93 protein-coding genes, 4 tRNA genes and 2 pseudogenes (1 of these 99 running past the window's edge) are annotated in these 115,343 nt (G+C 66.2%); 53 read left to right on the top strand and 46 right to left on the bottom strand.

Annotation, left to right across the window (positions count from 1 at the left end):
• The 3 genes and pseudogenes from NS6_RS18725 to NS6_RS35920 form a co-directional block, all read left to right on the top strand.
• Positions 1-1,059: the end of a heavy metal translocating P-type ATPase gene (locus NS6_RS18725; RefSeq protein WP_040793551.1), read on the top strand. It extends 1,194 nt beyond the left edge of the window; 1,059 of the gene's 2,253 nt are visible here — the last part of the coding sequence; its start codon lies off the left edge, out of view; it ends in the stop codon at positions 1,057-1,059.
• Between the two features lie 230 nt (positions 1,060-1,289).
• Positions 1,290-1,931 carry a class I SAM-dependent methyltransferase gene (locus NS6_RS18720; RefSeq protein ID WP_040793590.1) on the top strand — a complete coding sequence of 214 codons (642 nt, stop codon included), beginning with the start codon at positions 1,290-1,292 and terminating at the stop codon, positions 1,929-1,931.
• 302 nt (positions 1,932-2,233) lie between these two features.
• Positions 2,234-2,422: pseudogene (locus NS6_RS35920) on the top strand (four-helix bundle copper-binding protein); the annotation flags it as partial.
• A gap of 43 nt (positions 2,423-2,465) precedes the next feature.
• Here the strand turns inward: NS6_RS35920 and NS6_RS18715 are convergent.
• Positions 2,466-3,944, bottom strand: a complete 1,479-nt coding sequence (locus NS6_RS18715) for an MFS transporter (RefSeq protein ID WP_210747034.1) — start codon at positions 3,942-3,944, stop codon at positions 2,466-2,468.
• A gap of 113 nt (positions 3,945-4,057) precedes the next feature.
• On the opposite strand from NS6_RS18715, the gene NS6_RS18710 reads away from it, so the two are divergent.
• Positions 4,058-4,834 (top strand): AraC family transcriptional regulator, encoded by a 777-nt coding sequence (locus NS6_RS18710; protein WP_040793550.1) that lies wholly within the window; start codon positions 4,058-4,060, stop codon positions 4,832-4,834.
• A gap of 448 nt (positions 4,835-5,282) precedes the next feature.
• Here NS6_RS18710 and NS6_RS18705 read toward each other — a convergent pair whose 3' ends face one another.
• Entirely contained in the window at positions 5,283-6,656 is a 1,374-nt protein-coding gene (locus NS6_RS18705) for an MFS transporter (protein WP_040793547.1), read from the bottom strand.
• A 47-nt stretch (positions 6,657-6,703) separates the two neighbouring features.
• Between NS6_RS18705 and NS6_RS18700 the strand changes: the two genes are divergently transcribed.
• Both NS6_RS18700 and NS6_RS18695 read left to right on the top strand, forming a co-directional pair.
• Entirely contained in the window at positions 6,704-7,102 is a 399-nt protein-coding gene (locus tag NS6_RS18700; RefSeq protein ID WP_083874787.1) for an ArsR/SmtB family transcription factor, read from the top strand.
• 195 nt (positions 7,103-7,297) lie between these two features.
• Positions 7,298-7,803 (top strand): annotated as a pseudogene (locus NS6_RS18695) (DsbA family protein); the annotation flags it as partial.
• Positions 7,804-7,890: 87 nt separating this feature from the next.
• Here NS6_RS18695 and NS6_RS18690 read toward each other — a convergent pair.
• Positions 7,891-9,363: a HEPN domain-containing protein gene (locus NS6_RS18690; protein ID WP_157112831.1), complete on the bottom strand. Its 1,473-nt coding sequence runs from the start codon at positions 9,361-9,363 to the stop codon at positions 7,891-7,893.
• 421 nt (positions 9,364-9,784) lie between these two features.
• Between NS6_RS18690 and NS6_RS34835 the strand changes: the two genes are divergently transcribed.
• Positions 9,785-11,065, top strand: a complete 1,281-nt coding sequence (locus tag NS6_RS34835; protein ID WP_051133674.1) for a hypothetical protein — start codon at positions 9,785-9,787, stop codon at positions 11,063-11,065.
• A gap of 201 nt (positions 11,066-11,266) precedes the next feature.
• Here NS6_RS34835 and NS6_RS18680 read toward each other — a convergent pair whose 3' ends face one another.
• Positions 11,267-12,313, bottom strand: coding sequence for a site-specific integrase (locus tag NS6_RS18680; RefSeq protein WP_040793544.1), 1,047 nt, complete (start codon positions 12,311-12,313; stop codon positions 11,267-11,269).
• A gap of 783 nt (positions 12,314-13,096) precedes the next feature.
• The gene (locus NS6_RS18675; RefSeq protein WP_245551287.1) at positions 13,097-13,702 is read right to left on the bottom strand and encodes a GNAT family N-acetyltransferase; all 606 of its coding nucleotides are present in this window, start codon (positions 13,700-13,702) and stop codon (positions 13,097-13,099) included.
• A 157-nt stretch (positions 13,703-13,859) separates the two neighbouring features.
• Here NS6_RS18675 and NS6_RS18670 point away from each other — a divergent pair, with 157 nt between their 5' ends.
• The 3 genes from NS6_RS18670 (at position 13,860) to NS6_RS18660 (ending at position 16,589) form a co-directional block, all read left to right on the top strand.
• Positions 13,860-14,981, top strand: coding sequence for a cytochrome P450 family protein (locus NS6_RS18670; protein ID WP_157112830.1), 1,122 nt, complete (start codon positions 13,860-13,862; stop codon positions 14,979-14,981).
• A 4-nt stretch (positions 14,982-14,985) separates the two neighbouring features.
• The gene (locus NS6_RS18665) at positions 14,986-16,074 is read left to right on the top strand and encodes a GAF domain-containing protein (RefSeq protein ID WP_068043545.1); all 1,089 of its coding nucleotides are present in this window, start codon (positions 14,986-14,988) and stop codon (positions 16,072-16,074) included.
• A gap of 149 nt (positions 16,075-16,223) precedes the next feature.
• Positions 16,224-16,589 (top strand): hypothetical protein, encoded by a 366-nt coding sequence (locus NS6_RS18660; RefSeq protein ID WP_157112829.1) that lies wholly within the window; start codon positions 16,224-16,226, stop codon positions 16,587-16,589.
• Positions 16,590-16,633: 44 nt separating this feature from the next.
• Here the strand turns inward: NS6_RS18660 and NS6_RS18655 are convergent, their stop codons facing one another.
• Positions 16,634-17,269: a hypothetical protein gene (locus NS6_RS18655; protein ID WP_068043541.1), complete on the bottom strand. Its 636-nt coding sequence runs from the start codon at positions 17,267-17,269 to the stop codon at positions 16,634-16,636.
• 198 nt (positions 17,270-17,467) lie between these two features.
• Here NS6_RS18655 and NS6_RS18650 point away from each other — a divergent pair, with 198 nt between their 5' ends.
• The 7 genes from NS6_RS18650 to NS6_RS18620 all read left to right on the top strand — a co-directional run bounded on the left by NS6_RS18650 (position 17,468) and on the right by NS6_RS18620 (position 26,982).
• On the top strand, positions 17,468-18,814 hold the full coding sequence (locus tag NS6_RS18650; protein WP_157112828.1) for a hypothetical protein: 1,347 nt from the start codon (positions 17,468-17,470) through the stop codon (positions 18,812-18,814).
• A 20-nt stretch (positions 18,815-18,834) separates the two neighbouring features.
• A complete protein-coding gene (locus NS6_RS18645) occupies positions 18,835-19,563 on the top strand; it encodes a DUF8176 domain-containing protein (protein ID WP_068043537.1) in 729 nt (242 codons plus the stop codon).
• Between the two features lie 78 nt (positions 19,564-19,641).
• Positions 19,642-21,417 carry an AfsR/SARP family transcriptional regulator gene (locus NS6_RS18640; RefSeq protein ID WP_168443468.1) on the top strand — a complete coding sequence of 592 codons (1,776 nt, stop codon included), beginning with the start codon at positions 19,642-19,644 and terminating at the stop codon, positions 21,415-21,417.
• Between the two features lie 1,006 nt (positions 21,418-22,423).
• Complete coding sequence (locus NS6_RS18635) at positions 22,424-23,605, top strand: AAA family ATPase (protein ID WP_068043533.1); 1,182 nt, start codon at positions 22,424-22,426, stop codon at positions 23,603-23,605.
• Between the two features lie 42 nt (positions 23,606-23,647).
• Positions 23,648-25,348 (top strand): VWA domain-containing protein, encoded by a 1,701-nt coding sequence (locus NS6_RS18630; protein ID WP_068043531.1) that lies wholly within the window; start codon positions 23,648-23,650, stop codon positions 25,346-25,348.
• Positions 25,349-25,449: 101 nt separating this feature from the next.
• Positions 25,450-25,971 (top strand): hypothetical protein, encoded by a 522-nt coding sequence (locus NS6_RS18625; protein WP_068043529.1) that lies wholly within the window; start codon positions 25,450-25,452, stop codon positions 25,969-25,971.
• A 93-nt stretch (positions 25,972-26,064) separates the two neighbouring features.
• The gene (locus NS6_RS18620) at positions 26,065-26,982 is read left to right on the top strand and encodes a hypothetical protein (RefSeq protein WP_068043527.1); all 918 of its coding nucleotides are present in this window, start codon (positions 26,065-26,067) and stop codon (positions 26,980-26,982) included.
• A gap of 132 nt (positions 26,983-27,114) precedes the next feature.
• On the opposite strand, the gene NS6_RS34830 is transcribed toward NS6_RS18620, so the two are convergent.
• The 3 genes from NS6_RS34830 to NS6_RS18610 all read right to left on the bottom strand — a co-directional run bounded on the left by NS6_RS34830 (position 27,115) and on the right by NS6_RS18610 (position 30,070).
• The gene (locus NS6_RS34830) at positions 27,115-27,267 is read right to left on the bottom strand and encodes a hypothetical protein (protein ID WP_157112827.1); all 153 of its coding nucleotides are present in this window, start codon (positions 27,265-27,267) and stop codon (positions 27,115-27,117) included.
• Between the two features lie 403 nt (positions 27,268-27,670).
• Positions 27,671-29,116 carry a cutinase family protein gene (locus tag NS6_RS18615; protein WP_068043524.1) on the bottom strand — a complete coding sequence of 482 codons (1,446 nt, stop codon included), beginning with the start codon at positions 29,114-29,116 and terminating at the stop codon, positions 27,671-27,673.
• A 282-nt stretch (positions 29,117-29,398) separates the two neighbouring features.
• Positions 29,399-30,070, bottom strand: a complete 672-nt coding sequence (locus NS6_RS18610; protein WP_068043522.1) for a hypothetical protein — start codon at positions 30,068-30,070, stop codon at positions 29,399-29,401.
• Between the two features lie 517 nt (positions 30,071-30,587).
• On the opposite strand from NS6_RS18610, the gene NS6_RS18605 reads away from it, so the two are divergent.
• The gene (locus NS6_RS18605; protein ID WP_068043520.1) at positions 30,588-30,980 is read left to right on the top strand and encodes a hypothetical protein; all 393 of its coding nucleotides are present in this window, start codon (positions 30,588-30,590) and stop codon (positions 30,978-30,980) included.
• Positions 30,981-31,298: 318 nt separating this feature from the next.
• Here the strand turns inward: NS6_RS18605 and NS6_RS18600 are convergent, their stop codons facing one another.
• The 9 genes from NS6_RS18600 to NS6_RS18560 form a co-directional block, all read right to left on the bottom strand.
• Positions 31,299-31,934 carry an HNH endonuclease gene (locus NS6_RS18600; RefSeq protein ID WP_084471187.1) on the bottom strand — a complete coding sequence of 212 codons (636 nt, stop codon included), beginning with the start codon at positions 31,932-31,934 and terminating at the stop codon, positions 31,299-31,301.
• A 103-nt stretch (positions 31,935-32,037) separates the two neighbouring features.
• Positions 32,038-32,268, bottom strand: coding sequence for a hypothetical protein (locus NS6_RS18595; RefSeq protein ID WP_068043516.1), 231 nt, complete (start codon positions 32,266-32,268; stop codon positions 32,038-32,040).
• Between the two features lie 46 nt (positions 32,269-32,314).
• Positions 32,315-33,307, bottom strand: a complete 993-nt coding sequence (locus tag NS6_RS18590) for a C40 family peptidase (protein WP_068043514.1) — start codon at positions 33,305-33,307, stop codon at positions 32,315-32,317.
• Positions 33,307-34,305, bottom strand: a complete 999-nt coding sequence (locus NS6_RS36250) for a replication-relaxation family protein (protein ID WP_068043512.1) — start codon at positions 34,303-34,305, stop codon at positions 33,307-33,309. The genes NS6_RS18590 and NS6_RS36250 overlap by 1 nt, the downstream gene beginning before the upstream one ends.
• A gap of 73 nt (positions 34,306-34,378) precedes the next feature.
• On the bottom strand, positions 34,379-36,898 hold the full coding sequence (locus NS6_RS18580) for a type IV secretory system conjugative DNA transfer family protein (protein ID WP_068043510.1): 2,520 nt from the start codon (positions 36,896-36,898) through the stop codon (positions 34,379-34,381).
• Between the two features lie 3 nt (positions 36,899-36,901).
• The gene (locus tag NS6_RS18575) at positions 36,902-39,928 is read right to left on the bottom strand and encodes a PrgI family protein (RefSeq protein WP_068043509.1); all 3,027 of its coding nucleotides are present in this window, start codon (positions 39,926-39,928) and stop codon (positions 36,902-36,904) included.
• Positions 39,925-41,958, bottom strand: a complete 2,034-nt coding sequence (locus NS6_RS18570) for a TrbL/VirB6 family protein (RefSeq protein ID WP_138448541.1) — start codon at positions 41,956-41,958, stop codon at positions 39,925-39,927. Before NS6_RS18570 ends, NS6_RS18575 begins: the two co-directional genes overlap by 4 nt.
• Before the next feature lie 2 nt (positions 41,959-41,960).
• Positions 41,961-42,365 carry a pilin gene (locus NS6_RS18565; RefSeq protein WP_245669408.1) on the bottom strand — a complete coding sequence of 135 codons (405 nt, stop codon included), beginning with the start codon at positions 42,363-42,365 and terminating at the stop codon, positions 41,961-41,963.
• On the bottom strand, positions 42,356-43,672 hold the full coding sequence (locus NS6_RS18560; RefSeq protein ID WP_068043507.1) for a helix-turn-helix domain-containing protein: 1,317 nt from the start codon (positions 43,670-43,672) through the stop codon (positions 42,356-42,358). The genes NS6_RS18565 and NS6_RS18560 overlap by 10 nt, the downstream gene beginning before the upstream one ends.
• Positions 43,673-44,088: 416 nt before the next feature.
• Here NS6_RS18560 and NS6_RS18555 point away from each other — a divergent pair, with 416 nt between their 5' ends.
• Positions 44,089-44,763 (top strand): hypothetical protein, encoded by a 675-nt coding sequence (locus NS6_RS18555; RefSeq protein WP_138448540.1) that lies wholly within the window; start codon positions 44,089-44,091, stop codon positions 44,761-44,763.
• Between the two features lie 92 nt (positions 44,764-44,855).
• On the top strand, positions 44,856-45,851 hold the full coding sequence (locus tag NS6_RS18550; RefSeq protein WP_068043503.1) for a TRM11 family SAM-dependent methyltransferase: 996 nt from the start codon (positions 44,856-44,858) through the stop codon (positions 45,849-45,851).
• 310 nt (positions 45,852-46,161) lie between these two features.
• On the opposite strand, the gene NS6_RS18545 is transcribed toward NS6_RS18550, so the two are convergent.
• The 4 genes from NS6_RS18545 to NS6_RS18530 all read right to left on the bottom strand — a co-directional run bounded on the left by NS6_RS18545 (position 46,162) and on the right by NS6_RS18530 (position 48,536).
• Positions 46,162-47,019 carry a nucleoside hydrolase gene (locus tag NS6_RS18545; protein ID WP_051132900.1) on the bottom strand — a complete coding sequence of 286 codons (858 nt, stop codon included), beginning with the start codon at positions 47,017-47,019 and terminating at the stop codon, positions 46,162-46,164.
• A gap of 108 nt (positions 47,020-47,127) precedes the next feature.
• On the bottom strand, positions 47,128-47,580 hold the full coding sequence (locus NS6_RS18540; protein WP_083874090.1) for a DUF4254 domain-containing protein: 453 nt from the start codon (positions 47,578-47,580) through the stop codon (positions 47,128-47,130).
• Between the two features lie 4 nt (positions 47,581-47,584).
• Entirely contained in the window at positions 47,585-47,932 is a 348-nt protein-coding gene (locus NS6_RS18535; protein ID WP_157112826.1) for a hypothetical protein, read from the bottom strand.
• Positions 47,933-48,221: 289 nt separating this feature from the next.
• The gene (locus NS6_RS18530) at positions 48,222-48,536 is read right to left on the bottom strand and encodes a hypothetical protein (protein WP_040789264.1); all 315 of its coding nucleotides are present in this window, start codon (positions 48,534-48,536) and stop codon (positions 48,222-48,224) included.
• A 156-nt stretch (positions 48,537-48,692) separates the two neighbouring features.
• Here NS6_RS18530 and NS6_RS18525 point away from each other — a divergent pair, with 156 nt between their 5' ends.
• Positions 48,693-49,553 carry a DUF5753 domain-containing protein gene (locus NS6_RS18525; protein WP_040789266.1) on the top strand — a complete coding sequence of 287 codons (861 nt, stop codon included), beginning with the start codon at positions 48,693-48,695 and terminating at the stop codon, positions 49,551-49,553.
• A 5-nt stretch (positions 49,554-49,558) separates the two neighbouring features.
• The gene (locus NS6_RS18520) at positions 49,559-49,945 is read left to right on the top strand and encodes a DUF397 domain-containing protein (RefSeq protein WP_040789268.1); all 387 of its coding nucleotides are present in this window, start codon (positions 49,559-49,561) and stop codon (positions 49,943-49,945) included.
• Positions 49,946-49,993: 48 nt separating this feature from the next.
• Here NS6_RS18520 and NS6_RS18515 read toward each other — a convergent pair whose 3' ends face one another.
• The 6 genes from NS6_RS18515 to NS6_RS18490 form a co-directional block, all read right to left on the bottom strand.
• Positions 49,994-50,800, bottom strand: a complete 807-nt coding sequence (locus NS6_RS18515; RefSeq protein ID WP_040789270.1) for a class I SAM-dependent methyltransferase — start codon at positions 50,798-50,800, stop codon at positions 49,994-49,996.
• A gap of 19 nt (positions 50,801-50,819) precedes the next feature.
• Entirely contained in the window at positions 50,820-51,794 is a 975-nt protein-coding gene (gene galE, locus NS6_RS18510; protein WP_040789272.1) for a UDP-glucose 4-epimerase GalE, read from the bottom strand.
• Positions 51,791-52,819 (bottom strand): nucleotidyltransferase family protein, encoded by a 1,029-nt coding sequence (locus NS6_RS18505; RefSeq protein WP_040789274.1) that lies wholly within the window; start codon positions 52,817-52,819, stop codon positions 51,791-51,793. Before NS6_RS18505 ends, galE begins: the two co-directional genes overlap by 4 nt.
• Positions 52,820-52,821: 2 nt before the next feature.
• Positions 52,822-54,132: a phosphomethylpyrimidine synthase ThiC gene (locus tag NS6_RS18500; RefSeq protein WP_040789276.1), complete on the bottom strand. Its 1,311-nt coding sequence runs from the start codon at positions 54,130-54,132 to the stop codon at positions 52,822-52,824.
• A gap of 333 nt (positions 54,133-54,465) precedes the next feature.
• Positions 54,466-54,945 carry a GNAT family N-acetyltransferase gene (locus tag NS6_RS18495; RefSeq protein WP_040789278.1) on the bottom strand — a complete coding sequence of 160 codons (480 nt, stop codon included), beginning with the start codon at positions 54,943-54,945 and terminating at the stop codon, positions 54,466-54,468.
• Positions 54,942-58,001 carry an orotidine 5'-phosphate decarboxylase / HUMPS family protein gene (locus NS6_RS18490; RefSeq protein ID WP_157224087.1) on the bottom strand — a complete coding sequence of 1,020 codons (3,060 nt, stop codon included), beginning with the start codon at positions 57,999-58,001 and terminating at the stop codon, positions 54,942-54,944. The genes NS6_RS18495 and NS6_RS18490 overlap by 4 nt, the downstream gene beginning before the upstream one ends.
• 374 nt (positions 58,002-58,375) lie before the next feature.
• On the opposite strand from NS6_RS18490, the gene NS6_RS18485 reads away from it, so the two are divergent.
• From NS6_RS18485 to NS6_RS18460, 4 genes are all read left to right on the top strand, one after another.
• Positions 58,376-59,575: a cytochrome P450 family protein gene (locus NS6_RS18485; protein WP_040789283.1), complete on the top strand. Its 1,200-nt coding sequence runs from the start codon at positions 58,376-58,378 to the stop codon at positions 59,573-59,575.
• Between the two features lie 10 nt (positions 59,576-59,585).
• On the top strand, positions 59,586-60,875 hold the full coding sequence (locus NS6_RS18480; RefSeq protein ID WP_245550822.1) for a cytochrome P450 family protein: 1,290 nt from the start codon (positions 59,586-59,588) through the stop codon (positions 60,873-60,875).
• Between the two features lie 76 nt (positions 60,876-60,951).
• Complete coding sequence (locus tag NS6_RS18475; protein ID WP_040789285.1) at positions 60,952-62,763, top strand: acyl-CoA dehydrogenase family protein; 1,812 nt, start codon at positions 60,952-60,954, stop codon at positions 62,761-62,763.
• A gap of 528 nt (positions 62,764-63,291) precedes the next feature.
• Positions 63,292-64,080: a DUF8757 domain-containing protein gene (locus NS6_RS18460; RefSeq protein ID WP_040789290.1), complete on the top strand. Its 789-nt coding sequence runs from the start codon at positions 63,292-63,294 to the stop codon at positions 64,078-64,080.
• Here the strand turns inward: NS6_RS18460 and NS6_RS18455 are convergent, their stop codons facing one another.
• From NS6_RS18455 to NS6_RS18435, 5 genes are all read right to left on the bottom strand, one after another.
• Positions 64,081-64,554 carry a DUF488 domain-containing protein gene (locus tag NS6_RS18455; RefSeq protein WP_040789292.1) on the bottom strand — a complete coding sequence of 158 codons (474 nt, stop codon included), beginning with the start codon at positions 64,552-64,554 and terminating at the stop codon, positions 64,081-64,083.
• 209 nt (positions 64,555-64,763) lie between these two features.
• The gene (locus NS6_RS18450; RefSeq protein ID WP_040789294.1) at positions 64,764-65,117 is read right to left on the bottom strand and encodes a hypothetical protein; all 354 of its coding nucleotides are present in this window, start codon (positions 65,115-65,117) and stop codon (positions 64,764-64,766) included.
• A 181-nt stretch (positions 65,118-65,298) separates the two neighbouring features.
• A complete protein-coding gene (locus NS6_RS18445; protein WP_051132903.1) occupies positions 65,299-66,372 on the bottom strand; it encodes a tyrosine-type recombinase/integrase in 1,074 nt (357 codons plus the stop codon).
• Between the two features lie 4 nt (positions 66,373-66,376).
• On the bottom strand, positions 66,377-66,799 hold the full coding sequence (locus NS6_RS18440; RefSeq protein WP_051132904.1) for a hypothetical protein: 423 nt from the start codon (positions 66,797-66,799) through the stop codon (positions 66,377-66,379).
• A gap of 174 nt (positions 66,800-66,973) precedes the next feature.
• Positions 66,974-67,055: transfer RNA gene (locus NS6_RS18435), tRNA-Leu, on the bottom strand.
• Positions 67,056-67,441: 386 nt separating this feature from the next.
• Here NS6_RS18435 and NS6_RS18430 point away from each other — a divergent pair.
• The 5 genes from NS6_RS18430 to NS6_RS18410 all read left to right on the top strand — a co-directional run bounded on the left by NS6_RS18430 (position 67,442) and on the right by NS6_RS18410 (position 79,461).
• Positions 67,442-76,777 (top strand): type I polyketide synthase, encoded by a 9,336-nt coding sequence (locus NS6_RS18430; protein ID WP_068043501.1) that lies wholly within the window; start codon positions 67,442-67,444, stop codon positions 76,775-76,777.
• An 11-nt stretch (positions 76,778-76,788) separates the two neighbouring features.
• Positions 76,789-77,226 carry a holo-ACP synthase AcpS gene (gene acpS / locus NS6_RS18425; protein ID WP_033246001.1) on the top strand — a complete coding sequence of 146 codons (438 nt, stop codon included), beginning with the start codon at positions 76,789-76,791 and terminating at the stop codon, positions 77,224-77,226.
• Positions 77,227-77,342: 116 nt separating this feature from the next.
• Positions 77,343-77,987, top strand: a complete 645-nt coding sequence (locus NS6_RS18420; RefSeq protein WP_157112825.1) for a hypothetical protein — start codon at positions 77,343-77,345, stop codon at positions 77,985-77,987.
• A gap of 4 nt (positions 77,988-77,991) precedes the next feature.
• A complete protein-coding gene (locus tag NS6_RS18415; protein WP_068043498.1) occupies positions 77,992-78,447 on the top strand; it encodes an NUDIX domain-containing protein in 456 nt (151 codons plus the stop codon).
• A 132-nt stretch (positions 78,448-78,579) separates the two neighbouring features.
• Entirely contained in the window at positions 78,580-79,461 is an 882-nt protein-coding gene (locus tag NS6_RS18410; protein ID WP_068043496.1) for an aminoglycoside phosphotransferase family protein, read from the top strand.
• A gap of 235 nt (positions 79,462-79,696) precedes the next feature.
• Here the strand turns inward: NS6_RS18410 and NS6_RS18405 are convergent, their stop codons facing one another.
• The 3 genes from NS6_RS18405 to NS6_RS18395 form a co-directional block, all read right to left on the bottom strand.
• The gene (locus NS6_RS18405) at positions 79,697-80,317 is read right to left on the bottom strand and encodes a TetR/AcrR family transcriptional regulator (RefSeq protein ID WP_068043573.1); all 621 of its coding nucleotides are present in this window, start codon (positions 80,315-80,317) and stop codon (positions 79,697-79,699) included.
• A 243-nt stretch (positions 80,318-80,560) separates the two neighbouring features.
• A complete protein-coding gene (locus NS6_RS18400) occupies positions 80,561-81,289 on the bottom strand; it encodes an ABC transporter permease (RefSeq protein WP_068043571.1) in 729 nt (242 codons plus the stop codon).
• A gap of 77 nt (positions 81,290-81,366) precedes the next feature.
• The gene (locus NS6_RS18395; RefSeq protein ID WP_068043495.1) at positions 81,367-82,314 is read right to left on the bottom strand and encodes an ATP-binding cassette domain-containing protein; all 948 of its coding nucleotides are present in this window, start codon (positions 82,312-82,314) and stop codon (positions 81,367-81,369) included.
• A gap of 208 nt (positions 82,315-82,522) precedes the next feature.
• On the opposite strand from NS6_RS18395, the gene NS6_RS18390 reads away from it, so the two are divergent.
• Positions 82,523-83,305, top strand: a complete 783-nt coding sequence (locus NS6_RS18390; RefSeq protein ID WP_245669407.1) for a TetR/AcrR family transcriptional regulator — start codon at positions 82,523-82,525, stop codon at positions 83,303-83,305.
• A 141-nt stretch (positions 83,306-83,446) separates the two neighbouring features.
• Here NS6_RS18390 and bcp read toward each other — a convergent pair whose 3' ends face one another.
• Complete coding sequence (gene bcp / locus NS6_RS18385; RefSeq protein WP_068043568.1) at positions 83,447-83,920, bottom strand: thioredoxin-dependent thiol peroxidase; 474 nt, start codon at positions 83,918-83,920, stop codon at positions 83,447-83,449.
• A 265-nt stretch (positions 83,921-84,185) separates the two neighbouring features.
• On the opposite strand from bcp, the gene NS6_RS18380 reads away from it, so the two are divergent.
• Positions 84,186-84,407, top strand: coding sequence for a DUF3618 domain-containing protein (locus NS6_RS18380; RefSeq protein WP_068043565.1), 222 nt, complete (start codon positions 84,186-84,188; stop codon positions 84,405-84,407).
• Between the two features lie 69 nt (positions 84,408-84,476).
• Here NS6_RS18380 and NS6_RS18375 read toward each other — a convergent pair whose 3' ends face one another.
• Positions 84,477-84,782, bottom strand: a complete 306-nt coding sequence (locus tag NS6_RS18375) for an excalibur calcium-binding domain-containing protein (RefSeq protein WP_068043563.1) — start codon at positions 84,780-84,782, stop codon at positions 84,477-84,479.
• Between the two features lie 321 nt (positions 84,783-85,103).
• Here NS6_RS18375 and NS6_RS18370 point away from each other — a divergent pair, with 321 nt between their 5' ends.
• On the top strand, positions 85,104-87,221 hold the full coding sequence (locus NS6_RS18370; RefSeq protein WP_068043561.1) for an acyltransferase family protein: 2,118 nt from the start codon (positions 85,104-85,106) through the stop codon (positions 87,219-87,221).
• Between the two features lie 61 nt (positions 87,222-87,282).
• Here the strand turns inward: NS6_RS18370 and NS6_RS18365 are convergent, their stop codons facing one another.
• The gene (locus NS6_RS18365) at positions 87,283-87,594 is read right to left on the bottom strand and encodes a hypothetical protein (protein ID WP_068043493.1); all 312 of its coding nucleotides are present in this window, start codon (positions 87,592-87,594) and stop codon (positions 87,283-87,285) included.
• A gap of 296 nt (positions 87,595-87,890) precedes the next feature.
• On the bottom strand, positions 87,891-88,511 hold the full coding sequence (locus NS6_RS18360; RefSeq protein WP_068043560.1) for a transglycosylase SLT domain-containing protein: 621 nt from the start codon (positions 88,509-88,511) through the stop codon (positions 87,891-87,893).
• 734 nt (positions 88,512-89,245) lie between these two features.
• Between NS6_RS18360 and NS6_RS18355 the strand changes: the two genes are divergently transcribed.
• The 4 genes from NS6_RS18355 to NS6_RS18340 all read left to right on the top strand — a co-directional run bounded on the left by NS6_RS18355 (position 89,246) and on the right by NS6_RS18340 (position 94,054).
• Positions 89,246-91,285 carry an NADPH-dependent 2,4-dienoyl-CoA reductase gene (locus NS6_RS18355; protein WP_068043491.1) on the top strand — a complete coding sequence of 680 codons (2,040 nt, stop codon included), beginning with the start codon at positions 89,246-89,248 and terminating at the stop codon, positions 91,283-91,285.
• 116 nt (positions 91,286-91,401) lie between these two features.
• A complete protein-coding gene (locus NS6_RS18350) occupies positions 91,402-92,217 on the top strand; it encodes an ABC transporter permease (protein ID WP_068043489.1) in 816 nt (271 codons plus the stop codon).
• Positions 92,210-93,058, top strand: coding sequence for an ABC transporter permease (locus NS6_RS18345; protein WP_068043487.1), 849 nt, complete (start codon positions 92,210-92,212; stop codon positions 93,056-93,058). The genes NS6_RS18350 and NS6_RS18345 overlap by 8 nt, the downstream gene beginning before the upstream one ends.
• 15 nt (positions 93,059-93,073) lie before the next feature.
• On the top strand, positions 93,074-94,054 hold the full coding sequence (locus NS6_RS18340; protein WP_068043485.1) for an ABC transporter ATP-binding protein: 981 nt from the start codon (positions 93,074-93,076) through the stop codon (positions 94,052-94,054).
• A 129-nt stretch (positions 94,055-94,183) separates the two neighbouring features.
• Here the strand turns inward: NS6_RS18340 and NS6_RS18335 are convergent, their stop codons facing one another.
• Positions 94,184-95,389: a L,D-transpeptidase gene (locus NS6_RS18335; protein WP_068043483.1), complete on the bottom strand. Its 1,206-nt coding sequence runs from the start codon at positions 95,387-95,389 to the stop codon at positions 94,184-94,186.
• Between the two features lie 309 nt (positions 95,390-95,698).
• On the opposite strand from NS6_RS18335, the gene NS6_RS18330 reads away from it, so the two are divergent.
• Together NS6_RS18330 and NS6_RS18325 are read left to right on the top strand one after the other, a co-directional pair.
• Positions 95,699-95,774 (top strand) — tRNA-Lys (locus tag NS6_RS18330).
• A 428-nt stretch (positions 95,775-96,202) separates the two neighbouring features.
• Positions 96,203-97,531, top strand: coding sequence for an MFS transporter (locus NS6_RS18325; protein WP_068043481.1), 1,329 nt, complete (start codon positions 96,203-96,205; stop codon positions 97,529-97,531).
• A gap of 10 nt (positions 97,532-97,541) precedes the next feature.
• On the opposite strand, the gene NS6_RS18320 is transcribed toward NS6_RS18325, so the two are convergent.
• On the bottom strand, positions 97,542-98,150 hold the full coding sequence (locus NS6_RS18320; protein WP_068043558.1) for a TetR family transcriptional regulator: 609 nt from the start codon (positions 98,148-98,150) through the stop codon (positions 97,542-97,544).
• Between the two features lie 173 nt (positions 98,151-98,323).
• On the opposite strand from NS6_RS18320, the gene NS6_RS18315 reads away from it, so the two are divergent.
• The 6 genes from NS6_RS18315 to NS6_RS18290 all read left to right on the top strand — a co-directional run bounded on the left by NS6_RS18315 (position 98,324) and on the right by NS6_RS18290 (position 103,464).
• Positions 98,324-99,379, top strand: coding sequence for a ferredoxin reductase (locus NS6_RS18315; RefSeq protein WP_068043479.1), 1,056 nt, complete (start codon positions 98,324-98,326; stop codon positions 99,377-99,379).
• 55 nt (positions 99,380-99,434) lie between these two features.
• A complete protein-coding gene (locus NS6_RS18310) occupies positions 99,435-100,619 on the top strand; it encodes a fatty acid desaturase family protein (RefSeq protein WP_068043477.1) in 1,185 nt (394 codons plus the stop codon).
• Positions 100,619-100,969, top strand: a complete 351-nt coding sequence (locus tag NS6_RS18305) for a hypothetical protein (RefSeq protein WP_068043475.1) — start codon at positions 100,619-100,621, stop codon at positions 100,967-100,969. The genes NS6_RS18310 and NS6_RS18305 overlap by 1 nt, the downstream gene beginning before the upstream one ends.
• 67 nt (positions 100,970-101,036) lie before the next feature.
• The gene (locus tag NS6_RS18300) at positions 101,037-101,357 is read left to right on the top strand and encodes a hypothetical protein (protein ID WP_068043473.1); all 321 of its coding nucleotides are present in this window, start codon (positions 101,037-101,039) and stop codon (positions 101,355-101,357) included.
• A gap of 187 nt (positions 101,358-101,544) precedes the next feature.
• A complete protein-coding gene (locus NS6_RS18295) occupies positions 101,545-102,612 on the top strand; it encodes a mechanosensitive ion channel family protein (RefSeq protein ID WP_210747033.1) in 1,068 nt (355 codons plus the stop codon).
• A 153-nt stretch (positions 102,613-102,765) separates the two neighbouring features.
• Positions 102,766-103,464 (top strand): DUF4389 domain-containing protein, encoded by a 699-nt coding sequence (locus NS6_RS18290; protein WP_068043471.1) that lies wholly within the window; start codon positions 102,766-102,768, stop codon positions 103,462-103,464.
• A gap of 55 nt (positions 103,465-103,519) precedes the next feature.
• Here NS6_RS18290 and NS6_RS18285 read toward each other — a convergent pair.
• From NS6_RS18285 to cmrA, 3 genes are all read right to left on the bottom strand, one after another.
• Positions 103,520-103,592: transfer RNA gene (locus tag NS6_RS18285), tRNA-His, on the bottom strand.
• An 87-nt stretch (positions 103,593-103,679) separates the two neighbouring features.
• Positions 103,680-104,321: an oligoribonuclease gene (gene orn, locus NS6_RS18280; protein WP_068043469.1), complete on the bottom strand. Its 642-nt coding sequence runs from the start codon at positions 104,319-104,321 to the stop codon at positions 103,680-103,682.
• Between the two features lie 84 nt (positions 104,322-104,405).
• A complete protein-coding gene (gene cmrA / locus NS6_RS18275) occupies positions 104,406-105,209 on the bottom strand; it encodes a mycolate reductase (RefSeq protein WP_068043468.1) in 804 nt (267 codons plus the stop codon).
• 542 nt (positions 105,210-105,751) lie between these two features.
• Between cmrA and NS6_RS18270 the strand changes: the two genes are divergently transcribed.
• The gene (locus tag NS6_RS18270) at positions 105,752-106,858 is read left to right on the top strand and encodes a hypothetical protein (protein WP_157112823.1); all 1,107 of its coding nucleotides are present in this window, start codon (positions 105,752-105,754) and stop codon (positions 106,856-106,858) included.
• A gap of 248 nt (positions 106,859-107,106) precedes the next feature.
• Here NS6_RS18270 and NS6_RS18265 read toward each other — a convergent pair.
• Positions 107,107-107,180 (bottom strand) — tRNA-Arg (locus NS6_RS18265).
• 135 nt (positions 107,181-107,315) lie between these two features.
• Between NS6_RS18265 and NS6_RS18260 the strand changes: the two genes are divergently transcribed.
• The 6 genes from NS6_RS18260 to NS6_RS18240 all read left to right on the top strand — a co-directional run.
• Complete coding sequence (locus tag NS6_RS18260; RefSeq protein WP_068043464.1) at positions 107,316-109,355, top strand: bifunctional copper resistance protein CopD/cytochrome c oxidase assembly protein; 2,040 nt, start codon at positions 107,316-107,318, stop codon at positions 109,353-109,355.
• Complete coding sequence (locus NS6_RS18255) at positions 109,356-110,324, top strand: threonine/serine dehydratase (protein ID WP_068043462.1); 969 nt, start codon at positions 109,356-109,358, stop codon at positions 110,322-110,324. It abuts the gene before it with no gap.
• 131 nt (positions 110,325-110,455) lie between these two features.
• A complete protein-coding gene (locus tag NS6_RS34825) occupies positions 110,456-110,593 on the top strand; it encodes a hypothetical protein (RefSeq protein ID WP_157112822.1) in 138 nt (45 codons plus the stop codon).
• Between the two features lie 27 nt (positions 110,594-110,620).
• On the top strand, positions 110,621-111,121 hold the full coding sequence (gene ssb, locus NS6_RS18250) for a single-stranded DNA-binding protein (protein ID WP_084471184.1): 501 nt from the start codon (positions 110,621-110,623) through the stop codon (positions 111,119-111,121).
• Between the two features lie 35 nt (positions 111,122-111,156).
• On the top strand, positions 111,157-112,833 hold the full coding sequence (gene ettA / locus NS6_RS18245) for an energy-dependent translational throttle protein EttA (RefSeq protein ID WP_068043554.1): 1,677 nt from the start codon (positions 111,157-111,159) through the stop codon (positions 112,831-112,833).
• 95 nt (positions 112,834-112,928) lie between these two features.
• Positions 112,929-115,343, top strand: a 2,415-nt coding sequence (locus NS6_RS18240; protein ID WP_174552609.1) for an NAD-glutamate dehydrogenase domain-containing protein, incomplete at its 3' end; no start/stop codon positions are given.

The raw sequence follows: 115,343 nt of genomic DNA, 5'->3' as shown, positions 1-115,343 counted from the left end.
CCGTGCGCCCTGGGCTTGGCCACCCCGACCGCATTGATGGTCGGTACCGGTCGCGGCGCCCAGCTCGGTGTGCTGATCAAGGGCCCGGAGGTGCTGGAATCGACCCGGCGGGTGGATACCGTGGTCCTGGACAAGACCGGCACCGTCACCACCGGGAAGATGACGCTGCTCGATGTCGTCGTCGCCGACGGCGAGTCCGCCGATCAGGTGCTGGCGCTGGCCGGGGCCCTGGAGGACTCCTCGGAACACCCGATCGCCCAGGCCATCGCCAAGGGCGCCCGCGACCGGGTGGGTGAGCCGGCATCGGTCGAAGGCTTCGCCAATATGGCCGGGCTCGGCGTGCAAGGAGTTGTGGACGGGCGCGCGGTGGTGGTCGGCCGGACCCGGTTACTGGAGGACTGGTCACTGCACTTGGACGCCGAACTCGAGCGGGCGATGCGTGCCGCGGAAGCGGAGGGAAAGACTGCGGTCGCGGTCGGCTGGGACGGCGCGGCCCGCGGAGTGCTGGTCGTCGCCGACGCGGTGAAACCTACTTCCGCCGAGGCGGTATCGCAGCTGCGGGCGCTCGGTCTGACTCCGATCATGCTGACCGGCGACAACGAAGCCGCCGCCCGCACGATCGCCGCTCAGGTCGGGATCGATGAGGTGATCGCGGAGGTCCTGCCGCAGGACAAGGTCGCTGTCGTGGAGCGGTTGCAGGCCGAAGGCAAGGTCGTGGCGATGGTCGGTGACGGCGTCAACGACGCTGCCGCACTCGCTCAGGCCGATCTCGGTCTGGCCATGGGCACCGGTACCGACGTCGCTATCGAGGCCAGCGACCTGACACTGGTGCGCGGGGACTTACGGGCCGCCGTCGACGCCATCCGTCTGGCCCGCCGTACGCTGGGCACGATCAAGGGCAACTTGTTCTGGGCGTTCGCCTACAACGTGGCCGCGATCCCACTGGCCATGGCGGGCCTGCTCAACCCGATGCTGGCCGGGGCCGCGATGGCGTTCTCCTCGGTGTTCGTGGTCAGTAACAGCCTGCGGTTGCGCCGCTTCCGGTCCACCGCACAGTAATCCCGCCGCTCGCCCGGCCCACTTCGGTTGCCCCGAGACCCGCGCTCGGGGCAACGGAGGACCGGCATCGACTCAACCCAGCAGAAGAAGACGGAAGCGGGGGTGGCAGAACCGGGAATGGAGTTCCCGCCGGGCTGCTGAAATAAAACTCGAACCGACGCTCTGCCCGGGCCGCGCGCATTGTTCGATCGGCCCTCTCCGCCCGACTAGTGAGGTGACGTGTTGTGAAAATGCCGGTACCAGAACGTCTGTGGGATCTGATAGGTACCCAGCTCGGACGCCCCGACGGTCTGATCGGGCGCCTGGTCGGCCGGATCCTCAACCGCGGTAACCGTGCGACCGTGGGCGCTGCCGTCGCGGCAGCCGACCCGGCCCCGGGAGCCACCGCTGTCGATATCGGCTTCGGTGGCGGAGTCGGGCTCGGGCTACTGCTGGACCGAGTCGGGGACACCGGCACAGTGCACGGCGTAGAAGTTGCACCGACGATGATCGAGCAGGCTCGGCGCCGCTACCGTGACGACCTGGGCACCGGCCGGCTGACCCTGCACACTGCCGCCATGCACGATCTCCCGCTCTCCACTGCCACGGTGGACGCAGTGGTCAGCACCAACACCGTGTACTTCATCGAGGACCTCACGACAGCATTCACCGAGGTCGCCCGTGTCCTGCGCCCCACGGGGCGCTTGGCGCTCGGTGTCGGCGACCCGACGGCGATGGCGCGGATGCCCTTCACCGAAAACCGGTTCCGGCTTCGCCCGATCGACGAAATCACCGGCCACCTCGAAACGGCAGGTTTGACCGTCGTCCGTGAGGAGCGGCTCACCGACGAGGGCGCAGTCGAATTCCACCTCTTGATCTGCGAAAAGAAGTAGACCCCATGCGACTTCCGCGGCCTTCCGACAAGCCGCGGGGACCAGCTGTTGCCGGTCGTATGTACGGACACATTCCGCCATGCGATCCACCGGCAACCGCGAGGAGTATCGATGACACAAGCAGCAAACCGCATCATCGGCCATCCGGCGACCCGGGCAGTCTTGCGATGCGTCGCCGGATGCGTCCTCTCCGCTGCCCGACAGGCGATACGGAACAACCGCGAACACGCCGACCGCGCCGGTCGCAGACGGTGAGGGACCCACCGTTTCGCTCTACTCACGGAAAGTACGGCGACGGCGGCCTGTCGCGGCACACCGGTTACGACGCCAACCTCACCCGTATGGTCCTCGAAAGCTGGGCCACCGCCTGTCGGAGCTGTGCTGAAGAATGCGGGCACCACAGCGACGCACACGCCCACTGCCGTATCTGCGCGGCGGTATCCCGCCGGTGTGAATCCGCGTGCCGGGATCTGGTGTCCGCACTCGCCTGAATCCCACTGCCCAGCCGCTGGACTCGCCGTTTCCCATCGATGGTCAGGTCTGTTCGGCTGCCGGTATCCGGTCGTCGGTAGAGGCGGATACTGCGGTGGAGCGCGGAGTTCGCAGTAGGGCGGCGATGAGGACAGCACCGAGGGTGAGGATGACGGCAGCGATCGTGAGTGCGAAGGAAAAACCTTGTGACCGAGTGGAACCGGCAGCGGCGCCACTGTGACGTTCGGCCACGGCGACCAGTACCGCCACGCCGATAGCGCCACCGATCTGCTGAACGGAGCTGAACAGAGCCGAGCCGAGGCCGGCGTTCTCCGTGGTGGTGCCGGTGACCGCCGCAGCCGTCAGGACCGGCAGGCTCAACCCACATCCCAGACTGGTGACGAGCATGCCCGGCAGCACGCCCGTAGCGTATGCATCGCCGGCCGCCACACTGGACAAGATCAGCAGCCCGGCTGAACTGATCAGGAACGACAGGACCAGCGCCCACCGCATCCCGAGCCTCGTGATGAGGTAGGTGGAAAGGCGCATTCCCACGAGAATTCCAGCGCCATAGGGCAGATAGGCCAGCCCGGCCTGCAACGGACCGTATCCGAGGACGGTCTGCAAGTGGATCATCAACAGGAAGGCCATGGCGAAAAAGGCCACTGAAAACAGCAACGTCGCCGCGTTGGCGACCGAACGCGTCCGGTCGGCGAGAAACGCCATCGGCACCAATGGCTCGGCCGCCCTGGATTCGACCGTGAGGAATGCGACGGCCAAGAGTACTGCCAGCAGTAGTGCTGCGATGACGGCGAGGTCTGTCCAGTTCGTTTCCCCGGCTCGGAGCAGGCCGTAGACCAGGGATACCACGGCGCCGGTGCCCAGGACGGTGCCGGGTATGTCCAGCCGTGCCCGGGAGCGTGCCCGGCTTTCCGGTATCAGGCGGGGCATCAGTACGAGGGCGGCCGCCGCCACCGGCAGGTTGATGAGAAAGATCCAGCGCCAGGATGTGAGGTCGGTCAGCACGCCGGATATCACCAGGCCGGTAGTGCCGCCCAGAGCTGCGATTCCTCCCCAGATGGCCAGTGCCCTGGTGCGCTCTGCTGGGCCCGGGAACAACAGGGTGATCAACGACAGTGCGGCGGGACTTGCCATGGCCGCGCCGGCGCCCTGAACGAACCGTCCGAGCACGAGTTGCCACGGTTCCTGGGCGAGTCCGCATGCCAGGCTTGCCACGCCGAACAGCGCCACCCCCAGGAGGAAGACGCGGCGGCGGCCCAGCAGGTCGGCTGCTCGCCCGGCCAGCAACAACAGTCCGCCGAATGTGAGGAAGTAGGCGTTGACCACCCAGGCCAGCCCTGCGCCGCTGAAGCCCAGCTCGTCGCGGAGGCTGGGGAGGGCAACGCTGACCACATTGTCGTCGAGGACCAGCATGAACTGCACGAAGCACAGAACCACCAGCGCGCCCCGGCGCCGGCCAGGGGCTACGGAAGCGACCGCCGGTGTCACGGCATGCGTTCCGGCGTCGAGGGCGTACGCCAACCATGGTGAGTCGCAAAATTTTTCAGCACTCGACGACGCTATGCGCCAATTGAACCTGGCCACAATACGCGATGAGGCCGGATGATATCGCATTGAGGACATAGGCTGGTGCCATGCTCAACTCCGCCGACTCGTTCATCCCGTCCGGCGCGGGAGTGATCATCGTCGGCCAGTTCCCGCTGACGTCGGGGGAGTGGATCCCCGCTCACAGCCACACACACCACCAGCTGGCATGGACGCGTCGCGGGGTCCTCAGCGTCGCTGTTGCCGATGCCCATTGGGTACTGCCGCCCACCCGGGCCTTGTGGATACCGGCCGGGGTGATGCACCGGACCGGCGCCACCCGCGAGGCGGTGTTGTGCAGCCTCTACCTCGATCCAGCACGCTGCTCCCTGGACTGGACCGAGCCCACCGCGGTCGGCGTCGACGCGCTGCTGGCCCAGCTGATCACCTATCTCGCCCGCCGCGACCTCGCCGATGACCCACGGTTGCGCGCCGAAGCGGTCGTGTTAGATCTGCTGCACCCCGTTCCGGCCCTGCCGATAGACGTACCGCATCCCGTGGACGAACGGGTCCGCGCCGTGGCCGACGCCTTGCTCGCCGACCCTGCCGACCCGCGCAGCCTCGAAGCGCACGCGCACGCCATCGGAGTGAGTCGACGAACTCTCACCAGGATTTTCGTCCGCGACACCGGTATGAGTTTCGACCGGTGGCGCACCCATATGCGGCTGCGGGCTGCGCTGCCGCTGCTCGCCGAAGGTCGCACGGTGCCCCAGGCCGCGCATGCCGTGGGATACACGACTGCGAGCGCCTTCCTCGCGGCATTCCGGCGGACCGTGGGCACCTCACCCGGACGCTACCTCCACGCAGACGCCGGGCTCGACCCGTGACGCCATTCCGTCGGCCTGCAGCGACCGTGAGGCCCGAAAATGTGTGAGCGCATGTGCATGGACGTGCCGGATGCGGGTACATCCAAGGCCCCACTCGTAGGTGCTGATAGGAGGTGGGCCCGATGATGGAAATGTGCATGCAGATGATGAACATGGCGCGGAACTGGTGGAACGGAATGTTCCCTGGCATGCCCATGTCCATGATGTAGGCACAGGTCCGGTGATCGCCGAGCTGAACTATTCTCCGTCAGCTGAATCGCCGGCACGAAAGGAATCGACGCGCCGCTGTCCGCTTCGGCGTCGATGACAGCGGCGTGCGACAGGCTCCCCTGAACTCCGGTGAATACGCGCCTCCGCGCGACTGGGAACTCGGCTGTCCTACCGGGGGCTGGCCATGGTGGCTGTGCCCACTATTCCGAGGGGCCGCCACCAGTGGCGAAGAGGCACCTCAAGCAGCCAGTGCGGTCGGCCGCTCCGTTCGGGGCCATCGCGGGTGCTCGGCGTCGATGACGAACACATGTGTGTGCAGCCAGTGGCGGTCGTCCACGCGGACTGCGTCACCCAGCCGCACCGGATCGATGGTGCCGACCTCATGCAGGTGCGTCAGCTCCGCCGGGTCCTTACGTGGCCACATCCGCAGCGCCACCGCGATCCCGGCGACAGCGAGCACGGCCAGCACCGCCCAGGTAATGGTGAAACCGGCGGTCGTGCTCAACCAGCCGGTGAGCGGGTAGGTGAGCAGCCACGCCAGGTGCGACAGCGAGAACTGCGCGGCGAAGAGCGCCGGCCGATCCGCGGCCTGTGACGAGCGACGTAGCACCTGACCGGTCGGGGTCAGCACCGCCGCCGTGCCCACGCCGATGACCGCCCATACTGCGACTGCGGCGACCCAGCGCCACTCGCCTCCGCTCGCGGTCGACAATGCGATCGCCGACCCGAGTCCGGTGATCAGGGTGGCCGCACCGGCCATCATCACCGGCCGTGCATCGAGGCGTTCGAGGATCCGGGGTAACGCCGGCGCGACGAGCAGGGTGCCGAACCCGTTCGCGGCCAGGAGCATCGCCACGCCGGACTGGGTTCCCCCGAGAGTGTCGCGAACGTAGTTGACGGTGTTGACCATGATCATCGAACCTGCGGCCGCGACCACCAGGTTCAACCCGAGCAGACCCCGTAGCCGCGGCGTCGCGGCGAAAATCCGCATGCCCACCGTGATCCGCGCCATGAAACTGCTCTGGGCAGAGCCGGCGCCGGTATTCGGGATGCGGGTGGTGACCACCAGTGCCGCTGAGACCACGAACCCGATCGCGGTGCCCACGAACAGCCAGTGGAAACTGATCACCGCCAGCGCCGCCGCGGCCAGCATCGGACTCAGTAAGGTCTCCATCGTCGCGGCAAGCTGAGCGGCCGACAGCGCCTTGGTGTAATCCCGCTCATTCGGCAAGATATCCGGGATAACAGCCTGGTAGGTCGGGGTGAACGCGGCCGACGCCGTCTGCAGGACGGCGATGAGGAGATAGATCTGCCAGACCTGGTCGATGAAGGGCAATAGCAGTACAACCGCGGCCCGGACCACGTTCAGCGTGACCAGAAACAACCTGCGCGGGAACCGGTCGGCATAGGCGGCCACGATCGGCGCGACCGTCACATACACCAGCATTTTGATCGTCAACGCGGTACCGAGCACCGCGGCCGCGTCCGCGCCGGCGAGTTCATAAGCCAGCAGACCCAAGGCGACAGTGGTCAGACCCGTACCGAACAGGGCCGACACCTGGGCGATGAACAGCCGGAGGTAGTCGCGGTGGGAGAACAAGGAGGTAAACATCGAGTCGGCCCTTCTGTCCAGCTTCCTGCATGACTTAATATCTACGTATGCATGCAGATAACGGGAAGGTTCGATCGCCTATTCCCGACCACGAACTGAATTCGACGGTCGACGTCTTCCGGATGCTCGCCGACGCCACCCGCGTCCAAGTGCTGTGGGCACTGGCCGATGCCGAGCTGTCGGTCAACGAACTCGCCGACTACGTCGGCAAACCCGCCGCCTCGGTCTCCCAGCATCTGGCCAAACTGCGTCTGGCTCACCTCGTGCGTACCCGCCGTGCCGGAACCACCGTCTACTACAGCCTGGAAAACGACCATGTCCGGCAGCTGATCACCGACGCCGTCCACAATGCCGAACATGCCGGCCCGGATGCGCCCGCTCATCATCGCCGGGGCGCCGAAGTCCCTTCGATCAGCCATCGCAACGAGGGCGAGAACGCCGGTTGAAGATTGCGATGGCCGCTGGCAATGGTTGTTCGGCATGGACGCGCAATGGCGAATGGGCCGGCGCCATTGTCGTCGGCCTGAGTCTGGGGCGAGGACCACGCAGAGCGGTCGAACCGCTGTACAGCCTCGCGAGATGGGTCGGCTCAACTGACGGTAGCGTGTCCGTGTGCTCACGTTTTTCTGATTTGTCCTTGTCACCGGCTCTCCACTGCCCCGGATGGGCGAGTGACACTGGTGGAGTTCCTGGACTTCGAATGCGAAGCATGCCGGGCTGCGTTTCCAGCTGTGGAGCAACTGCGCGAGGAATACCGCGGACGGGTGACTTTCGTAGTGCGGTACTTCCCGATTCCCTTACACTTCAACGCCGAACGCGCCGCCCGCGCCGTGGAAGCGGCCGCCGCCCAGGGCCGCTTCGAGCAGATGTGCCAGTGCACGTACGAAACCCAACCCACCTGGGGGCGGAACAGCGCATCCCTCTCGACGATGTCTTCCGGGGCTTCGCCGCCGACCTCGGCTTGGACCTGGCTGCCTACGACGCTGCTTACAACGACCCCGGCACCGCCGCCCGCGTACGTGCCGATTTCGATGACGGTCTGGCCCTCGGAGTCGACGGGACCCCGACTTTTTTCGTCAACGATCTGAGGATCGCCGTCAACAGCTACGAGGACCTGACCGCGGCACTCGACGATGCACTCGAATGACCCGGCGCGCTCGGCCAGGTAGGGAGTATCAGAAAGTAGATCACTGAACCAGCCCAGGGGTAGGGTGCGAGTCGCTCAGGTTCAGTGTCAGAAGCCGAGCATGATGCGCTTGCTTCTCGCTGCCGAGTCGAGCGGGAACAACCCCTTGTCGTCGAGTATTCGTTTGAAGCAGTCGATCGCATACCGGACCGCATCATTGGCATGTTCTGGCACGTCAGCCATCTTGAATTTGCTGCTCTCGCGGTCATGGCCCACGGCGCCATGTACCAGTTTGCTTCGATGGCTATACAGGTCTGAAAGCCTCTTGTGCAGTGCTTTCCGGGCTTCAATATTCTCGGGCTCAAGGAGTAGGGCCATCGATCCGGTGACCCGGAACGATGTTTCTGTTTCCGTTCCGAACATGGACTCCCACACGATCACGGCGTCGATGAACTTGTCCAACGGGTCGGGCCGGTCGGTAGTTGCTTTCAATAACCTGCGGCGCCCAACCTTGAGCGCGTCCGGGAGTCCGGCCATCTTCTTTGCCCATTCCGCGATCTCCACGGCCGTACCAGCGTCGATCTGGGGAGGTAGCTGGGTCTTGACTACTCCAGGTGATGGATTCGGTTGATGCGAATTCGACCCGCTTGATGTGAGCGGATGGTTCTGCCGAGTGAACCGCCATACTGGGCGAAACACCTCTTCATTTGGGGAAGCTAGCACTATCGCGAACCGAACGCGGCGGATCGTCTCCTGGAGATCCTCAGAAGCCTGAATTAACTCAGGCAGGAACTTCTTGCGTCGTTCGCTACTCGCGACGAACCGGGTGAGCTGCTCATGCCCATTGTGCACTGGAGGCGGCGACAGCCGGGCTTCGATAAATCGAACTGGTTGGTCAACCTCGAGGATGAGGTCGGGTTCCGCGGCAAACGAGTTCAGCCGGCGATCCAAGACGGTTGGGCGGCGGATCCGGCCACCGGCAATCTCGATTGGCCCAGCACCCCGAGGTAACGTCAGATCGCCCAGTGCGATCAACGTCTTCACGGGCACGGTCTCACCGGCAGCCAATCGGCGTGCGCGGCCGAGCCCATCGCGTACAGCCTCCGCTACTCGAATAAGGACCCGGGCATCGAGGTCTTCGTCGATGAGCAGGCTTGAAATGATGTGGGTGCCAATATCGCGCAGACTTAGACTGCCGCCGCCTCCAGTCGACCAGTCGACCTCTATTTGCTCGTTGTAGGTGACGCGGTCACGCCCTCGAAGGTCGGCCTCATCGGTCGCAGCGAAAGCATCTCGGAGAAGCTGAGTAAGAGGCTCCGACTCGTTGCGCAACCAGCGGCGCACCGTCGGCATTAGCGGGTGCTTATCAACCAGGCTCGGCGAGTGGTGGGTCTGTTCGGACCCGATGAGCCGCGCCGCAAAGCAGTCCATCGCAATTAGCTGGAGGCAGTCGTCCAACGAAGAATTGCCGCCGATAGCGGGCCGGATACCTCCGGAACGAAGATGAAAATCGGTCGCTGCAGATGTTCCCCGCGACTCGTCGTATCTGCAGAATGCGTCGATGCGCGAGGCTTCCCGCATGGTCTTCCATGGGTGCCTAGATCCCTTAATCGGCCTGGTGTGCCCCATCGCTGCCGTCCAGATATCCTCTGCCACAGCAGTCCTGGGTCCAGCGAGAACGGAGTCGTTCCACACGTCAGCCGGGTTGAGCGCGAGCATGAAAGCCACCAGGTCCACCCCGACTACATCGACCAGAACGCGCAGTTCAGGCCGCTGGGACTCGGACGCGTCTCTCTCGTCGTTCTGCGAATCTTCAGTCGTCACATCGCCCTATCGGTTCAGAGGTGGTCTCGTTACCAGGGATTTGAGGTACCAGCTGTACTGCCAGCTTGGGCCGAGGTGACACTGTCTTGCCGCAACAGTGGCTTCAGCTCCCCATCGGAACCAGGTGCCTGGGTGGAGGCCGGTGGTCGCATCGCGAATCTTCGATACTGTCTGTGTTGTGTTCGATATTGCCCATCGGGGCCCCGACTACCTCTTGCGGTGGCCGCGTGAACTGTTTGTATTGGAGGCGCAAGCAACCCTGGCTGCTATGCCTGCCCACGGGGGTAACAGTAAGAGGGCGGGGTGGACCGGTGAGGTGGGCCTGCTGCTGACCGAAGCCTTTGTCGCGGACACACCTCGGCACGACTTCGATAATCTCGTTGCCGGCGTTGCCTGGGCACGATCAGCGACTGATGACAACGATCCGTGGGGACCGTCGGCATCAAGCCGTCCGTCGGTGCCAGCGGACCCGGAGCGCGCCTTCCTTGAAGAGTTGATTGCGGCGGCGCCGAAGCTCGCTGAGCAGCACGCTCCGAAGCCCTATTACTCCCAGCGAACGGCCGCGGCCGCTACCGGGTACCAGGCCATTGAGCGAGACCTCTCTGCCGCACAGCAAGCCTGGCGAACTGCGCTAGTAGAGCTTCAGCAGCGTGGTTATCTGAGTTCAGTCGCGCCGGCACCATGCGTAGACGATGATTTCACTGGTGCGAGTCCCGACGAAGCTCTCGATGTCCTGATCGAGGACCGACTCGGTAGGAAGGCGATATGGAGTTCATCCCCGACGGTATTCGATGAACACACTTTCTTCGATCTCGTTGAGGTCTTCCATGATCTTGTCTCCAGGCCCCGCAGGCGTAGCTACCACCAATTCGACAACTGTGGCTGGCATTACTCAGCATTCACACCCCGACCTGCGCAGATACTCTACCGGTGGACAGTCAATCGACTGCTGGAACGCAACGGCATCAACTTGCGTCTCGCGAAGAGCGGCGAGGACACCGGCCGATTGGTGCACGCGGTCAACGACACTCGTGCAGATCTGATTGATGCCGCTCTGTCGACCCCTGATCCTGCCCGGAATGCCTCCGTTGCTCACGCAGTCGCACTGTTTCGGAGCCGCAGCTCCGGTACAGAAGAGAAGCGGAGTGCATGTATCGTCCTGGCGAGTCTGCTCGAAGAGCGGCGTGATCTGCTCAAGAAGGAGCTCTTCAGCGGTGACGAGGGGGCCCTTTTCCAGATCGCCAACAAGTTCGCGATCCGCCACCGGCGAGCCGATCAACACGGCGATTACGATCCCGCATATCTCGACTGGATCTTCTGGTGGTATCTCGCGACCGTCGAACTGACGGACAAACTGATCGCAGCTCAGTCGGCAGGGTTGGCTGACCCCAAGTTCACAGCTGGGCCATCTCCAGCGACACGCCAGCGTTTGCCCGGCGGAATCTTGGACAATGGGTAGCCAGGCTCGAATAGCAGCCAGCTCCCACTCAAGGGTTCGGTGCCACGCATATTCGGCATCGCAGTATTTGCAGAAGCCGGGTGTGCCGTCTTCTCGGGTCCGTTGTCGGAACCGGCTCAGGCGCCGTGACCAACGCAGAGTCCTATGGCCGGGGCCGGCTGGTGAACCCGCCCACCGTGAGACCGGACGGACACGGAATATTCACGCGGCTTCGGAATTTTCGACTCCGAGCTTGGCGGCGAGCGGGTGGGGTTCGCCTGTCATGGCGGAAAGGGCTTCGGCGACTTCGTGGAGGGATGCCCGGACGTAGGTCATGGTGGCGCCGACGTTGCCGTTCATGTCGGTATGGCCGGCGAAGGCACGGGCTATGGCGTAGCCGCGGTGGCGTTCGACCCAGGTGAGGGTGGTGTGGCGCAGCCAGTGGGCGGTGACCTGCTGGGTGGCGGCCCAGGGGAGGTGCTTGCCGATCCGGTTCCAGAGGTAGTCGTATCTGCGGCCGGTAATCGGTTGGCCGTTCTTGTACCGAAGGAGTCGTTCGGTTTTGCCGAGATCGCCGGCCCCGCGATCGCAGTGCCGGAGTAGGGCATTCATCAGGGTAGGGGAGACGGGCTGCCAGCGGTCCTGGCCTCCTTTCTCGTGGAGGTGGACCAGGCATTGTTCTGGGTCGAGGTCCATAGGCCTGAGTGCCAGGGCGCCGGCGCGGCGGCAGGCGGTTTCGATGTGGAGCCGCAGGATCAGTGTGTCGAGGTCCGGGTCGTTGCCGGTGGTGGCGGCGATCCGATTGATGTCCTTCAGAAGGTTGTCGGGGAGGGCGCGGCGGTTGCTGGGAAGACGTCGTGGTTTGGCGATCGGGGCGACCGGATCGGTGTCTGTGGTGATGAACCCGTCGGCGCGTGCTTGGCGGTAGAGGGCTCGGAGGGCGCCGACCATGTGTTCGGCGGCGGATCGACCTCCTCGGCTGTTCCGACGGACGACCGCTTGGCGCTGAGTCTGTTCGATGAGCTCGCGCACTTCCAGGGGTGACGGTGTGTTGATGCGACGGTCGCCCCACGCCTGGACGATCCGCCGCCAGTAAGGACCGTAGGCGCGCAGCGTGCCCGCTGGCACCGCGGCCTGTAGCTGCCGAATGTAGTCGTCGAAGGTTGGCGCCGGCTGGCCGCGACCGGGCGTCGAAGAGAGGAGATCCTCCGGCCGGAGACCGAGTCGCTGGAGTAGGAGCCGTGCGGCGTCGAGGTCTTCGGTAGTCACCGGGGCCTCCGAGGAGTGTCGGTCGCGGCTTCCCACAACGTTCGAGAGGCCAAGGTGGGCGGGTAGACGAGGATTACCCGCGGTTGTTCGGAGGCTGCGAGGACGAGCTGATCGTGGAGTTCGATCCGAGCGCCATGACGGAGCTCTGCTGGAAGGCGTAGATATCCGCGGCGATCGACTTGGTAGTTGCTGCCGGATGGGGAGTCTCTGACGATAATCAGGCCGTTCCGGCCGGTATCGAAGACGACGGGGTGCCCGGGTGGCCAGGAAAGGTGCCGGAGTGTCGAGCGGTCGGCTATACGTCCCCACTGATCCAGGGTGGATACCGACAGATGGATGTGCGGCCAGTCGCTGGGGTCTCTCGTTGTAATGACCGGGACGGGCAGCGGCTGGGCAGTTGACATGACGCCAGAGTGATCGGCGGTTCGGGGTGCGGTTCCAGCAACAGGTGTTCGACTGAGCATATTGGTTCCCTGGCGAAATCGGCGACAGTTCCACGTGGGTCACCTATTACTCCGCGCTGTCCGCCCCCGATTGGACATTCGCCTGCCGTAGATCCTGGCTCCGGCCTTCCGGCGATCGTGCGCGTGTTGGCTTGCCATGCGCTACTTCAGCCCACTCCATGGTGTGTTGCCCTGGCCCGGTAATACCTCGGGCCCCTCCGCGCGACTGTTAAACAGCGCGAACTGCCGGTGACGTAGCGGCGGAGGTTCCGCATCGCCCTATTCAGACTTGTGAGGCTCCGTATTTGGCCCCTGGCTGAGCCGCCGAGCCCGCCCGACGTCACATGTTGATGGCCATTGGCCACATGCTCGGTCGCCGACCGGTTGGTAGCGAAAAAGGCTCGGCGCGCTGGAAGCCGAACTGCTTGTAGTAAGTGATATTGGATTCGAGAGTGCAGACGAGGTACGCGTGGATGCCGGGGTTGGATGTCAGCTCGTCGGTGATCAATCGGGCGGCATAGCCCTGCCCGCGGAAATTCTGTGTGGTTCCGATGTTGGCCAGGTACCAGTGCTCGGGCTCGTGGGGGTGGTGCAGGTCGAGGGTGTGGCGGACTTTTGCCGCGGCCAGGGCGCGGGTCTGGAGGGCGGGTAGCAGGTCGGGCAAGGCGCGGACGGTGGTTAGCGTGCTGTGGTCCCAGCGTCCTGGCGGATCCCAGACGGCGACCGCCGCGATTTCCCCGTCGGTGTTGAGAGCGACACGAACACCTCCATTAGGAACGTGGAAGTGCCGGAGGGACGCGGCGAAGTATCGGGGTAGCGCACGGTGGCGTCGCTGTCGGTTCGGCCAGATGGCGGCCATGAGCGGGTCGTCGGCGAATGCTTCGGCGAGGACGGCGGCGGCCTCGGGGATGTCGACGTTCGTGGCGACACGGGTGGTGATCGGCACGTCGGGTCCTTCCGGTTGGCACACTGGGGTTATGGACTTGGGGCGGTGCCCGTTCACGGCGGGGATTCATGGGGTCGATGCTCTTCATGAGGATCTCAGGGCGCGTGAGCCGGGGGTGCATCAGGCGGAGCTACCGGAGGGTTCGCCGGTATGGGTGGTGACCGGGTGGCAGGCGGTGACCAGCTTATTGGCCGATCCGCGGATGTCGGCGTCGAAGTCCGACTCGACTACGGGCTTCCGGGGGCAGAACCTTCCGGCGGCGTTGGATCAGAATCTCCTCAATATCGATGGAGAGCAGCATCGGCGGGTGCGGAAACTGGCGGCGGAAGCCTTCGCGCCCGCCCATCACGCCTGGCATGAGCAAGTAGTGGCGGCCGCGGTCGCGGAGCTGGTCGATGCATTGCCGGCGACGGGGGAGATCGATGCGATGGGTGGATTGTGTGAGCCGCTGCCCCCGCGGGTGATCGGCACATTGCTGGGTCTGCCCAACGAACAGCTAGGCGAGTTCCGGTCTGCGGCGCGGCCGATGTTTCTGATCGACACCTCCAGCGAGGGCGAGGCAGTGCAGGGTGCGATGGTGTCGATGCTGACGTTGGTGGCGGGGGTGATCGAGGACAAGCGGCGGGAGCCGGGGAATGACCTGATCTCGGGTTGGCTCAGGGCGCGGGATGGGCAGGATCGGCTCAGTGAGGAGGAGCTGATCAGTCTTGCGTTCGCGGTGATCATCGGAGGATTCGAGAACGTCACTTCGCTGACCTCGGCGGTTCTGGACGAGATGGTCCGCAGTCACGGTGAGTCGGCTCGTCGGCTACTAGGTACGCCGCAGGAGTTCGCGGGCTTGGTGCGCGAAGTCATGGGTGCTGTGGCGCCGGTGAATTATGCGTTGCGGCGGTTCCCGCTGGCCGATATCGAGGTCAATGGGGTGACCATTCCGCGAGGACACACGGTCTTTCTCTCCTTGCGGTCGGCACACCTGGACCCTGCTCGCCGCCAGGGCCGCGACCTTGTGTTCGGGCATGGCCGGCATTTCTGTATCGGCGCGGCATTGGCCGAGATGCAGGCGGTGCAGGTTGCTCGCGCTGTGCTCGAGAAGTATCCGAGGCTCGAGGCGGTCAAGCCACGCGAGGAGTACCGGTTGCGGCCGTCGTGGCTCACCTACGCGTTTGCGGAACTTCCGCTGCGGGCGGTGTGGCCAGTGGACGCTGGACACCATTCCAGCAGGGTGTTTTATGATCGTTTAGAGGCTCGACCGCAGGTTGGCTACTACCTCGGGGACTGACGCGATGCCGAAACATGGATGGACGCTGGTCGAAACCCTGGAGCCGGACCGGCTCAGTGTGGTCGCGCGTGACCACCATGCCCGGGACCGGACCTCGTTCGAGCGAGCCGTGCAGGACCATATCGGTGCCGGGAAAGCCCCGGCACGCGAAGCGGCCGGCTGGCTGCAAGAGCTGATCGACGATCTTCGCCGACGCCGCGAGACCGCCGTCGCGCAGCGTGTTCTGCGTAACGGGACCGTAGTAAAGGCTCGGGTCGTGCCGGTCCTTGCGCCTGACGACACGCTGCACGGCGTGCATCTGTGGCTCGCGTCCGACGATGCGACGCCTGCGCATCCGCCGGTGCCCGCGTTTGCCTTCACCTGGGATTCGGATCAACGACTCGCGGAGATCCCTGCCTCGCTGACGGTTGGCACTTCGAGGTCGCGCCTGACTGCCCCGGAGATCTTCCGGTTCATCGATCCGGTGGACGGGCTCTCGCTGATCCAGGCCCTGTTGTCCTCGCAGCCGGGCGACAGCTGGAGTGGCGCGGTGACCGTGACACTCGGGGAACAAGCGAGACCGGGACACCTTGTCATGGTCGCCAGCGGGCCACCTCGTGCAACGCAGACCTGGCGGGGATTGCTCTTTCAAACCTCGGCGGCGCCGGCCGGGATGAGCCTAGAGGCTGCGGCACTTGCCGCGATTCCCCGTGTGTCGCAAGTGCATATGGTGCTGGTCGATATCGCCAAGATGCGGCTGCTCCGGTGGATCACCGATCCTCTGCCCGAGGTGCAGTGGAAAGGCCAGGTCGACCAACGCGATACCCCGCACCCCGACGATGTGAAACGTGTGTTCACCGCGGCCGCCGATGTCTTCACCGGCAAATCCGATTCGGCAGCCGTGCAGGGTGTTCGATTGCGGCGCCGAGGCGGCGGGTGGGTGGTGGTCGATGGAACCGGCGCGATCGTTACGACCCCGGCAGGTGGCCCGGCCCTGGCTGTGCTTCAAATGCGGGTGGTCGGATATTCCGACGAACCAGACCCGGTTGAGCCGACTGACAACGGTCATCCGGGACTGGATGACCCCGAATACCCGGATCCGCTGCCGACTTGATGGCCGCGACGAGCGCCTTCCCGCGACGAGGGCGTGTTGCTAGAATGGCGATATTCTGATTCCCGGTACCAGTCTCTGACGGACGCCGGATGACCGCTCGAGGTCGAATACCCGAGCGTGTTCTCATCCAGGCGATCGGGGAGGTACCGATGAACGACACGCCAACTGCAGTGCGTGAACAATGCGCATCCTGCGTACCCGCCAATGTGAAGGTCGACCAGTTGTTCGCCGCCTTTCACTTGCGTGACTGTGACGAAGAAACCGACGCCGCCGCTGCGACCGCTGTGGGACGCAAACTCGGCCGCACGGTTACAGATCGCGAGATCACGCAACTGCGCACCGGCAGGACCGGACAGAAGTCAGACCCGGAACTACTTGCTGCACTCTTCGAGCATTTCTGCCTGCCCGGCACCCATCTGACCAGCATGGCTGACGTCGAGGGGCGGGCCATCGATCGGACGCTGCGACTGCTGGTTTCGATCCGGGATGTCAGCCCTGCCGCATTTCGCCTATGAAGGCAGCGTATGCCCGGGCTGAAAAGCAGTGCGGGCATCGGTGTTCAGCGATTCGCCGTCTGGTTTCTTGTTCGATAGCGCCGTTCGAATGCTTGCTGTGTGGCGTTGTCGAGACCGTCGGCGCGGCCTATGAGCCAGCGTCGGTACTGCTTCTCAGTGGCGTCGGGATCGTCGGGGGACACCGGCGCGGCCAAGGCTTCACCGAACGCGATCTCGATGAGGGGATGGACCTGTGTGCCGCGGTTGGCTTCGAGGATGCTGGTGACGAACGGCCCGACGATGCCGCTGATCGCTTCGTCGAGCTGTTCGATTGCTTTCGGTAGCTCGGAGATCGGTGCTGTGTGCAGGGACCGTTGCGCCTCCAGCAGCGGGAGCAACTGTTCGAGGCTCAGGTCGATGCTCTGCGCCCCGGGTTCTAAAGGGTTGCCGGTGTCGGCCGGTACCGGCGGGCGCCGCTGGTAGTAGGCGGCGCGCGCCGAGCCGGGGACCCAGCCGAGCCCGGTGTCGAACTTCTGGAAAGTGCTGGGGCGCACGTTGGCCGATAACTCACCGCGTTCGGCGCGTGCCTGGGCTGGGACCGCGGGGCCACCGCGGTCGTGGACTTCGGACATCGTGAGGTTGCCCAGTTGCTGACGCCGCTCGCGCACAGCCTGGGCAAAGAAGTCGTCGTGCGCTCCCATGCGCAGAACTGTACCCGGATAGTGCATAAAAGTCGTCATTTTGGGCGCTATCTTCCTGAGCGGGAGGATTTCTTACAGTTTTCTTCTTGAAAATTGTTCTGAATCTTCTTACCGTGAGTGGTGTGTCTCACGCGACTGGGTCGGGAGCAGGTGGCCGCCTCGGTCGCATCCAAAAAGCCGGAGTCGAAGGAGAGTGCCGTGACGAGTTCTGTGAACAAGCGATCGGATGCGGGGATGATCGGCGCCGCAGTAGGGGCTGCAGCGCGGGCGGCTGGGGGCGGGCGGTGCGCAGCAGTCGGGATCTGGGTGGTCTGGATGCGCGGCAAGCGGGTGCTGAGTTGTGAGTCGGTCTCACGGCTCGACTACGCGGTGCCGGTGAATCGTCCAGATGGAGTGGGTACGACGGTGGTGGTTGCGGTGGCGCCGTCACGGTTGTCCGGGCCGGTGATCGGCCGGGCTCAGGTGATCGTCGACTATCTGGAGGGGCAGGGACTCGCCGCTCGTGCCGCACATGCGCGGGCTCTGCACCCAGGCGCACTGTGGACCGTGCTGCATGGCGCGGCGGTGGGCGGTGTCGTCGGCCCCGTACCACCGGTGATCGTGTCTTCGCGGCGGCATCGGTGGTTGCCAGGCTTCGGGACCTGCCACCATCCGAGGCTGCTCAGTGCCGCGCTCACCCCACTGGCAGCAGCCGTCGTGCTCGCCGTCCCGGTCGCGCACGCCGCCCCGGCCGGCCAACCCGGGGTGATCTCCGAACCAGGGCCTGGACAGGTGGGCGTCACCGCTCCCACGGCGCCGCACACACCAGACTTGTACGACCCTGCCGATCCTGGACCGGCCGGACCCGTTGAGCAAGAGGTTGTTCCGGCACCGGAACGCAATCCGGAACCGTTATCGCCTGCGCCGCAGGAGATAACCGAGACTCCAGTAGCGCCTGAACCGGCAGTGGTACCGGAACTTCCGGTGGTATCCGACACCTCCGAGGAGCCCCAGCCTCCAGTCGTGGTGCCCGATGCTGTGGTGTTCGAGTCGGAACCGCCCCCGCGCGACATGGTGAGCGAGCCTCAGCTGGTCTTCGAACCGGAACGCGACCCGGTTCAAGCGCCCTCAGCGGGCACGGCAGATCCCGAGCCGCAGCCTGTGCTCGATGGCAGTGATACCGGGGTCGTCGACGGATTGCCAGAAGGCGGTGAGGAACGGCTGTATTTCGGTGGGATCAGTGTGCCGCAGCCGGAATGGATGACGCCGCAGGCCGCCGAGTGGGAACAGGGCTGGAACGAGGTTGTAGTCGCCGAAGCCGTAGACGCCTTGGCACAGGGCGGGATTACCGACCCGGCCGTGGAGACGGTGCTCGGTGTCGATACCGAACCGGTGCCCATACCGGAAGCGGCAGCCCCAATAGTGGAAGCGATCCCCGAGCCTGTCGTGAACGACGTCGAGGCAGCGGTCGGTCAGCCCGTGGCAGATCTGGCCGCAGTTGTCGAGCCGTCGCTCGCGCAGGTGGTCAACGACGTGCTGCCGCACTGGCCGCCGACCCTCGGCTGACCGGTGGAGGTGCAGCGATCATGGCAACCTACGAACACCGTCGATCCGGCGATGACCGCCAGATTGTGCTCGACGCACCGGCCGCCACTGCGCTGGCTCAGTGGCTGGCCGAATCCTCCGAATCACCGAACCCGGAGGCCGAGGAGCGGTGGCCGAGGCCCCAGCGCCGTGCCCACGCGCCCGTCACGATCCGGGCGGTCTCGGGTGGCGCGCTGGTGGCGGCGCTGACCGCCACGGCGATGGCATTGACCACGGCCCTTGCCGGAACCGACCATGCCGACTCTGCGGTGGACCCGCCGATGAGCATCACCGCGGCACCTCCGCCCTGGCCGGGAGATGGTCGCGACCGGTCACCCACAGTCACCGGGAGCAGCGCTGCCGCGTGCGGTCCGGGCACGCTCGAAGCCGCGACCGTCGTCTCAGGTCCGCGTCCGCGGCGGGCGGCGACCGGCGCACAGGCTATCGCGGTGTTCGAGGCCGCCTACTATCACGCCCGCGATGGGCTCATGGCCCGAGACGTCGTCGCGACCGAGGCCGCGGTCTCCGATGCCGCCACCATCCAGGCCGGGATCGACTCGGCGCCACCGGTGACGGCCTATTGCACCCGTATCGAACCGTTGACCCCGGGCCTATACGCGGTGCAGATCACCGAAACTCGACCGGATACCCCGCCGCGGGTGTGGCGGCAACGGATCTCCACTGCCCACCACGACGGGCATTCGGTGATCACCGCCATCGCGTCCGAATAGCCCGCACTCTTCGTTCCACTACCCATAGGGCAACTGTTGCTCGGGATGGTTCCCGACCCATTTCACAGTAAGGAGGCGGTGACGGTGCTGATCGCTCTCACCGGACTCACATCGCGTACGGGGGTGACCACCACTGCGGTTGCCCTCGCAGATGCCTGGCCCGGACCGCAAACCGCGGTAGTGGTGGAGGCCGATCCCGCCGGCGGCAGTCTCGCCCACCTCGCCGGCGGCGACCCGCATCGTGGCTTGGTAAGCCTCGCCGAGGCCGCCACTGCATCGCGGGGCTCCCGGATCACCGGGCGACTGTGGGACCACGTTCAACTTCTGGGGCGGGTACCGTTCCTCGCCGCACCCGACGACCCTGTCGCGGCGGCGGCCATACTGGCAGCCCCGGCCCCTGCGATACCCCCGCCGACGGGGCGTGGGCTTGCCGATCTTGTGGTGATCGCCGACTGCGGCGCCCTCGATCCGACCTCACCCTCGGCACCGATTATCGCCGGCGCGGACGCGGTCCTCGCGGTTGTCCGAGGTGACCTCGCCGACCCAGCGTCCGCCGGCCAGCGGATCCGCGGCACCAGATGCCGGCGGGGTGCGGTCCTGCTGATCGGTTCACCGGACACCGACGGGTTCACCGACGCCCTCGGCATTCCGGTGCTCGGCCAGCTCCCGCTGGACCGCCGAGGTGCTTCGTCGGTCCTCGCCGGTGACCCGCCGGGCTGGCAGGAGCGTAACAGTCTTACCGCAGCCGCTACAGGAGTCGCTGCCGCGCTCGACACGCGACTGCGCCCGATACCGTCGACCTCCACAGCTACCTCAGCGTTGAGGCGGTGGCGGGGGTTCCCGGCACGATTCGGACGTCGCGTGCCGGGGCCCAGATCGGGTGGTCCGCGGGTATATCCGCTGCACCTGCCACTCAACGACTATCACCGGGCCGAAGAATCACCCCGGTCGGCGTCGCGTCCCGAACACGACTACGGGTTGGAGGTCGCCGCTACCCGACCGCCGCCGGCCGAGCCCGCGACCCTGTCAGCTCAGAGCAAGATCAGCGAGGCCATGGTCGAGGCCCCATCGACCAACGAACCCGGCATGGCGGCACCGCCGGTGACGGTCGAGGTATTCGGGCCTCTACGGGTGCGCTGGCACACCGAGACCGGCGCGGTCGATATCACCGCACGCCTGACACCCCGCGGACGCGAACTGCTGGCCCTACTGGCACTGCACCCCGAAGGTCTGACCCGGGAGGCCCTGGTCGCCGACCTGTGGGGCGAGCAGTCCCCCCGCCGACCGGCCAACGTCGTCAACACCGCCCTCGCCAGGCTCACAGCCGCGCTCGGCGCCGCCACCGAGGGCTCAGTGTCGCGGGCCGTGATCGGCGACCCGCTGCGCTACCAGCTCGACCCGACGGTCATCGCCACCGACTACTGGCGCTTCGCCGATGCTGTGCGACAGCGCCGCCACGCAGGCACCGACACCGACCGCCACACCGCCTGCCGCCACATTGTTGACACCGCATCCCGCGGAGTCCTTGCGACCGATCTGACCGCGGCGTGGGTGGCCCCTGTTCGGGAGGCGGCCCGCCGCGACACCATCACCGCTGTCGGGTTCCTGGCCGCCGCTGCCGTCGACCACGATCCACGCCACGCGCTGCACCTGCTCGAAACCGCACTGGAACACGACCCGCTCAACGAGCTGCTGTGGCGCGACATCCTGCGCCTGCACGCCCGCCTCGGCGAACACAGCGCCATCGAAGGCACCATGAATCTATTAGCGCAGAAACTCTCTGAAATCGGAGAACAACCAACACAGCAAACCCGGCAGCTCGCCGAAAACCTCCGGCGCAAAGCTCCACACTGAACCGATGAACATCTTCATACGCACGCCAATGCTTTCCGTATCCAGAACAGTGCGCCATCCCTCCGCGGCGAGTCTTTCCTCTCATCGTCCGAGCTCGAACGCAACCCTGGAGGAGTTACTGGAGTCGAGAGCTCATCGCGCCGGAGACGAGTGGTGAGATCCAATATTAATCATTCGACGCAGACTGGTCCCGTTGGAAATTTTCGAGGGATTGAAAACGTGGCGATGCAAATCTACCATTTCCTGTAGCGCTTTATATTTCTCCTGTCTTAATCGTGTGCGGACCGCTCCGATTGGGTAAGAATGTGAATATGATGAATTGCATTCCCGGGAATCTGACGTTGAATTATCGCGCCGAGTTTTTCCTCGAACGGTAAGCGTTTCGGCGCGCTCACTGCGGCAAAGGATAGTGTGGCGGCGGTCGGAACGCGTGTCTGACGGCGGCTGCGCCAGTGGGGTCGTTTGGTGGGTCAATCGGGGGCTCAGTCAGGGGGTCAATCGGGGGCTCAGTCAAACTGACCCCCTCGCGCGCGGTAAACCTGCAGGTAGAGGTCGATGTTTGTGGCTGTTGCCTCACCCGGATTACCCCCGTAGGGGCAGTAAGAACACGTGATAGGCGGGGGCTCGCGGCTAACCCGCCGGCGGTCTCGGTGGATGTCCCGGGATCTCTTGCTTCTTTCTTGCATTTATCGATCGGGACTTTTTCCGTACCGGAATTCGGGTGAATAGAAGCACACGCTGGCCGGCCGGCGTCGGTCGAAGAAATTCACTTTAGTGCGGTTCGGGATCATCCTGTTCTTGCCTTGCCCGATTATTGTTGCCCTGACCTGCCGAAATTCATCAAAAAACTGGTGGAACCGTATTGAATTCCCGAGACGAGTCGAGATAGCGTCGACCCGCACCCCGGGGAATTGCACACCATCGAACCGAAAAACCCGCCCCGCCACCCGTATGCAACGATGCACGGCTGCGGCGCATTACCGGAATTTCGCAAAAAGGAGACACCATGGCATCACCCGCCCCCTCCACGCCCGCCACGAGTACCCGTCTCGGTAACGGTGAACTGCGCCGCATGGTCGCCAAAGTTCTCGCCGACAACCCCACCGCCGAATACACACCCCGGGAGGTTGCGAAACGCACCGGCCATTCCTCCGGTGCCATCGGAAATGCGATGAAAACGCTGGCCGCCGCCGGACACGCCGACCGGACCAGCAGCAAACCCCTGCGCTACCAGGCCAACACCACCACCGCGCAGGCAGCGGCCGGAGCGCCCCCGGTCGCCCCGAAACCGGCCACCTCCACCCCGGCCACCCCGGCGGCAGAACCGGCCGCCAGCCGGGCGCGTAAAGCCCCGGCCGCACCGACCGGCACACCGGCGGCACCGGCGCGGTCGGGGTCGGTGGTGACGCGCCCGAACGGGCAGCGGTATCACGTGCGGCAGTTGGCCGGGCGCGCCGATGTGGATGTGTTACGCACGATGCGCCATTACGAGGTCCCGGTCCTGCTGTACGGCCCACCCGGAACGGGCAAAACCTCGTTGATCGAGGCCGCCTACGGTGACCTGCTGACCGTGCAGGGCGACGGGGACACCACGGCCGCCGATTTCGTGGGCGAGTACACCCAAAACCCCGACGGCACCTTCGTGTTCGTGCACGGCCCGCTGATCCGGGCGATGCGCGCGGGGAGGGTGCTGTTCATCGACGACGCGACCCTGATCCCGCCGACGGTGCTCTCGGTGGTGTACCCGGCCATGGACGGCCGCCGTGAAATCGCGATCAAAGCCCACGGCGGCGAGGTCGTAAAAGCCGAGCCCGGGTTCTTCGTGGTGGCCGGACACAACCCCGGGGTGCACGGCGCCATCCTCTCCGACGCCCTCGCCTCGCGGTTCGCGTTCCAGGTGCAGGTCGGTTCGGACTACGACCTCGCCGGACAGCTCGGGGTCGACAAACGGGCGGTGAAAGTGGCGCGCAACCTGGCCGCCCGCCACGGCAAGGGCGAGGTCGGGTGGGCACCGCAACTACGCGAACTGCTGGCGTTCCAGAAAATCGCCACCGCCACCGACACGAACACCGCCGCCGCGAACCTCATCGGCTCCGCCCCCGAGGACGACCGCCCCTTCGTCGCCGGTGTGGTCCGCGCGGTGTTCGGCACCCCGCTGGAACCCCTGGCCCTCGGCCCCCGCATCTAACACCCCGCCGCCCGACTACACCCCGGAAGGAACCCGCCTGCGATGACCGGCCACCTGATCACCGACCCCACCACCACACCCACCCCGGCCCCAACCCTGGACGGTTGGGATGCCCTGTCCGCCGCACTGACCGAGGAGGCCCCGCCGATCGCCGACCGTGACGACCTCGTCGTCACCATCGCCCCCGGCGCGGCGCACGGGCACCCGGCGGTGTTCATGCCGCACCGGGCCGCGATCGAACTCGACGGCACCCTCCTCGGCATCGACCCGGCCACCGTGCGGCCGGACCGCACCAGCGACCGCGCCCGCTACGCCGCCACGTGGGGTGCGTTCGTGCACGAATGCGCCCACGCCCAACACTCACGGTGGGAACCCCCTACCGTGGCGAACCCCGCCGTGGTCGAGGCCGCCATGCTGCTGGAGGAGTCCCGGATCGAGGCCGCCCAAATTCGGCGCCGCCCCGATGATCGGCACTGGTTGCGCGCCAGCGCGACCGAGATCGTGATCGGTGACAACGGAGGCACCGATGCCGCTACAGCGATTCCCCCGACCCCGTACTCGGCTGCCCACAATGCCGCCCTGATCCTCGGACGGGTGGACGGCGGCATCCTCGAACCGGCCGAAACCGCGCCGGTTGCGCAGGTGATCGAGTCCATTCTCGGCACCGACACCCTCGACCAACTGCGCGCTATTTGGCGGCAGGCCCACACCGTCGCCGACGACGACACGGCGACGATGATGGAACTCGGGCATCGGTGGCTCGACATTGTGGGGCCGGACCCGCACGCCGACCCGGCCCCGAACTCGGTGTTGTCGGCCGCTGTCGGCGCTACGGTCGCCAACGTGGCGGCTGCGGTGGCCGCACAGCCGGTTCCGGTCGATCCGGCCGACGCCGCCGCCACCGCCGAGCGGGAGGCCGAACGCGTTGCACGTCACGCGGCGGCCCAGGCGCGGGCCGTTTTCGGTGACGGTAGCGGGTTGGGCCGCACGGCCAGTTCCCGCAAAAGCCGCGCCCCGCAGGCCGACGAACACGCCGCCGCCCGCGTGTTGGCACGCGCGTTGAACACGGCGGCCCGCCGGGAGCGCGCCATCGTGAAAACCACCTCGGCGCTGCCACCGGGCCGGTTGCGGATGCGCGGCGCGCTGGCCCGGGAAGCTCAACGTGCGGCCGGGGCCATCCCGACGGCCGAACCGTTCACCCGCACGACCCGCAAATCGGTGCCGGTGCCGCCGCTGCGGGTCGGGATTGCCTGCGACGTATCCGGGTCCATGGATGACTTCGCCGGGCCGGTGGCCTCGGCCGCGTGGATCATCGCCCGCGCCGCCGAACTGGCCACCATGCCCGCCGCGACCGCCACTGTCACCTTCGGGGCCTCGGTGAAACCGATCACCTACCCCGGCACCGCCCCCGCGCGGGTCACCCAGTTCTCCTGTCCCGACTACCTGCACGCCATCGACCAGGCAATCGAGACCCTCGACGGCGCCCTCGAACTGTCACGGCCGCAGAACACGCGCCTGCTGGTGATCATCTCCGACGGCTACTACACCGGCACCAACCGCGACCACGCCCAGAAACACCTCAACCGATTGCACGCCGCCGGATGCGCGGTCCTGTGGCTGGCACCCGACACCGGCCGCGCACCCAACCCCCTGGACGGGGCGACCGTGCACCTGATCAGCAACCCCGCCACCACCGCCCAGGCCATCGGACGCGCCGCCACCGCCGCCGTCAGGACCGCCTGACCCCACACCGCCCCGGGGGCGCGGCACCCCGCGCCCCCGGGGCAGCAACTACCCGCCAGACCGAACCCCGCAGCCAACGAACGGCACCCAGGAGCAACAGCATGACCAGCAACACCCGCGAAAACCTGGACACCGACCACACCACCGAACTGCTGCACCGGCAGCAATACGAGACCGCCGACCGCGCCGCCGATCTCGCCCGCCGGTTGGGGGCCATGGCCGCCGCCCTGCGCGACGGCGACCTACCCGACACCAGCGAACCGATGGAGTTCGGCGCCCGTGACGTGGACTCCGCATTCACCGAGCTCACCGACCTACGCGCCGATGCCACTGCCGCCGGTCACATCCCCGCCATCGACGCCCGACTCCTGCCGGTCACCCCGGCGGCGGTGGACCCGGACCAGGCACTCGCCCGGTTCCGCGACCTCCAGTACCGCATCCACGAAGAGCGCAACACCTACACCACCCGCCCGGACGGGACCGAGGACCCCAGTGCGTGCGCCGACCACCACGACCAGCTCGAAGCGCTGAGCGCCGAGGCCGCCGACACCATGGCCGCCCTCGACGCCCACCTGTCCACCGGCGGGCGGCTGCCCGCCCTGTGGGGCGACGCCCACCCCTGACACCACCAGCGCCCGGCCCCGGTATCGGACACCGGCCCTGCCCGATACCGAGCCCCTGGTGGTCACCACCACATCCGAAGGAGAGACAGAACAATGAACCACCCCGACCCCACGCCAGCCACCATCACCACAGCCCAGTCCGTATGTCGCGCCGCCGACGCGGCGCGGGTCCGGCTGACCACCGCGTTCGCGCTGCCGTTCGGACCGGTACGCGAACAGCGCATCACCGAGAGCGTCCTGGAACTGATCGCCGCCGAGGTCGGCGCCCGCAACCCTGCCATCGCTACTGTGCTTCTGGACTGGGAGCCCTACGGCGGACTCAGCGTCTCGGGGCTCCGCGACCGTCACGGCAACCCGATCGACGATCACGACCTCACTCTTGATATCACCTTCTACGCCAGCGATATCCGCGCCACCGCCGACACCGCCCTCACTGGTTCGCGACCGCACGAACCCGGTCTCTTCCGCCTCGACCTCACAGCAGCCATGACATCGGCAACCCAGCCACCGGGCATCGTTGCGGCACACACGCTGCGCGCGGGGCAGCGACTCGATCATGGCAAACGGGTACACGCGGTGACCGGGCGTGAAGACCACCTCGATATCGCCTTCGACGACGGCACCTGGTGGTGCGATGTCCCCGCCCAGCATCCGATCACCCTCTGGGATGGGAACCCGAGCACCCGCCGCTACCCGTTCACGTTCCTGGCCACCGACGAATACAGGATCCACCGGCGCGAAACAGGCCACGACCCGACACACCGGCCCGGGGCGCCCGAGTACGAGAATCCACCGACGCGCACCCCCCGTGTCGGAGATCGGGTCCGCATCACCGGTCTGCTACCCGGCGACCCGGCCCCTCTCGACCTCGGCGCTACCGGAACCGTTACCGGGTTCGGCGCGCGGTATGCCGGGCAGATCTTTGTCGACTGGGACAACGGGCGCGCACTGATCCTGCTCGACAGCGACCCGTTCGAAATACTCTCGGCCGAGTCCGCCGCAACACCGTAGGCCTCCACCCTGCGGCGCCCGAGTTCGCCGACGGCGGGCCGTGGCCACTGCGGCCGGTCGCCGCAACACCTGCCCACGACAGTGTTGGGGCCGCCCCATCAGGGCGGCCCCAACACTTCGGCCATCGGAGGTTCAGTCGTCCTCGTTATCGTCCTGGTTGCGATGGGCGGCGGCATCGGCGCGGTCGGCGAAACCCGACGTTGCCGTCGGCGAGGACGGGTCCCGTTCGGCCGCGGCGCCGATCCGGTCGGCCGATTCACGATCCATCCATTCCCTACTACCCATGGCCCAACCTCCTTACGAGTGTGAACACCGCCCCGATACGGGTCTCGGGACGAGGTATGGCTTCGGTCCGCTGCGTGGACTATTCCGGCCGGTAGCGGACTCGTGGTAGTCGGAGGGAAACATCGGCACGGAGGCCAGTGCAACGAACTTCCGGCTACCCTGTTCAAGGAACGTCCCCCCGAATACACCGCTGCGCCCTGCGCGAGGAGCCGGTGGCGACTGCCCGTCCCGACTCTCCGGGTGATCTGCCCTCTACGCAGTCTCCAGTATCTCGCTGGTGGGTAACCTCCGGCAAGGCTGTTGTGGTGAGTTTTGTGACTGCCCGGCATCCTTCTGAGCAGCGAAAAGGGCTCGGCGACACGATGTCGCCGAGCCCCAGTTCGCCGGTCGGGTTGTCGAGGTTTCAGGTGTTATCGATCCGGCTGGCGAGCCAGTCGAGGACATCGCGGACGCCCTGGTCGTAGCCGGTCTGGTGCACACCCGAGGTGAAGAACTCCGCGGCGTCGCCGCCTTGGCGGGCGAGGTCGGCCATATCCGACAGCGCGGCGCTGGTGGCGGGGTCGGTGCGGGCGGTGAGATCGGCGGCGAGTCCGGTGAGCTGGCCGGCTCCGTCACCGACGAGCGCTGATGCGGCGGTTGCCGCGAGATCGGTCGCTACCGGGGCGAGTCCGGTCAGCTCGAGGCCGGCGCCGACGGGATCGCCGGCGGCGAGTCGGTCCACGGCCCGCCAGGCAACCTCTTGGGCGAGGCCGATATTCGTGGCGATTCGGCCGATATCGACCCGGGCGACGATATCGACGACTTGCGCGGCCACGGCGGTCCAACCACTGGGGTCGGCAGCAGCGGCCAGCGACAGCGCCCGCGCCACCAGGCGCAGGTCGACCTCGTCGGCAACCTGGACCAGCGGGTTGAACAGGTTGTTGAGCTCGCCGCTGATCCAATGCGCGCCGGGAATGTCACCGGCGAGCACGGCGTGGGGGAGCCGGGCGACGTTGTCACCGATCGAGGGAAGGTTCGCGGTGAACTCGGCCAGCCCGCCGAGCACGAGGATCACCTGCCGTGCTACCGACGCCGGATCCAGCACGCCAGATGAACTCGCGGCGGCGGGATCGTCGAGCAGTGCGGTGTTGCCGGTGAACGCACGCCCGACCGCCGCGAGGGCGGGCGAGGTTTCCGGGGAGGTGGCGCAGTAGAGGTCGCCGGCCGCACATACGGTACGGATACGGTCGGCGAGGCTGCCGAAGTCCTCGCGCGGACCGGCGATTCCCTGCCCGTACACCGGTTGGCTGAGCTGTGGTGTGCGCGGGTCGCGGTTCGGGTCCGACAACAGCCCGGCGGCAAGGACCCGTGAGTCGGGGATCGGGCCGCGGCCGTGCCCGATCCCTGCGAGCACATCGCCGACGATGTCCGCGCCTTGGGAGTACCCGGCCAACACCACCTGCGTGGTCGGGCACAGCCCGGCCAGTGCCCCGGATAATGCCTGCACGCCACCGGATTCCGACTGCTGATACGGCGCGGGTGCGGCGGCGTACGGCAGGGACCGCACGTCGATATCGGCGCCGTAGCGGGTGCGTAGGCCGTCACCGATCGGCGCCAGCATCCCCACCGCCGCGCCCGGGTCCGCGCCGGGGGTGGTTTCCCCAGTGCCGGGCACCAGGACCGCGGTCCAGCGGGGACAGGTGCTGGTATCGGTGGGTTCAGCGCTGGCCACCCCGGTGGTGGTTGTGAGGGTGGCGGCGCCGATCGCGACGGTGGCGGCTGCCGCTACCAGCCGCGCGATCCGCGGATTTGTTGCCGTGCCATGACGGCGTATGGGGGCACGTCGGGGTGTGTGTCGGTGGTTGAACATGAAGGGCTCCCAGCGGGTGTCGTGTCCGGTCGTGCGGGCAGGTGGTGTCGCCGTACCGGGGACTCCGGGTTTTGCGACGCCTTTTGGACACGAGTGGTCGGCAAACCCCGCCGACCACGCCACACGAGTTGCCGGACACCGCGCTGGGCGGCTCGGGAGCCCCGCTGGAGCGAGGCGAGTACGGAAAGAGGGGCATGGATTCTCTTGGCCTGGAGCCGAAGACGGGAGCCGCACACCCTCGGCAAGGGGGTGCGCGGCTCCCGGGTGAAGAGGCTGTGTGGGTCAGGGCTGTGCGGGCTGGGCGAGCATGAACTTCTTGGGTCGTTCGGTGGTCATCTGTGCGACCCCGGTACCGACCAGCCGGAGCAGGGCGTTGTAGACGGCGCCGGACGAACGTCCGCCGAGGGCCTTGCCGATCTGATGCGGCGAGAACTCCTGCCCGGGGTGATCACGCAGGTGATCCTCTACCAGCCCCCGCAGCGCCCCAGGAGCGAGTTTGCTCACCTCCGGTGCCTGCTCGCCGTCGGCCTGTCCCGGCGGTTGCTGCCCCACACCGGTTTCGGCGCAAGCGCCGGTGTCGGAGTCGGTATCGGTTTCGGCGATTGGTTCGGACGGGGCGGTCTCGGTCGCAGGTTCGGTGTCGGCGTCGCCTGTATCCGAGGTGCTGTCGTGTTCGGGCGGCTGTCCCGAGCCGGAGGGTTCGGGTTCGGGTTCGGTGCTGTCGTGGGTTTCGGTGGGCAGTGCCCAGCGGGCGGCGGAGCGGGGGTTGGTGTCGTTGGTGTGGCGGGTGACGGTGCCGTCGGTGGCCCACTGGTTGAGCAGTTTCCGAGTTTTCGACTGGCTGATACCGGCGGCGATGGCCAGCTCGGTGGCGGGTGTGGGTTCGGTGCCGATGACCGCCCAGAGGGCGTCTTCGACAGCGGTGCGGGCATATTCCGTCGTGGAATTGGACATGACTGGTCCTCCAAGGAAAGTGGTGGCTGGTGGTGATGTTTCGTCATGTCCCGGCCGGGACGGCACCCCGGAAAATATTGGATTCGTTGGGCGCCGGTATCCATGGACGCTCGATACGGGGTGAATTGTCAAGCGGAATCGGAGATAAGCAGCCATGGCGGTGTGGCCGATGTGTGGAATCGGTGAATATTCGCGCGGGGAACTGTTTTCTCGTGTCTCGGATGCGGGGTTGACAAACGGGCGGCCATCGAGCGTTCATTGGTGCGGAAACCCCTGCGTTTCGGTATTCACGCCGAACGTGGAGGCGACCTGCCCCGGCCGGGACATCGCACACGGTTCACTCACCACTGATATCCGGAGACGAGTCATGTCCACTGACAATGCGCTTTTCGATATGTCCGGCCGCACGACAGCGGCCCGAAACATGGTGTGCCTGCGGTTCGAAGGTTTCCTGACCAATCAGTGAGGGTGGCCCCGACCTCGCCCTAATACGGCCCGAATTCTTGGAGTGTTTCTGATGGATACCACTGTTCTCATCGCGCGTCTGGACGAGTCGTACACTGTTTTCGGCACCGGCGAATTCGTTCACCGGGTCAGAGAAGTTGTATTCCAGGTGACTTCAGCCGATGAGTGCAACCACCGTGACGGCTCGATCTGTACTGGGTGCGCTCCGTCGTGGCAGCTGGACTACGAATTCGACGAGCCGTTCCCCTTCGAGCGTGTCCGGCGGGTCACTGTGGCGGAGCTGATCGGGGCGGGACGGGTGAAGGTGGGCGATCGAGTCGCCAGTCCCGAGTTCGACGTCACGGCGGTAATCACCGCCTGCGGTGGATTGATGCTGCCCGACGGCCGCATCTTCACCAACCCTTCCGCCGCCGCCCACGCCGCCCGAGCTGCCTCCGCTGAATAACACCACGGTCCACCTCCTGACCCGCGGTCTCCCCCTTTTTTCGGGAGACCGCGGGTCGCTCATACGGAGTGCATCATCCGAGCCATGGCGGCTACCTCTGCCCTGTAGATCTGATTCACCCGTGTTGGTAATCCTCGGACGGCCGGTGATACGACCAGGGATGCTCGTTGCGATTGGTGTGGCGATTCTGTTGTCAGCAGCCAGTCAACTCCCGGTTGGTGGCCCTACAACGGGGAGTTGACTGGCCGTGAAAGCAATCCTGTCGCAACAGGAGTGGCGTTCAACAAGCCGCACGCATGGGGCTTTTCAGTTCATCCGCTAATCCAGTGGTTGTGCGGCCATCCAGTGAAGAATAAATTCGCACCCCTTCTCGGTTAGCTCGACCTGCTTGGAGTTCAACCGTGACTCCTGTTCAGAAAGTACCTTGCTGCGAAAGGTATCCCGGAATTCTATGAGTCCATCGTCGAGAAGGTTCGTAAATGCCCACGTCATCGGTTCATAGATACGGATCCTACCGCCCTGGATCATACTTTCCTGGTCCTGAAGTGTTATCCGCTCCGGACTCCAGCCGTCTTCTAACCACTCCTGGGGAAGCCAGGGGTCGTTATCGTCAATGAGGCTTTGTACCCACTTCTTTGTGTCATTCCACCTACGTATAAATGCCCTGAGGAGCTGTCGTTCGAGGTCCGTGTACCGATAGTTTAGAATGTCGAGATTCGCCTTATACTGGAGCATCGCTTTGCGGTCGATGTCACCATGGTCGAATCGCGTGTGACAGGTGGGGCATAGCGCGATGAGATTGATGAAAGTGTGCTGCTTGACCTTTGCCCATGGCGTTATATGGGCCAGTTCGACTGGTGTCTGGCGGCATGTCGGGATGGCGCATCGGTGGCCGGCCTCGACGAGAACAGAGCGCCTGAGTTCGGCGGATATTTCCGGTCTTCCTTCGGGCATCAAATGATCTTATGTTGCAAGCTGGGTGAGTCGGGCTCGGATATTTGTGCTCGCGTCGGTCATCGCGTCGCTGGTATCGCGATGTCTGCTGGGTACCGTGTGGTCACGGATCGGTGGTGTTGCGATATTGCTTGCCCCAGGGCAGGGATTCGGTGAACAGGTGCTGGGAGGTCCAGGTGTGGGCGCAGTGGGCACAGAGAGTGTCGTGGTGGGTGCATTGGCGGGGGTCGGCGAGGGGGATGTCGACTTCTTCGATGTGATGGACGAGTTCGGTGCTGTCGGGTGGGATGTTGGCGAAGTCGACCAGGGCTCTGACGGTTTCCGGTGGCTTCATTCGCGATCTCCCTTCGAAACGTGACGCTCCGCGCACGGCAGCGGGTCTACAGTTGCGGGTCGGGTGCTGGGGCCAGGGCGGCGGGCCGGGTTGCCGCGTAGTAGTCGTCGCCGGGCCAGCGGTAGTCCGAAATCTGCACGGGCTGACCGAAGGTCGGTGCGTGCAGCATTTTCCCTGCGCCTAGGTAGAGGCTGACGTGGTGGACGTCGGAGGCAGTGCCGTAGAACAAGAGATCACCAGGCTGGAGCTGGTCTTCCGGGATGCGGGGACCGGTGTGGACTTGGTCATAGGTGGTGCGCGGGATCGTGATGCCGGCTTTGGCGTAGGCGGCTTGGGTGAGGCCGGAACAGTCCCATCCGCCGGATTGTTCGGGTCCGTTGCCGCCCCAGACATAGGGTTGGCCAAGTTGCTGGCAGGCGAACGAGATCACCGTCGCGGTGGTGGGGTTCGCGGCCCGGATGTCGGTGCAGTCGCCGCTGCCGGGCGGTGGTGTGGTGGCGTGGGTGGAGTAGCGGTCGGCTTGAGCGAGGACGTCACGGACGTACCAGTCGGCGTGGTTGTAGGCGAAGATCGCCGCATACAGGTCGGCGGGTGCCCCGGAGTCGCACAGGTAGTGGGCGGCGGCATGGATGGCATCGTGGGGGTCGTACCGCGAGGGCGGCGTCGCTCCGCCCGGTGGTAGTGGATGGCGGGCGACGACGGAGTCGAAGGTCGGGGCGAGGAACTGCATCGGCCCGCCTGCTCCGGCGAAGTTCTCCCCGGAAGCCACACCTGGTAGTGGTGAACGGCCGTGGTCGGTTTCGACCTTGCCGATCGCGGCGAGGATCGACCAGTCCAGGCCGGGACACGAGCCGGCGCCTTGCTGGTAGAGCACCAACATCTCCGGTGGGATATCGGTGAGCGCTTCGGTACTCGGCGCAGTACCCGGTCCCGGGGTGGGAGTGTGGTCGAAGACAGCGACGGTGGCCACGACTGCGGCGATGACGACCGAGCAGAACACGACCGCCGCCGCGCCCGCCCCGAGTGCCTTGGCGAACATCACCGTTCTCCCTCGACGCTGGGCGGATGGGGCGCAGGTGCAGGCAGCACTGTGGGGCCGTCGTCGGCGGGCGCGCCCGGCGTGCCGGTGGATGCCGGTGCCGAGAGGAGATATGGCCACGCGGCCGGGAGCCGGTGCAGCGCAACACGTCCGCCGCTGGTGTCGTCGAGTGCCAGCCATACCCGGTCGGCGGGGCTGGGATGTGGGGCGGTGGGGTCGAGGAGGTCGGCGGCGGCAGTTGCCACCGGCACTGCTGCGGGGTCGGGTAGCGTGCGCCAGGTGTCGAGCAGTGCGGGCCGGGCGGTGGTCTCGCGGCGGGTGGTGGGCACCCACAGCAGGACGGGGGTGATGATGCCGGTGGAGCGGGCGAGTTCGGCGTAGCCGGCTAGTTTGTTCGCCACTGTGGACAGGGTGATGGTGCCGAGGTCGTATTCGAGGAAGAAATCCAGCACCGTGTCGGGGTGGGTGTAGCGGCCGTAGGCGTCCGGGCGTACAAGGTCGCCCCAGAGGCGGCGGCAGCGGGTTTCCGACCACCACGCCAGCACCCGCCCGCCGCCTGGTGCGGTGGTGAGGGCGGTGAACCATTCGTTGACGCCGACGGTGTGGGCCAGGTGCAGGCTGTGGGCGATGCCCATGGCCTGTTCGTGGCGGTAGTGCAGGTCACGGACCTCGACACCGGCTTCGGCGGCCAGCACAGCGGCCCCGGCCGGGGCGAGGACCCAGTGCACGGGGGCGCTGCCGCGGGTACGCAAGGGCCGGAACCGGTCGAGGACCCTGTAGCGGTACAGCGTCAGGAGGCGGCTGCGTGCCTTGGCGTAGGTGGGGAATCCCAGCGCCGCGAGTTGGAGGGTGGTCAGGACCCGGTGCTCGTGCAGCATCCGCAGGATCCACCGATCTCGGGTGGTGAGTCGCACGACCAGCCGGGCATGGTCGGTAGCCGGTGCCCGGCCGGGCCGGGGGGCTCGCAGGTCGGACTGGCGCAGCGGGCGATTGATCATGTGAACCGACCTCCGAAATGTCGAGCAACGGTGCTGGCCAAAGCGATTACTGCCGTTTGCGTGGCGGCGAGCGTTAGGAACGGCGGGGATCGCTGGCGCTCGCCGACCGAGTGCGGGGTGTGGCGAGACCCGGTCCTGGTTCGGCAGCCGGCGCCGACGGTGGTGGTGTGGCGAGGCGTGCCCGCGCGGCGGCACGGATCTCGCGGGCACGGCCCGGCACCGCTGGGGGCAGAGGTTTCGTGGTGAGCGTGAACGGTGGTGCCTGCTGGCCGCGGACCAGAACCCGGGCCGCGGCGTGGTAGGCGTCGAGGTGGGTCAGGTCGTGCTCGGACAACCAGGGGCTGGTGTGGCGGGCCAGGTCACGAGCGTCTTCTGGGGAGGCGGTGAAGATGACCTTGTTGCGGGCGTTCGCCGAGACCGCGGCCCGCATATCCGAGGGCAGCTGGCCGAGGTTCTGGTGCGCGAGGACCAGCGACAGGCGCAGGCCGCGGGCTTCGGCGAGCATGTCCTCCAACGGAGTGGCCAGGTTCAAGAAATTGTGGGCTTCGTCGAGAGCGAGGGTGGCATCCGCGCGCTGGTCGGGGTGGGTGCCGACGCGGGCGGTGGTGGCCTGCCAGGTGCGGGCCACCAGCAGCGATCCCATGAGTCGGCTGGTGTCTTCGCCGAGGGAGCCTTTCGGTATCCGAGCCAGGCAGATTCCACCCTGATCGAGCACTTCGCCCAAATCGACCGTCGAGGGGCCGGCGGCGAGAGCGTTGCGGACGAATTGCCGGAACAGGAAGTGCCGCAGCTTGTTCAGTAGCGGTCCGATGACCTGGTTGCGGGCGGAATCGGTCAATTCCTCATATGAGGACCAGAACCCGCGCAGCACCGGGTCGGCGGTGGCGCGGGTGACCCGGGCCCGGAACGCCGGTTCGGTCAACAGCCGGGGGAGGTCGGTGAGGGTCGCGACCCCGGGTTGGCGGCACAGGGTGAGCAGGCTGGCCCGCAGTACGTCGTCGGTGCGCGGGCCCCACCATTGGGCGAAGGTGCGGTGAAAGATCGTGGCCAGGTTGTCGACCACCAGGTCGGTGCCCGCACGATCCGCGGGGGTGTCGAGGGGATTCAAACACGGTGGCTGACTGCGGGAATCGGCATCGAACAACACCACCCGATCCGCGCAGCGCTGAGGCAAGCGGGCGAGGATATCGGTGATGAGGTCGCCTTTGGGGTCGACGACGACCACGCCGCGGTCTTGGTCGGCCTCGTCGAGGATCAACTGGGCGAGCAAGGTGGATTTCCCGACGCCGGTCGGGCCCAGTACGTGCAGATGGTGGCGGGCATCGGCGACCCGCACCGCAACCGACCGCCCACCCGGAGCATCCGAGAGCCCAAGAGATTTCGCGTAGGTGCCCGCGACCGGGATCTCCGGTGTCGGAGCAATAGCGCGGGCACCTGCCCGCTGAACACCCGGGATCGCCGGATCGTGCGGAAGGTGCGCAACCGCGGCGAGTTCCGGGACCGAGAGCAGATCCCCACGGCCCAGTCGCCTGCGCGCAAGCGCCGAGCCGAGTCTGCGGTGTCTGCGGTGCCGATAGTAGTTGTGGTCGGTACAGGACCCGAATACCACTGCCAGCGCATCCGCCCGCCCCCGCGCAAAAGCCCGCGCCGCGCCCCGGTCACCGGTCTCGGGCACAGGGACGGTGACGGCGTAGCGGATGACGCTTTCCCAGTGCGCGCCCCGGGCTTTGTCAGCGGCAGCACGGTGCTCGGTGTTGTCCTGCATGGCCGCCTGAGGGTCTTTGACCTGTGTCGCAGCGGCGGCGCGGGTTCGCCCAGAGCGGCGGACCGGGCCCGGGGTGAGGAGATCCAGAATCTCGCGCAGCAGTGGCACCGGCCACGCCGCCGTTCCGCTGCGGGTGCGGGTGCCGCGGCGCACGCGTCGGCCGGTGACCGGCCGCGCTAGCACTTGTACGCAGGCGGCCTGGCCCGGGGTGAGGTCGTCGGCGGCGGAAATGAGATCGCGGACGAGATCGCCATTTCCATAGTCGGTACGGATCGGCAGCACTTCCCGGCGCCCCAACCGGAGTTCACCGCCCGAGAGCATTCTCCGGACCTTGGGGCCGGGGAGGGGGAGAGGGTCGGTGGTGGCGTGACTGGTGCGGGTGTGCGCGCCCGGCCATGCCGAGGCCACCGCCCGCTCCACCAGTCCCGGCGGAACCTGTCCGGGTACCCAGATCCGGATGGCGACACCGGCTTCCGGGGTCACCGTGTATTCGAACCCGAGGTGCGGTTGCCCGAACACCATGCGCCGCCAGGCTGGGCGCAGTTGCCCGGTCAGATGCGCCCACAACGCTGCCGCGCCCTTGGGATCGACCTCGGGTGGGGTGAGGACGGTGACCTGGCGGGCGCCGGCACCCAGCCGGCGCCGGCGCACACCGGTGAGCACCCGTGCCAGCGCGAGCACCACCGCGGCCAGAAGGACGCCGGTGACCGCGGCCGGACCGGTCACCACCGATATAGCGGTGCCGAGGAGATCGCGCAGCGTCGCGGCAGGGTCGAGCAGGAACCTGCCCAGTTCGTCCTGGGACGCCGAGAACAGCAGGCTCGACATGGCCTATGCCGCCTGTACATCGACGTAGACGTCGCCGTCGTCCTCGCCGTAGCTGTCCTCCTCGCCGGTGCGGGGACCGTCTGTGTCACCGTCGGCGGGCAGGGGGGCGGCGAGGTCGAACTCGGTCTTACTGCTGTCGGTGGTGTCGGCGAGTTCGCTGGGGTCGGTGGTGATCAGCGCATGTTCCGCAGGCGAGGCCATAGCCGCGAATACGGCGCGGTCGGTGCCGAGGGCGAGAAGTCCTTGGCCGCGGGCAGCCGAGAGCAGGAATTGGCGTTCGCCGTCGGAGAGTTTGAACGCGCCCGCGACCTCGTCGATCGCCTGCGGCGCCTGATGCAGCAAGATCTGGGTGGCCGCGTTGGACACAATCGCTTTGCCCAGATCTGTGCCCAACACGTCGGCGCAGTCCTGAGTTGCGACAGTGAGACCGGCCCAGTACTTGCGGAACGATTTCGCGGCCCGGAACAGGAACTGCGCCCCGGCCGGCTGGCGCATGATCAGCCACGCCTCGTCCACGGTCACCATCCGCGGCCGACGGACGGCCGGGTCAGCGACTCGCCGCCAGGTCGCGTCCAACACGAGCAGCGTGCCGACGGGTTTCAGTTCATCGGGCAGCTCTCGCAAGGAGTAGGTGACCATTGCCGCGTCCGGGCTGACGGTGGTCGGCCCGTCCAACAGTCCAGCGAACGCCCCCTGGCCGACGAACGGAGACAAACCGGCGGCGAGATCGTCGGAGACCGCCGACCCGAGTGCCGTCAACTGCTCACGCAACATGCCCAGCGTCGGTGCAGGCTGCGTCCATGTGGCGGGGTCGTCGGTGATGCCTGCGCTGGTGTAGGTGGCGGTGACCGCGGTGTCCAGGGTGGCACGCTGCGCGGCCGTCTGCTCGCCGAGCAGGACGGCGATGATGGTGTGGCAGAAGAGCTTTCGCCGGTTCAGTGCATCGGAGGGTGCGGTGCGGCGGCCGTCAGGTCGGGTGTGGACCTCCAGATCGAAGGGGTTGAGGCGGATTCCGGGGGCACCGAGGTGGATGTAAGCGCCGCCGACCGCCTCGGTCAAGGTGCGGTATTCGTCTTCGGGGTCGATGATCACCTGCTCGATCCCGCGGAACAGCGACCGCAGGATCTCGGTCTTCACGAAGTAGCTCTTGCCTGCGCCGGAACGGCCGAGCACCACTGCGTTGTGGTTGTCGGCCTCGGCGCCGAACCGGTCGACGAACACGAAACCGGCTGCCGCGTCGCGGCCGTATAGCACGCCCTCCGGGGAGGCCGCGTGTGCCGGATCGCCGACGGGAAGTTGAGGGCTGGAGAACGGGAACGCCGCGGCGAGGGCGTTGGTGTCGAAGGTGCGCCGCAACCGCACTAGGTCCAGGCCCAGGGGCAGCGTGGACACCCAGCCCTGGGTAGTGCGGTAGGACAGGGTGCAGGTGTCGACGAGCAGGCTCGCCGCCAGGGCCCGTACCGCGGCGATTTCGTCGGCGAGCTCGGCTTCCGAGCTGGCGTGTACGGTCAGGTACACCCCGACTCGGAACAGGCGGGCTTCGGCGCGTGCGACACGGGCGGAGAGTTCGGCGGCGTCCTCGGCCGCGACCTCGACCAGCGGGTCGCTGCGCCGTCCGTAACCGGCGTCGTGCAGTCGCGAGGATTCCAGTCGCGCGAGCTGGCGCCGCAACCGCGACGCCGCGGTCACCGGATCCACAGGATCGACATGCACCGCGACATCGAGACGACCGGGGTGCGACAGCAGCGGCGCCAGCCATCCGGCGGTGACTTCCCGCGGGTAGCCGGTGACGGCGAGGGTGGCTACCCACCCGGAGCCGACCTCGAGGTGACGAGCCTCGATCGCCAGCGAATCCGGACCGAATTCTCCTGCGGTAACGGGGGCTCGGCGACCGGCTCCGGGGAAAAGTCCATGCTGTGGAGTGGTGGCCCCGGTGGTGTCGTCAGTCGGTGCGATTTCGCGGTTCGTGTGCTCGCCGCCGCCGGTGGTGGTGATGACGGTGTGCGGGCCGGCGATATCGGCCGAGGATGGTATGAGGCTGCCTGGGTTGCAGGCTCCGGTTACCACTGCGGTGGCCTGGAGATCATCGAGCGGTGTCACGGTGACACCCATGGGCGCGAGCAGGTCGGTGGCCTCGTACACGCGGCGCAGCAACCGTGACTCCGCGGCACGGCGCGCCGCCTCCGACAATTCCCGGCGGGCGCGGCGCCGCCCCGAGGCCAGCCAGCCCAGCATCGCCGCCGGCGATGGCCCACTCAAACTGTCACCGGTGGTGGGAAGGTCGAGGGGTTCACGCCAGACAAGCAGCACTTGCCGGTGCATCAGATCTTCGCTCGCGGCGAGGCCTTCCAGATGGTCGGCGTGTCCGTGTGCGGCAGCGGCCAGCTCCGGCGACATCTGGCCGACCGACTCCCGCAGCCGCGCCAGTTGGCCGGTCAGATCCAGGCGGGTCGAGCGCAGCAGAATCTGCACCGGCTGCCGCAGCGTGTGCAGCCAGCCCCCGAGCTGAGCCATCAGGCTGTCTTGTTCCTCGGGGGTGCGCAAGGCGAGGTTGACCGTCCCGGCCGCGGCGATCACCGCGAGCCCGTCCGAGCCGAGATCGACCACTCCGATGCCGCTGTTACTGGTGATCGACTCGGGCAGCTGTAATTCTCTGGCTGACAGCTGTTGCGGGGCCGGGGGTTTCGGTTGTCGTCCGGCAGCGTGGGTGACCCAGTGCGGCGGGGACGCGATGCCTTCGGGTGCCGACACCAGGCGGCGGGGTCGTAGCCGGTGCCGCAGGGCGGCCAGCAGCAGCCGGTCGGCCGACAAACCGTCGCGGGTGGCCAACACCAGCGCCGCGACCACCGCGCCGACCGGGACCGCGGCGGCGACGAACACCGCGGGCGGAATCACCTCACGTGTCGCGGTCCATACGAGGTAGAGCAGGAGCGCGGTGACGGCGAGTACGGAGAGTTGGCGGGCGGTGAACGGGCCGATCAACCGGTCCGGCCGGTCGACGTCGGCGGGAATACGAACGGGTGTACTCATCGAGTGTTTCCTCCTCGGGGCGAGCGGCGGGCACGGCGGCGCACCGGCAGATCAGGGAGCGGGAGATGCAGCTGGCGGCCCGTTGGTGGTGAGGGCGGAGACGCCACTGGCGGTGGTGGTGGGCTGGTTCGTTCGGTGGGCTGGACCCGGGGGACCGGGAACGGGAGCCGGTACTGGCCGCTGCGCAAGGACCGGTTGCCCTCGTAGGGGTCGGGTGGGTCGAACTCGAACGCCAGCTGCGTGCCCCGGCGAGGCCTCGGCGGGGACGTAGCCGGCGATTGAGGTGGTGGTGTAGACCGTGTGACCGGGGCGGGTCCCGGTGTTGGACGTTGGGCTGGGGAGCGCGTGGCGCCGGGCCGGGCTCGGGTGACCGGGATCGGCAGCGGGTATTGGCCGCGGTGGTTGGCGCGGATCCCTTTGTAGGGGTCCGGTGGGGTGAAATCGAAGGCCAGCTGACGCCCGCGCCGTGTCTTTTGCCCGGTCGCCGCTGGAGGCACGCCGGGCGGTGCGGTGCGTGCCGAAGCAGTGGTGCCCGCGTGCTGTGGTGGTGCCGAGGCCGCCGGAGTCGGCCGGACACGGCGCACTCCTTCCAACGGCAGTATCAGCTGCCCGTCTCTGGTCGCCCGTGTTCGCGCATACGGGTCGCTATCCGCGGCAGTGGGGACAGCGGCCGGACGGGGTCTTTGGAGCCGTGCTGTGGAAGGCCGGGCGGTATGGCCGGGCGTGGCGGCGGCTGGTGTGGGCCGGCGGACCGCGGAGGCGACGGCCTTCTCCCCGCCCTTGAGCAGGCCGAAGGTCTTGTAGGTGACGTAGCCGCGGGCCAGGGACCCGATCATGCTCCGGCCACCACCGGTGCCGATTCTCATGCTCGACAGCAGCCAGAACGGGACCTTGATCAACACCGCCATCAGGGCGAGTCCGATGATCAAGCTCACCAGCCCGTCGGCGTTGGGGCCGAAGAACTCCCAACCGCCGGGAGTGAGGAACACCCGCAGCGCGGTCACCAACACCAGCGACTGCACCACCTGGATCGCCAGGCACGCGGCGAAGGAGCGCCACCACCACCGTGCCAGCGCATCCAGTCCCGGTAGTACGTGGCACATCAACGCCAGCGGGGCGGCGACGACGAGGATGATGGTGATCGCCACCCGGATGACGTAGGTGATGAGCAGGATCACCAGCAGCACCACGAGCGCGACCTCGAGCAGGATGACGAAGATCCCGGGTCCCGCGGCCGGGCTCACCAAACCTCGCACTGCGGTGATGGTGGCGAGCTCGCGTAGGGCGGCGCCGGCGGAATCGGGGTCGAGGCCGTCGCCGGCAACAGCAGTAGCGAGAGCGTTGGCGAAGCGGATCGCCTGCGAGGCGACCAACAGACTCATGGCACCGGCGAGGAACCCGACCACGATCCGCGGCGCCAAATCCTGGACCGAGTACCGGGTTTGCAGGGTTTCGCGGACCATCAACAGCACCCCGGCCGCCATCACCAGCAACCCGTAGATCGCCAGCATCAACTGCCACGACGAATCCCACAATTCACCGACCCGCGGCAAATCACCCGGTTCTGGAGTCGTCAGCAAGGTTTGCGACAGGAGATCCAGCAGCGGGTTGAGCGCGGATTCGACCAGGCGCTGGAAGAACCCGTCGATCGCCTCGGCGACACACGCGGAGATATTGCGGACCCCGCACTCGGAGTCCTCCCCGCCCGACGGCTCGACCGGCGGTGCCGTCGAATCCGGGCTCGTGGGCGACGGTGCCTGCGATGGCCGGGGGACCGGAGTTTCCGGCGCGGCCGGACTGGTGGGCATCGGAGTCGTGGGTGCGGACTGCTCAGGAGAATTCGACGGGGGCGGCGGCCAGTGCGGTGTCGTCGAATCTGGCGGGGGCGGCGGTGTTGTGGGCTGCGCCGCGACGGTTCCGCCGAGTCCGAGCCCGGTCACGAGCAGCAGGACGGTGACGACCAGAACCCGGCGAGTCCAGGTCGACCTGTGGCCTGGTGGTGAGGTGCCGATGGGGTGCAGGGCCGTCATGGTCAGGCACCCACGATCGACTTGAGGACGGCGACGATCACCGGGGCGAGCATCGCCAGCCCGTACCCGATACACGCCGCCCGCAGCGCGGTCTTGGACTTCTCGACCTCTCCCGGATCACCGGAGGCCAGTACGTAGCGGGCGCCACCCACGGTCACGCATACGGTTGCCAGGCCGGCGAGAATGCCGACCAACCAGTTGCGGATGTTGTCGAGCACCTGATCGAACGACTCGGCGATGGCGAGCACCACGACCGGGTCGGCGGCAGCAGCACCTGCGGTCACAACGAGCGCCGCCATCGCCACCGCAAGTGCGATCGCCCAGGCAAATGCCCGCCGGACCGGACCGGGCCGGGTCTGGGTTGAGGGGTTCGCGGACAGAACGTTGGGGATACCGATCATGCGCATCGGCGATTCACCTCCATAGGAGTTGGCGAGTGCACGGGGGCAGCCGATGTCCGCCCGCACTGGCTACTCCCTGATTGCGGGCCTGTTTTGGACTCCGCAGTGTTCGGCAATTCGCGCGATGCACTGATCCGTGCCGCTGTTTGCGGTGCGGCGGCTGAGGTCGTTCGTGACCGATCCTGCGATCGTTCGGGCGTCCGGTGCTCGGTGGCGGCGATCTCGGATCCGAGCGGGGACAGGGTGTAGCGCCATGGCGGCACGCCCCGCAGACCCGGGCTTGAGTGGGTCCTGACTCGGGTCAGCACGCCACGGCGGGCCAGGGCGGTCAACCGTTTGCGGGCGGTGTCGACGCTGGGGAACAACCGCTCACCGACTTGGGCGGCGGTCAACCCGCCCACGGTGTCGAGAAGGAGAAGCAACTGCAGATCGCGGTCGGTGAGCTGAAGCTGGGCCAAAAGTCCCGTCGACCGGTGGTCTTCTGTGCAAGCCAGGTCGTGCAGGGCGCGGTGCTCGACGATGCTGGTGCGGGCTGGATCGCTTCCGGCGGTTCGGGCGGTCAGCCACGCCCGGAGGTCGTGTTCGCCGCGTCGGCGTGCCTTATGCAACGCCCAATGCGACGAACCTTCAACTTCTTCGGCGAGTGAGGTCACCGAGCGGCCCTCCAACCGGGTGACGGCGATCAGTTCCGCCACCTGGGGGGTGATCACGTTCTCCGCGACCGCCTCGGCGAGAAGGTCCTCGGGATGCCCTGGCGGTGTGCACATCGCCGGCACGGTTTTGCCCCAGCCGGCATTGAGGTCGGTGCCGATGTCGGGGCCTGGAGCCGGTGCAGCCGCTTCCTGCCGTACCCAGGCCCGGCCGCCACGGAACACTGCCCACCGCAGCCGGAACCACAGAAACGGTCGCTCCACATCGATACGCCTCAGTTCGGTGAAGAACGCGGTCAGTAGGTCGGCTTCAACGTCGGCGCGGTCCTCTCGCCTGCGGGGGCCGAACGTGCTCGCCATCCCGGCCAGCATCGGCACAGCCATCCCCGCGCACACCAGCGCCGCGTCCGAACCCTCGACCCGAGACCGCTTGATCAGCCACACCCAGACCGCATCCACCACCTGGATCGGCAACCCAGGATCCGACAACACCCGCCGTAACTGCCCCCACGTCGTAACTGCCCTACCCAGCCCCGCTACCCGTGCGGCCTCGCGCGGTACAGGGTCGTCGGCGATCCGATCGAACGCCGACCGCACCACCGAAAGCGGCGAACTGTCCCCAGAGGCGCTCTTCTTCGCTGAAATACCGGTATCCGTATTCATGGCTACTCGTTTCCTTTCGTGCGGAGAATCCGACATCGCAAGGACACCGAACGAGCGCCACCAAAACGCGTCGGAAAAGACTCAAAAAAACCTCGGGATGACCTCCGCGCTCTCACTCGAGCCGGATATCGGACACCGGATCCTGGTTAAGTGAACGACCAGTGAAAGCCCCGACTACCAGGGGCTGTGTACGTTCTGTGGCGATCCGGTGGCGCACTACACAACGCGCGAAACACGGAGGAGAACTAGAAACCGAAAAATCTCCCAGCGACGTACCGGCCGATAACTCTCGATATCAGATGCTGCCGCCGCCGTCCTATCTGAATTTCGCGATGGGCCATGTCCAAAAACGGTGAATTCGCAAGGAGTCCACCAGTGCAACCTCCCACGCACTGGATAGGAAAAGGGCACTGCCCATGACCGAACACACTCCCACCCGCCGCCGTCGCACCGGGACCTCGGGCACCCGCCCATCAAGGGCCGAGGTGCCGTCCACCATCTGGGCCACCGGACCCGACCCACTCAACCACCGCGACCCCTGGCCGACAGTGATAGTGACCCGAGCCGTCATAGAATTCTCCCGACCCGGCGACCAGGTACTCGTGCTGACCCCACCAACTTCCACAGCCGGCCGGCGCCGGATCTCGGGCGCTCGGGACGCGCTCACCCCCATCGAGGGACTCGCACGTTCCGGCGCGATCGAACATCTCGGCGACCGCCGCGGCCCGTCCCGCACTTGCACCCAGCGCGAAGCCGACGAGGCCGGTCTCGTGCTGGCCAGCCTGCTGCCACCCGAGGACGTCGCAGTGTCGGTCGTGGACCGGATCGTCACGCGGGCAGCAGCCCGCCTGGCCGCGGGCGGTGTGCTGGCCGTGTTCACTCGCGCCAGCCGCAGCCGGGACGGTGTTCTGTTGGATCCGACCGGCGTCATAGTGGCTGCTGGTCAAGCTGCCGATCTGCTATTCCTTCAGCACATCGCCGCCGTTCCCATCGCCGACGGCGCCATCGTCGCCCCGAGAGTCGACGCTTCCCAGCGCGCGCCCTTGCACGGGATCGCCCACACCGACGTGACCGTTCTCCTGCGCCCCTGAATTTGCTGGCGGCGACCCACCACCTTGTGCAACCACCCCTCTGACTCCGGGTGGAGCTCTGCGCGCCCGAATCCCGAAATGAGGCACGTTCGATGACCGCAATCCGCGAACCCAGAACCGCAGTCCGCACCACCATCAGCGCAAACGGGGCGTCGGTGTGGGCGACTGCGCAAGCCGCGCCCGCTACCCAACGGACGGGCCGCTACCACCCCGACAGCACCAAACACCCCGCGAAAATGCTGCCCGCTATTGCCGCCCACGCCATCGAGGCATACAGCCGGCCCGGGGACCTGATCCTGGACCCGATGTGCGGGATCGGCACCACCCTCGTCGAAGCCCTCCACACCGGCCGCCGCGCCGTCGGCGTCGAATACGAAACCCGCTGGGCCGACCTCGCCCGCACCAACATCGACCTCGCCCGCACCACCGGCAACGATCTGGACGCCGCCGTCTACCAGGGCGACGCCCGCAAGCTCCCCGACCTGCTCCCCGAGGCACTGCGGGGACAAGTGGACCTCGTGATCACCTCACCCCCATACGGCGACTCCACCCACGGCCACGTCCGGGCCAAACCCGGCGAAGGCGTCCACAAATACGACCACCGCTACGGTGCCGTCCTCGACCGCGGCAACCTTGCCAACGTCGGCATCGGCCGACTGCTGTCCGGGTTCACCAAAATCCTCACCGGCGTCGCCGACTACCTCAAACCCGGCGGCCACGTCGTCATCACCGCCCGCCCCTGGCGCCAGCACGCCGAGCTCGTCGACCTACCTACCCACATCACCACCTGTGGCACGCTCGCCGGGCTCACCCCCGTCGAACGCTGCGTCGCACTTCTGGGCCGGCTCGCCGAGGACGGGATCGTGGCCCGCAGCAGCTTCTTCCAGCGCGACTTCATCGTCAAAAACCGCCGCGAAGGACTCCCCGTCCACCTGATCGCTCACGAGGACGTGCTCGTGTTCCAGCGTCGGCAAGCCGTGAGTTCATCGGAACTTCAACGTTTTCCGCGAAACCCCGTCTGGGGACCGGCTGCATTCTGGGAGACGGACGCTTGGATCGGCAAGGAGGCCGGGGATCTGGCGGCGTAAGCATTCTCGAGGGAAGCACGGCAAAGATCGGCCGAACTGGAAGCCGATCCGGGACCGGCCGGGAAGTAGTGGCGGCACCGCCACGCATCAGGGGTTATGCAACTCGGCGGTGCCGCCGCTCGTCGCAGCCATGAGCTGCGGAGCGGACCAGCCAAAGGGGGGGCGACCGGCCCGGGGTCAGGCTAGCACCGGGTATCGGCGCAGCGCCGCATGGTAGGTAGCTAATCGGCTGCTGCAGACGGGACTTCGATTGGGTGTCCTGGCGGTCACGCGTTTCCCCTTCGTTTCGCGACGGGATGCCGACGCGGCGTCATATGCGCAGTGCGTCGCGCATCCAGGTCAGGAAGGCGGGGTAGTCGACCGTGTTGGACACCTGCATCGGCCGTCCGTGGGGTGTGCGGGACAGACGTGCATCAGGGTGTATTTCGATTCGTTCGGTGCGAAACGTAACGAATGGCAGCCCGAGCGTGGCGCTGAGAGCCAAGGGATGCCCCAACCAGGTCCGGGGTTCACGGACAAGCCATGCGCGCAGGTGGATCGCCAGCAGTTGCGCCCACCCCGGCGCGGTTGGCTGTTCGAACGTCGGAAGGAGTGGGAAACCCGGAGTGATCTGGGTGGCGTCGGAGTCGGTGTGCTCGCCTCGCACCAGACGCGGCGTGTGGAGTGCGCGCAACGCCAGCCCGGCGGAGACGGGATCGACACGGAAGTTGTGCGATACGGGCGTCTTGCCGTGGTGATGGTTGAGTGCCCCACCCAGCTGGGTGACCATCACGCGGTCGGCGATCTCCGGCAGGCGAGAGACAACAGCCGTGATATTGGACATCGGGCCGAGTCCGACCCACCGGATTCGGCGAGTGGTCTCGCAGAGTTCGACGATGGCGGCGATCATGCGATCGAGACCGCGGATACGTTCGAGGAAGTCCTCACTGAATGCTGGGGACCGGTGGTGGTTGTCGAGGAGAAATCGGTCCTCACCTCCTAGATCGAACCCGGCAATGACCCGGACGTCGGTACGGTCGAGCAGGTTCAGGGCGTGGCGGGCCAGCTGGGCGCGGCGGCCATGAGTTTCATCGGCGGTGACCACGACCAGATTCGGCACCACACGCGCCGCGATCGCTAATGCTATGAGGCCTCCTGGGCGCCACCCGATATCGGCATCGAGAATCACCAGGTCGTCGGCTGTCCCGAGGAATGGGGAGGTCCGGTGGCCAGATGCAGGTAGGCCGGGAATGGAAATTTCGAGGCTCCTTGCTTTGTGGGTTGTCGACCCCGGTGGTCATGGGATTGGTGTGCAAGGCAGGCGGAGTGCCCGGTGTGTGACTGCGGTCGTCAGGTCGGTGTAGTTGTCGCGCAGTTCGGCGAGCTGGTACCACGCCTTGTGCACGCTGGGATGAGAAGGCTCGATCGTCATGAGCAGGTGAAACGCGAGCACCTGTGTTTCAGCGAGGCGGTCGATCACCGTTCCCATCGACTCGGGATGCAGCGTCGATGCCGGATGCGGGGGAGGGAGATGGTTCGCGACCCACTCGTCTACCCTGCGGATCAAAGCGTTTCGGTGGCGGCGGTCCGCAGGTTCGTCCAGGTGAAGTTGGCGCCGGTGCATCCGGCCGAATTCACGGGCCAGCCCAGTCAGGGGATGGGCGGAGATACGGTGGCCCCGTACGGCGGATAGCAGTTCCTCGCAGGATGGGAACGGGGTCGTCGCACTCATCGCGGTGACGGTGTACATGGGTTCACCGCCGTACGGACGAATGCGACTGCAGGTGCAGCAGATGACGCGTGGTTGTGAGTACCGCGGTCCGCGACGGCAATGCCCTGGCGTGACTGGGCGGCGATACCCAATACCATTGGGTGAAGCTGTCACTCATCGGGAGCCATACCCGCTGTCCGGACATCATGATCCGTACTCCGGCAGTGTCGAACATATCTCGGGTTGCGCGGCCGAGACTGCGACCTATACCGGGGCCGACCAGGTAGACCCACTCTCGGTCGGGGCGGTGGAAGCTGATGATCGGCGCATGGATCGCGCGCGGTCCGTCGGTGAGTGCGCGGCGTACGTCGGCGCCCAGGGCGGCTGGCATCGCTACCGCTCCGAGTGAGTTGGATGCGATCAACGCGACTCGGTGGAAGATCAGTGACGCGTCGAATCCCATCGCACGATATACATGGGCAACCTCATGCGCGCTGTGGCACTGCTCGAACATTACGCCTCCAGCCGGTGACGGCCGCCGGTATCGACAGAGCGCAACATGTGAGATCGCGACGCCCGCCGCGCCTGCTTCGCTACTCTCCGTCCCCTGGCTGCTCCTGCGCTGAACATGATGACGAGAGCAATCGAAGCCTGCCGATCAGTCAGCGCCCGATGGTTTCTCATGCAGACCACCGCCCTGCCCCGTCACCGAACCGACGAAATGTGCGTCGTGTGGCGACTGCGGTTACTTCGCCGGGTGGGGGCTCTTGGGCCGCCAGGCCGCAGGCTTCGAGAACGGTCAAGCCCAGGTACCTGGCCAGCACGAGGTTGTCGGCGACGGATTCCGCGATCTGCATGGCCGCGGTGGCTTGTTCGGTCGAGAGCGTGCGGCCCGGCAGGAAACTGACTACCCACTGCTGGTCTCCGACGCTTCTTGCTTGATGCCCGCACCGGTCGCTGACCATCAGTGTCCGGTCGATGACTTGTATCGGCATGACTTCTCCCTGTCTGACACATGTGATCCGAACTAGTCGGATGTAGTGGCCGATGTCATGTCTGACGGTAGCTCTGACAAGTTGTCAGCACAACTGCCAGACCGGTATTTCAGGCGAGGGGTAGGATCGCTTCGACCCCAGGGAAGGAGCTGACGCGTGAAGTCACCGACGGTCGCCCGTTGGGAGTTGCTGCTTCGGATCAACCAGTGGAAGACCGCGCAGCAGATCGACGTCAAGACCGCCGCCAAGGCGCTGGGTATCACCACCAATCACTGGCACCAGCTCATGAGCGACCGGCGCGCCCTGACCGACGACAACTTCCACGCGCTCCTGAAACTGTTCGGCATCGCCGCTGCGGACAATGAGGAACGGCAACTACTCGAAGCCCTCCGTGCCGATGCCCGCGAGCGCGGCTGGTGGATGGATTACTCCGCCCTCTTCGACACCGAGACCCTCAGATTGTTCGGCCTCGAACATGGCGCGAAGGCCATTCAGAGTTATGAAGGGTTGATAGTCCCGGGTCTGCTACAGACCGTGGACTACGCCCGCGCGATCATGGACTCCGATATCGCCCGAATTCGCCCGGTCGACGCGGACCTGTACATCGACGCCCGGATGAAACGACAAGAACGATTAGCCGGCGAAGACCCACTGGAGCTGACCGCGCTGATTCATGAGGCGGCACTTCACCAGCTCACCGGTAGTCCTGAGGTGGTGGCCGGCCAGTTGCGTCACCTCAACGAGATGGCACGACGCGACACGATCGAGGTCAGAATCGTCCCCTTCACCGCTCCCAGGCGCCCGATCCTGTCGGGATCGCCGTTCCACATCATCCACTTCGCCAGCCCCATGCTGCCGTCCCTGGCATGGCACGAATCGGTCGCCACCCGGGGAATCATCGACGACGCATCCCGAGTCCGCGAACTGCGGATCCTGTTCGACCGCCAACTCGACCTGGCGCTGAGCCCAGAGGACTCCGCGGCCCTGATCCAGCAAGTGGCAGATAGGATAGCCTGATCAGTATGAGCACAGATAGGCCCGTCACCAGCAACAACGGTGATTTCTTCAAGTCGTCGTACTCCAACGACGGCCCCTCGTGCGTCGAGGTCAAGTTCCTTGGTGACTGCGTGCTCATCCGAGACAGCAAACAGAACAGCGACTACGCCGACGCGCCCGACACCCAGCCGACAATCGCGATCCCGACCGCCTGCTGGACCGCTTTTCTCGATCTCGCACTCAGCAGCCGGCCCGGCACAGTTGGCACCGCCGAGGTCAGTGTGAACGCGGATGGTTCCGCCGAGCTGGCCGCCGCCGACACCGCCTCGAGGATTGTCACGCTGCGCTACACCGCTGATGAATGGGAAGCCTTCGGCAAAGGTGTGGCCGATGGCGAATTCCGCCGCCCGTGAGCTGGTTCGCAAGGATGTAGTGGCTCACGAGGCGCATCTCGTTCCCAGTCACCCGGTGATAGTTGCGGTGGCAATGGAATAACCCTTGGAGTCGCGCCACAGTTGGTCCGGATGGGTCATGAACCACTGTTCGATCTCGCTGGTGATGTCGGCGAGGATCTGAACGCGGTGTGGCGAGTCGGGTGCGATGCCGCAGAAGGTGAACAGCGCCTCGGCAAAGGCGATCAGCGGTCCGGGTCGGTCGAAAACCAGCGCGTTGTCGTGGGTTTCGATCGTCGTGTTGCCGAAGATGTCCTGCATCATGTCGGGCAAGGTGTCGCTGGTTACGGTGTGGTTGATCATTCCGTCCGGAGGAGTGAGTCCGTAACTGCTTGCGTGCGCCGCGACGAGTTGGTGTGTGCGATGGCAGGTTCGGGCGTGGTTGACGGTTACAGCGATCGTTCCACCGGGTCGGGTGATCCGCCGGAACTCCGAGAGTGCGACGAGTGGGTCCGCGACGTGGTAGAGCATGTGCCGGGCGGTGCAAACGTCGACCTCGCCGTCCCGTAGCGGTAGATTTCTGGCCTCGCCGTGGAGCGCGGTGACACCGGCTACCGCCGCCGCGGCGGCGACCATGGTGAGTGAGGCATCCACGCCGACGAGACGACCGGTGTGGCCCGTTTCGCGTAGGTGTGCGAGGAAACGTGCGTCGCCGCAGCCGATATCGGCGAGGTCCTCGGTGCCGGTTAGGCCGAGGGCTGCGAGGACTTCGGCGACGGGGTCGTCGGGGTATTCGGAGTGGTGCTGGTGGGTGGCGATGCGGACCTGTAGCGGCGTGAGGTCTGCGTATTCGGTGTCCAGCGAGGGGGTGGTCATCGGTGTCCTGTTGGTTCGGTTACCGGTGGGTGCGGTGGAATGCCCAGGCGTCGGCGACGATGTCGGCGATGTCGGGTTTCTCCGGTTTCCATCCGAGTTCGCTGTGCGCCAAGTCCGAGGATGCGTACAGGGTGGCGGGGTCTCCGGGCCGCCGTGGGGCGTTCTCGACGTCGAATTGTGCTCCGGTGACTTCGCGTACGGCCTGTACGACTTGGAGGTTGGAGAAGCCGATACCGTTGCCGAGATTGTAGATATTGTGTTCGCCCGGCTCAATCGCGTCGAGTGCCAGCAGATGGGCGCGGGCGAGATCGGTGATGTGGATGTAGTCGCGGACGCAGGTGCCGTCGGCGGTGGGGTAGTCGTCGCCGAACAAGGAGAGCTTGTCGCGGTGGCCGAGTGCGGCGTCCAGGGCGAGGGGGATGAGGTGGGTTTCGGGGTCGTGTCGCTCGCCGATCATGATGCCGTCGTCGCAGGCGTGGGCGCCGGCGACGTTGAAGTAGCGCAGCGAGGTCGCGCCGAGGGCGCCTGTGCGGGTGTAGGACGCGATGGCGCGGTCGACGGCGAGTTTGGTGTCGCCGTAGGTGTTGACCGGGTTGGTGGGTGAGGTTTCGGTGAGGGGCAGTTCGGTCGGTTCGCCGTAGACGGCGGCGGTGGAGGAGAACACCAGTTTGCCGACCTCGGCGGCGCGCATGGCGTCGAGGAGGGCTAGCGAGGCACGGGTGTTGTTGTCCCAGTGCCATTCCGGATGTGCCATGGATTCGCCGGCGGCGATGAGGCCGGCGAAGTGCAGGACCGCGTCGAAACCGGCCTCAGCGGTGAGGACATCGGCGATGTCGTGGACGCGTAGCCGCGCGAAGACCACGCCGGAGGGGACCTGGCGATCGTCGTTGCGGGAGAGGTCGTCGACGATGACGACCTGGTGGCCGGCGTCGCGTGCCATGCGAGCGACGGTGGCGCCGACATAGCCCGCACCTCCGGTGACCAGCAGTTTCATACAACCTGCACTTTCATCGCCAATAGATGGTCGTGAATGTCCTGCTTGTGGCGGCGGAAGTAGTCTTCCGGGCTGGGCTGTATGTGGGTGCCGTCCCAGCCGGTGTATTCCGCCCACGCACGGTGCTTCACCGTAGCCAATGCCCGCGGGTCGCCTGTGACGAGCCATGCGTCAGCCATTGCCCGCGCCAACTGATGGGCCGCCTGGTGGTGACGGGCGACGATCCGCCCGCTGCTTGTCGTCGCGTACCGGCTGTAGTTGACCGCATCAGCTCGCCGTTGCCCGAATTCGGTATCGAAACGCGTCAGTGCCTCGGCGAGATAGGTCCAGAATCGGCCCGCGTCCATAGGAGGCTGCGACGGGTCACGGCGCCAGCGCAGTTCCGCGCGCATCCGGTCCGCGATCGGCCGCGGCATACGGTCGAAGTCGTGGTGCGCGTAGGCGCCGTCCAGCATCGCGGTGGCGCGCAGGATCTTCATGCACAGCCGGTTGGTCACGAGATGGTGCTGCGCAGTGTTTTCGCCGTTGAGCCACGGGCCGTGTAGCCCGCACCAGAAATATGCTTGCGTGTAGTAGAGCAGGATCTCGTAGGCGTCGCGGGCATCCAGCTCGACAGGGGTATGGCCTGGGAGACCGGTGTCGGTGAGTGCTATACCGAGGTTCTTGAAGTCGTAGCCGAGCGAGGTTTGGACGCGGCGGTAGCCGGACAGCGGAAGAACCATGAGATCGACAGTCGAAAAGTATTGTTCGGCCATCTCGACCAGCTCCGCTACCGGCATCGATGGCCGCTGTCCGGAGTGGACGTACAGGAAATCGATATCGGAGACCAGCACGTGCTGCTGCTTGTGCCGCACGAACGTCGGCTCGCCGCGGGCGAGGGAACCACCGACGATCAGCCAGTCGGCCGGTGGTACGCGGCGGCCGATCGATAGGAGGCGGTCCGCGATGTCGGTCGCCACATCGTCGAGTTCGGCGGAATCGGGGAGGCGCCGCACAATGCTGTGCTGTATACCGGTGGCCGGCATGATCAGTCCTCGCGGTCGATTACGGGCAAGGGCTGTACTGCCGAGGCTGTGACCGGCTTCTCGTCGTCTTTGTGGACGATGACGAGTGGGCAGTACTTGCCGCAGATCGTGCACGGTGCGCCGTCTTTGAGTCCTTCGCGGATGAACGCCTGGTCTGCCAGGTCCGGGTACAGCGCGAGCTCGGCCTGTTCGGCCCAGGAATTGCGGCGCCGGGACTGCCCCATCGCGCGCTGCCTGGTGGTCTCGGACTCCTTTCCGCGAGCCAACTCCAATGCAGTGATCGCGACCCGTGCGAACCGGATGGCTTCGGCGGTATCAGGTGCGGTCGGCATCGCGTAATGCTCGTTATGGGTGATGGAGGCGAACATGTCCCCGCCCCACTGGCCGGCGGCGAGGATACCGAGGGTATTGACGACTTGGTCGAGCGTGACGGCATTGTCGATCACCATGGGCCCGGCCAGCCAGAGCGGCGCACCGCCCAGGGCCTCCTTGTAGGCGGGGATGAGCTCGGGGATCAGATGGAGTGGGATGTGCCCACCGCTTTCACACAGCACCTGCACGCCGCCGCGCAGTATCTCGGCGCGTAGCTGGGCCAGCAGCCGCAGCTCCATCCACTTCAGTTCATCGTTGGCGGCGTCCGCAGTACAGGCAGACCGGAAGATGTCGCCGAGGTCGAGTACGACCTCGCGGCGTCGGCAGATCTCGATGATGCCGTCGAGGTGCTCGATCAAGGGGTTGTCGCAGTGCTGTATCCGCATGTAGCGGTCGATCAGTCCGCCGCCGCGCGAGGTGGTGGGCACGATTCGGGTCGATTTCTTCATCGCCTCGGATATCGCCGGGGTGATACCCATATGGACAAGCACGTAGTCGACCCCGGTTGCCAATCCTGCCTCGAATCGTTCGAGGAATTCCGCACGGCTCATGCGCCGGCGGGGGTCGGTGAACAGGTCATAGGTCAGGCAAGCCCCGAGTGGAACGCCCATGATCTCTTTGAGGTCGGTGCGTAGAGCGACACCCTCCGGGTTGGTCGTGAGGTCCATGACGGCATCGGGGCGTGCGGCGAGGATGACGCTCATCGTGTCGACGATGGCGTGCCGATCGGTGTCACGCGGCCCCAGCCCGATCAGGCCGCTGATCTTGGGCCTGGTGCCGGTGCCGACAAGGAGGGGTTTGAAGTTCTCCATATGCTTGCTGGCTTCGGACCGGAGAAAGACCATCGTGCCGTTGGCTACCGAGCGGGCGGCTTCGGCCGGGTTGATTCCTTCCTCTCGGCACGTTTCAGCGAACTGGGAATCTGTTTCCGGTGTGAGCATTACGGGCTCACCTCTCACTCGAATGGACCTCCTCGCCTCGGGTGAGGTCGGTGCCGGAAATGGTCAGCAGGTCACGACGCTCGGCCGTCGGCGACGAGGAGTCGCGTACTCGTGACCAGCGTCGTTGGTGAGACCGAAAGTAGACACCGCGGTCCTGTCCTAGTTCTGCTGTAGTTCTGCGTAGCGGTGTTACGCGGCAGCGTCGCCTGACCTGGCGTTGGCCCGCTTCATGGATTGCAGTCGGTCGCCAGGCCCTGGCGTGCGATTCCTGAACAAGGATGAGCGGCCGGTGTCAATGCAGGGGCCAACGAGGCGAATCGGATACGGGAGAGCCTATTCCAGGGAAAGCGCGTAGACAGCTCGATCTCGGCCTGGGCCTTTGAAGTCGTTGGTGACGGAGACCCCATCGATCTCCCTGTCGCCCTCGAGGTTCTCGAACCCTAGTGCGATCCAACTGGAGTGTGCTGCGCGGTTTTCGGGTTCAGACGTCAAGTACAGTCGCGTGCAACCCCATCCCGCAGCTCGCGATCGCACTGCGCCGAGAAGCGTTCGTGCGATGTTGCGGCGGCGGTAGTGCGGATGAACCATTACGTCCTGTACGTACACGTCGGCGGGTTCGTCCTGGCTTCGGAAGGCGATGACTGCGCCGGCGAGTGTGTTCTCCTCGTCGACTGCCACGGGGCAGGTGGTGGAAAACAGCGTCGCATACAGCCAGTAGTCCGACAGGGTGCGCGCGCTGATGTAGGGCTCCCCGAGCTGCATGAGCTGTCGGACTTCGCCGATGTGTTCTGGCTGCAGCGGCGTGATGATCACGAATGCTCCTTGGCGCGGATCTTACGGGCAAGGGTGGCCAGCTGGCCGGCAGTATCGGCCGGTGCTACGGCGTCGGCAATGCTGCGACCGATTATGGCTATGTCCCATTCGTCACTACTCAGTGCGTCGTCGCCGGGGCTGAAGCCGCCGGAGACCGCGACGGGCAGTTGGCTGTATCTGCGGACCGCGGCGGCGGTGGCCAGGGGGTGATTGCTGCCGACACCGAGGTCGATATTGGTGGTGACTACGAAACCGTCGATGCCGGTGCGTTCCATATCGCGCAGCCAGGCGGGCGTGGCGTGCTCGGGTGTGGCATCGAGGGTGAGTGCAACACCGAGGCGCCGGGCTGCTGCGACCGCGGTAGAAACACTGGCCATCGATGCAGGACCGATCAAGAGGATGACATCAGCGCCGGCTTCAGCGGCGAGTTCGACCTGGTCCCGGCCCCAGTCTGCGGACATCATCTCAGCTACGACGGCGGTGTCCGGCGCGCACTGCTTGATCGCTTCGATTGCCGCGATGCCCTCCCGTTTGATCAGCGGGTCACCGACCTCGATAAAATCTACGTCGGCCTCGACGGCCACGTAGGCTATCTCGGTTGCCCGGTCGAGCGAATGAACATCGAGGGCCACCTGGAGCGAGCGCCTGCCGCGGCGCCGTCGATACCACTCCTGGATGCTGGGTGTTCCGGACTCATGTCGCCGTCGGACCGCTTCGGCTTCGCGCGCCACGAGCCAATGAGAGGACTCCTGACCACAGCGGACCAGGGCTTGCTCACGTTCGGGTGGCAATGTGATCCAGCCGGACCGAACTTCTTTGAGAAGCCCGATCAGACCGGTGTTTTCCCGGACTTGTAGATCCCGAGTGGTTGTGCCGCTGAGCATATGTATTCGGGTGATGAGCTTCGCTACGTGCACGGGGGGTCTGAGCCAGCTCTTATCAGTGGAGATGATGGCGAGGACTTGGTCCGTGAACGCTGGATCAGGCACCGGGTTCTGTCGCGCCGCGGTGATCGACTGGAGTGCTTGCTCGCGCACATGCCAGTTGTTGTCGGTGAGCATTAACCGAAGGACACGCTGGCAAGCGGCGGTGTCGAGGGCGCTGATCGCCCTGGCGAGGCCTGCTCGCACTTTGTAGTCGTAATCACCTGCGAGTTGCTCGATGAGGGAGTTCACCTGTGGAGGGCTGAGCGTGCCGCGTCCTGGCAATGATTCGGCGAGGGCCGCGCGTACACGCCAGTCGAGATTACGAACGAGTTGCTGCAGTAGATCGAATGGGTCGTGGCCCGCATTCGTGAACAGGTCGAAGTAGCGGGCGAGGAAGGCCGCTTCAGCAGGGCTGTCGAGGTCGATGCAGCTGACGATTCGAGTGCTGATCTCTACATTAAGGGCATCCTCGACATGTTTGGCGATGGAAGGCCAGAGCTGCGAGCCGTGAGTGCGTAGTTGTTCGACCACCCAGGGCGCGTGCTGATCGCCGAGGATTTCCGGGAGGTTCGGTGTGGCCAGCACCGCTTTGGTCAGTGCCTGCGACTGTGTACAGCGGTGGGCGGAGGAACGAATAGCATCTTCTGCCAGTACGCCGTTGGTTGCCATGGTTTCGAGCAACATCGGGAGCGCTACGTCCATCGTGATCGATGGCGCCAAGGCGATCACCTCGATGAGGTGGTGCGCGCGGGAATCGAGTGCACACACCACAAAATCGAACACATTGCGCGCCGCGGCGGACTGCGATGCGCGAACGGCCAGTTCGTTGAATGCGATGACGGTCGCGGCAGACCTCCCGGTCTCTGCTAACCGGTCCGAAATCCAGGTAGCAAGGAAGTAAGCACGGAAGATGTCGTGGGCGAAACGCGCACCTCCGTCGGAGGCCCGCTCCACGAAAAGAGGAGTCGGCTGCGGGGGCTCGGCGCGGTAATTGGTCTTCTGTGAAGGGGTGGTCAGAGACGGCGGAATCGCGTTCGGATCCAGTGCACGGGCTACCTGTATGAGGCTCTCGATGGTTGGCTCGATGGGTTGGGCGTTGCGGCCGAGAATAGTCCGCACGCAATGGTCGACAAGGCGAAACCCATTCGCCGGACCATTGCGAATTCCCTCCTGGAGGGGTTCTCCGGCGCTGTGAAGCAACTGCGAATACAGCGGGATAGATGCCAGGGATTGCAGCGGCCCCGGTAGGCGCGAGAACGGTATTTGGCTGTTGCGGCGCGTGCCGTCCCACCATTCGCGTGTCTCGGTCATCGTCCAGGGTGCAAGTGTGTACGAAGCCGTTGGTGACGCACTGATCTGTCTGAATGTAGAGGCCGCCAGGATCGGAAAAGGGGAGAGGTCGAGCTCGGGCGGTGTCCGGACGACGAGGACAAACCGAAGGTGATGGGAGTCTGTTTGGCGCAATATGCCATCGACTTGCCGACCGACGAAGGAAAGATGCTCCTCCGACGAAATGCCATCGATAACAACAACGCACGGAGATGCGAGCGCGCCTACGACACGCTCCAGAGTGAGTAACGCATCATCACCGCTCGATAACGAGGAATACCGCAGAACTTCGGTAGCCAGATCCGTAGTGGGCAGAACCCACGTCTGGCAAAGGTGAAGTTGGAAATCCACCGTTTCCCGGCATTCGCGGACCAAGTGTTGAGAGAGGCAGGTCTTTCCGCTACCCACACCGCCCGCGATGACGAATACCCTTGCCGTTGAGGCGAGGAACTGGCGAAACCTCCCGACTGCTGCATCATCGACCCGATACGGTACCTCCATGAGGACCGGCGTCGCTGTATCGAGGAGAGCCGCCGTTCGCCGCCTGGACCGGAGTCCGAAGTCAGGCCCGCTGGTCGCTGACTGATTCGGAATCGGTCCTGTTCCAAGGGGAGTGTCTTCCGCTTCGTGCTGAAGGATGAACTCGAACCTGGCTACTACGTCCGGGCCAGATCGGGCGAGTTCAGTATCGAGAATCTGCTGAGTCTCATACCGTAGCTTGGCTTCGATTCCGCGCCGTTCCCAGTTGGAGACCGCTGCATCGTTCACACCCAGGTGAGCAGCGAACTCGCGAACGCTCATCCTTGTGGCCTCACGCAAGGCGCGGGCTTCGTATCCCGTCCAGCGGGCCACCACTGACGCCATAGGCCCCGTTCATCCCCCTTATCGGTCGCCATCGAGACTGTCCGTCGAAACTCGGTCGAACACGAGAGTAGGACAAGTCTAGGGCAGCGGCTCATGTTCGCGAATCCTGTGCTCTGCCAGCCTGAATCTGCCTCAGCCGAACGTCGAACACCACAGCATTCCAGCCCTCCCGACGACGGCGGCGCCACGTGTACCGCAGGGGGACACGTGCATTCGATTTCTATGTATCCCTTGGAGTGTTTGTGAAGAGGTCTCTTGCCCGTCCAGCACAGACCCCATCCGGAGAATCGGGGACTGCGCAGGGCTCGCCGATGGCGCCGGACGGCCGGGCGGTGCCGCTATGGGGTGCGGCGTTCGCTGCCGATCCGGACCGCTTCTACCAGCAGACGCGGAAGCAGTTCGGACCGTTGGTCCCGGTCACGCTGGCCGATGATGTGCCGGTCACGTTGGTGACGGGCTACGGCAAGGCATTGGAGGTCCTGCGCGATGAGTTCTACTCCGCCGACCCGCGGGTCTGGCAGAAAGGTGTGCCAGGTGAATGTCCGGTGCGTCCGGGCTTGGAGTGGCGGCCGACCGCGGCACGCAGCTCTGGCGCCGATCATGACCGGTACCGGCGCGTGGTCGTCGATGTTCTGAGCGGGGTGAACCTGCACATGGTGCAGGCCCAGGTGGAACGCGTCGCGGTCGGCCTGATCAACCTGTTTTGTGACCGCGGGCAGGCTGATCTGCGCTCCGAATACGGTGTGCCGCTGGTGTACACGGCGCTGGGCCAGATCGCCGGGGTGCCCGAGGACGCGAATGCGCAGCTGTATCAGGCAGTGACCGAGCACCTGACCGCAGATGATGCCCAGGTCGCAGTGCAGGGATACGACCTGGCCACGGCGGTGCTGGCCGAGGTGGTGCGTCAGAAGAAGGCCGCACCGGCCGAGGACATAGCGACATGGCTTATGCAGCATCCGGCCGGCTTGACCGACGACGAGGTCGTACACCAGTTGGCGGAGTTCTACCTCTCCGGGGCTGAGCCGACCGTGTCGTTGCTGGTGAATACGTTGCGGCTGTTCCTCACCGACGACCGCTTTACCGGTGATGTCCTCGGCGGGGCGCTCGGGGCCCGCGAAGCGGTCGAGGAGACGTTGTTCCTCGACCCGCCGGTGGCGAACGGATGCGTGCGGTATCCGACCGCGCCACGGCTGGACGGAGTGTGGCTGCCTGCGCATCAACCGGTGGTCATCGGCATTCGAGCGGCCAACGCGGATCCGGCCATTCAGGCCGCCGAACGCCACGGTAACCGCGCGCATCTGGCGTGGGGCGCGGGCGCACATCAATGCCCGTCCAGTGTTCTCGCGCTGCTCATCGCCACTACCGGACTCGAACAGCTGCTTGATGCGCTGCCGGTGATGAAGCTGGCGATTCCCGCCGAGCAGCTCAGTTGGTTTCCGACCCCGTTCCTGCGTGCGCTTTCCGCGCTTCCCGCGACGTTCCTCCCCGCGCCGCCGCTGCACCTTTCGTAAGGACCATCCCGTGCAATCCCATTCGCTGCACACCAGTGCACCGCAAATCACCGCCTCTCAGTCGTATCCCTCGATCGAGAGTTTCGGGCCCCGCTACCGCATGTACGACCAGGCGTTCGCCCAAGACCCTCACGCGGTCTACCAGCGGATGCGTGCCGGTGCCAGACCGATGGTGCCGGTGCTGCTGGCCGAGGACGTGCCGGCAACTCTGGTCATCGGCTACGACACGGCGAAACGGGTCCTCAACGACGATGACCGGTTCCCGGCCGACCCGCGGACGTGGCAGAAGACGCTGCCGACCCGGCATCGGTTGCGGCCGATGATGGAATGGCGCCCCAACACGCTCCGCGCGGCCGGCGACGAGCACGGCCGATACCGGAAAGCGCTGAATCGCGGATTGACGGTGGTCGACCTGCACTACGTGCGCGCGGCCGCCGAACGCACAGCGATCTCGCTGATCAACAGCTTCTGCCGGGACGCGAGCGCGGACCTGGTCAGTCAGTACTTCTCGCCTCTCTTCACGTCCGTCCTGACCAGCGACATCATGGGCTGCCCGCCCGAGTTGCTCGGCGATGTCCTGACCGCGACCGCGGCGATGTTCGACACCGACGCCACCGTCGATGTCGAGGCGATGCTGGGCAGTGCGCTCGGCGCGCTCATGGCCTCGAAAAACGGGTGCCCGGCGCACACCGATGTCACGGCCAATCTCGTGCACACCGCCACCGACCTGGCGCACGAGGAGAAACTGCACCAGCTGGTGACGCTGCTGACCGCAGGTATCGAGGTGCCGCGTAACCACGCCGCCAACACGACCCTGCTGATGCTCACCAACGACCGCTACCGCCACAACGAGGCAGGCTTCGCCCCACCGGTCGAGGACGCGATGGTCGAAAACCTGACCACCGACCCGCCGATGGCGAACTACGCCCCCCGCTATCCCCGGGCCCGCACCCTGCTCGACGGTATATGGCTGCCCGCGCACCAGCCCGTGCTGATCAGCATGGCCGCCTGCAACAACGATCCCACAATTCGCCGGACCAACGACAGCGACTGGGATTACGGCGGCGGCAACGGCTGGCACTTGGGCCACGGAGCCGGTCGGCACCGCTGCCCGGAGATGACCCGCCGATCCTCGGACCTGATAGTCGGCGCGGCCATCGGCCAACTCTTCGACGCGTTGCCCGATATGCAGCTGGCCATCCCGCGCGAGCAACTCACCTGGCGCCCGGGGCCCTTCCACCGTTCACTCACCGCGCTGCCGGTCGCGTTCCCACCAGCAGAGCCTTTGCTCATCCCGTAGCCGCACGTCCGCCTGTACCTCGGCACCAGTTCGAATGATCCGCTCGATTGAGCACTACCGAAATGAGTTGTGCACCATGACAACAACACTCGACCAGATCAGCCCCATCGGATACCAGGGCGACGACCCCACCGTGGCCGCTCTGCGCGACTCGATCTACGGCCCGTACCTGGCGACCTACCGTAAAGCGCGCGAGCTGATCATGCGGCTCGGCGACGTCCCCCAGGATCACCTGCCCTACGCGCTGGAAGCCGGAATCGCCCCGGACCTGCTGCGCAGCGTGCTGTCCGAGGTCGGTGTCCCTGCACGCGAGATCACTGCCGATACCCACCTGCGGGGTGCGCTGGGCGACTGGGCCGCGGTCGCCGCCCCGCACTTGCTGACGGTGTGGACCGGGCATTTCGACCTCGCGATCGGCGCGATCGCGACCCACGGCACCGGCGCCCCCTACCAGCAGCAGTGCCTCGCCGACCTCGACACCGGCGCAGCCGTCGGTGTCCTGGCCCTGACCGAGCTCGGCGGCACCAACGGTGCCGACCAGCAGATGCAGGCGGTCTGGGATCGCGACGCGGACGGATTCTGGCTGTCCAGCCCCACGATCGGGTCGGTGAAAGGCCCGCCGAATATCGCCGACAACACTGTCCCGAAGATCGTGGTGTTCAGTGCGCGCCTGATTTTCGAGGGCCGCGACGAGGGCGTGTTCCTGTTCCTGTCCCGCCTGCGCACGGTCGAAGAAGGGTTGGCCGACGGTGTCGAGGTGGGCGAGATGTCCAGCAAACTCGGCGCCGCGATGGACCATGGCTGGGCCCTGGCCGACCGGCTGTTCGTCCCTCGCGAGGGGTTCCTCGGCGGGGAGTGGGCCACGATCACCGACGACGGCGAGTTCCGCTGCGATGAAGCCGATGCGCGGTGGCGCTGCCATCGCTCCATCAGCCCACTCGTCGGTGGCCGTCTCGATCTGGCCACCGCCAATATCGCCGCCGCCCGCGCGGGAGTCGCCGGACTGGTCAACTACAGCAAGCAGCGGCCTCACGGTCACAGTGACGTCCTGCAACGCGACCTCGTCACCTCCGCCGCACACGCCTACGCGGGCAGCGTGCTGGGCCGGCTGGTCCGCGACCTGTCCACGGACCCCGGCCAGCAGGAGCGATTGCCGCTGTGGATGACGGTGGTCAAACCGGTCCTGACCACGATCGCGGAGAAAGCGCTGCGCACGTGTAGCGCGCGTGGGGGTGCCCAGGGGCAGCTACGCTGCAACTACTACCCCGACTGGAACGCCAACGCTCGCGGCTCCACAACCGCCGAAGGCGACAACCAAGTCCTGGAGAAATCCGCCGGACGCACCCACCAAGCCCTGTCGACGCTGATCCTGCCCGGAACCCCGACCGTGCGACCGTGGTGGCTCGACATGATCATCACCCGCGAGACGATCCTGGCCACCGACCTCTACACCGCCACAGGAATCGATCAGGCCGGCGAAAACTACGAACCCGACGGCACCGCGCTGGGCATTGACTCGATCAGGGCCGACCTCGCCCGCACCACCGGTGCCAGGCTCATGGCAACTGCTGCCCTGATCGTCGCGGAGGAGGCTACCGACCCGACCGCCGCGACCGTGGCCCGAGCATGTGCGGCGGTGGTCGCGCTCACCTACCTCGACCGGCACAGCGGTTGGTACAACGCCCACCGCCAGCAGGCCCCGGACCTGGCAGAGGAGATCCACGACGAACTGCGACACAACCGCGTCATTGTCACCGCCAACCAGATCCTCCTTGCCGCCGCCTTCGATATCCCCGAACTTCCGGACGCCCCGATGTTCGCCCCCGACTACCTACAGGCATGGAGTGACCGCGCCGGCTGGGACAAGGCAAAGCTCGCGAACCGATGAACACGGTGCCGTACCGTGTGCGTGCCGGAATCGCCGATCGTGATCGGTGGCGGTCCTGGCATGCAGATTGCGCGGAGGGGGAGCCGTCATTCGCCTGCTACGAGGAGGCGGATTTCGTCCGTCGGCTGCACGGCGGCCACGGTGCGGCATGCGTGCGATTCGCTGCCGCGGTTGCATGGCTCGATGGCCAGGCCGACGACGACTACGCATAGCCCCGGTTGCGGAGATGATCCTGCGCATTTTGGCCAACCCGGGCGATCGGACCGGCGGACACCACGATTCCCAGCCCCTGGTCGTCGTTCCGCAGTCGTTGGAGAACACCTCGAAGCTGGTTGCCTCGCCATTGTCGGTTACGACTGTCACCGACGGTGCAATCGTGAGACACCCTGGGCGACAACTGTTGTCGATTTGCCTCGGTGCTGATGCACTGTGTGTTTTCCTGGTTGTATGGGAGGAAGTGGCCGGGTAGACGGTGCCGATTCCCCAGGTATGAGGCCGCCGCGGCCTGGGGAGGAGACGGCGGCTGTCATGGTCACCGTCAAGACCTATCCCAATCCGAGCGACAGCTACGGCGAGACGGTATGTGTCGCCGGCGTTCGACTCGATCGAGGCCGTCCGGAGTGGATCCGCCTGTACCCGGTGAAGTTCCGCAACGCGGACTTCGACAGTCAGTTCAGGAAGTACGAGATCATTCGAGTGAATGGTACGTATCACCAGGTGAAAGACAACCGGCCGGAGTCTTTCCGGCCGCGTCAGGACGAGTTGGTGCGCGTTGAGCTGCTGGACACGAGCAGGAATTGGCAGCGGCGGCGTATGAACCTCGGCAGCCTTGTCGGCGGGACCACGATGTGTGAACTCCTCGACCGGAATCCGGTGGGCGGTATGGGTATCCCATCACCGTCGCTGGGGCTGATCAAACCTGTCGATATCGAGACTGCGGTCGTCGATGGCGACTCGTGGACCCCGGCCGAGCAGGCGAAGATCGACAGAGCCTCGGCGCCGGACTTGTTCGGCAGCTCGCTCGAGCCTCTTCAGCCCGCGCCGTTCGCGGTCCGGTACAAATACCGCTGCGAAAGCCCGAAGTGCCCCGGACACAAGCAAAAGGTTCTCGACTGGGAGGCCGGGCAGAGCGGCAGAAAATGGTTGCGCGACTACGGGGATACCGGCGCCAGGGAAGCCATGCTGAAGAAATGGCGCGACGAGATGCTGTCGGCGGACAACGATGTGCACTTCTACGTCGGTAACCAGAATCGTCGTCGCCGCGCCTTCTCCGTCCTCGGTGTCTGGCGTCCGAAGATCGAGAACACCTTGTTCTGACTAGATGTGGACTACGGCCGCGTTCGGTCGAGCCTCGAGAAGTCGGTGCACGACGATGTTCCGGTGACACTCGGCGTGGTTGTGCTCGAAGCAGAGCAGCGCCACCGCGCCGTCGTCGAGAAGTTCACAGACGTGGGCCAGCGCGTCATGCGCCGCAGCGCTGTCGAGGACCTTCCTATACCGGGTGCGGGAGGCCGGATCACCTGCGCGGAAGCCGGCACGATTGTCTTTCGGATTGCCGAGCGCTCGGTGATGGACATAGCCGATGCCCGCTGCGGCGAGGGCCTCCGACAGCTTGGTCTTCGACAATCCGGGTTTACGGCTGAGCGGGGTGAGGCGCACGTCGACGAGGACACGGACGTCCTCGTCGAGCAGTTGAGCAACGAGATCATCGACGGTTTTCCCCTCGTAACCGATGCTCACCAGGGTTCCCTCGGGGGTGTCGTGCACAGCGTTGCTGTCAGCGGCTTCCATGGCTCCCTATCGTGCAACACCGGCGTCGGCGGGATTGCAATAACCCCCGGTGACGCGATGCAACCGTGACGACAGTCCAGAAGGACGGGCAACGCGCGGCGGTGCATGTCCTGGACGTCCTGAGCTTTCGCCGAGCCGCTCACGATGCTTCGTCGCCCGATATGGCGAGCAAGTGCTCGCCATATCGGGCAACGGAGCGATTTTCTCGATCAGGTGTGCTTGGTCAGGCCCTGCAGGGCAGTATGTACATCGGCCACCTCGTCGAGGAGGGAATTGAGCCGGTCGAGCAAATTCGCCCGTCGTTGGTGAGCGCTGACCGTCTCCGCTTCCGGTAGTTCGGTAACCTCGCGTGGCTGGACACGTGTAGGCGTCGCTGAGGTGTCGTGGCCGAAGATCTCACTGCACAGCCGGCGGACATGGTCCTCGTCGCTGCGGGCGAACCGCCACACGTCTGAGTCCGGCGTGAGCGTTCCACCGAGTTCGTCGGCCGCATCATGGAAGCGTGGGTTGTAGGGTGCTTCGACTTCCACCTCGGCTCCGACCGAGATGATTACACTTTGCATGGCGGAGGTCCTCTCTCCGTGTCTGCCCCGGCCCGGTGTTAGCCCACCGGCCGGGGCGCATTAGATCTGCCGGGCCCGACGCTATATGTCGTCGGCCGAGGCGCTCAATACATTCTGGTGAAAACTGCTGTACATCAGCGCTTTTCGTTCTTTCCGCCGGAAAGTGGCGGATCCGGCTCGGTCAGGGCAGGCTCCTGCGATTCGATGTCGCTCTATTCGGCTGCGAGCTCTCTTCTGCATGTATCAGGGGGTGTGGTTCGTTCGTCAAGACGGACAAGGCGGCAGCGACTTCATGAAGGTTGGCCTTGACATAGGTGGCGGTAGTGCCTGCCTTTTTGCTGGAGTGTCCGGCGTATTCCTTGGCGATCGCGTAGCTGAACGTGCGTTCGACCCAGGTGAGGGTGGTGTGGCGGAGCCAGTGGGTGCTGACTCCCTGGGTGAGGACCCAGGGCAGGTGTTCGCCGATGCGGTTCCAGAGGTGGTCGTAGCGGCGGTGCGTGATCGGTTTGCCGTTGCGGTAACGCAGTAGTTGCTCCGATTGCGGGCTGTGGCGGTTCTGGGCGTGGGCGGTGAGATGGGCCATCAGGGTGGGGGAGACCGGTTGCCAGCGGTCGGTTCCGTCCTTCTCGCGGAGGTAGATCAGGCATTGGGTGGTGTCGAGGTCGTGGGGGCGCAGTCCCAGCGCGCCGCTGCGGCGGCAGGCGGTTTCGATATGCAGCCGCAGCAGCAACGAGTCGAGTTCTTGGTCGTTGCCGGTCGTGGCGGCGATACGGCAGATATCGGCGAGTTGGTGGGTAGGGATTGCGTAGCGGTGTGATTTGCGGCGGGTGGGGCGAGTGAGGGTGCGTGCGGGGTTGTCGGCGGGACGGATCCAGCCTTTCTCCTCGGCGTGGCGGTAGACGCAGCGGACGGTGGAGATGAAGTGTTCGACCGCGCTGGCGCCGCCGCGGGAGGCCCGGTTGACCCGTACGGTCGTGCGGACAGATTCGGCCAGCTGGTCGAAGTCGGGTTTGGTCACTTGGTCGAGTCGGCGATCACCCCAGCACTGTTCGAGTCTGTCGAGGTGTGTGCCGTAGGTGCGGCGGGTGCCGGGGCGCAGGGTTGCGCGCACCGCAGGGACGATCTCGGCGAAGGTAGGTGCCGCAACGGTAGGCGTGAGCAGATCCGCGGGGGAGAGACCCATCTGGGTGAGCAACAGCCTGGCCGCAGCGAGGGTGTCGGCCGGGGGAGTTGTGGACTGGTGGGTTGATGTCATCGGGTCACCTGCCCAGGAGTTCGATGCGGGCACCGAGCAGGTTCTCCAACGTCGCGGGAGGATGCACGAGAAGGCGTCCGCTGCTGCGGCGGCCGATCAGCAGTACCCGGTCGCCGACGAACAAGTGGACACGGCGTCGCTGGCGGAACGGAACCCGGAAGAAGCCGCCAGGGGTGACGTGGACCGGCCCGTCCAGGAGCTGCCCGACGAGCAGTGCATCGTCGGTGACGTCTATATGCAGGCGTGTGCCCGGGGCCCAGCCGAGAGCAGCGAAGAGGTGATGGTCGAGGATCCGGCCTGCTTCGCCCACCGTGCAGATGCCGTAGACGACATCGCCGTCGGCTACACGATGCGCTGGGGCGACGGGTGCGGAACCGTGGACCAGTTGGTCCAGCGGTGCCTGTGGGGGGATGAGTGCCGGGATCATCGAACCTCCTGGCGGTGGCTGCCGAATCGCGGCGCCGAGGAGCTGATGGCGGGTATGGTTGGCGAATCTGCCAGAAATTTCCGCAGGTCAGTAGGCATATTGCCTGGTCCCTTCGTGTGTTCGAGTGCGCTCGAACACACGGCACGCAAACCCAGCAAATTTGCTGGGTATTTGTGCGCGAGGGGGGACTTGAACCCCCACGTCCGTGGACACCAGAACCTAAATCTGGCGCGTCTGCCAATTCCGCCACTCGCGCGTGATGGTACGACCGTCCAAACTCTACCGGGCGGGAGCGAGATCGCGAAGACGCGGGGCGGGTTTCGTACTGACCGGTAACCCCACCTGCAATTATAACGATTGAGTAACTGCCAATATGAGGGGTGCTCATGTTTCGCTGCGGTAAGGACGCGCCCTCACCTGCGGGTTCAAATATGAGGGAGAGTCATGTTCGGGGGTGTTCTGGTACGGGTGTGCATTAATACCGGTGGGTAAGTGGCGCGCGGGCCGACAAACGTGAGGGTTCCCTCATGATTTTGTGGAATCCTCGCTGATATCAGGCCGTCGAGCGTGGGTTTCCGCGCACGGTCGGGGAGCCGGGGAAGTCTCCGCAGACCTGTCGCCACGAGAGAAAGTCGAAGCGTCTTGACGATTAACGAGAGCACCGCGTCCGGTTCCGGATATCGGGCGAGCGCGACCGCAGGCCGGACTGTCTCCGAGACGAATCGCACGCCGCTGCTGGACCAATTGCGTGCCGGCACTCCCTACGCCCTGGCCTTTGGTGGGCAAGGGGCGAGCTGGCTGGGCGAACTGTCCGAAATCGCCCGCGACGCAGCGCTGGAGCCCGACCTGACCGCTCTGGTCAACGAGGCCGCCACGCTGCTGGCGCCGGTCGCCGATCAGCTGCTCACGGTGCGCCCGGTCGGATTCGACCCGGTGGCCTGGATGCTGGAGGACGACCTCGCCGACGACGAGACCGAGGCTTCGGACGCGCCGTCGGAGCGGGTACTGCGTTCGGCGGCGGTATCCATGCCGGGTGTCCTGCTGACCCAGCTCGCCGCGCTGCGCGCCCTCCGGTTACAGGGCCTGGACCCAGCGGAGTTCGCACCGGTCTCCATCGTGGGCCATTCGCAGGGGCTGCTGGCCGCGACCGCGGTCAAGACCTGCGGGCAGCGCGACGCGGAGATGCTCGCCATCGCCCAGCTCGTCGGTGCGGCGGCGGGACTGGTCGCGCGCCGGCGCGGGCTGATGCCGGTGGGTGAGCGCTCCTCGATGGTGGCGGTATCCAATATCGACCCCGACGCGCTGCAGGCCGTGCTCGACGACGTGTTCGCCGGGGTCGACCCGCTGTCCGCGGCGGTGCTGTCGATCCGTAACGGGCGGCGCCGGGTGGTGCTCTCCGGTACCCCGGAAGCGCTGCAACGGGTGCGGCAGCGGTGCGAGCAGTTGAACGCCGAACAGGACCGCGAGCGGGCCACGAAACAGCGCGGGGGCGCGGTGTTCGCGCCGGTGTTCGAGGATCTGCACGTGGATGTGGCGTTCCACCATCCGGCGCTGGGCGACACCGTCGATCTGGTCGCCGGCTGGGCCGGGCAGTGCGGGCTCGATACCGAACTGGCCGGGCAGATGGCACGCGACATCCTGGTGGAACCGGTCGACTGGGTCGAGACCGTCGACGAGATGGTGGACGCCGGCGCGGAGTGGATTCTGGACCTCGGGCCCGGCGATCTGCTGTCGCGGGTCAGCGGTAGTTCGCTCAAGGGCAGTGGTGTGGGCATGGTCGCGGTCGCGACCCGCGCCGGGCAGCGCAACCTGCTCACCCCGGGCGCGACGCCGGAGGTGGCGCAGCCGTGGACGGCCTTCGCGCCGAAGCCGGTTCGGCTGCCGAACGGCAGGATCGTGGTGGAGACGGCGTTCACCCGGCTCACCGGACGTTCGCCGATTCTGCTGGCCGGTATGACCCCGACCACCGTGGACGCGAAGATCGTCGCGGCGGCCGCCAATGCCGGGCACTGGGCCGAACTGGCCGGTGGCGGTCAGGTGACCGAGCAGATCTTCGCCGACCGCGTCGAAGAACTGAAGGAACTGCTGCACCCGGGCCGGCAGGTGCAGTTCAACTCGCTGTTCCTGGACCCGTACCTGTGGAAACTGCAGCTGGGCGGTAAGCGGCTGGTTCAGAAGGCACGCGCGGCGGGCGCTCCGTTCGACGGTGTGATCGTGACCGCCGGTATCCCGGAGCTCGAGGAAGCCGTCGCGCTGATCGAAGAACTGACCGAGGTGGGTATCAGCCACGTCGCGTTCAAGCCGGGCACCGTCGCGCAGATCCGTTCGGTGCTGCGGATCGCCGGCGAGGTGCCCGACTACCCGGTGATCGTGCATATCGAGGGTGGTAAGGCAGGCGGGCACCACTCCTGGGAGGACCTCGACGACCTCCTGCTCGGGACCTACGCCGAACTGCGCGCCCACCAGAACATCGTGGTCTGCGTCGGCGGTGGTATCGGAACCCCGGAGCGTGCCACCGAGTACCTGACCGGCGCCTGGTCGGCGGCACACGGCTATCCGGCGATGCCGCTGGACGGTGTGCTGGTGGGGACCGCGGCCATGGCGACTCTCGAGGCGACCACCGCGCCCGATGTGAAGCAACTGCTGGTGGACACCCCCGGGACCCCGGATTGGGTCGGGGCCGGAACCGCCAGTGGCGGTATGGCTTCGGGGCGCAGCCAGCTCGGCGCCGATATCCACGAGATCGACAATGCCGCGTCGCGGACCGGCCGGTTGCTCGACGAGGTCGCCGGTGACGCGGACGCGGTGGCGCAGCGGCGCGTGGAGATCATCGCCGCCCTGGACGCGACCGCGAAACCGTATTTCGGCGATGTGCCGGCCATGACCTACCTCGCCTGGCTCGAGCGGTACGTCGAGCTCGCGGTCGGCCAAGGATGCCGCGCGGATTTCGATTGCGGAAGTGATCTCGGGGACGCGATCTCCGCCTCCACCCGCTCGGTGTGGCTGGATATCAGCTGGCGCGACCGGTTCGCGGAGATGCTGCGGCGGGCCGAGGCCCGGCTCGCGCCGGCCGATCGCGGCGAGGTCGATTCCCTGTTCCGTGACGAGGATCTGGAGAACCCGGCCGCCGCGTCGGCGCGGCTGGCGGAGAAGTATCCGGCGGCCCGGCAGACACTGCTGCACCCGGCCGATGTGCCGTTCTTCATCGCGCTGTGCAAGACGCCCGGTAAACCGGTGAACTTCGTGCCGGTGGTGGACCAGGATGTGCGGCGCTGGTGGCGTTCGGATTCGCTGTGGCAGGCCCATGATCCGCGGTATTCGGCCGATCAGGTGTGCGTTATTCCGGGCACCGTCGCGGTTGCCGGGATCACCCGGGTCGATGAGCCGGTCGGCGAACTGCTGGACCGGTTCGAGCAGGACACCGCCTACGCGCTGGTACGGGACGGTGTCGTCCCGGCGGCCGTCGATGCGCGCCGGGTCGCCGCGGTGACCGGCGGGCCGATCGATGTGGTGCTCGCGACGCCCGATATGAGCTGGTCGGGCCGGACGACGGTGAACCCGGTGCACCGGCTGGGCGATCTGCACGAGTGGACCGTGGACGAGAAGGGCGCGGTGCATCCGCCGACCGGTGCCACGCTCGTGGAAACCGAGGGACCCGAGGCCGAACATTCGTATGTGGAACTGTCCGTTCCGCTCGCCGCCGGCCACAGTGTCCGGATCCGGATCACCGTGCCGGTATCGGTGTACAACGGCGGGACGCCGCTGGTGTCCGAAACCGACGCCGACGCCGCCATGTCGGCCCTGCTGGCCGTCGCCGCCGGGCAGACGCTGCCCGAGGTGAAGGGCAATACCGCGCACGTCAACCTGGCCTGGACACCGGACCTGATCGCCGACCACGCCGGAGTCACCGGAGGCGGGTTGCCGGCGAACCTGAGCACCCTGGGCCGCACCGTGCCCGACGTTCTGGTCGGTGCGTGCTGGCCGGCGGTGTTCGCGGTACTGGGCGCGTCCCGTACCGAATCCGATGCCAGCGTGATCGAAGGCATGCTGGACCTGGTGCATCTGGACCATCAGGTCGAACTGCTGCGCGAACTCCCCGATGCCACCAGCATTCTCGTGGTGCGCGCCGGTTCCGGAACCGTGGTCGATACCGATCTCGGCCGCGTGGTCGAGGTGAATGTCAGCGTCGGCGAGATGCGTGACCAGGGCCTGGACGTGGTGCCGCTGGCCCGGCTCACCGAACGTTTCGCCATCCGCGGCCGTAGCGGTGCGGGTGAGCTGACCGATCCGCCGCGGGCCGCGGGCACCGTGAGCGCCGAGGCCGGGGAGACCCCGCGGCGCCGGCGCCGGGACGTGACCATGGTCGCTCCGCGCAGTATGGCCGCGTTCGCCGCGGTCTCCGGTGATCACAACCCGATCCACACCAGTGACGCGGCCGCGAAACTGGCCGGTCTGGGCAGCCCGATCGTGCACGGTATGTGGCTGTCGGCCGCCGCCCAGCACGCGGTGTCGGCGGTGGATCCGCAGGCTTCGGTGCCGGCGCGCACACTCACCGCCTGGACCACCCGGTTCCTCGGGATGGTGCGACCGGGTGCCGAGATCGATGTGCGGGTCGAGCGGGTCGCCGTCGACGGCGGCGCCGAGATCATCGAGGTGTCCTGCCGGGCCGGCGGGGATCTGGTGATGACCGGGACCGGCCGCACCGCTGCACCCGAGACCGTCTACGCGTTCCCCGGCCAGGGCATTCAGCGCAAGGGGATGGGCCTGGACGCCCGGACCCGGTCCAAGGCCGCCAAGGCGATCTGGGATCGCGCGGACAAGCACACCCGGGAAGCGCTCGGCTTCTCCATTCTCGCGGTAGTTCGCGACAACCCGACCTATCTGAAGGCGCGCGGTGTCGAACATCGGCACCCGGACGGTGTGCTGCACCTGACCCAGTTCACCCAGGTCGCGATGGCCACCCTCGGTGTCGCGCAGGTCGCGGAGCTCCGCGAAGCCGGTGCCTTCGTGGAGGGTTCGCTGCTGGCCGGGCATTCGGTCGGTGAATACAACGCGCTCGCCGCGGTCGCGGGAGTGCTGCCACTGGAAGCCGTACTCGAGGTCGTGTTCCAGCGCGGTTCGGCCATGCACGAGCTGGTGCCGCGGGACGAGCAGGGGCGAAGCGACTACCGGATGGCGGCCATCCGTCCCTCGCAGATCGGGCTTCCCGACGACGAGGTGATCGGTTTCGTTACCGGTGTCGGCGAGGCGGCCGGCGAATTCCTCGAGGTGGTGAACCTGAACCTGCGCGGTTCGCAGTACGCCATCGCGGGCACCGTGGCCGGTCTGGATGCCCTGGAGGCCGAGATCGAGCGTCGCCGCGAAGAATTCGGCGGTAAGCGCGCGTTCATCCTGGTTCCCGGTATCGATGTGCCGTTCCATTCGACCGTGCTGCGCAAGGGTGTACCGGAATTCCGTGGCAAACTCGAGCAGTTGCTGCCGGCCGAACTGCATCCGGAGGTGCTGGTCGGGCGGTATATCCCGAACCTCGTGCCGCGTCCGTTCTCGCTGGAGCGCGAGTTCATCGCCGAGATCGCCGATCTGGTGCCGTCGGAGCCGCTGGTCGCTGTGCTCGCGGACTTCGACTCCTGGTCGCAGCGGCCGAGCGAACTGTGCCGCGTGGTACTGATCGAACTGCTGGCCTGGCAGTTCGCCAGCCCGGTGCGGTGGATCGAAACCCAGGATCTGCTGTTCGGTGAACTCGGCGTGGAGCGGTTCGTGGAGGTCGGCCTGGGTGCCACCCCAACGGTGGCCAACCTGGCGAGCCAGACGCTGAAACTGCCCGATTTCACCACCGCCACTGTGGAAGTCCTCAATATCGAACGTGAGGCGGCGGTCGTGTACTCGACCGATACCGATCCGGCGCCCGCGGAAGACCCGGTCGAGGAGGTCGCCGAGGCACCCGCCGCGGCCGCTGCCCCGGCCGCCGCGCCTGCCGCTCCGGCGGCCACCGGTGGACCGCGGCCGGACGATATCGCCTTCACCGCGGCGGATGCGACCAGGGTGCTGATCGCGCTGTGGACCAAGCTCCGCCTCGACCAGATCGGGCCCGTCGACACCATCGAGGGCCTGTGCGACGGTGTGTCCTCACGACGCAACCAGCTGCTGGTCGACCTGGGCTCCGAGCTGTCGCTCGGCGCGATCGACGGGGCCGCGGACGCCGATATGGGTGCCCTCTCCGCGACCGTGGAACGGCTCGCCCGCACCTACAAGCCGTTCGGCTCGGTGCTCAGCGATGCCGTCAACGATCACCTCCGCAAGGTGTTCGGACCGTCCGGGAAACGTCCGGCCGCGATCGCCGAACGGGTGAAGAAGGTCTGGGAGCTCGGTGACGGCTGGGCCAGCCATATCACCGCCGAGGTTTCCCTGGGCACCCGCGAAGGCGCCAGCGTGCGTGGTGGAGACCTGGGTGGCCTCGTTTCCGGGGCGCTCACCGACGGCGCGTCCGTGGACGCCGCCGTCGATGCCGCCGTCCAAGCCGTAGCGGCGCGCCGCGGGGTCTCGGTGGCGCTGCCCGCGGCCGGTGGATCCGCCGGCGGCACCGTGGACGCCGCCGCGCTCGGCGAGTTCACCGAACAGATCACCGGCAAGGACGGTGTGCTGGCCTCGGCCGCGCGCCTGGTCCTGGAGCAGCTCGGCCTGAACGGGCAGGTCTCCGCGGTGGAAACCACCGACGACGGCCTGGTCGATCTGGTCTCGGCGGAACTGGGCTCGGACTGGCCGCGACTGGTCGCCCCGGCCTTCGACGCCCGCAAGGCGCTGCTCATCGACGACCGGTGGGCCACGGCGCGTGAAGACCTGGCCCGGTTGTGGCTGGGGGAGGACGCGGAAACCGCGCAGCGGCCGGTCGACGGCTTCCTCGGCGCAGGCGAAGCCGTTGCCGCGCAAGCCGACTGGTGGCGGCAGCGGGCCGTGCACGAGGCCCGTTCGGTGCTGGCCGGCCACTACGAGCGGATCGCCACCGCGGCCCGTGAGGAGGGCGACGCCGGCGAGTGGACCGGCGAGATCGCCGTGGTCACCGGCGCCAGTAAGGGATCCATCGCCGCCGCGGTGGCCGGGCGCCTGCTCGGCGGCGGCGCGACCGTGATCGTCACGACCTCCCGCCTCGATGACGACCGGCTCGCTTTCTACCGCGACCTCTACCGCGCGAACGCCCGCCAGGGCGCCGCCCTGTGGGTGGTTCCGGCGAATATGGCCTCCTACACCGATATCGACGCGCTGATCGACTGGATCGGTACCGAACAGGTCGACAATGCCGGTGGCGCGAAGGTCAAGACCAAGGACGCGTTCACGCCGACGCTGTTGCTGCCGTTCGCGGCGCCGCGGGTGGCCGGTGACCTCTCCGACGCCGGCGCGCGCGCCGAGATGGAGATGCGGGTCCTGCTGTGGTCGGTCGAGCGGCTGATCGGCGGGCTGTCCAAGCTGGGCGCCGATCACGACGTCGACGCGAAACTGCATGTGGTGCTGCCCGGTTCGCCCAACCGCGGCCTGTTCGGCGGCGACGGTGCCTACGGCGAGGCCAAGGCCGCGCTCGATGCCGTGGTCGCCAAATGGCGGGCCGAGAAGACGTGGGCGGCGCGGGTCACCCTGGTGCACGCGCTGATCGGGTGGGTCCGCGGTACCGGGCTGATGGGCCATAACGACCCGATGGTCGAGGCCGTGGAGAAGGCCGGTGTGCAGACCTGGTCGACCGGCGAGATTGCCGATGAACTGCTGAAATGGGCCACCACGCGGGCGCGTTCGGTGACCGAATCGGGTCCGCAGCAGATCGACCTCACCGGCGGGCTGGCCGAGGCGAAGCTCGATCTACCCGAACTCGCCCGGCAGGCACAGGAGGCCGCGGAAGCCGAGGCGGGCGAGGTGACCGAGGAATCGGATGCCGTGCGAATCCTCGCACTGCCGGCCCCACCGACCTCGACCTCGGCCCTGCCGGTTCCCGAATGGGGCACGGTGACTGCCGAGCTCACCGATATGGTCGTGATCGTCGGCGCCGGCGAGCTCGGCCCCTACGGTTCCGCCCGCACCCGCTTCGAGATGGAGGTCTCCGACGAGCTGTCGGCGGCCGGCGTCCTGGAGCTGGCCTGGACCACCGGCATGGTGACCTGGGAGAACGACCCGAAACCCGGCTGGTACGACAGCGAATCCGGTGATTATGTCCCGGAAGCCGAACTGGCCGAGCGTTATCACGACGCGGTCGTCGAGCGCTGCGGGATCCGGCGGTACGAAGACGACGCTGCGATGGTCGACAACAGCAGCCCGCTGATGACCTCGGTGTTCCTCGATCAGGACCTGTCGTTCACCGTCGGCAGCGAAGCCGAGGCGCGGGCATTCCACGCGGCCGCGCCGGAGCATACGGTGATCACCCCGATCGCCGAATCCGGTGACTGGACGGTGACCCGTAAGGCAGGCACCGAGATCCGGGTGCCGCGGCGCGCGAAACTCTCGCGCACCGTCGGCGGCCAGATCCCGACCGGCTGGGATCCCACGGTGTGGGGTATCTCCGCCGATATGGCGTCCTCGATCGACCGGGTCGCGCTGTGGAATATCGCCTGCACGGTCGATGCGTTCGTCGGGTCCGGATTCGATCCGTCCGAACTGATGGGCTGGGTGCATCCCAGCCTGGTGGCCAACACCCAGGGCACCGGTATGGGCGGTATGTCCTCGATGCGCTCGCTCTACGTCGACAATCTGCTCGGCGAATCGCGGCCGAACGATATCCTGCAGGAAGCCCTGCCGAACGTGGCCCTGGCGCATGTGGTGCAGTCCTATGTGGGCAGCTACGGCGCCATGGTGCATCCGGTGGCTGCGTGCGCCACGGCCGCGGTGTCGGTCGAGGAGGGCGTCGACAAGATCAAGCTCGGCAAGGCCGAGGTGGTTGTGGCCGGTGGTTTCGACGATCTCGGTATCGAGGGCATCGTCGGCTTCGGCGATATGTCCGCGACCGCGGACTCGGCGGCCATGAGCGCCAAGGGAATCAGCGACCGCTACTTCTCCCGCGCCAACGACCGGCGCCGCGGCGGGTTCGTGGAATCGCAGGGCGGCGGCACCGTGCTGCTGGCCCGCGGCGATATCGCGCTCGAAATGGGCCTGCCGGTGCTCGGTGTGGTGGCCTACGCGCAGTCCTTCGCCGACGGCGTGCACACCTCCATCCCGGCACCCGGACTCGGCGCGCTCGGTGCGGGCCGGGGCGGGCGGGAATCCCGCTTCGCCGCGGAACTGCGCAAACTCGGAGTCGGGCCGGACGATATCGCGGTGGTCTCCAAGCACGACACATCCACCGCGGCCAACGATCCGAACGAATCCGAACTGCACGAGCGGCTGGCCGCGGCGATCGGCCGCTCCGACGGCGCCCCGCTGTTCGTGGTCTCGCAGAAGAGCCTCACCGGGCATGCGAAGGGCGGTGCCGCCGCCTTCCAGCTCATCGGCCTGTGCCAGGTGCTGGAAAACGGTGTGGTACCACCCAACCGCAGCCTCGACTGTGTGGACGACAAGATGCGCGAATACTCGCATCTGGTGTGGTTGCGCGAGGCGCTGCGGTTCGGTGACCGGTTCCCGCTCAAGGCCGGCCTGGTGACCTCGCTCGGCTTCGGGCACGTCTCCGGTCTGCTCGCGGTGGTGCATCCGCAGGCGTTCGTCCAGGCGATCGAACCGGCCCGGCGCGACGAGTACCAGCGCCGGGCGCAGGAACGGCAGCTGGCCGGCCGGCAGCGCATCGTCGAGGCGATGTGCGGCGGGGCCGCACTATACGAGCGGCCGGCCGACCGGCGGTTCGGTGGCGATGGCACCCCGGCGGCGCAGGTCCGCGGCCTGGAAGCCGAGATGCTGCTGTCCGAGACCGCTCGGCTCGGTGACGGGATCTACCAGGTCGACGGCGCCGGCTGCGAGACCGGCCGATTCGTCGGCGGCGATACCGATGCCGCCGCGACCGGTACACCGTAGGCTGCGCCACTGTGACCATCCTCGGAATCGGCTTGGACTTGGTAACCATCTCCGAGTTCACCGAACAATTGGAACGGGCCGGAACCACCATGCTCCGGGAGAGTTTCACCGCCGGTGAGCGGCGTTACTGCCAGAGCAAGGCCACCGACCCGGCCCGCAGTTACGCGGCGCGGTGGGCGGCGAAGGAGGCTGTGCTGAAAGCCTGGGCATCCTCCCGCTTCGCCCGCCGCCCGCAGATCGGGGACAACCCGTACCCGCTGATCGAAGTGGTGAACGACGCCTGGGGCCGGCCGAGCATCAAACTGCACGGCCTGGCCGCGGAATTCCTGCCGCGGGTCCGGGTGCACCTGTCGCTCACCCACGACGGGGACACCGCAGCCGCCATGGTGGTGCTGGAGGATCCGGGTGAGCTGGCCGATCTCATCGAGGGCCGGTCCCCGGAGAACTGAGCGCCCTCGCCGACAGAACAACGACCGGCCCGCTGCCCGTCCACCGGGCAGCGGGACATGACTGCCCTGCCGTCGGAGTAATTCCTGCACTCGTGCAGCGAGCGGCTCGGGGGGCTTTGATCGCTGCCAACCGCGCGGATGATCCTGCGATTCTCGCATCACTCATGGGGTCGGTCGCCTTCACTGTAATGTCGACGGGCCGTGTGCAAACGGCTGTCGACCTTGTTGAATCCGGGGCGGCCTACTTGCAGCCGTTTCTGGGTGTCGGCGTGGCCGATGTACTGTCCGTGTACGGAACGTTGCTTCTCGTCGGATCGATGGCGGCAGCGCGCAGCAACCGCCGAGATGCAGTCCGCGGCTTCTTGTCAGAAGCCGATCGGACGGCAGAGCGCTTGGGCGGGGACCGGAACCATTTGTGGACTGCCTTCGGTCCGACCAACGTTGCGATCCACCGAGTGAATACCGCCATGGAACTGGGAGACATTCAGGTCGCGCTTCAACTCGGCCCCACACTGGACACTTCCGAACTTCCGATCGAACGCCGAATCAGGCACCAGCTCGAGCTTGCCCGTGCATTCAACCTGGCAGGACGGCGGCAGGACTCGATCGATGCGGTACTCGACGCCGAACGGGTGGCTCCAGAGCAGATTCGACATCACTACCTCAATAGGCAACTCGTCCTGACCTGGATGCGCACCGTTCAGGGCAGCCCACCGTTTGTACTGCAGGCCCTTGCCCAGCGTATGCGGATCTCGAGGTGAACCGATGACAGACGATGACCAGTTCGCACGAGCGCGCATGGCAGCCGGCGCGGTTTTCGTACGTAACGATGAAGTGCTGCTTGTGCACAAGACATATGGCAACGGTTGGGATATACCGGGGGGCTACCTGGAGCCAGGTGAGGCCCCGGGGGAAGCTTGTCGTCGCGAGGTCCGTGAAGAGCTCGGAATCGACCGCGCACCGCAACGGTTGCTTGTTCACGACTGGGCACCCAGTCCTGGGGAGGGGGACAAGGTTCTCTATATGTTCTATTGCGGCGAACTCGGCGACGAGCGAGACATCGCATTGCAGAAAGCCGAACTCGACAAGTGGGAATGGGTTCCGATCAACAAGGTTGACGACTATGTCATTCCAAGGCTCGGCCGACGGCTGCGGCAGGCATACACCGCATTTGCCCATAACCTCCCCATCTATCTCGAGCACGGTGAGCTTGCACCCTGAGAACAGGGAGATCCACAAGCTGTCCCGATGCCTTGACGACACCCCGATCCGCCGCTACACCACACCGCGGAATCAGCGAAGTCGCCGAACTCCGCGACACCACCGCCGCCACCCGGACCCCGAGGTGATCTCATGACCCCGGCCTCGACAGCCGATATCCTCGAACAGGCTGCCACCCGTGCCGGTCTCGCCGCATCCACCGCAACCTCGCTCCGCACCGGAGCCCACGCCATCTTCGAATTCGACGGCGGAATTATCGCCCGCATCGGGAAACCCGGCAGCGCCGACACCGCCCACCGCGAGGTACGCATATCCCATTGGCTCAACCACTCCGGCATCCCCGCCGTCCACACCGTGGAAACACTGCCGCAGCCAATCGTCATCGACGACCACCCCGTCACCTGGTGGCAGCTCATCGCCGACCACCGCCCTGCGACCCCCGCCGAACTCGGCGCAGCCCTCGCCCGCCTGCACACCCTCACCCCACCGGCCACCTTCGAACTGCCGGAGTACCAGCCGTTCACCGGACTCGAAGACCGGATCGCCACAGCCACCACCCTCGACGACAGCGACCGGCAATGGCTGACCCAGCACTACACCGCACTCCGGCAACGCTACGAACAGCTCCCACCGGTGACCCGAACCTCGGTGATCCACGGCGACGCCTGGCAAGGCAACCTGGTCGTTCCCCGCTCCGGCGCACCGACATTCCTCGATCTCGAAAAAGTGTCCCTCGGCCGGCCCGAATGGGACCTCATCCAACTCGCCGTCGACCACGCCGATTTCAACCGCCTCGGTAACGACGACTACTACGCCTTCGTCACCGCCTACGGCGGGCACGACATGACGACCACACCGGAATTCCGCGTCTACGCCGATATCCAAGTACTCCGCTGGGCCGCCTTCGCGATCAGTCTGTCGAAGCACAGCCTCACTGCACGATCCGAGACCGCCCACCGCATCGCCTGCCTACGTGGTCGTATCCCGAAACCCTGGCAGTGGAACGCACTGTAACGACATGTCGAAGATCTTCCGCGGGGATACCTGGAAGTATCGTGTGCCGGGCTGCCGTGGGGGCCGGCAGCGCAATGCGGATGACTTGCATGGCCGCCCCGGCCGCCGCAAACGAACCTGCCAGACTGGCCCAGGCGCGACTGCGCATCGACTCTCTGCGCGGACGCGGGCGGCGCACGGCATGGGTCGGTTGGGAAGTGGTCCCATATATCGGCTGTTCGAACTTCTAAGTGTTTCAGCGCTGGCTGGCGGTGCGGGATTCTTTTTCCGCGACCAGGAGATAGGCGACCATCAGTCGTTTGAGTTCGGCGACAGCGTCGGTGTGGCTCTGTTCGTCCTGTACGGAGAAGTTCATCATCGAATAGACCACGTGCACGAGCACCTCGGCCATCATGGTGCGCCGGGCCCGTGGTGTGCGAGGGGTGAGCGGGCGCAACATCTGCGAGACGACCTCGGCGAATTCCTTTTCGTGGATCGCGCCGGTGGCCCGCGTGGACGGGGTGGACTGCATGGCCAGCCAGACTTCACGGCGGGACGGGTCGGTCATCCACAGGCTCGCCAGATGGTCGACGAACTGGTTCATATGCCGCAACCAGTCCAGCGACGGGATCTCGCCGTGGAAATCGGCCAGCTCCTGCGATACCGCGACCAGGTCCTGCCGGTTCAGTTCGCAGACGATGACGTATTTGTTGGCGAAGAACTGGTAGAGGGTGCCGATCGGGACTTCCGCGCGGGCCGCGACTTCTTCACAGGTGAACGATTCGAAACCCACTTCGACCAAAAGCTCCCGGGACGCCTGTAGCAGCGCGTCGAACTTCCGCTTACTACGTTCCTGGGTTGGACGCCGCCGCGGCATGAGTTCCTGCGGGTCGTCCTGCAGTTCCAATTCCAGCGCAGGGTCCGGACGCCGTTTCACTGTGGCCTCCGTACGTACGTTCACATGTCCCAGGCTAGCGGTAGGTCGAAGGTGGTGGTGGGAGAGTACGGAATGTGACGGCGAGTCTGTCATGTCTCACTGCGCGTTGCGGCGCCGATCCGGGGCGCGCAACACCGCCGTCGGGTGCCGCGGCCGCCGGATCGGGGAGGGGGAGGGGCCGGGTCAGCTGCGGGTCTTGCGATGGAAGAGCACCAGGGCGGTGCCGTAGCACACCACGGCGATGGTGCCCCACCACGCGGTGGCCAGTATCGCGCTGTCGCCGATGGGGGTTCCGACCAGCAAACCGCGCAGGGTTTCGATCACCGGTGTCACCGGCTGGTGTTCGGCGAAACCGCGCAGCCAGTCCGGCATGGTCTCCGGCGGTACGAAGGCGCTGCTGACATAGGGGATGAACATCGCGAAGATGGTGAACCCGTTGGCGGCCTCGGGACTGCTGGCGAGCAAACCGAAACACGCGGACATCCACGAGAGCGCCACCACTACCAGTGCCAGCAGTGCTGCGGCGGCGAGCCAGCGCAGCGGATCGGCGGTCGGCCGGAAACCGATGGCCAGCGCGACGATCACGACCACCGCGGTGGCCAGGATATTGCGCAGCAGGCTTTCGGTGATGTGCCCGGTGAGGAATGACGATCGGCTGATCGCCATGGTGCGGAACCGGTCGACGATACCTTCCGCGATATCGACGGAAACACTGATCGCCGTGGTCGAGGCGCCGAAACAGGCGCACATCAGGACGATCCCGGGCACCACGTAATCGACGAAGGCCCCGCCGACGTCCATGGCCCCGCCGAAGACGTAGACGAACATGAGCAGGATCATGATCGGCAGCGCGAGGGTGCTGATCAGTGCGTCGGGGCTGCGCAGCGTATGCCGGAGGTTGCGGGCCGTCATGGTTGCCGCGTCCTGTGCGGCGTGGGTGAGGGTGGTCACGTGAGTGGCTTTCTGTGAGCAGGGATGCGCGCGGGCCGCTATGCGGCCGGTACGGCCTGGGCCGGTCGGCTGGTCAGTGCGAAGAAGACATCGTCGAGATCCGGGGTGTGCACGCTGAGCCGTTCGACGCTGATATCGAGCGCGGCGAACTCGTCCAGGAGATGTTTGAGATGGGCGACCTGCCCGTCGGACGGCACCTGCAGGGTGAGTTCGTCCGGATCGGTTTCGGGGAAGCCGGTCGTGCGCGCCGCGGCGGCCAGGTTCGCCCGGTCGGCGAAGTGGAACAGGATATGGCCGCCCGGCGTGAGTTGTTTGAGCTCGGCGGGGGTCCCGTCGGCGACGATCCGGCCGCCGTGCAGGACCGCGATCCGGTCGGCGAGCTGATCGGCTTCCTCCAGGTACTGGGTGGTGAGGAAAACGGTCACACCGTCGCCGACCAGTTCCCGGATCACCTGCCACAGTTCCCGCCGGCTGCGCGGATCGAGGCCGGTGGTGGGTTCGTCGAGGAACACCACCTCCGGGCGTCCCATCAGGCTCATGGCGAGATCGAGCCGGCGGCGCATACCGCCGGAGTAGGTGCCGGACGGCCGGCCGGCCGGCTCGACCAGGTCGAAGCGTTCCAGTAGCTCGGTGGTGCGCCGGCGTGTCTCGGACCGGCCCAGATGCAGCAGCCGGCCGACCATGTGCAGGTTCTCGGTACCGGTGAGGACTTTGTCCAGTGCGGCGTACTGGCCGGTTACCCCGATGGAAGCCCGGACTCGATCCGGTTCGTGCGCTACGTCGTATCCGGCGACCCGGGCGGTGCCGTTGTCCGGGCCGGTCAGGGTTGCCAGGATGCGCACCACGGTGGTTTTCCCGGCGCCGTTGGGGCCGAGCAGGGAGAACACCGATCCGGGCGCGATATCGAGGTCGATACCGGCGAGGACCTGGTGGTCACCGAAGGATTTGCCGAGTCCGGCGAGGGAAATGGCAGGTGGGGCGGTCATGATGGACTCCGTTCGAATAACTGCATGTGCCATAAACTGTATATGGCATATATTCTGATTAGAGAGTACACAGTTTGAAGCGGGGCGCAAGGACGGCGGGGAACACGGTGGTATAGGAAGAGAGGGCGCCAGGGGCCGGCCGCTGTCCGGCCGGACTGCCGGCCACCGCGAGCCTGGTTGCGGAAACCGACGGAAGGAATCCAGATCGATGGCGAGCTCAGCGGACAACGGACCGGCCCCGGCCGCCCCCGAAGGGCCGGCGGCCGCGGCGGATACCGAACGGCCGCTACCGAGATCGATCGAGCTCATGTGGGGGTTGGCGCCGGCCGGAACCCGCGGACCCCGGCGCGGGCTGAGCCTGGAACAGATCGTGGACACCGCGATCGAACTCGCCGACGAGGAGGGGTTCGCCGCACTGTCGATGAACAAGGTCGCCGAGCGCCTCGGCTTCACCGCGATGTCGCTGTATCGCTATGTCGACAGCAAGTCCACGCTGGTGGAGATCGCGCTGGACCGGGTACTGGGAACGCCTCCGGAGACCGCGCCCGGCACCCCGTGGCGGGCGGCGCTACATGAATGGGCGTGGGCGGAGTACCGGCTGATTGTCAAGCACGTGGGTTGGCTCAGCGTGCGAATGAGCGCACCGCCCCTGGGGCCCAACAACGTGGCATGGCTGGAGGCGGGCCTGTCGGCGCTCGGGCAGACCCGGGTGCCGGAACCGATCAAATTGCAGCTGGTGGTGAACCTGACGCTGTTCGTGATCGGACGGGCCCGCCTCGTCGCCGAAATCGACCCCGGCAACCCGGAATCCGACGGCGATTGGGACATCCTCGAACGCGTGATCGACCCCGAACGTTTCCCCGCCGTTACGGCTGTCATGCAGGCTCAGGCATTCGATCAGGACGGGGAATCCTGGGAGGACCTGTTCTTCGAGCGGAGTCTCGGGTTGCTGCTCGACGGCTACGAGCGCTTGATCGGGTCCTACGGCTGATCTCCCGGTCCCGGTGGGGCTACTGCCGGTCCGGCTATGCGCCCGGCGGGTTGTGCGTCGAGCGCGGGCGAACCCCGGTCGGATTCGGCCGCGCTCGACGCTGCACCCGATGACAAGGACTCGCGAGCGGGGTAGTTCCGGTTACACGGAGAGATCGCGGCGCAGTTTGGCGACGTGGCCGGTGGCGCGCACGTTGTACTGGGCCACTTCGATTTTGCCTTCGGCGTCGACCAGGAAGGTCGACCGGATGACGCCGGTCACCTTCTTGCCGTACATGGTTTTCTCGCCGAATGCGCCCCATTCGGTGAGGACCTTGCGTTCGGGATCGGACAGCAGCGGGAAGTCGAGCTGTTCGGCGTCCCGGAATTTGGCGAGTTTGGCCGGTTTATCGGGAGAGATCCCGATCACCGACAGGCCCGCTTCGTTCAGTTCACCGAGATTGTCCCGGAAATCGCATGCCTGCTTGGTGCAGCCGGGGGTGCTCGCCGCGGGGTAGAAGTACACCACGACTTTTCGGCCGCGGTAGTCGGCCAGCGATACCTCGTTGCCGTCGGCGTCGGGGAGGGTGAAATCGGGTGCCGGATCACCCGGGGAAAGTCGATGGTTATCGGTCACACTCGCACCGTAACCGAATCCGGTGACTCCCGGACGTGGACTCGGCAGGCATCGTGCGGTCGCGATGAGCGGACGCACGGGCAGTCTCCGGCGAACGCCTGCGCGGCGGTCGGCGACCTGCCGCGCCGGGGTCGAGCGAACAGTCGCCGTGGTTACCACGGATACACTCGAGCCCGAACCCTGGCGCGCCGCGGTGACAACCGCGACCCAGGGGTGATCATCGGCCGCCGGTGGACGCGGCAGACCAGGTACAGGAGGCGTGAAGGTGGCAAAGGATACCGAGCGGATCGAGCAGGAGATCGAGGCCGCGCGGGAGCGGTTGGCCGGAACCCTGGACGAGATCGCGGTGCGGGCCGATCCGCAGCGGATCGCCGAGGGCACCAAACAGCTGGCGCTGGCCAAGGTGAGCGAGCCCAAGGTGAAATACACCCTGATCGGTGCGGGCGTGCTGCTCGCGGGTGCGGTGCTGTTCAAGATCCTGCGCTGAACACCGCAGACGACAACGCCCGGTGACGGAATACTCCGTCACCGGGCGTTTGTGCGCAGTGGGACCGAATCAGACGGTGGGGCAAGCGAACCCGTCGCCGTCCGGATCCAGGTGCGGGGCGAACCCGGGTTCACCGCGGAAGATCGGCGCCCGGCCCGCGGCGCGTGCTTCGTCACAGTTCTTGAAGGCGCCACCGGCGGAACCGGTCTGCGCCAGCTGCGCCGAACCGGTGGCACCGAGCAGGGCGTCCACCGTCGAGGAGCCGGTGCCCGCCAACGGAGGGAGGGCATGTGCGGAACCGGCGCCCACAACGGGAGCGGCCAGAAGAGTCAGCCCCGCGGCGGCGGCGCTGACATAGAGCTGGCGTACGTTCATGAATTCCTCTATGTCTGCTGGGGGGTGGATCATGCGTCCGAACGGAGAACGCGCGGCTACCACTGTTGTGAGGGTCGCCTCGATTGTCAACTCGTATGGCCTGGATAAGACAAGGAGAAATCGCGGTCGTGGCCGGGTACTCACCGGTTGCCGCGACGAGGTGTACCGCGGTGGCGAAGGCTGCCGGCCCAGCGGCGGAATTCGCCGGAGACCACACATTGTGATAGGGATGCATGCTATGTCCGAGGCTCGTGCTGCGCTGCTGTCAATCGATCCCCACAGGGCCCGGCGGAAAAGTCGATAGGTCGGAGAGAGCAGTTGTTGCGAATCAAAGACCGTGACGCAGCCGAGCCGGTTCCGGCAGCGCAGCCCGGCACCCCGACTCCTTCGGCCGATTACCGGCTCGATCTCGACGGTCTCCGCGGGATCGCGATCGCCCTGGTCGTTGCCTTCCACGTCTGGTACGGCAAGGTCTCCGGCGGCGTCGACATCTTCCTGGTGCTTTCCGGTTTCTTCTTCACCGGAATGCTGCTGCGCCGGGTGGAACGCACCGGCCGGGTCGACGCGTGGCAGGTTGCGACGCGTACGGCACGGCGGCTGCTACCCGCCCTCATGGTGGTGCTCGCTGTGGTGGGCGTCGCCACCATTGCCACCAAGCCGTACTCGACCTGGGGCAACATGTCGGGCCAGACGATGGCCTCGGCCCTCTACTACCAGAATTGGTACCTCGCGCAGGCCGCGGAAAGTTATCTGGCCGCCGATCCGTCGGTGAGCCCGCTGCAGCATCTGTGGTCGATGGCGGTCCAAGGACAGTTCTATGTGGCGATCATCGTGCTGCTGGGGCTGGTCGCGTGGGTGTGCCGGCGCTTGGGCTCGCCGGGCGCTGTCCGGCCCGCGATCGTGGCGCTGTCGGTGCTGCTGGGTGCCGCCTCGTTCGTCTACGCCACCGTCTGGATGACGGTCTCGCAGGAGTGGACCTATTACGACAGTGCCGCCCGCGCCTGGGAATTGCTGACCGGCGCCCTGCTGGCCGCGGCGCTACCGTGGTTGCGGTTGGGTGCCGGCCGGATCGGGCGGTCCCTGGCGGCCCTGCTCGCCGTCGGCGGCCTCGTTGCCGTGCTGGTATGCGGTCTGTTGTTCGACGGCGCCCGCCAGTTCCCGGGCCCGGCCGCATTGTTCCCGGTGGGCGCCGCGGTGGTGTTGATCATCGCCGGGATCCGCACGGAGAGCGGGCAGCAGCCGATCGTCAGCCGATTGCTCGCGACCCGGCCGATGGTCGAACTCGGTGCCATCGCGTATTCGCTGTACCTGTGGCACTGGCCACTGCTCATCTATTACCTGGTGCAGACCGGAAAACCGCACGCGGGACTCGAAGGCGGACTGCTGGTTATCGGGGTCTCGCTGATTCTCGCCCTGATCACCAACAAGTTCATCGAGGATCCGCTGCGGGTGCGCTCGGGCACGACCGTGACGACCCCGGCCTGGCGGCGTCGTGTCCCCGGTGTCGCGGTGAGCCTGGTGGGGGTGCTGGTCCTGGGCGCCTGCGTCACCTGGCAGGTGGTGGTCGCGCGTACGCCCTCCCAGCCGGTCGAGGCGCTGCCGGTGAACGAGTATCCGGGTGCCGAGGCCTTGTTCGCCGGTGCCGAGGTGCCGGTGGCGAAACTGCGGCCCTCGATTCTGGAAGCGTCCAACGACCTCCCGGCACCCACCCGCGACGGCTGTATCTCCGACTGGTTCAACAAAGAGGTGACGACCTGCACGTACGGGGATCCGAACGGCTCACGCACCATCGCCATGGTCGGCAACTCTCATGCCGAGCACTGGATGCCCGCCATGGACGCGCTGGCGAAGGTCCACGACATCAAGGTTGTCGTATACCTCAAGATGGGCTGTTCGCTCAATATCCGCGACGACGCCCAGTATCGGGGGCTCGATATCTCCGATTGCCGCGACTGGTCTCGTGCGGTGGTCGACCTGCTGGCCGCCGACCCGCCGGACTGGGTCTTCACCACCGCCACGGCCCCGATCTGGCCCAGCGGCGGCGACGCCGTGCCCGCCGAATACCTCGATGTGTGGGCGGCGCTGGCCGAACGCAGCCTGAACGTTCTCGCCATCCGTGACACACCCTGGCTGCGCAGCCCGACCGGTGTGCGATACAGCGCCGTGGACTGCCTGGCCGCGGGTGGGGACAGCGCGACCTGCGGTATGCAGCGTACGGAGGCGCTGGCACCGGTGAATCCCGCTCTGATCCACGCGGCGGCGTTCCCGAATATGCGTCTGCTGGATCTCAGCGATTCGGTGTGCGGGCCGGACTTCTGCCGGGTGGTCGAAGGCAATGTGCTGGTGTATCACGACGAGCACCACCTCAGCGCCAGTTATGCGCGCACCCTCGCCCCGGAACTGGAACGGCAGATCGGGATCGCCACCACCTGGTGGTGAGGTACCCCACCGGGCCGGCAGCTATCGAGATACCGCAGGTCAAACCCCCGACAACCCCAACTCACCAGGGGGTTATCGGGGGTTTGACCCATAGCAGCTTTTCGTCGCGGTGCGGTCGTTGTGCGGCCGGATGGCCGGGATTACGGGCGGCCCACGTGGCCTTCTCGTCCAGGAGGCGGGCCACCGATCGCCAGGTTTCCGTGGTACTGGGCGGGTTGACTCCCGCCGAGCGGGCCAGCTTGCGCTGCACCGGCGCGGGCAGTTCGAGTAGTTCGGAACCGGTGATCTCCCGGTCCCACAGATATCCGGCCAGGTGCCGTGCCTTGGCGGCCCGACCGGCCTCCGCGGCCGGTGAATGTGCGTAATCGGCCATACACAAGTGTAAGTGGGCCACAGACAGCACTGCGCGGTGCCGTGTTCTCACACGACACCGCGCACCCACGCCGTTGTGGGGTTTCCCCCACGCCGTTGTGGGGTTCCCCTGGCCACACTCGCGGACAGTGGTACGCGCCGTTGCGTCCACGATGTGCCCACATCTATGACCAAGCTGTAGTTCCGGCCCCCGCGACCTTCCCGGCGTAACCAACGGTGGTGCCGAGTTCAGCGAGGCGCTGGAAGTCTTCGGCCGAGGGGGCCGAAACCCGCGCCGCCGGAGGCGGCGCCGATAACTCAGTACGCGCCGTTGACGTTGTCCATCGAGCCGTACTTGTGGGCGGCGTAGTTGCAGGCCGCCACGATGTTCGAGACCGGGTTCCAGACGTCGAACGGGGTACCGGGTACGTGGTACGCGGCGAAGGTGGGGTCGATCACCTGGAGCAGGCCCTTGGAGGGGATGCCCGCGATGGCGTTCGAGTCCCAGAGGTTGATCGCGCCCGGATTGCCCGAGGATTCGCGCAGGATATTGCGCTGGATGCCGTCGTAGCTGGCCGGGATGCCGTTCTGGTTGAGGATGTCGAGGGCCTCGCGGATCCAGCCGTCGAGGTTGTTGGGGTAGGCCGGTGCGGGAGCCGGGGCAGGCTCTGGTGCGGGTGCCGGGGCCGGTGCGGGCACGGGGGCCGGTGCGACGGCGGCGGCGGGCTCCACGTGCGGAGCCGGCGCTTCTGGGGCCTTCGCCTCGGTTACGGCCGGCTTCTGCTCGGCGACCATGGCGATCTTGGTGGGGGCGCTGTTGTCGGCCATGGAAACCGCCGAGGAAGCGGTGACGGCGACGACACCGGCGGTGGCGAGTACGAAGCCCATTGCTTCGCGTTTGGTGCGACGGCGCAGGCTGGAGAAACGGTGGTTGTTCATGAGCGGATTCGGTTCCTTGATCGGTCTCGGGATCCGGCCCGGTTCGGGCAGCACGGATCTTCGGCGGCGACGTTGGGTCGCGACCGGAAAACATGACTGTGCTGTTGTCGGGTTTTGTTGTGTGACACCGAACACAGGCCGGTTCGGGTCCGGAAGGCGCATCCGCGGTGCCGGGTGGTTTCCCGGGCCGCCGCGCCGGCGGATCTCCACCTTTCGGTGGAGTAAAGTGGTTCGGGTTCGGCCGTCGCCATACCGTGTCCGGTATTCATCTACGGCGCTGTGCCGGGCTGGTCCGGCCGGTTGTTTCCAACCCGGCGTTCACAATCTCGCGGAGCAGTCGAACCTCAGGTCGTTTCCGACCGGATCTCAGAATGGTCACGGCAGGTGAACGGAAGGTGAACGGAACCTGAGAAAAAATCGAGTCCGATCTTGAACCCTGAAACGAACGCGTTCCGGTATTGACGCGACCTGGGGAAATGCGTTTAAACGTCATGTGGTGCACGACACAAAACTTTTGCCGGTACACCCTGGATTCAGCTTCTCGTGACGGTTCCGTAATGGGAAAACCGCCGGATTCGGGGTTGCCGAACCGGCACCCCGGCAGGTCTAGCGGCCGCTACTTCGCCCAGGTAGCCGCCGGGGTGGTAATTGCCGCATACGCAATGGTGTGATGAAGTCCGGCAGGCCCCGGGCCCGCGCCGGGACCCGGACGGATATCGGAAAGAGAGCCCGCGATGGACTCGACGACGAGTTACCCGCAGTTGTTCAGCCCACTCCAGCTGAACGGCACCACACTGCGGAACAGGGTGGTCATGGGATCGATGCATACCGGGCTGGAGGACCGGGCATGGGACGCGAACCGCCTGGCCGCCTACTTCGCCGAACGAGCACGCGGAGGGGTCGGGCTGATCATCACCGGCGGCTACGCCCCGAACCGCACCGGATGGCTACTGCCGTTCGGTGCGAAGCTGACCAGCCGTACCGAGGCCTACCGGCACCGCACCATCACCCGCGCCGTGCACGACGCCGGCGCGAAGATCGCACTGCAGATCCTGCATGCGGGCCGCTACGCCTATGTACCGGGCAGCGTCTCCGCCTCCTCGATCAAGGCCCCGATCAACCCGTTCCGCCCGCGCGCACTCTCGGACCGCGGGGTCCGGCGCACCATCGATGATTATGTGCGCTGCGCCGAACTGGCTCGGTTCGCCGGCTACGACGGGGTCGAAATCATGGGCGGCGAAGGATATTTCATCAATCAGTTCCTCGCGCCGCGGACCAATCACCGCACCGATCGCTGGGGTGGGTCGGCGGTGAACCGTCGCCGGCTGGCCGTGGAGATCGTGCGCCGGACCCGTGCCGCCGTCGGCCCGGATTTCCTCGTCATCTTCCGGCTGTCGATGGCCGAACTTGTCGAGAACGGCCAGAGTTTCACCGAAATCGTCGAATTGGCAAGGGAACTCGAGGCTGCCGGGGTCAGTATGCTCAACACCGATATCGGCTGGCACGAGGCGCGTGTGCCGACCATCGTCACCTCCGTGCCGCGGGGGGCGTTCGTCGAATTCACCGCCAAGATCACCGCGGCGGTGGATATCCCGGTGTGTGCGTCGAACCGGATCAATATGCCGGAAATCGCCGAGGAGATCCTGACCCGCGGCGATGCCCAATTGATCTCGATGGCCCGGCCATTGCTGGCCGATCCGGAATGGGCGAACAAGGCGGCCGCGGGCCGGGGCGACGAGATCAATACCTGTATCGCCTGTAACCAGGCGTGCCTCGATCACGCTTTCCAGCGCAAGACGGTGTCCTGCCTGCTCAACCCGCGGGCCGGTCACGAAACCGAACTGATACTGGCACCCACGCGGCGTGCGAAACATATCGCGGTGGTAGGTGCCGGGCCGGCGGGCCTGTCGGCCGCGGTGAACCTGGCCGAGCGCGGGCACCGGGTCGAGTTGTTCGAAGCGCTGGACCGGATCGGCGGACAGTTCGATATCGCCCGCCGTATCCCCGGCAAGGAGGAATTCGACGAATCCATTCGCTATTTCACCCGCAGGCTGGAGGTGACCGGGGTGCGGGTGCACCTGAACACGCGGGTTACCGCCGCCGCATTGCGCACCGGCGGGTACGACGAGGTGGTACTGGCGACGGGAGTACGGCCGCGGATTCCCGATATCCCGGGAATCGACCATCCGATGGTGTTGTCCTACTCGGAACTGGTCCGTGAGCAGAAACCGGTCGGGCCGCGGGTAGCCGTGATCGGGGCGGGTGGAATCGGGTTCGATGTCAGCGAATATCTCACCGTGGAAGGCCATCCCACGCTGAAACCGGACGAATGGAAGCAGGAATGGGGGGTGGACGCCGACGACGAGCAGTTGCGGGGGCAATTACGTCCCGCACTGCCGGGGCCGGCGGCGCGCGAGGTGGTTCTGCTGCAGCGCAAGGACACACCGTTCGGCAAAGGGCTGGGTAAGACGACGGGTTGGGTGCACCGGGCGGCGCTGAAAGCCAAAGGGGTGCAGCAGATCGGTGGGGTGAACTACGACCGGATCGACGACGACGGGGTGCATATCAGCTTCGGTCCGCAGCGAGTCCGGCCCCGGGTCGTCCCGGTCGACAACGTGATCGTCTGCGCGGGCCAGGAATCGGTACGCGACCTCGAATCCGAACTGGCCGCCGCCGGGATCACCGTGCATGTGATCGGCGGGGCACAGTTGGCCGCCGAGCTGGACGCCAAACGCGCCATCGACCAGGGGACGAGATTGGCCGCCGCGCTCTAGGCGTCCGGCGAGCCGCCGCCCGCGCCGGATCGCGAAATTGCCTTTTCCCGAAAGGGACTGCGCGGTAAGGTCTCGTCCTTGTGTCCGGACGAGGCGGGGGGAGAGTGTTTGCTGCCGTGGGCGATTTTCCAGGATATGCGGTCGTCTACTGGCGTCTGCTGGTGGCCGGGTTCCGGCGGCAGTGGCACTACAAGCTGGCGATGTTCGCCGGACTGTTCACCAACTCCGTATTCGGATTCGTTCGCGCCTCGGTGATGGTCGCCGCCGTCGGCGCGACCGGCGGGTTCGCCGGCTACGACGCCGGTAGCATCGGTGCCTACGTCTGGATCTCGCAGGGACTGCTCGGCTCCCTGCAGTTCCTGTCCGCCGATCACGAACTCGGCGAGCGGATCCGCTCCGGGGATATCGTCGTCGATTTCCTGCGGCCCGTCGATATCCAGCTGAGCAATCTCGCCACCGATCTCGGACGAGGCCTCTGCGCCCTAATTCCGCGCCTGGTGCCGAGCCTGTTCATCGGTTCGCTCACCTTCGGCCTGATGCTGCCCGGCACACCGGCGTCCTATCTACTCGGCGCCCTGAGCCTGCTGGTGGGGATCGCGATTTCCTGCCTCGCCCTGTTCGCCCTCACCACAGCCGGTTTCTGGGTGGTGGAAACCCGCGGCATCCGAACCCTTTACCAAACCTGCGGGCCCTTCCTCGCGGGCCTCTTCGTTCCGGTACACGTTTTCCCGGACTGGTTGAAGGCATTCGCCAACGCGACGCCCTTCCCTTCCATGCTGCAGGTACCGGTGGATGTGCTGTCCGGACGAGTTATCGGCTGGGCCGCGGTGCAGGTGGTCGGAACACAGATCTTCTGGCTGCTGGCAGTGGGTGCTCTGGGACGTGTACTGCTGGCAGCGGGCAGGCAGAAGATGGAGGTCCAGGGTGGTTGAGACCGCACCGCCTGTTGCTCCGCAGCGGCCCGGCCCTGCCGGTTCCCGTTGGGCGCCGTACGCGGCCGTGCTGAATTCGCGGATCCGGGCGCAGCGTTCGTACCGGGCGTCCTTCGCCGGCGAAATCGTGGCGGCGATGTTGCTCGGGCTGGTGGAATTCGCCGAGGTATGGCTGATCTTCCGGCAGGCAAAGGTGCTGGGTGGCCTGGACATGGATGCCGCGCTCCTGCTGTTCGGCCTGAGCAATCTCGCCTTCGCCTCGGCCCAGCTCGTCTGCGGTCATCTGGACAAGCTGCCCGCTCTGATTCGGCTCGGGATGCTCGATATCTATCATCTGCGTCCGCAGCCGGTGCTGTTACAGCTGATCACCAGCGATTTCTCGCTGCGCCGGCTGGCGCGGGGCGGTGTCGCCCTGATCGTCCTGGCGGCCGGGTTGGTGCGCAACGACATCGAATGGTCCGCGGGCACGGTGGTGTTGATCCTGCTGACCGTCGTCAGCGGCGCAGTCCTGTTCGCGGGCCTGTTCGTGGTGGCCGCGGGCTGCCAGTTCTTCCTGATCGACGGCGCGGAGCTGACCAACAGCTTCACCTACGGCGGATCCTTCGCGGCGACCCAGCCGGCATCGGTGTTCCCCACTCCACTGCGGATCCTGTTCTGCGTCGCGATACCGGTCGCGTTCACCGCCTACTTCCCGACGCTGGCCGTGTTGGGGTTACCGGGACCGGCCGGGCTGCCGTCCTGGCTTGCGTGGTGCGTACCGCTGGCGGCGGGCTGGACGTGGCTGCTGGCGGCGGTGATGTGGCGAATGGGTACCCGGCACTATCAGAGCGGTGGTGGATGAGATGGGAGATCGGTGATGGCCGGCGCGGATTCGATCATCGAAGTCGAGGAGCTCACGCGGGAGTTCGTCCGGTATCGGCGCGACGGTAAATGGCGGCGACCCAGGCGCGAGGTCGTCACGGCGGTGGACATCATGAGCTTCCGGGTCGAACGGGGTGCGGCGGTCGGTTATATCGGTGCCAACGGGGCCGGCAAATCGACCACCATCAAGATGCTCGCAGGCATCCTCGTGCCCACTGCCGGCACGGTGCGAACCTGCGGGCTGGAACCGATCCGGCGCCGCCGGGAACTGGCCGGCCGGATCGGTGTGGTGTTCGGGCAACGCTCCCAGCTGTGGTGGGACCTGCCGCTACGCGAATCGTTCATGATCCTGGCCGCCATCCACCGCCTGGATCCTGCGGCCGGCCGGGCCCGCACCGCGGATTTGGTCGACCAACTGGAAATGGGCGATACCCTCGATACCCCCGTCCGGCAGTTGTCGCTGGGGCAGCGGATGCGCGCCGAGGTCGCGGCGGCACTGCTGCATTCCCCGGAGCTGATCGTTCTCGACGAGCCGACCATCGGCCTGGATGTCCTGTCCAAGCAGCGGTTGCGCGAATTCCTGCGGGCCGAACGGCTGGAACGGGGCACCACACTGTTGCTCACCACCCACGATATGGGGGATATCGAGCGGCTCTGCGATCGTGTGCTGGTGGTGGACCACGGCCGGCTCGCCTACGACGGGTCACTACCCGGCCTGGGCGCGATGATGGGTGCACAGCGGGTACTGGCCGTAGACCTCACGATGCCGGCGCCGCCGCTGCGCGATCTGCCCGGGGTGCAGCTACTCGGATACGAAGCCGACGGGATGCGGCAGCGACTCGCCTTCGACCCCGACGCCACCACCGCCGCCCAGCTACTGGCCGAAGTATCGGCACGCGCCGAGGTCCGCGACCTGTCCATCGAAGAACCCGATATCGAGGACATCGTGCGACGGTTGTACGAAACTGCCCGCTGAAACCCGCGAGGCGCCGGCCCGGGGGCCGGCGCCTCGACGCTGCGGTATTCATGCGATCCGGGCAACGGCGGCGGCTTGCCGGAATGCCGGTCTTTCGTTGCCGCCGCTGGTCCCGATTCGCTGGAGTTCTTACATCTCGGCGTTGCCGGCTTTCCATTCCGGCCACGGGATATTCCAGTCACCCAGACCGTCCACCCCGGACAGGGTGCCGCCCACCGTGTTCTTCACGATCGCGAGATCGCCGCGTTTGGCGGTGTCGAACACCCACTGGGCGTCGGCCGGGCTCAGGTTCAGACAGCCGTGGCTGGTGTTCGTATTGCCCTGAGCGCCGAGCGACCACGGCGCCGAATGGAAGAAGATCCCGCTGTAGGACATTCGGGTGGCCCAGTCCACATCGGTGCGGTAACCGTCGGCGGAGTTCACCGCGACCCCGTAGGTGGAAGAGTCCATCACCATTTGCGCATGCTTGTCGGCGATGATGTAGATGCCGTTGTCGGTAGGAGTGTCGCTCTTGCCCATGGATGTCGGCATGGTGCGGATGACCTGGCCGTTCTTCTCCACCGTCACCATCTTCGTGTTGTCGTCGGCGGTGAACACCACCGCGTCACCCACCACGAAATGTGAGTGGATATCGTTCTGGCCGTACAAGCCGTTGCCGAGATCCTTGCCGTAGACGTTCACATCGATGTTCACCCGGGTGCCGGGTGTCCAGTAATGCTCGGGCCGCCACCGGACCTCGCGATTGTTCACCCAGTAGAAGGCGCCCTCCACCTGCGGTTCGGTCTTGATGGTGATGGCTTTCTGCGCGGCCAGGCGGTCGGGGATGTTCTCGTCGAACTGGATCGCCACGGGCTGGCCGATCCCGACGACCGCGCCCTCACCGGGGTTGAGGTACGGCTTGGTGACATTGCCGGGCGCCGTGGTGGTGAAGCTCATGCCCGCGGTGGATGCGCCGCCGAGACCGATGGACCGGGCCTGCAGCTGATAGGTCTTGCTGTAGCCCAGGGGTTCGGTGGTCGACCAGCTGCGCCCGTCCTCGGACAGCTGCCCGGCCACCGGCTGGTTCTCCGGATTGAGCAGAGCCACATCGGTGAACAGGCCATCGCTGATCTCGAACTTCATCGGGCTCGCAGGCGAGACGCCGATATCGCCGTCCTTGACGGGGGCGACCAATTTGGGCTTGATGAGTTCGTTGATGGGGTTGCGGTCGATGGCTACAGTGCCCTCCGCCGCCTCCGACGAGGAACACCCGGTCAACACCATCGCCAGTAAGGCGACCAGGACCATCGGTCCGAAAACCCAACCGACCGGCCTGCGCCGACCACCTATACGCATATCAACCCCGTTTCAAAGTCCCGGCACACCCGCTACGCGCCGATGGCTTCGGATCCGACCGATTACCTGCTCACCTCGACCCACCGCAGCGGCGGGACCGGTCGAGACCACATCCAACATTCTGCCAGCCGTGCCGAAGTGATCCCAACCGTCGAGCATCACTTCCGGCTCCGGTAGCCCACCTACACATAGGGTTAGGCCTGCCGTTTGTTACGGCGTCGCCCGGCTCACGCCGGTCCGACTCGGTATCGATTTCACTTCTGCGGTCCGGGCCTGTTAATGTCTGTCCCGCACCGCACGACGGGGCACGCGCCATTAGCTCAATTGGCAGAGCAGCTGACTCTTAATCAGCGGGTTCGGGGTTCGAGTCCCTGATGGCGCACCACCAGCACGATTTTCGAACCCAGAGTTCATGTTTCCCCAGCTGCCGGGGAAAGTCCCAGCTCTTACCGTATGCGCCGACTGTCGGCCGAATTCCGTCGATCGTCGTTGCGAGGGGCCTTGCGCCCGCCCGCCGGCGTCCCGCACGTACCTCACGCGATTCGCCAAATCCACCACCGCCTCACCGCTGTTCGCCGACGACAAACCTGCGTACCGATACAACGCCGGTGTGGAATGCGCCACAAGCACACCGCGCCGGATGTGACTGATTTGCATCACCTTCGATTCCGGAAGGTGGCCGGACCGTTCGCTACTCGAGTCCGGCTCCGGTGCACCGGTATCCATTACTGTGCTCAGCATGAGTGAGCCCGGCCCGGTGACGGTAGCGGAACGTGACCACGCCGGTCCCCGGCTCGTATGCCCGGAAACAGTATGAGCACCGTAAAGGCCACGTCAGGGCGGGCGCGGGTGGTCGCATGGGGGCTCTGGGACTGGGGGTCGGCCGCCTTCAACGCCGTGATCGCAACGTTCGTTTTCGCTGTCTATCTCACCGACAGCGTGGGCGATGATCTGCCCGGGGATATCTCCGCCAGTGCGTGGCTGGGCTGGGCGCTCGGGCTCGCCGGCCTGCTGGTCGCGCTGACCGCGCCCGTCATCGGCCAGCGATTCGACGCGACCGCGAATCGCAAACGTTCACTCGCGATCATGACTGCGACCGTGGTCGGCCTGATGGCCGCCATGTTCTTCGTGCGTGATGAATATCACTACCTGTGGCTGGGGCTGGTGCTGCTGGCACTCGGCCACGTCTTCTTCGAGCTTTCGACCGTGCCCTACAACGCCATGCTGCGCCAGGTGTCCACGCCCGACACCGTCGGCCGGGTTTCCGGTTTCGGCTGGGCAATGGGCTACTTCGGCGGAATTGTCCTGCTGCTGATCTGCTATTTCGGGTTCATCTCCGGCGACGGCGACGAACGTGGCCTATTGGGTATCGGCACCGGCGACGGACTCAACATCCGGTTGGTGCTGGTCTTGGCGGCGGTCTGGTTCGCGGTGTTCGCGCTGCCGGTGTTCTTTGCTGTCCCGGAGGTGCGCCGCACCGGCGCCGACCCGGGTGCCGCTACGGCGGGCTTCTTCGCTTCGTACCGCGTGCTGTGGCGCGATCTGCGCGAGCTCTGGGTTCTGGACCGCCGGGTGATCTGGTTCCTGCTCGCCAGCGCTGTCTTCCGGGACGGGCTGGCCGGTGTCTTCGCCTTCGGGGCGGTGCTGGCCGTGCAGGTATACGGGATCAGCAATTCCGATGTACTGCTCTTCGGTATCGGTGCGAACGTCGTCGCCGCCTTGGGCGCGATCGTGGCGGGCCGGTTCGACGATTCGGTCGGGCCGAAACGGGTGATCGTGGTCTCCCTGGCCGGTGCGGTGGTCTGTGGTATCGCGCTGCTGCTGGTTTCCGGTGCCACCATGTTCTGGATCTTCGGCCTGGCGCTGACCCTGTTCGTCGGTCCCGCGCAGGCCTCTGCGCGTTCTTTTCTGACCCGGCTGACACCGCCGGGGCGGGAAGGTCAGCTGTTCGGGCTCTACACCACCACGGGCCGGGCTGCCTCATTCCTGTCGCCCACTCTGTTCGGCCTGTTCGTCTGGGCTTTCGACTCGGATCGGGCGGGTATCGCCGGGTTGCTGGTGGTGCTCGGTGCCGGGCTCGTCGCGGTGCTGCTGGTCGCCGCGCCCGAGCAAGAGCGAGCCGAGTCCGTGGTAACCGGCTAGAGCCTCGCGGTCAGGGTTTCCAGGCGCCCATGCCGAGGGTGATGAGCCGGACCTGCGCGATCGTGCGCTCGATGATCGGCTGCTGTTCGCGTGGTGCGGCGGATACGTAGTCGGCGATACCGTCGGTCACGGTCGCGACCAGGAGGTCGGCTGCCACCTCCAGATCGGCCGGGGACCAGGAGTCCAGTGCCGGCACCCGAGACAGATCGGCCACGAGTTCCCGCACGATCAGCTGCAGTTCGAGTGCGATCGCCGTACGCAGGGGCGCGCTGCCGCCGCGCTGCTCCCGGATCAGGAAACCGAAAAGTTCTCGTTTGGCGGTGACCTCGCCGAAGACGAAGCGCACGGTTTCCGACAGTCGCGCATCCGGTTTCCGGCGCAGTTGCCGCAGGGCCAGTCGCAAGGCCTGCACACCTTCGTCGACGAGGGTGGCGCCGAGGTCTTCGAGCGAGGCGAAATGCCGGTAGAAGGCGGTCGGCACGATGCCGGCAGAGCGGGCGATCTCACGCAGGCTCAACGCGCCGAAACCGCGCTCGGCGGCGAGCGCGAGGGTGCCGTCGAGCAGGGCTTGCCGGGTGCGCTCCTTGCGCTCGACACGGCTCGCTCCCTGATCGGTCATTCCGGTGAGCATACAGCCGTTCACCATTCGATCCTCTCCATCTTGTCGCCTGCATCACACCGATTCCTGGTTGACAGTTCCGTCGGGGTATCCGGCACACTAGTTGAGTGTACATTCGTACACCGAAGCTGATCGAAGTTTCGTGACGCGACCGACAGGGACGGAGAACTCCGATGGCCCTCCTCGACCTGGTGCAGACCCTGACCACCCCGCACCCGGTGGACCGGTACCTGGAACTGGTACGCCCGATGCTCACAGTCCGCGATATGCGGGCCCGGATCGTCGGTGTCGACCGTTCGGTACCCGGCACGCTGTCGCTGAGCCTGCGCCCGACCCGGCAGTGGGACGGTCTGTTATCCGGCCAATTCGTGCAGCTGGGAGTGGTGATCGGCGGGGTACGCCATCTTCGCTGCTATTCGCCGGTGAACTCCCAGCACGACCGGCGCCGCCGGCTGGACCTCACCATCCGGGTGCACCCGCACGGGCTCGTATCGCGCCACCTGCACGAATATGCCGAGCCGGGAATGGTCCTGGACCTCGAGCCGGCCTCCGGAGTGTTCCATCTGCCGCGGCGGCGTCCGGACCGAGTGCTGTTGATCAGCGGCGGCAGCGGGATCACCCCCGTGCTGTCGATGCTGCGCACGCTCGCCGACGAGAACTACTCGGGCGAGGTGGTGTTCCTGCATTACGCGCGGTCGCCGGAGCTGGTACCGCATCGGGACGAGCTCGCCGCAATCGCCGCCGTCCACCCGAATATCTCCGTGGAACTGCGGTACCCGGAGCGGGACGGGCGCGGGTTCGGCCACGATGAACTCGACCGGGTGGCGCCGTGGTTCACCGAGGCACAGACCTTTCTGTGCGGTCCGCCGTCGCTGATGGAATCGGTGCGCAAAATCTTCACCACCGAAGGGGTCGGTGAACGCCTGCACACTGAGGAGTTCGTCGCGACGGCGCCCCCGATGGATACCGCCGAGGTGCACGGGACCACCACGTTCTCCGCCAGCCGGGTCACCGCAGAGAACGCCGGGACATCGCTGCTCGCGCAGGCCGAAGCGGCCGGGCTCAGCCCGGAGTACGGCTGCCGGATGGGGATCTGCTTCTCCTGCACCTCGGTGCGGCGCAGCGGCTGCACCCGCAACCTGCGCACCGGTGACCTGGAAACCGATCCCGACCAGCCGATTCAACTCTGCGTCCAGGCCGCCGTGGGCGACGTGGACATCGACATCTGATTCCGCGTGCGTTCCGCGCACCGGAATCCGATATCCGAACCGAAGGGGAGAACAGATGACAATCCTCACCGAGACCGAGAACGGGCCGCTGGTCCTCGCGCCCGAGCAGGTCGAGGAAATCGGCCGAACCCTCGACGAACTGCGCGACCGCCTCGTCGCCGACCTGGGCGACCGCGACCGCGAATACATCTACAACATCATCAAGGCGCAGCGCGGTTTCGAGATCGCCGGGCGCGGGCTGTTGTACCTGGGTTTCCTGCCGCCGTTCTGGCTGGCGGGCGTCGCCGCGCTGAGCGTGTCGAAGATCCTGGACAATATGGAGATCGGCCACAACGTGATGCACGGCCAGTTCGACTGGATGCGTGAGCCGAACCTCAATTCCCGGGTGTTCGAATGGGATACGGTCTGCCCGGCGGAACAGTGGAAGCATTCGCACAATTACATGCACCACACGTACACGAATATCCACGGGCGAGATCGGGATATCGGCTACGGCGTGCTGCGTATCGACGAGGGTCAGGATTGGCACCCGTACTACCTGGGCAACCCGCTGTACGCGTTCCTGCTGATGGTGTTCTTCGAATGGGGCGTGATGCTGCACGACCTCGAGGCCGACAATATCGTCAAGGGCCAGCGCACCTGGGCGGACCTGAAGCCGCTGATCAGGGGGCAGCTGCGTAAGTCGGGGCGGCAGGTGTTCAAGGACTATGTGGCGTTTCCACTGCTGTCCGGGCCGCTGTTCCTGTCCACTCTGGCCGGCAATGTGACGGCCAACCTGGTGCGTAACCTCTGGGCGTACTCGATCATCTTCTGCGGGCATTTCCCGTCGGGTGTGCAGAGCTTCACCGAAGCGGAAACCGCCGGCGAGACCCGCGGCGAGTGGTACGTCCGGCAGATGCTCGGCTCCGCCAACATCAGCGGTAGCCCGCTGTTCCACATCATGTCCGGCAACCTGTCGCACCAGATCGAACACCACCTGTTCCCGGATCTGCCGGCCAACCGGTATCCGGAGATCGCGCCGGAGGTGCGGGCCCTGTGCGAGAAGTTCGGCCTGCCCTACAACACCGGGCCGCTCGGAAAGCAGATCGGTTCGGTCTGGGCCAAGATCTTCCAGCTTGCCCTGCCACCGCAGATCCAGAAATCCCGGTTCGCCCGCTTCCTGCCCGCTGTACTGCGGAAACGCGAAGAACCCGGTGTTATCGTGATGCGTCAGCAGAGTCCAACCGGAGCGGGCGTGTGATGATCGGCAAATTCGAGGCCAATAAGGATCTGATCCAGGAACTCACCTCCTCGGGCGCGCGCCGGGTCGGCAATATCGCGGGAATCATCACCGGTACCGTTGCCGAGGTGACTCGGGAGGTCGGTGAGTGGATCACCGATGCGATCGAGATGAACGAGGCCGCCGCCGCGGCCCGCCGCGATTCGGCTGCCGAGTCCGGTAAGGACTCCACCGAGCGTATGGATGATTCCGGCGGTCGCGCTACGCCCGAGACGAACCCCACGGTGACACCGCGGCCTGTCGATGTCGTGGATGCCGATGTGGTGGACGCCGAGACCGCCGACCCCGACCGTCCCGGCAAGCACACCTGATCGATCCGATAGCCGCCCGGTGGAATTTTTGCACCGGGCGGCTACTCATGGGCTAACCTCTGGTCTCGTGCCCGCCTATGTGTCCTCCCCGGAGCTGACCTTCGGATTCCTGTTCGCACTGGAGGATCCCGAGCGGATAGCCGAGGTGGTGCGCGGCCTGATGGAACGGAAAACTGTATCGGTCTTCCGCCTTGCACGGCTGTCCGACGACGCCGGCCCCCCGGAACGCTACGTGGTCAACTGGGCCGCGATCCCGCAGATATCCATCACCACCGATGCGCCCGAAGTCGATGTGCTCCGCGCCGGGCGGGTGATGCTGGTCAACGCATTCCTGGGGCAGGGCGGCGAGATCCGGCTGTACTCGGCCGAAGGGCGAGCCCCGGAGTAATGCGGGCGCATGCCCGAGGGGCGCCGGCGCATGAGAGGCAGTGGGTGGTATGCGCCGAGAATGCTGTCGACGGGGCGAGGGATTGCCCGGTTGGAGTGACGCCGGACGGAATCCGGTGGCTTCCCGTGACTGTTGGTGCATCGCCGTTACCGAACTGTAGCCTTGTTCCGGGTTTCGAATGTAGGCGATGGGCAAGGAGTTGGACGCTGTGGAGAACGTATTACGGCTACTGATCGTGCTAGGGGGCACGCTGGCCGTGACGATCGCGATCGGCTGGGCCATCGACCGTGGGCTGCGGTACTGGTCGGCCCGACATCCGAAAACCCCGATTCCCGGCCTGCTGCGCCGGGTGCAACTGCCGCTCCAGCTGTTTCTCGGATTTGCCGCGTTGCGGATGACCTACCCCCTGGCCGACCTGAACCTGCGGCAGGACACGGTGATCCTCAGCGTCCTGGCCACGATGGTCACCATGTCAGCGGTATGGCTGGTGGTGCGAATCGCCGACGCCATCGCCGACGGCCTGCTCAACACCTATTCGCGCCGGGCGCGCGATCCCCGGCGGGTGCGCCAGCTCAACACCCAGTTCACCCTGATCCGGCGGATCGCCAGCACGGTGCTGGCCATCGCCACCGCTGCGATCGCCATGTTGGTGCTGTTTCCCGGCCTGCGGGTCCTGGGTACCTCGCTGCTTGCCTCGGCCGGCATCATCGGCATCATCGCCGGTGTGGCGGCCCAGTCCACGCTGAGCAATCTGATGGCGGGGTTGCAGATCGCCTTCGGTGATTCGGTGAAGATCGGCGATACGGTCGTGGTCGAGGGCGAGATGGGCACCGTCGAGGAGATCACGCTGTCCTTCTTGACCGTACGGATCTGGGACGATCGCCGGCTCACTATGCCGGTCTCGTACTTCAACAGCAAACCGTACGAGAACTGGTCGAAGGGCGGTAACGAGATGACCGGGACGGTGTACTTGCATCTGGACCACAGCACCCCGGTGGCCGAACTGCGCGCGCATCTCTACGAATATCTGAGCGATCACCCGGATTGGGACGGTCGCAGCTGGAACCTGCTGGTTACCGACAGCACCCCGACCGGTATCGAGGTTCGTGCGTCGATGACGGCCCGCGATCCCGACGCCGTGTGGTCGCTGCGTTGCGCGGTACGTGAGAAATTGATCGGCTGGCTCAACGAGAACTACCCCGGTGCGCTGCCCCGGCTCGGGGCGCTGGACGGGCTCGACGCGCCCGCTCGGTAGCGAGGAGCCCGTCGGTCACTTCACGAGTTGATCTCGATGGCGTGTCTTTGTTGCACGTTCATCGCGAAACTGTGTGTTGTACCTCACAATTGAGGTACGGCCGCGCTGAAACCCGGCCGGCCGGGCCAGCACTCTCGAAGGAGCCCGATCGTTATGTCTGCTCCCACCGGTTATCCGGTCCGTGTCCGGGGCGACCTGGATCCCGCGCTGTCGCGCTGGATGTGGATCGTCAAATGGATCCTCGCCATACCGCACTACATAGTTCTGTTCTTCTTGCATATCGGTTATGCCGTGGTCACGGTCATCGCGTTCTTCGCGATCCTGATCACCGGCCGGTACCCGCGGGTGCTGTTCGATTACAGCGTCGGTGTGATCCGCTGGTCCTGGCGGGTGAGCTACTACGCCTGGACCCCGGCCGGGACGGACAAGTACCCGCCGTTCACCCTGTCGGCCGACGACAACTATCCCGCGGATCTGGACGTCGACTATCCGCCGACCCTGCATCGCGGCCTGGTGCTGGTGAAGTGGTGGCTGCTGGCCATCCCGCATTATCTGATCATCGGTGCGATGACCGGAGCAGCCTGGGTGGTGACCGACGATGCGGACGCTATGGCCAGTGCGGCCGGTCTTCCGCTGATCGGTGTGCTGACCCTGGTGGCGCTGGTCGGCCTGCTCTTCGTCGCCCGGTACTCCCAGGGGCTGTTCGACTTCCTGATGGGCGTCAACCGGTGGATGTTGCGGGTGCAGGTCTATTCGTCACTCCTGCGCGACGAATATCCGCCGTTCCGGCTGGATCAGGGCGCCCGCGAGCAGACGCCACCGGCGGCCGGTAAGACCGAGCCCGCGGCCTGACCGGAACACACCGGCAAAGAAAAAGCCCGAGGGCTGTGGGCCCTCGGGCTTTCAGGGTGAGTGACGGGACTCGAACCCGCGACATCCAGGATCACAACCTGGTGCTCTACCAACTGAACTACACTCACCATTGCCGGTTTGCACCGGCGGCCTAGATACTAGCGCGTTCACCCCGTTGTTAGCCAATCGGTTTCCGGTGTGGCGGTGACCTGGGCCTATATCGACTCCTCTGCCGCGGCCGCGATCTCCTCCGCCGACCGGGCGCTGACCTCGGCGGCAATGGCGGTGATCTCCGCCGTCGACGGTCCCGGAGCGGGGACGAATACCGTGCGCCGGTAGTACTCGAGTTCCCGGAGGGATTCCCGGATATCGGCCAGCGCGCGATGAGTCAGGCCCTTCTCCGGCTGGCCGAAATAGATACGCGGGTACCAGCGCCGGCACAGTTCTTTGATCGAGCTCACATCGATCATCCGGTAATGCAGATGCTGGTCGAGTAGCGGCATATCCCGGGCGATGAAGCCGCGGTCGGTGGCGATGGAATTACCGGCCAGCGGGACCACCCCCGCGGTGGGGGCGTACTGCTTGATGTAGTCGAGTACCTGCTGTTCGGCCTCGGCGAGGGTCACACCGGATTTGCGGACCTCCTCGGTGAGGCCGGAGCGGGCATGCATATCGGTGACCACCTGCGGCATGGCGGCGAGTGCCGCATCGTCGGCATGGATCACGATGTCCACACCGTCACCGAGGACGTTCAGTTCGCTGTCGGTTACGAGGGCGGCTACCTCGATGAGCTTGTCGGTGACCAGGTCGAGGCCGGTCATCTCACAATCCATCCACACCACTAATTTGTCGGACACTCGTCCTACCCTAATCAGCCCGGCTGTTCGTGCGGTGCAGTCGCGGTGGTCACGATCTGTGAACGACTTCCGGCGGGCGGTCCGTCACCCGCCGAGCTTCTTGTAGAAGGCGCCTGCGACGGGAGCTGTGAGCGCGCGCGGACCATAGTTGCCGGCGGTGCTCATTCCCTTGCCGATCAGCCCCGGTACCACCCGGGTTTTGTTGCGGGCGAGCCCGTCGATCGAAATCCGTGCGGTGTACTCGGAGGAGACCCAGAGGAAATCCGGGACCATCCGGTCGACGAGCGAGGCGTCGGAGGGGTCGGGGGCTTCGGTACGGACCGGGCCGGGGGCCAGGAGTGTGACGTGCACCCCAGTACCTTTCAGCTCGCCGCGCAGGGATTCGGTGAAAGTGTTCGCAAATGCCTTGCTCGCCGCGTAGGTGGCGTTGTTCGGGATAGGCATATTCCCGGCGGCCGAACCGCTGACCAGGATGCCGCCGGCGCGCCGGGCCAGCATGGCGGGCAGCACCGCCAGGGTCAGATCCTGCACCGCGACCGCGTTCAGCTCGAGCTGGGCACGCTCGTAACCCGGATCCAGGCCGGTGATCGGCCCGAAGGTCGCGATACCGGCGTTGTTGCACAGAATCGAGATATCGCGCCCGGCCAATTCTTCGCTGAGCGGCGTGCGTTGCGCCCGGTCGGCCAGATCGACCGCGCGGACTTCCGCGGTGATGCCGTGGGTGCGGGTGAGCCGATCGGCGAGTTCGTCCAGCAGCTCACCCCGGCGTGCCACCAGAATCAGCGAATGGCCCCGGCGGGCGAGTTCCGCCGCGAGGGCGGTCCCGATTCCGGATGAGGCCCCGGTCACAACAGCGCGGCTGTCGGCGGTAGGCGAAGGCAAACCCATTCGCACACCCTAGGTCAGAATGCAGGGCGGATCCTGGTGGGGTGTGTGCCGCCGGTGGTATGCACCGGTCCGGGCCATTCATCCTCGCGGCGGTAGCGTCAGCGAACCAGCAGCTATTCGACTGTTTCCCGGGGGTTTATCGAGTTCTGAAATGCCTGCCATTCGTTGATCCGGAGAATAGCGTCGTGGGTATATGCCGGGTAATTCGGTACTGGACGGTGTGGTGTGGTGCCGGGCTCGCCGAATAATTATGTGGATTCAAGATTTTCACAGTCGGTAGCAACCGGTCGGCCAACTCGCGTGAAGCGTTTCGCTGCCGTGTGTCCGCGTCGCACCCAGGGGGAACAGGCTGTTCCCAGGTTTTCGGTCTTTTCTTTGCCGGACCGCCGACATTGTCGGACCTGAAAATCGTCCGGCGAATTGTCAAGTGCTGTTGAGTTCTGGTTGATTTACTTCCTCATGGTTGAAGTAGGTGATCGAATGTTCTGCATGGCAACGACAAGGCACAATATGGCGGGCCGGCCATCCAGGGGGACGTTGGCGTGACCGAGACCACCGGTCCAACATTGCGTTCGACCCCACTGCAGTATCGGGTGCCGGAGCCGGGGACCCGGCAAATGGGATACCGCGACGCGGGACACAGTCCTCGGCTCCGGGTGGCTCTGACCACCGGCGACGACCTACTTGCACGAATCCCGGACAGCGATGTCGCCACCTTCCGCGGCGACGCCTACCGGCGCCTGACACCGGCGGAATTCGCACGAGTGGACGCCGTGTACACCCAAGGTCTCGAAGCGGCCTGCCGGTGGTTCACCACGCGCAGCGGTCAACCCTGCCGCCACAACCTGGACAGCCGGACCGACCCGATCTGGTTCGGGCGCAACGAGGTGGCCTGGGCCGACCGGATGCGGACCGTGCTGCGGCCACGTCCCGCGGCGCGACGGTTTCCGCCCGCCCGCGCGGTGGGCCCGACCGACGAATGGCTGGACATTCTCGGGCTCTATCGTTTTCTCGGCGGATTCGTCGCAGGCAGCCGGGGGCGCGGGCACACGGTGGTCCGGTTGCGTGGCGCCCAAGCGGCCTTCCTGCTGCACGGTATGCGCCTGGAGCTGCCACCCGACCTCAATTATTCAGTAGGTACCGGGATGACCACCGTGCGTCTCGATACCAGGACCGTCGAATGGATCCGGGCCCGGACCGCCGATCCGGTCGATGCCGCGGCTCTCGCGACAATGCTTTTCACCGGCGCCACCGCGGTGGAGCTGGGTTGCGTGCCACGCGTGGCGTCGACCGGCGATGCACTCGTATTCACCGGGCCGATCGGGTACTCGCAGGCCGCCGATGTGTATGTCTGGGTGATCCCGCCCGCTGCTCGGCCCCTGCTGGAGGATGCCTGCGCCTATCGGGAAAACCACCCGGAGGGTGGCTTGAAACTGTTCACCGGTGCGATAGGTGCTGCTGGTGCACGGCTCCGCGACACCGCCGCGCACTGTGGGATTGCCTTACCGGAATCGCATCATTGGCACCGCAGCTGGATTCGCCAGTCGGGGTTGCTGCGTGGCCAGGAGCAGCCGGAGTATGTGCGCAACACCGACCTGCTGTTCGGGCTCCGGCTCGTCTCGCGGCCCGGGCCGGAGCGCGGCGAATAACATCCGCCGGTGTGTCGCCGAGTCGGCTCGGTCACCGGCCCCTCATGGCGAACCGGTTCGATTCGGATACGGCCATGCGCGGGCGGGGCGGTGAGTGCGGAAGCAACCACATCTCCGCAGGCACCCGCTTTTATGGGCACGATGAACCCGGAAAACCTGAAACCACGGTGGATCTGGCGTGTTTGTACCGCATCGAGATGGGTACACCCACTCCGACTGGCCCGAACAGCTCAGTCGGGTGGGTGGAGCGCCCCCGGCAGGAATCGAACCTGCGACCTAGGGATTAGAAGGCCCTTGCTCTATCCAACTGAGCTACGGAGGCAGTGTTTCCACCATGGCGGACAACGGCCGCGCTGTCCAGCCGAAAAGTGTAGCGATCGATCCGATCGTTTGTTTTGGCGTGTCCGAAAATGGCCCCGCCGGGCCCGCCGGGGCCCGCCGAACTACTCTCGAAGCTATGTCGTCAGTCCAGGCCCCCGCCGTCGAACCCACCGCCGAGGCCGGTCGGCCGGGCGGGTCGGCGGCTGTGACCAGCGCCCTCACCGTGGTCGCCGGAACACTGGCGGCACTGGTGGCGATCCTGGTGGTGAGTGCCTCGGCGGCCCAGGCGCTGGGTCTACTGGGAATCCCCGACCCCGGCCCCCTCACGACCTACGGTCTGCCCGCGGTACGGGCCCTCGCCGATCTGTTCGCGGCGCTCACCGTGGGCGCCCTGCTCTTCGCTGCCTTCCTCGTTCCGCCGCAGCGCAGTGGACTGCTCGATACCGGCGGCTACCGCGCTGTCCGGCGGGCTTCGGGTCTGGCGTTCGCCTGGGCGGTCTGTGCTGCGCTGCTGGTACCGCTGACGGTCTCCGACAGCACCGGCCGGCCGGTAACCGAGGTCCTGGCACCGCAGGAGCTGTGGGGCGTGATCGACCAGATCGAATTGGCCGGTACATGGCGGGTCACCGCCGTCGGCGCGTTGTTGCTGGCCCTCGCGTGCCGGTTGGCGCTGCGCTGGGGGTGGACACCGGTTCTGTTCGCCGGATCGGTCGCGGTGATGATGCCGCTGGCGCTCACGGGCCATTCCTCCTCGGGCGGAGCGCACGATGTGGCTACCAACAGCCTGATCCTGCATTTGATCGCCGCCGCGGTCTGGGTGGGCGGTCTGGTCGCGCTGCTCGTGCACGCGCTGCGCGACGGTACGCACACCGGCCTCGCTGCCCGCAGGTTCTCCCCGCTGGCGGCGGTTTCGTTTGTGGTGCTCGCAGTGAGCGGGGTCGTGAACTCCTGGGTTCGCGTCCCCATGGACGAACTGTTCACCAGCACCTATGGTCGCCTGGTGCTCGCCAAGGCCGCAGCCTTGATCGTGCTCGGCGTGATCGGATACTTCCAGCGGCGCTCGGCGTTGCCGGCGCTGGCCGCCGAACCGGGAAACCGGCTCGCACTGGCCCGGTTCGCGGGTGTGGAAACGCTGATATTCGCGGCGACCATGGGCCTGGCGGCGGGGCTGGGACGGACGCCGCCACCGCCGCCGACCAGCGTGCCGACCCCGATCGAAGTGGAACTCGGGTACGGGCTGGCGGGCCCACCCACCGTCTCCCGGCTGCTGTTCGACTGGCGGTTCGACCTGATCTTCGGCACGCTCGCCATCGTCCTGGCGGTGCTGTACCTGCTGGGTGTCCGCCGGTTGCGGGCGCGCGGCGACAGCTGGCCGATGGGCCGGACTCTGGCCTGGATGCTGGGGTGCGCCGTACTGCTGTTCACGACCTCGTCCGGTGTCGGCCGCTACTCGCCCGCGATGTTCAGCGTGCACATGGGCGCGCATATGGCCCTGTCGATGCTGGTGCCGATCCTGTTTGCGCTCGGCGGAGCGGTGACGCTCGCGTTGCGCGCACTGCCACCGGCCGGCCGGGACGGAGCGCCGGGCCCGCGGGAGTGGATTCTGGCGGCCGTGCACAATCCGGTCTCGCGTTTCCTCACCCACCCCATCGTCGCCTCCGTGGTATTCGTGGCCGGTTTCTACGCCCTGTACCTGGGCGGGATATTCGACACCTTCGTCGATTCGCATGCCGCCCACCTGCTGATGAATCTGCATTTCCTGGCCAGCGGCTACCTCTTCTACTGGGTGGTGATCGGTATCGACCCGAAGCCACGCCGGGTGGAACCGCTCACCAAACTCGCCATGGTGTTCGGATCCCTGCCCTTCCACGCGTTCTTCGGCGTGGTGCTGATGGGTATGAGCACCGTGCTCGGCGGCTGGTTCTACCGCAGCCTCGGCCTGGACTGGCATTCCGACCTGCTGGGCGATCAGCGCACCGGTGGCAGTCTGGCCTGGGCCAGCGGCGAGGTGCCGCTGGTGGTCGTGATGCTGGCATTGCTGATCCAGTGGTCGCGTAGTGATGCCCGGCTGGCCCGGCGCACCGACCGTGCGGCGGAACGCGACGACGACGCGGAACTGGCCGCGCACAATGCCATGTTCGCCCAATTGGCCAAGCGAGATCGGGCAATGAAGTAGATGACCGAGCAGAAAACCCCGCTGACACCCCTGCAACCGTTGCGCCGCATCTACCGGTCCGATGTACGCGCTGCGCGGCGGCGGCTGGGCAGGCATATCCGTAAGACCCCGGTGTTCCACACTGTCGTTCCGGGGCCGGGCGGGCCAGTGCCGGTCACCTTGAAACTGGAGTATCTGCAACACGGCGGCACGTTCAAGGTGCGCGGCAGCTACAACGCGCTGTTGTCGGAGCGGGTGTGCCCGGAAGATGTCGTGATCGCATCCGGGGGAAACGCGGGCATAGCGGCGGCCCTGGCCGCAGCCGGCATGGGTAAATCCTGCACGGTGGTGGTGCCCGAATCGGCGCCACATACCAAAGTCGCGGCGATGTGGTCGCACGGTGCGGAGGTGCGCTGGCACGGAACCACCTATGCCGAGGCCTACGAGCACGCGCGTGAGATCACCGCGGAACGCGGTGCGCTCCAGTTGCACGCCTATGATCTGCCCGCGGTGGTGGCCGGTGCGGGAGTGATCGGTCTGGAAATCGAGGAGCAGGTGCGCGCCCGCCCGCCTGTTCTGGTCGCCGTCGGCGGTGGTGGCCTGGTCGGCGGGATCGCGGCGGCCGCCGGACGGCGCCGGGAGATCGTGGGGGTGGAACCCGAAGGTATCCCGACAATGCATGCGGCCCTGGCCGCGGGCAAACCGGTCGATGTCGAGATCTCCAGCATCACCGCCGATGCCCTGGGGGCAACGCGGCTCGGGGCGATCTCGTTCGATATCGCCCGCCGTTACGGGGTCCGCTCGGTCCTGGTCACCGACGATGCGATCACCGAGGCTCGCGACTACCTGTGGCGGGAATTCCGTATCGTGGTGGAACTGTCCGGAGCGGTGGCCCTGGCGGCGATTCTCAGCGGTGCCTACGTTCCGCCGGACGGTCAGCGCCCGGTGATCGTACTGTGCGGGGCCAATACCGAGCTCCCGGTGCTCTGAACCGGCAGCCCGGACAGTCCGCCCGCACAGGAGCTGGTACCGGTAGTGCCGATGGCGCTCGGCCGGGCCGCGCGATCGGGCATCCGCCGCTTCCGATCGAGTGGCCGGTGGTTTCCCAGCTCCGTCGCTGTGTGAGTGAGGACGGTGATTTCCACAATCTCGCCGGTGACGGGGAGTTGTCCACAGATGTCGATTTCTTCCGGCGGGGTGCCTCGGAAGCGGGCACGATGAATTCGTTCCCGGGCTGCGGGGCGGGGGTCGCCCGGTGACGCCGGGCTCGACGAAGGGGTGGACTCGTGTACGAAACTCTGGCAACAGTGGTGGGTACGGTGGTGACCGAGCCGGTCAAGCGCGATCTTGCGAGCGGCGAGCAGGTGCTGAGCTTCCGATTGGCCAGTACCGCGCGCCGGCTGGACCGGGAATCGGGTGAATGGGTGGACAACGGGACGCTGTTCCTGACGGTGAGCTGCTGGCGGCGGCTGGTGGCCGGCGTCGAAGCCTCCGTCCACCGCGGCGATCCGGTGATCGTGCAGGGGCAGCTGCGGTCGAACGAGTACCGCACCCGCGACGGCGCCGAACGCCGGGACCTGGAGATGCGGGCCCATACCGTGGGGCCCGATCTCAGCCGCTGCACCGCCCAGGTGGTGCGACGGCGCACCGGGTATGCGATGGTGACCGGGAATAATCCGGCCGATCCCGACGCTGCGAGGGCCGGGGACAGGATGGCGGGGGAGCAGGACCATCCACCGGGGGAAGAGTCGGCATCCGGCGACCGGCCGGTGAACGCCGACGTGTGAAACCGCACCGATGTTTGACGGATAGGGTGATCGCCATGGCTGAGTTCATCTACCAAATGAAGAAGGTTCGTAAGGCGCACGGCGACAAGGTCGTGCTCGACGATGTCACCTTGAACTTCCTTCCCGGCGCCAAGATCGGCGTCGTCGGCCCCAACGGCGCCGGTAAATCCAGCGTGCTGAAGATCATGGCCGGATTGGATCAGCCGAACAACGGCGAAGCCTTTCTTGCGCCGGGTGCCAGCGTGGGGATCCTGCAGCAGGAGCCGCCGCTGAACGAGGAGAAGACGGTCCGCGGCAATGTCGAGGAGGGCCTCGGGGAAATCAAGGTCAAACTCGACCGGTTCAACGAGATCGCCGAACTCATGGCCACCGATTACTCCGACGAGCTCATGGACGAGATGGGCAAACTCCAGGAGGATCTCGACCACGCCGACGCCTGGGATCTGGATTCGCAGCTCGAGCAGGCAATGGATGCCCTGCGCTGCCCGCCACCGGAAGAACCGGTCACCAATCTCTCCGGTGGTGAGCGCCGCCGCGTGGCGCTGTGCAAGCTGCTGCTGAGCAAACCGGATCTCCTGCTGCTCGACGAGCCGACCAACCACCTCGACGCGGAGAGCGTGCTCTGGCTGGAACAGTTCCTGGCGCAGTATCCCGGTGCTGTACTGGCCGTCACCCACGACCGGTACTTCCTCGACAATGTCGCCGGCTGGATTCTCGAGCTCGACCGGGGCCGGGCCATCGGATACGAGGGCAACTACTCCACCTACCTGGAGAAAAAGGCCGAACGCCTCGCCGTGCAGGGCAAGAAGGATCAGAAGCTGCAGAAGCGGCTGAAGGACGAGCTTGCGTGGGTGCGTTCCGGCGCCAAGGCCCGCCAGGCCAAGAGCAAGGCGCGGCTGGGTCGCTACGAGGAGATGGCCGCCGAGGCCGAGAAGATGAAGAAGCTGGACTTCGAGGAGATCCAGATTCCGGCCGGGCCGCGCCTGGGCAGCGTCGTGGTCGAGGTCGAGCATCTGGACAAGGGCTTCGGCGATCGTCAGCTGATCAAGGATCTCTCGTTCACGTTGCCGCGTAACGGCATCGTCGGTGTGATCGGGCCGAACGGCGTGGGTAAGACCACCCTGTTCAAGACCATCGTCGGTCTGGAGGAACCGGATAGCGGCACGGTGAAGGTCGGTGAGACCGTCCAGCTGAGCTATGTCGACCAGACCCGGGCCGGAATCGACCCGAAGAAGACGGTCTGGCAAGTGGTTTCCGAGGGGCTCGACTATATCGAGGTCGGTCAGCAGGAAATGCCGTCGCGCGCCTATGTGAGCGCCTTCGGGTTCAAGGGACCGGATCAGCAGAAGCCGGCCGGTGTGCTCTCCGGTGGTGAACGCAACCGACTGAACCTGGCGCTCACCCTGAAGCAGGGGGGCAACCTGATCCTGCTCGACGAACCCACCAACGACCTGGACGTGGAAACCCTCGGATCGTTGGAGAACGCGCTGGAACAGTTCCCCGGATGCGCCGTGGTGATCTCCCACGACCGGTGGTTCCTGGACCGTACCTGCACGCATATCCTCGCGTGGGAAGGCGACGACGACAACGAGGCCAAGTGGTTCTGGTTCGAGGGCAACTTCGAGGCATACGAGGCCAACAAGATCGAACGCCTCGGATCGGAAGCCGCACGGCCGCATCGAGTGACGCATCGCAAACTGACCCGCGGGTAACGCCGTAAATTTTTTCCTGCGACCCGGTTGCGGGACTACCCTCGGGGCGGCATCGGTATGTCTTCCGAAAAAATCCGCATCCAAGGGAGTGGGAAATGACGGTCTCGTCCGAATTGTCCAGCGAGGCTTGGGTTGCCGAACTGCCGGACAACCTCCGTGCCGGCCTCCACGCTCTGGAGGAGGGATATTTCCGGCATGTGGGCACCGACGAGGCAGACTGTGAGATCTCCAGTGCCGAGCTCACCTTCCGGGCACATCTCGCACTTGCCCTGACCCGGCAGCCGGGTCAGGGTTCGGTGCGGGTCCACCATCCCGACGACGGGTCCGGTCTGGGTGCCGCGGTGCAGATCGTGACCGACGATATGCCGATGCTCGTCGATTCGGTCACGGCCCTGCTGGCCCGTCTCGGCGGTACGGTGCGCGAGGTCATCCATCCCATCGTCACGGTGGAACGGGATGCGGACGGCCGGTTGCGAGCGGCTCGGCCGCACGATGCCGATGCCGAACGCACCGGCTCGGCGATGGGTCGCGAATCCTGGATCCACCTGCAATTGCATCCCGCGACCAGTGCCGAGCTACTCGACGAGATCGCCGCCGCTGTACCGGGAGTGATCGGCGATGTCCGGCAGGTGAGCAACGATACCGAAGCGATCCACGCCGTGCTCCACGATCTCGCGGCCGGACTCGACCGGGCCGGTGACACCGTCGCTACGGCAGATACCGATATCGCGCCCTCGGACTGCGCCGGGTTGCTGCGCTGGATGGCCGCCGGCAATTTCACCGTGCTCGGCTACGCGCGTTATCGCACCGAAGCCGGCGAATCGGTGCCGGTGCCGGTTCCGGAATCTGCACTCGGGGTGCTGCATACGGGCACCGCGATCGGATTCCAGGTACCGGTCGTCACCGGTGCGCCGCGCCTGCTGCGGATGACTCAGGGCCTGGTCCCGGTCACCATGCAGCGGGCGGTCTACCCGTTCTTCATCGGTGTGGCCGACGTGAACGACGCGGGCGAGATCCGTGGCGAGCATCTGTTCATAGGTGTTTTCACCGTGACGGCGCTGCACGAGAACGTCCTCGATATCCCCGTGGTGGGCACACGGGTGCGCGCGGCCATCACCGGTAGCGGTTTCGAACTCGATTCGTTCTCGGGTCAGGCGATGCTCGAGGTCATGCAGGGCTTCCCGCGTAGCGAACTGTTCGCCTGCGATGCGGCCACGCTGCGCCGCATCGCGGCCGCCGTACTCAATGTGGGGCTGCGCCGGCAGGTTCGACTGTTCCTGCGGGTCGATCCCTACGGCCGCTTCGTCGCGGCGATGGTGTACCTGCCGCGGGATCGATACACCACCGCGGTCCGGCTGGAGATGCAGGACATCCTGGTACGCGAACTCGGCGGTGCCTCCATCGACTACTCGGCCCGGGTGAGCGAAAGCGAGCTCGCGAGCGTGTATTTCACCATCCGGCTGCCCGGTGCCGATACCACCGAACCGGTGCGGGTGTCCTCGGCGGAGGAGATCTCCGAGTCCGAGCGGTTGCGCATCCAGAACCTGCTCGGTGAGGCGAGCCGCACCTGGGACGACCATCTCAACGACGAGGTGAGTGCCTCGACCGTCCTGGACCCGCAGATCGTGCGCCGCTACTGCGAAGCGTTCCCGGACGGCTACAAACAGGATTTCAGCGCCCGGCGGGCGCTGGCCGATATCGATCGTCTGGAGCGGTTGCGGACGGGCAGTATCGATCAACACCTGTACCGCGTCGCCGAGGCACCCGCCGGCTCCTGGCGGTTCACGCTCTATATCGGCGGCGCCGGGATCTCGCTGAGCCAAGTGCTGCCGGTGCTCCAGAGTCTCGGGGTGGAGGTGCTCGACGAGCGCCCGTACCGGATCCGGCGGGAAGCCGACGGTATCGGTACCGTCGGCGAACGGTGGATCTACGATTTCGGTTTGCTGGCGAGCGCTGAGTTGTTGCGCGCCGCCCTCGATCAGGACCTCGATGCCGAACTACTCGAGGGCGTACCGGGTACGCGGGCGAGTGCGGCGGCCGGAGTCCGCGATCGGTTCACCGACGCGTTCGACGCCATCTGGTACGGCCGGGCGGAGGCCGACGGACTCAACGAACTCGTCCTGCGCGCCGGGCTGACCTGGCGTGAGGTCGCCGTCCTGCGGACCTACGCGAAATACCTGCAGCAGGCCGGGTTCCCCTACAGCCAGGTCAATATCGCCCGCGTCCTGCACACCTATCCGGATACCGCGCGATTGTTCGCGCGATTGTTCGCCGCTCGGTTCGACCCGGACCGCTACTCCGCCGACGATGCCGAGCGGCTCGAAGAGCAGGTACGTGAGCGGATCGACCAGGTGGTCAGCCTGGACGCGGACCGCATCCTGCGGGCCATGCTGGGACTGATGCTGGCCACTCTGCGCACCAACTACTACGTCACCGACTCCGGCGGCGCGGCCCGGGAATTCATCTCGGTGAAGGTCGAACCCCAGGAGATCGCCGAACTCCCGCAGCCG

Source organism: Nocardia speluncae NBRC 108251 (genome assembly GCF_001613245.1).
In the GTDB taxonomy this organism is placed as follows: domain Bacteria; phylum Actinomycetota; class Actinomycetes; order Mycobacteriales; family Mycobacteriaceae; genus Nocardia; species Nocardia speluncae.
Note: the sequence above shows the minus strand (reverse complement) of the source record. Positions and strands in the feature narration are given on the sequence as shown.

What these genes read in the sequence shown, in the direction of transcription:
- NS6_RS18720 (WP_040793590.1), top strand. Translation starts at nt 1,290, where the DNA reads ATGCCGGTACCAGAACGTCTGTGGGATCTGATAGGTACCCAGCTCGGA.
- NS6_RS18710 (WP_040793550.1), top strand. Translation starts at nt 4,058, where the DNA reads ATGCTCAACTCCGCCGACTCGTTCATCCCGTCCGGCGCGGGAGTGATC.
- NS6_RS18705 (WP_040793547.1), bottom strand. Translation starts at nt 6,656, where the DNA reads ATGTTTACCTCCTTGTTCTCCCACCGCGACTACCTCCGGCTGTTCATC.
- NS6_RS18700 (WP_083874787.1), top strand. Translation starts at nt 6,704, where the DNA reads ATGCATGCAGATAACGGGAAGGTTCGATCGCCTATTCCCGACCACGAA.
- NS6_RS18690 (WP_157112831.1), bottom strand. Translation starts at nt 9,363, where the DNA reads ATGCGGGAAGCCTCGCGCATCGACGCATTCTGCAGATACGACGAGTCG.
- NS6_RS18665 (WP_068043545.1), top strand. Translation starts at nt 14,986, where the DNA reads ATGCCGAAACATGGATGGACGCTGGTCGAAACCCTGGAGCCGGACCGG.
- NS6_RS18660 (WP_157112829.1), top strand. Translation starts at nt 16,224, where the DNA reads ATGAACGACACGCCAACTGCAGTGCGTGAACAATGCGCATCCTGCGTA.
- NS6_RS18655 (WP_068043541.1), bottom strand. Translation starts at nt 17,269, where the DNA reads ATGGGAGCGCACGACGACTTCTTTGCCCAGGCTGTGCGCGAGCGGCGT.
- NS6_RS18645 (WP_068043537.1), top strand. Translation starts at nt 18,835, where the DNA reads ATGGCAACCTACGAACACCGTCGATCCGGCGATGACCGCCAGATTGTG.
- NS6_RS18635 (WP_068043533.1), top strand. Translation starts at nt 22,424, where the DNA reads ATGGCATCACCCGCCCCCTCCACGCCCGCCACGAGTACCCGTCTCGGT.
- NS6_RS18630 (WP_068043531.1), top strand. Translation starts at nt 23,648, where the DNA reads ATGACCGGCCACCTGATCACCGACCCCACCACCACACCCACCCCGGCC.
- NS6_RS18625 (WP_068043529.1), top strand. Translation starts at nt 25,450, where the DNA reads ATGACCAGCAACACCCGCGAAAACCTGGACACCGACCACACCACCGAA.
- NS6_RS18620 (WP_068043527.1), top strand. Translation starts at nt 26,065, where the DNA reads ATGAACCACCCCGACCCCACGCCAGCCACCATCACCACAGCCCAGTCC.
- NS6_RS34830 (WP_157112827.1), bottom strand. Translation starts at nt 27,267, where the DNA reads ATGGGTAGTAGGGAATGGATGGATCGTGAATCGGCCGACCGGATCGGC.
- NS6_RS18615 (WP_068043524.1), bottom strand. Translation starts at nt 29,116, where the DNA reads ATGTTCAACCACCGACACACACCCCGACGTGCCCCCATACGCCGTCAT.
- NS6_RS18610 (WP_068043522.1), bottom strand. Translation starts at nt 30,070, where the DNA reads ATGTCCAATTCCACGACGGAATATGCCCGCACCGCTGTCGAAGACGCC.
- NS6_RS18605 (WP_068043520.1), top strand. Translation starts at nt 30,588, where the DNA reads ATGGATACCACTGTTCTCATCGCGCGTCTGGACGAGTCGTACACTGTT.
- NS6_RS18600 (WP_084471187.1), bottom strand. Translation starts at nt 31,934, where the DNA reads ATGCCCGAAGGAAGACCGGAAATATCCGCCGAACTCAGGCGCTCTGTT.
- NS6_RS18595 (WP_068043516.1), bottom strand. Translation starts at nt 32,268, where the DNA reads ATGAAGCCACCGGAAACCGTCAGAGCCCTGGTCGACTTCGCCAACATC.
- NS6_RS18590 (WP_068043514.1), bottom strand. Translation starts at nt 33,307, where the DNA reads ATGTTCGCCAAGGCACTCGGGGCGGGCGCGGCGGCGGTCGTGTTCTGC.
- NS6_RS36250 (WP_068043512.1), bottom strand. Translation starts at nt 34,305, where the DNA reads ATGATCAATCGCCCGCTGCGCCAGTCCGACCTGCGAGCCCCCCGGCCC.
- NS6_RS18580 (WP_068043510.1), bottom strand. Translation starts at nt 36,898, where the DNA reads ATGTCGAGCCTGCTGTTCTCGGCGTCCCAGGACGAACTGGGCAGGTTC.
- NS6_RS18575 (WP_068043509.1), bottom strand. Translation starts at nt 39,928, where the DNA reads ATGAGTACACCCGTTCGTATTCCCGCCGACGTCGACCGGCCGGACCGG.
- NS6_RS18570 (WP_138448541.1), bottom strand. Translation starts at nt 41,958, where the DNA reads ATGACGGCCCTGCACCCCATCGGCACCTCACCACCAGGCCACAGGTCG.
- NS6_RS18565 (WP_245669408.1), bottom strand. Translation starts at nt 42,365, where the DNA reads ATGCGCATGATCGGTATCCCCAACGTTCTGTCCGCGAACCCCTCAACC.
- NS6_RS18560 (WP_068043507.1), bottom strand. Translation starts at nt 43,672, where the DNA reads ATGAATACGGATACCGGTATTTCAGCGAAGAAGAGCGCCTCTGGGGAC.
- NS6_RS18555 (WP_138448540.1), top strand. Translation starts at nt 44,089, where the DNA reads ATGACCGAACACACTCCCACCCGCCGCCGTCGCACCGGGACCTCGGGC.
- NS6_RS18550 (WP_068043503.1), top strand. Translation starts at nt 44,856, where the DNA reads ATGACCGCAATCCGCGAACCCAGAACCGCAGTCCGCACCACCATCAGC.
- NS6_RS18540 (WP_083874090.1), bottom strand. Translation starts at nt 47,580, where the DNA reads ATGTACACCGTCACCGCGATGAGTGCGACGACCCCGTTCCCATCCTGC.
- NS6_RS18535 (WP_157112826.1), bottom strand. Translation starts at nt 47,932, where the DNA reads ATGCCAGCCGCCCTGGGCGCCGACGTACGCCGCGCACTCACCGACGGA.
- NS6_RS18530 (WP_040789264.1), bottom strand. Translation starts at nt 48,536, where the DNA reads ATGCCGATACAAGTCATCGACCGGACACTGATGGTCAGCGACCGGTGC.
- NS6_RS18520 (WP_040789268.1), top strand. Translation starts at nt 49,559, where the DNA reads ATGAGCACAGATAGGCCCGTCACCAGCAACAACGGTGATTTCTTCAAG.
- NS6_RS18515 (WP_040789270.1), bottom strand. Translation starts at nt 50,800, where the DNA reads ATGACCACCCCCTCGCTGGACACCGAATACGCAGACCTCACGCCGCTA.
- galE (WP_040789272.1), bottom strand. Translation starts at nt 51,794, where the DNA reads ATGAAACTGCTGGTCACCGGAGGTGCGGGCTATGTCGGCGCCACCGTC.
- NS6_RS18505 (WP_040789274.1), bottom strand. Translation starts at nt 52,819, where the DNA reads ATGCCGGCCACCGGTATACAGCACAGCATTGTGCGGCGCCTCCCCGAT.
- NS6_RS18500 (WP_040789276.1), bottom strand. Translation starts at nt 54,132, where the DNA reads ATGCTCACACCGGAAACAGATTCCCAGTTCGCTGAAACGTGCCGAGAG.
- NS6_RS18490 (WP_157224087.1), bottom strand. Translation starts at nt 58,001, where the DNA reads ATGAGCGTTCGCGAGTTCGCTGCTCACCTGGGTGTGAACGATGCAGCG.
- NS6_RS18485 (WP_040789283.1), top strand. Translation starts at nt 58,376, where the DNA reads ATGGCGCCGGACGGCCGGGCGGTGCCGCTATGGGGTGCGGCGTTCGCT.
- NS6_RS18475 (WP_040789285.1), top strand. Translation starts at nt 60,952, where the DNA reads ATGACAACAACACTCGACCAGATCAGCCCCATCGGATACCAGGGCGAC.
- NS6_RS18460 (WP_040789290.1), top strand. Translation starts at nt 63,292, where the DNA reads ATGGTCACCGTCAAGACCTATCCCAATCCGAGCGACAGCTACGGCGAG.
- NS6_RS18455 (WP_040789292.1), bottom strand. Translation starts at nt 64,554, where the DNA reads ATGGAAGCCGCTGACAGCAACGCTGTGCACGACACCCCCGAGGGAACC.
- NS6_RS18450 (WP_040789294.1), bottom strand. Translation starts at nt 65,117, where the DNA reads ATGCAAAGTGTAATCATCTCGGTCGGAGCCGAGGTGGAAGTCGAAGCA.
- NS6_RS18445 (WP_051132903.1), bottom strand. Translation starts at nt 66,372, where the DNA reads ATGACATCAACCCACCAGTCCACAACTCCCCCGGCCGACACCCTCGCT.
- NS6_RS18440 (WP_051132904.1), bottom strand. Translation starts at nt 66,799, where the DNA reads ATGATCCCGGCACTCATCCCCCCACAGGCACCGCTGGACCAACTGGTC.
- NS6_RS18415 (WP_068043498.1), top strand. Translation starts at nt 77,992, where the DNA reads ATGACAGACGATGACCAGTTCGCACGAGCGCGCATGGCAGCCGGCGCG.
- NS6_RS18410 (WP_068043496.1), top strand. Translation starts at nt 78,580, where the DNA reads ATGACCCCGGCCTCGACAGCCGATATCCTCGAACAGGCTGCCACCCGT.
- NS6_RS18405 (WP_068043573.1), bottom strand. Translation starts at nt 80,317, where the DNA reads ATGCCGCGGCGGCGTCCAACCCAGGAACGTAGTAAGCGGAAGTTCGAC.
- NS6_RS18400 (WP_068043571.1), bottom strand. Translation starts at nt 81,289, where the DNA reads ATGACGGCCCGCAACCTCCGGCATACGCTGCGCAGCCCCGACGCACTG.
- NS6_RS18395 (WP_068043495.1), bottom strand. Translation starts at nt 82,314, where the DNA reads ATGACCGCCCCACCTGCCATTTCCCTCGCCGGACTCGGCAAATCCTTC.
- NS6_RS18390 (WP_245669407.1), top strand. Translation starts at nt 82,523, where the DNA reads ATGGCGAGCTCAGCGGACAACGGACCGGCCCCGGCCGCCCCCGAAGGG.
- NS6_RS18375 (WP_068043563.1), bottom strand. Translation starts at nt 84,782, where the DNA reads ATGAACGTACGCCAGCTCTATGTCAGCGCCGCCGCCGCGGGGCTGACT.
- NS6_RS18365 (WP_068043493.1), bottom strand. Translation starts at nt 87,594, where the DNA reads ATGGCCGATTACGCACATTCACCGGCCGCGGAGGCCGGTCGGGCCGCC.
- NS6_RS18360 (WP_068043560.1), bottom strand. Translation starts at nt 88,511, where the DNA reads ATGAACAACCACCGTTTCTCCAGCCTGCGCCGTCGCACCAAACGCGAA.
- NS6_RS18355 (WP_068043491.1), top strand. Translation starts at nt 89,246, where the DNA reads ATGGACTCGACGACGAGTTACCCGCAGTTGTTCAGCCCACTCCAGCTG.
- NS6_RS18340 (WP_068043485.1), top strand. Translation starts at nt 93,074, where the DNA reads ATGGCCGGCGCGGATTCGATCATCGAAGTCGAGGAGCTCACGCGGGAG.
- NS6_RS18335 (WP_068043483.1), bottom strand. Translation starts at nt 95,389, where the DNA reads ATGCGTATAGGTGGTCGGCGCAGGCCGGTCGGTTGGGTTTTCGGACCG.
- NS6_RS18325 (WP_068043481.1), top strand. Translation starts at nt 96,203, where the DNA reads ATGAGCACCGTAAAGGCCACGTCAGGGCGGGCGCGGGTGGTCGCATGG.
- NS6_RS18320 (WP_068043558.1), bottom strand. Translation starts at nt 98,150, where the DNA reads ATGACCGATCAGGGAGCGAGCCGTGTCGAGCGCAAGGAGCGCACCCGG.
- NS6_RS18315 (WP_068043479.1), top strand. Translation starts at nt 98,324, where the DNA reads ATGGCCCTCCTCGACCTGGTGCAGACCCTGACCACCCCGCACCCGGTG.
- NS6_RS18310 (WP_068043477.1), top strand. Translation starts at nt 99,435, where the DNA reads ATGACAATCCTCACCGAGACCGAGAACGGGCCGCTGGTCCTCGCGCCC.
- NS6_RS18305 (WP_068043475.1), top strand. Translation starts at nt 100,619, where the DNA reads ATGATCGGCAAATTCGAGGCCAATAAGGATCTGATCCAGGAACTCACC.
- NS6_RS18295 (WP_210747033.1), top strand. Translation starts at nt 101,545, where the DNA reads ATGGGCAAGGAGTTGGACGCTGTGGAGAACGTATTACGGCTACTGATC.
- NS6_RS18290 (WP_068043471.1), top strand. Translation starts at nt 102,766, where the DNA reads ATGTCTGCTCCCACCGGTTATCCGGTCCGTGTCCGGGGCGACCTGGAT.
- cmrA (WP_068043468.1), bottom strand. Translation starts at nt 105,209, where the DNA reads ATGGGTTTGCCTTCGCCTACCGCCGACAGCCGCGCTGTTGTGACCGGG.
- NS6_RS18260 (WP_068043464.1), top strand. Translation starts at nt 107,316, where the DNA reads ATGTCGTCAGTCCAGGCCCCCGCCGTCGAACCCACCGCCGAGGCCGGT.
- NS6_RS18255 (WP_068043462.1), top strand. Translation starts at nt 109,356, where the DNA reads ATGACCGAGCAGAAAACCCCGCTGACACCCCTGCAACCGTTGCGCCGC.
- ettA (WP_068043554.1), top strand. Translation starts at nt 111,157, where the DNA reads ATGGCTGAGTTCATCTACCAAATGAAGAAGGTTCGTAAGGCGCACGGC.